Origin of the sequence: Undibacterium sp. Tian12W, assembly GCF_049339405.1 — a bacterium.
Lineage (GTDB): Bacteria > Pseudomonadota > Gammaproteobacteria > Burkholderiales > Burkholderiaceae_D > Undibacterium.
Genome location: NZ_JBMPPK010000021.1, coordinates 1 through 114,167 on the forward strand (window position 1 = coordinate 1; position 114,167 = coordinate 114,167).

At 51.4% G+C, this 114,167-nt stretch carries 113 protein-coding genes, 3 pseudogenes and 1 riboswitch (1 of these 117 running past the window's edge); of the genes and pseudogenes, 63 read left to right on the forward strand and 53 right to left on the reverse strand.

Translation table 11 applies throughout. The features are described 5' to 3' along the window. Nucleotides 1-146 precede the first annotated feature (146 nt). From ACO0LI_RS23670 to ACO0LI_RS23705, 8 genes and pseudogenes are all read right to left on the reverse strand, one after another. Nucleotides 147-425 carry a type II toxin-antitoxin system YafQ family toxin gene (locus ACO0LI_RS23670; RefSeq protein WP_423035703.1) on the reverse strand — a complete coding sequence of 93 codons (279 nt, stop codon included), beginning with the start codon at nt 423-425 and terminating at the stop codon, nt 147-149. Continuing rightward, entirely contained in the window at nt 425-1,075 is a 651-nt protein-coding gene (locus tag ACO0LI_RS23675; protein WP_423035705.1) for a hypothetical protein, read from the reverse strand. The genes ACO0LI_RS23670 and ACO0LI_RS23675 overlap by 1 nt, the downstream gene beginning before the upstream one ends. A gap of 84 nt (nt 1,076-1,159) precedes the next feature. After that, complete coding sequence (locus ACO0LI_RS23680; protein ID WP_423035703.1) at nt 1,160-1,438, reverse strand: type II toxin-antitoxin system YafQ family toxin; 279 nt, start codon at nt 1,436-1,438, stop codon at nt 1,160-1,162. After that, entirely contained in the window at nt 1,438-2,775 is a 1,338-nt protein-coding gene (locus ACO0LI_RS23685) for a hypothetical protein (protein ID WP_423035707.1), read from the reverse strand. Before ACO0LI_RS23685 ends, ACO0LI_RS23680 begins: the two co-directional genes overlap by 1 nt. Nucleotides 2,776-2,992: 217 nt before the next feature. Continuing rightward, on the reverse strand, nt 2,993-3,211 hold the full coding sequence (locus ACO0LI_RS23690; protein WP_423035709.1) for a hypothetical protein: 219 nt from the start codon (nt 3,209-3,211) through the stop codon (nt 2,993-2,995). Next, a pseudogene (locus tag ACO0LI_RS23695) lies at nt 3,139-3,387 on the reverse strand (type II toxin-antitoxin system RelE/ParE family toxin); the annotation flags it as partial. The gene ACO0LI_RS23690 and the pseudogene ACO0LI_RS23695, both read right to left, overlap by 73 nt. A gap of 225 nt (nt 3,388-3,612) precedes the next feature. Then, nucleotides 3,613-4,368, reverse strand: a complete 756-nt coding sequence (locus tag ACO0LI_RS23700; RefSeq protein WP_423035711.1) for a hypothetical protein — start codon at nt 4,366-4,368, stop codon at nt 3,613-3,615. Nucleotides 4,369-4,696: 328 nt separating this feature from the next. Further along, entirely contained in the window at nt 4,697-5,137 is a 441-nt protein-coding gene (locus ACO0LI_RS23705) for a hypothetical protein (RefSeq protein ID WP_423035713.1), read from the reverse strand. Nucleotides 5,138-5,447: 310 nt separating this feature from the next. Here ACO0LI_RS23705 and ACO0LI_RS23710 point away from each other — a divergent pair, with 310 nt between their 5' ends. From ACO0LI_RS23710 to ACO0LI_RS23720, 3 genes are all read left to right on the forward strand, one after another. After that, on the forward strand, nt 5,448-6,113 hold the full coding sequence (locus ACO0LI_RS23710; RefSeq protein ID WP_423035715.1) for a hypothetical protein: 666 nt from the start codon (nt 5,448-5,450) through the stop codon (nt 6,111-6,113). An 82-nt stretch (nt 6,114-6,195) separates the two neighbouring features. Next, nucleotides 6,196-6,477, forward strand: a complete 282-nt coding sequence (locus tag ACO0LI_RS23715) for a colicin immunity domain-containing protein (protein WP_423035717.1) — start codon at nt 6,196-6,198, stop codon at nt 6,475-6,477. A gap of 48 nt (nt 6,478-6,525) precedes the next feature. Beyond that, a complete protein-coding gene (locus tag ACO0LI_RS23720) occupies nt 6,526-6,780 on the forward strand; it encodes a hypothetical protein (RefSeq protein WP_423035719.1) in 255 nt (84 codons plus the stop codon). Between the two features lie 59 nt (nt 6,781-6,839). Here the strand turns inward: ACO0LI_RS23720 and ACO0LI_RS23725 are convergent, their stop codons facing one another. Beyond that, nucleotides 6,840-9,014 (reverse strand): metallophosphoesterase, encoded by a 2,175-nt coding sequence (locus ACO0LI_RS23725; RefSeq protein ID WP_423035721.1) that lies wholly within the window; start codon nt 9,012-9,014, stop codon nt 6,840-6,842. 216 nt (nt 9,015-9,230) lie between these two features. Next, nucleotides 9,231-10,688 (reverse strand): MFS transporter, encoded by a 1,458-nt coding sequence (locus ACO0LI_RS23730; RefSeq protein WP_423035723.1) that lies wholly within the window; start codon nt 10,686-10,688, stop codon nt 9,231-9,233. Between the two features lie 138 nt (nt 10,689-10,826). Here ACO0LI_RS23730 and ACO0LI_RS23735 point away from each other — a divergent pair, with 138 nt between their 5' ends. From ACO0LI_RS23735 to ACO0LI_RS23745, 3 genes are all read left to right on the forward strand, one after another. After that, nucleotides 10,827-11,717, forward strand: a complete 891-nt coding sequence (locus tag ACO0LI_RS23735; RefSeq protein ID WP_423035725.1) for a LysR family transcriptional regulator — start codon at nt 10,827-10,829, stop codon at nt 11,715-11,717. Between the two features lie 291 nt (nt 11,718-12,008). Then, nucleotides 12,009-12,599 (forward strand): hypothetical protein, encoded by a 591-nt coding sequence (locus tag ACO0LI_RS23740; RefSeq protein ID WP_423035727.1) that lies wholly within the window; start codon nt 12,009-12,011, stop codon nt 12,597-12,599. Between the two features lies 1 nt (nt 12,600). Then, on the forward strand, nt 12,601-13,413 hold the full coding sequence (locus tag ACO0LI_RS23745; protein ID WP_423035729.1) for a transglycosylase SLT domain-containing protein: 813 nt from the start codon (nt 12,601-12,603) through the stop codon (nt 13,411-13,413). A 71-nt stretch (nt 13,414-13,484) separates the two neighbouring features. Here the strand turns inward: ACO0LI_RS23745 and ACO0LI_RS23750 are convergent, their stop codons facing one another. Then, nucleotides 13,485-14,468 carry a hypothetical protein gene (locus tag ACO0LI_RS23750; protein ID WP_423035731.1) on the reverse strand — a complete coding sequence of 328 codons (984 nt, stop codon included), beginning with the start codon at nt 14,466-14,468 and terminating at the stop codon, nt 13,485-13,487. Nucleotides 14,469-14,692: 224 nt separating this feature from the next. Between ACO0LI_RS23750 and ACO0LI_RS23755 the strand changes: the two genes are divergently transcribed. The 7 genes from ACO0LI_RS23755 (at nt 14,693) to ACO0LI_RS23785 (ending at nt 18,166) form a co-directional block, all read left to right on the forward strand. After that, entirely contained in the window at nt 14,693-14,962 is a 270-nt protein-coding gene (locus ACO0LI_RS23755) for a hypothetical protein (RefSeq protein ID WP_423035733.1), read from the forward strand. A 256-nt stretch (nt 14,963-15,218) separates the two neighbouring features. Beyond that, on the forward strand, nt 15,219-15,707 hold the full coding sequence (locus ACO0LI_RS23760) for a hypothetical protein (protein WP_423035735.1): 489 nt from the start codon (nt 15,219-15,221) through the stop codon (nt 15,705-15,707). 90 nt (nt 15,708-15,797) lie between these two features. Beyond that, nucleotides 15,798-16,208, forward strand: a complete 411-nt coding sequence (locus tag ACO0LI_RS23765; protein WP_423035737.1) for a DUF4259 domain-containing protein — start codon at nt 15,798-15,800, stop codon at nt 16,206-16,208. 4 nt (nt 16,209-16,212) lie between these two features. Further along, complete coding sequence (locus tag ACO0LI_RS23770; protein WP_423035739.1) at nt 16,213-16,728, forward strand: hypothetical protein; 516 nt, start codon at nt 16,213-16,215, stop codon at nt 16,726-16,728. Between the two features lie 150 nt (nt 16,729-16,878). After that, nucleotides 16,879-17,043 carry a hypothetical protein gene (locus ACO0LI_RS23775; protein ID WP_423035741.1) on the forward strand — a complete coding sequence of 55 codons (165 nt, stop codon included), beginning with the start codon at nt 16,879-16,881 and terminating at the stop codon, nt 17,041-17,043. Between the two features lie 168 nt (nt 17,044-17,211). Beyond that, nucleotides 17,212-17,874 carry a hypothetical protein gene (locus ACO0LI_RS23780; RefSeq protein ID WP_423035743.1) on the forward strand — a complete coding sequence of 221 codons (663 nt, stop codon included), beginning with the start codon at nt 17,212-17,214 and terminating at the stop codon, nt 17,872-17,874. Next, nucleotides 17,864-18,166, forward strand: a complete 303-nt coding sequence (locus ACO0LI_RS23785; protein WP_423035745.1) for a hypothetical protein — start codon at nt 17,864-17,866, stop codon at nt 18,164-18,166. Before ACO0LI_RS23780 ends, ACO0LI_RS23785 begins: the two co-directional genes overlap by 11 nt. 92 nt (nt 18,167-18,258) lie before the next feature. Here ACO0LI_RS23785 and ACO0LI_RS23790 read toward each other — a convergent pair whose 3' ends face one another. From ACO0LI_RS23790 to ACO0LI_RS23805, 4 genes are all read right to left on the reverse strand, one after another. Then, nucleotides 18,259-18,624: a DUF4124 domain-containing protein gene (locus tag ACO0LI_RS23790; RefSeq protein WP_423035747.1), complete on the reverse strand. Its 366-nt coding sequence runs from the start codon at nt 18,622-18,624 to the stop codon at nt 18,259-18,261. 86 nt (nt 18,625-18,710) lie between these two features. Continuing rightward, a complete protein-coding gene (locus tag ACO0LI_RS23795) occupies nt 18,711-19,790 on the reverse strand; it encodes a hypothetical protein (RefSeq protein ID WP_423035749.1) in 1,080 nt (359 codons plus the stop codon). A gap of 54 nt (nt 19,791-19,844) precedes the next feature. Continuing rightward, nucleotides 19,845-20,108 carry a SemiSWEET transporter gene (locus ACO0LI_RS23800; RefSeq protein ID WP_423035751.1) on the reverse strand — a complete coding sequence of 88 codons (264 nt, stop codon included), beginning with the start codon at nt 20,106-20,108 and terminating at the stop codon, nt 19,845-19,847. 8 nt (nt 20,109-20,116) lie between these two features. After that, nucleotides 20,117-20,626 carry a flavin reductase family protein gene (locus tag ACO0LI_RS23805; RefSeq protein WP_162042452.1) on the reverse strand — a complete coding sequence of 170 codons (510 nt, stop codon included), beginning with the start codon at nt 20,624-20,626 and terminating at the stop codon, nt 20,117-20,119. Nucleotides 20,627-20,822: 196 nt separating this feature from the next. Here ACO0LI_RS23805 and ACO0LI_RS23810 point away from each other — a divergent pair, with 196 nt between their 5' ends. From ACO0LI_RS23810 to ACO0LI_RS23830, 5 genes are all read left to right on the forward strand, one after another. Next, nucleotides 20,823-21,212, forward strand: a complete 390-nt coding sequence (locus ACO0LI_RS23810) for a hypothetical protein (RefSeq protein ID WP_423035753.1) — start codon at nt 20,823-20,825, stop codon at nt 21,210-21,212. Nucleotides 21,213-21,292: 80 nt separating this feature from the next. Next, nucleotides 21,293-22,633 carry a tRNA (N6-isopentenyl adenosine(37)-C2)-methylthiotransferase MiaB gene (gene miaB / locus ACO0LI_RS23815; protein WP_422953988.1) on the forward strand — a complete coding sequence of 447 codons (1,341 nt, stop codon included), beginning with the start codon at nt 21,293-21,295 and terminating at the stop codon, nt 22,631-22,633. Beyond that, nucleotides 22,630-23,742, forward strand: a complete 1,113-nt coding sequence (locus ACO0LI_RS23820) for a PhoH family protein (RefSeq protein WP_423035908.1) — start codon at nt 22,630-22,632, stop codon at nt 23,740-23,742. Before miaB ends, ACO0LI_RS23820 begins: the two co-directional genes overlap by 4 nt. After that, nucleotides 23,726-24,232 (forward strand): rRNA maturation RNase YbeY, encoded by a 507-nt coding sequence (gene ybeY, locus ACO0LI_RS23825; protein WP_423035755.1) that lies wholly within the window; start codon nt 23,726-23,728, stop codon nt 24,230-24,232. Before ACO0LI_RS23820 ends, ybeY begins: the two co-directional genes overlap by 17 nt. 305 nt (nt 24,233-24,537) lie before the next feature. Beyond that, on the forward strand, nt 24,538-25,434 hold the full coding sequence (locus ACO0LI_RS23830; RefSeq protein WP_423035757.1) for an ion channel: 897 nt from the start codon (nt 24,538-24,540) through the stop codon (nt 25,432-25,434). 1 nt (nt 25,435) lies between these two features. Here ACO0LI_RS23830 and ACO0LI_RS23835 read toward each other — a convergent pair whose 3' ends face one another. From ACO0LI_RS23835 to ACO0LI_RS23855, 5 genes are all read right to left on the reverse strand, one after another. Continuing rightward, a complete protein-coding gene (locus ACO0LI_RS23835) occupies nt 25,436-25,792 on the reverse strand; it encodes a DUF1304 domain-containing protein (protein ID WP_422953991.1) in 357 nt (118 codons plus the stop codon). Nucleotides 25,793-25,939: 147 nt separating this feature from the next. Then, entirely contained in the window at nt 25,940-27,016 is a 1,077-nt protein-coding gene (locus ACO0LI_RS23840; protein WP_423035759.1) for an FAD-dependent oxidoreductase, read from the reverse strand. Continuing rightward, entirely contained in the window at nt 27,013-28,737 is a 1,725-nt protein-coding gene (locus ACO0LI_RS23845; protein WP_423035761.1) for a ferritin-like domain-containing protein, read from the reverse strand. Before ACO0LI_RS23845 ends, ACO0LI_RS23840 begins: the two co-directional genes overlap by 4 nt. A 58-nt stretch (nt 28,738-28,795) precedes the next feature. Further along, the gene (locus tag ACO0LI_RS23850; protein WP_423035763.1) at nt 28,796-30,127 is read right to left on the reverse strand and encodes a radical SAM protein; all 1,332 of its coding nucleotides are present in this window, start codon (nt 30,125-30,127) and stop codon (nt 28,796-28,798) included. Next, nucleotides 30,124-31,782, reverse strand: a complete 1,659-nt coding sequence (locus ACO0LI_RS23855) for a hypothetical protein (protein WP_423035765.1) — start codon at nt 31,780-31,782, stop codon at nt 30,124-30,126. Before ACO0LI_RS23855 ends, ACO0LI_RS23850 begins: the two co-directional genes overlap by 4 nt. Before the next feature lie 474 nt (nt 31,783-32,256). On the opposite strand from ACO0LI_RS23855, the gene ACO0LI_RS23860 reads away from it, so the two are divergent. The 6 genes from ACO0LI_RS23860 (at nt 32,257) to ACO0LI_RS23885 (ending at nt 37,601) form a co-directional block, all read left to right on the forward strand. Further along, the gene (locus ACO0LI_RS23860; RefSeq protein ID WP_422953997.1) at nt 32,257-33,135 is read left to right on the forward strand and encodes an HlyC/CorC family transporter; all 879 of its coding nucleotides are present in this window, start codon (nt 32,257-32,259) and stop codon (nt 33,133-33,135) included. A gap of 16 nt (nt 33,136-33,151) precedes the next feature. Beyond that, entirely contained in the window at nt 33,152-34,708 is a 1,557-nt protein-coding gene (gene lnt, locus ACO0LI_RS23865) for an apolipoprotein N-acyltransferase (RefSeq protein ID WP_423035767.1), read from the forward strand. A gap of 150 nt (nt 34,709-34,858) precedes the next feature. Continuing rightward, nucleotides 34,859-35,599: an alpha/beta hydrolase gene (locus ACO0LI_RS23870; RefSeq protein ID WP_423035769.1), complete on the forward strand. Its 741-nt coding sequence runs from the start codon at nt 34,859-34,861 to the stop codon at nt 35,597-35,599. A 75-nt stretch (nt 35,600-35,674) separates the two neighbouring features. Next, nucleotides 35,675-35,995, forward strand: coding sequence for a hypothetical protein (locus ACO0LI_RS23875; RefSeq protein WP_423035771.1), 321 nt, complete (start codon nt 35,675-35,677; stop codon nt 35,993-35,995). A 4-nt stretch (nt 35,996-35,999) separates the two neighbouring features. Next, nucleotides 36,000-36,710, forward strand: a complete 711-nt coding sequence (locus ACO0LI_RS23880) for a hypothetical protein (protein ID WP_423035773.1) — start codon at nt 36,000-36,002, stop codon at nt 36,708-36,710. Between the two features lie 387 nt (nt 36,711-37,097). Then, nucleotides 37,098-37,601 (forward strand): hypothetical protein, encoded by a 504-nt coding sequence (locus ACO0LI_RS23885; RefSeq protein WP_423035775.1) that lies wholly within the window; start codon nt 37,098-37,100, stop codon nt 37,599-37,601. A 129-nt stretch (nt 37,602-37,730) separates the two neighbouring features. On the opposite strand, the gene ACO0LI_RS23890 is transcribed toward ACO0LI_RS23885, so the two are convergent. The 5 genes from ACO0LI_RS23890 to ACO0LI_RS23910 all read right to left on the reverse strand — a co-directional run bounded on the left by ACO0LI_RS23890 (nt 37,731) and on the right by ACO0LI_RS23910 (nt 41,297). Next, on the reverse strand, nt 37,731-38,108 hold the full coding sequence (locus ACO0LI_RS23890) for a hypothetical protein (protein ID WP_423035777.1): 378 nt from the start codon (nt 38,106-38,108) through the stop codon (nt 37,731-37,733). Nucleotides 38,109-38,223: 115 nt separating this feature from the next. Continuing rightward, nucleotides 38,224-39,534, reverse strand: a complete 1,311-nt coding sequence (locus ACO0LI_RS23895; protein WP_423035779.1) for an amidohydrolase family protein — start codon at nt 39,532-39,534, stop codon at nt 38,224-38,226. 105 nt (nt 39,535-39,639) lie between these two features. Beyond that, nucleotides 39,640-39,969: a DHCW motif cupin fold protein gene (locus ACO0LI_RS23900; protein WP_423035781.1), complete on the reverse strand. Its 330-nt coding sequence runs from the start codon at nt 39,967-39,969 to the stop codon at nt 39,640-39,642. A 33-nt stretch (nt 39,970-40,002) separates the two neighbouring features. Continuing rightward, nucleotides 40,003-40,644 (reverse strand): Vat family streptogramin A O-acetyltransferase, encoded by a 642-nt coding sequence (locus tag ACO0LI_RS23905; protein ID WP_423035783.1) that lies wholly within the window; start codon nt 40,642-40,644, stop codon nt 40,003-40,005. A gap of 59 nt (nt 40,645-40,703) precedes the next feature. Beyond that, nucleotides 40,704-41,297, reverse strand: coding sequence for a hypothetical protein (locus tag ACO0LI_RS23910; protein WP_423035785.1), 594 nt, complete (start codon nt 41,295-41,297; stop codon nt 40,704-40,706). A 369-nt stretch (nt 41,298-41,666) separates the two neighbouring features. Here ACO0LI_RS23910 and ACO0LI_RS23915 point away from each other — a divergent pair, with 369 nt between their 5' ends. Continuing rightward, nucleotides 41,667-43,415: a DUF4214 domain-containing protein gene (locus ACO0LI_RS23915; RefSeq protein ID WP_422954304.1), complete on the forward strand. Its 1,749-nt coding sequence runs from the start codon at nt 41,667-41,669 to the stop codon at nt 43,413-43,415. Between the two features lie 83 nt (nt 43,416-43,498). On the opposite strand, the gene ACO0LI_RS23920 is transcribed toward ACO0LI_RS23915, so the two are convergent. Then, nucleotides 43,499-44,080: an RDD family protein gene (locus tag ACO0LI_RS23920; RefSeq protein WP_422954305.1), complete on the reverse strand. Its 582-nt coding sequence runs from the start codon at nt 44,078-44,080 to the stop codon at nt 43,499-43,501. Nucleotides 44,081-44,758: 678 nt separating this feature from the next. Here ACO0LI_RS23920 and ACO0LI_RS23925 point away from each other — a divergent pair. Then, the gene (locus tag ACO0LI_RS23925; protein ID WP_423035787.1) at nt 44,759-46,720 is read left to right on the forward strand and encodes a methyl-accepting chemotaxis protein; all 1,962 of its coding nucleotides are present in this window, start codon (nt 44,759-44,761) and stop codon (nt 46,718-46,720) included. Between the two features lie 50 nt (nt 46,721-46,770). Here ACO0LI_RS23925 and ACO0LI_RS23930 read toward each other — a convergent pair whose 3' ends face one another. From ACO0LI_RS23930 to ACO0LI_RS23945, 4 genes are all read right to left on the reverse strand, one after another. After that, the gene (locus ACO0LI_RS23930; RefSeq protein ID WP_423035789.1) at nt 46,771-47,577 is read right to left on the reverse strand and encodes an alpha/beta fold hydrolase; all 807 of its coding nucleotides are present in this window, start codon (nt 47,575-47,577) and stop codon (nt 46,771-46,773) included. Nucleotides 47,578-48,062: 485 nt separating this feature from the next. Next, nucleotides 48,063-48,548: a hypothetical protein gene (locus ACO0LI_RS23935; protein ID WP_423035791.1), complete on the reverse strand. Its 486-nt coding sequence runs from the start codon at nt 48,546-48,548 to the stop codon at nt 48,063-48,065. 58 nt (nt 48,549-48,606) lie between these two features. Further along, on the reverse strand, nt 48,607-48,990 hold the full coding sequence (locus ACO0LI_RS23940; RefSeq protein WP_423035793.1) for a lysozyme inhibitor LprI family protein: 384 nt from the start codon (nt 48,988-48,990) through the stop codon (nt 48,607-48,609). 34 nt (nt 48,991-49,024) lie between these two features. Beyond that, nucleotides 49,025-49,585, reverse strand: coding sequence for an O-acetyl-ADP-ribose deacetylase (locus ACO0LI_RS23945; protein ID WP_423035795.1), 561 nt, complete (start codon nt 49,583-49,585; stop codon nt 49,025-49,027). Between the two features lie 297 nt (nt 49,586-49,882). Here ACO0LI_RS23945 and ACO0LI_RS23950 point away from each other — a divergent pair, with 297 nt between their 5' ends. Together ACO0LI_RS23950 and ACO0LI_RS23955 are read left to right on the forward strand one after the other, a co-directional pair. After that, nucleotides 49,883-51,490: a methyl-accepting chemotaxis protein gene (locus ACO0LI_RS23950; RefSeq protein WP_423035797.1), complete on the forward strand. Its 1,608-nt coding sequence runs from the start codon at nt 49,883-49,885 to the stop codon at nt 51,488-51,490. Next, the gene (locus ACO0LI_RS23955) at nt 51,487-52,287 is read left to right on the forward strand and encodes a substrate-binding periplasmic protein (RefSeq protein ID WP_423035799.1); all 801 of its coding nucleotides are present in this window, start codon (nt 51,487-51,489) and stop codon (nt 52,285-52,287) included. The genes ACO0LI_RS23950 and ACO0LI_RS23955 overlap by 4 nt, the downstream gene beginning before the upstream one ends. 59 nt (nt 52,288-52,346) lie before the next feature. Here the strand turns inward: ACO0LI_RS23955 and ACO0LI_RS23960 are convergent. Then, nucleotides 52,347-52,916, reverse strand: a pseudogene (locus tag ACO0LI_RS23960) (HAD family hydrolase). Nucleotides 52,917-53,096: 180 nt separating this feature from the next. On the opposite strand from ACO0LI_RS23960, the gene ACO0LI_RS23965 reads away from it, so the two are divergent. From ACO0LI_RS23965 to ACO0LI_RS23985, 5 genes are all read left to right on the forward strand, one after another. After that, nucleotides 53,097-53,414, forward strand: a complete 318-nt coding sequence (locus tag ACO0LI_RS23965; RefSeq protein ID WP_422954315.1) for a GNAT family N-acetyltransferase — start codon at nt 53,097-53,099, stop codon at nt 53,412-53,414. Nucleotides 53,415-53,519: 105 nt separating this feature from the next. Then, entirely contained in the window at nt 53,520-54,506 is a 987-nt protein-coding gene (locus tag ACO0LI_RS23970; protein WP_423035801.1) for a chromate resistance protein ChrB domain-containing protein, read from the forward strand. Between the two features lie 99 nt (nt 54,507-54,605). After that, nucleotides 54,606-55,736 carry a chromate transporter gene (locus tag ACO0LI_RS23975; RefSeq protein ID WP_423035910.1) on the forward strand — a complete coding sequence of 377 codons (1,131 nt, stop codon included), beginning with the start codon at nt 54,606-54,608 and terminating at the stop codon, nt 55,734-55,736. 11 nt (nt 55,737-55,747) lie between these two features. After that, nucleotides 55,748-56,113: a rhodanese-like domain-containing protein gene (locus ACO0LI_RS23980; RefSeq protein WP_423035803.1), complete on the forward strand. Its 366-nt coding sequence runs from the start codon at nt 55,748-55,750 to the stop codon at nt 56,111-56,113. A 28-nt stretch (nt 56,114-56,141) separates the two neighbouring features. After that, nucleotides 56,142-56,597, forward strand: coding sequence for a chromate resistance protein ChrB domain-containing protein (locus tag ACO0LI_RS23985; protein WP_423035805.1), 456 nt, complete (start codon nt 56,142-56,144; stop codon nt 56,595-56,597). A 34-nt stretch (nt 56,598-56,631) separates the two neighbouring features. On the opposite strand, the gene ACO0LI_RS23990 is transcribed toward ACO0LI_RS23985, so the two are convergent. Beyond that, on the reverse strand, nt 56,632-56,940 hold the full coding sequence (locus ACO0LI_RS23990; RefSeq protein ID WP_422954319.1) for a hypothetical protein: 309 nt from the start codon (nt 56,938-56,940) through the stop codon (nt 56,632-56,634). A gap of 367 nt (nt 56,941-57,307) precedes the next feature. On the opposite strand from ACO0LI_RS23990, the gene ACO0LI_RS23995 reads away from it, so the two are divergent. Then, complete coding sequence (locus tag ACO0LI_RS23995; protein ID WP_423035807.1) at nt 57,308-58,807, forward strand: DUF4214 domain-containing protein; 1,500 nt, start codon at nt 57,308-57,310, stop codon at nt 58,805-58,807. A gap of 48 nt (nt 58,808-58,855) precedes the next feature. Further along, entirely contained in the window at nt 58,856-59,293 is a 438-nt protein-coding gene (locus ACO0LI_RS24000; RefSeq protein WP_423035809.1) for a hypothetical protein, read from the forward strand. A 45-nt stretch (nt 59,294-59,338) separates the two neighbouring features. Here the strand turns inward: ACO0LI_RS24000 and ACO0LI_RS24005 are convergent, their stop codons facing one another. After that, nucleotides 59,339-59,545: a DUF6434 domain-containing protein gene (locus tag ACO0LI_RS24005; protein WP_423035811.1), complete on the reverse strand. Its 207-nt coding sequence runs from the start codon at nt 59,543-59,545 to the stop codon at nt 59,339-59,341. A gap of 24 nt (nt 59,546-59,569) precedes the next feature. Beyond that, nucleotides 59,570-60,349 (reverse strand): metallophosphoesterase, encoded by a 780-nt coding sequence (locus ACO0LI_RS24010; RefSeq protein ID WP_423035813.1) that lies wholly within the window; start codon nt 60,347-60,349, stop codon nt 59,570-59,572. 82 nt (nt 60,350-60,431) lie between these two features. On the opposite strand from ACO0LI_RS24010, the gene ACO0LI_RS24015 reads away from it, so the two are divergent. The 3 genes from ACO0LI_RS24015 to ACO0LI_RS24025 all read left to right on the forward strand — a co-directional run bounded on the left by ACO0LI_RS24015 (nt 60,432) and on the right by ACO0LI_RS24025 (nt 65,262). After that, the gene (locus tag ACO0LI_RS24015) at nt 60,432-61,379 is read left to right on the forward strand and encodes a glycosyltransferase (RefSeq protein ID WP_423035815.1); all 948 of its coding nucleotides are present in this window, start codon (nt 60,432-60,434) and stop codon (nt 61,377-61,379) included. A 9-nt stretch (nt 61,380-61,388) separates the two neighbouring features. Continuing rightward, on the forward strand, nt 61,389-62,312 hold the full coding sequence (locus ACO0LI_RS24020) for a hypothetical protein (RefSeq protein WP_423035817.1): 924 nt from the start codon (nt 61,389-61,391) through the stop codon (nt 62,310-62,312). 211 nt (nt 62,313-62,523) lie between these two features. Next, complete coding sequence (locus ACO0LI_RS24025; RefSeq protein WP_423035819.1) at nt 62,524-65,262, forward strand: diguanylate cyclase domain-containing protein; 2,739 nt, start codon at nt 62,524-62,526, stop codon at nt 65,260-65,262. A 47-nt stretch (nt 65,263-65,309) separates the two neighbouring features. Here ACO0LI_RS24025 and ACO0LI_RS24030 read toward each other — a convergent pair whose 3' ends face one another. The 7 genes and pseudogenes from ACO0LI_RS24030 to ACO0LI_RS24060 form a co-directional block, all read right to left on the reverse strand. Then, nucleotides 65,310-68,099 (reverse strand): DUF6493 family protein, encoded by a 2,790-nt coding sequence (locus ACO0LI_RS24030; RefSeq protein WP_423035821.1) that lies wholly within the window; start codon nt 68,097-68,099, stop codon nt 65,310-65,312. A gap of 7 nt (nt 68,100-68,106) precedes the next feature. Beyond that, nucleotides 68,107-69,459 (reverse strand): SWIM zinc finger family protein, encoded by a 1,353-nt coding sequence (locus tag ACO0LI_RS24035; protein WP_423035823.1) that lies wholly within the window; start codon nt 69,457-69,459, stop codon nt 68,107-68,109. Between the two features lie 57 nt (nt 69,460-69,516). Next, nucleotides 69,517-70,446 (reverse strand): annotated as a pseudogene (mmsB, locus tag ACO0LI_RS24040) (3-hydroxyisobutyrate dehydrogenase); the annotation flags it as partial. 141 nt (nt 70,447-70,587) lie between these two features. Then, nucleotides 70,588-71,775, reverse strand: coding sequence for an enoyl-CoA hydratase/isomerase family protein (locus ACO0LI_RS24045; RefSeq protein ID WP_423035825.1), 1,188 nt, complete (start codon nt 71,773-71,775; stop codon nt 70,588-70,590). Further along, complete coding sequence (locus tag ACO0LI_RS24050; protein ID WP_423035827.1) at nt 71,772-72,563, reverse strand: enoyl-CoA hydratase; 792 nt, start codon at nt 72,561-72,563, stop codon at nt 71,772-71,774. The genes ACO0LI_RS24045 and ACO0LI_RS24050 overlap by 4 nt, the downstream gene beginning before the upstream one ends. Continuing rightward, nucleotides 72,560-73,720, reverse strand: coding sequence for an acyl-CoA dehydrogenase family protein (locus tag ACO0LI_RS24055; protein WP_423035829.1), 1,161 nt, complete (start codon nt 73,718-73,720; stop codon nt 72,560-72,562). The genes ACO0LI_RS24050 and ACO0LI_RS24055 overlap by 4 nt, the downstream gene beginning before the upstream one ends. Before the next feature lie 248 nt (nt 73,721-73,968). Then, nucleotides 73,969-75,480 (reverse strand): CoA-acylating methylmalonate-semialdehyde dehydrogenase, encoded by a 1,512-nt coding sequence (locus ACO0LI_RS24060; RefSeq protein WP_423035831.1) that lies wholly within the window; start codon nt 75,478-75,480, stop codon nt 73,969-73,971. A gap of 282 nt (nt 75,481-75,762) precedes the next feature. Further along, nucleotides 75,763-76,000: riboswitch (cobalamin riboswitch) on the reverse strand. 100 nt (nt 76,001-76,100) lie between these two features. Between ACO0LI_RS24060 and ACO0LI_RS24065 the strand changes: the two genes are divergently transcribed. From ACO0LI_RS24065 to ACO0LI_RS24080, 4 genes are all read left to right on the forward strand, one after another. Beyond that, nucleotides 76,101-76,895, forward strand: a complete 795-nt coding sequence (locus tag ACO0LI_RS24065) for a hypothetical protein (RefSeq protein ID WP_423035833.1) — start codon at nt 76,101-76,103, stop codon at nt 76,893-76,895. Nucleotides 76,896-76,941: 46 nt separating this feature from the next. Continuing rightward, a complete protein-coding gene (locus ACO0LI_RS24070) occupies nt 76,942-77,424 on the forward strand; it encodes a hypothetical protein (RefSeq protein ID WP_423035835.1) in 483 nt (160 codons plus the stop codon). 62 nt (nt 77,425-77,486) lie between these two features. Beyond that, nucleotides 77,487-77,795: a putative quinol monooxygenase gene (locus tag ACO0LI_RS24075; RefSeq protein ID WP_423035837.1), complete on the forward strand. Its 309-nt coding sequence runs from the start codon at nt 77,487-77,489 to the stop codon at nt 77,793-77,795. Nucleotides 77,796-77,933: 138 nt separating this feature from the next. Next, nucleotides 77,934-78,710 (forward strand): hypothetical protein, encoded by a 777-nt coding sequence (locus ACO0LI_RS24080; RefSeq protein ID WP_423035839.1) that lies wholly within the window; start codon nt 77,934-77,936, stop codon nt 78,708-78,710. A gap of 144 nt (nt 78,711-78,854) precedes the next feature. Here the strand turns inward: ACO0LI_RS24080 and ACO0LI_RS24085 are convergent, their stop codons facing one another. Beyond that, entirely contained in the window at nt 78,855-80,561 is a 1,707-nt protein-coding gene (locus ACO0LI_RS24085; protein ID WP_423035841.1) for a serine hydrolase domain-containing protein, read from the reverse strand. Nucleotides 80,562-80,988: 427 nt separating this feature from the next. On the opposite strand from ACO0LI_RS24085, the gene ACO0LI_RS24090 reads away from it, so the two are divergent. From ACO0LI_RS24090 to ACO0LI_RS24105, 4 genes are all read left to right on the forward strand, one after another. Next, nucleotides 80,989-81,258 carry a helix-turn-helix domain-containing protein gene (locus tag ACO0LI_RS24090; RefSeq protein WP_423035843.1) on the forward strand — a complete coding sequence of 90 codons (270 nt, stop codon included), beginning with the start codon at nt 80,989-80,991 and terminating at the stop codon, nt 81,256-81,258. Between the two features lie 2 nt (nt 81,259-81,260). Continuing rightward, nucleotides 81,261-82,595, forward strand: a complete 1,335-nt coding sequence (locus ACO0LI_RS24095) for a type II toxin-antitoxin system HipA family toxin (protein WP_423035845.1) — start codon at nt 81,261-81,263, stop codon at nt 82,593-82,595. Nucleotides 82,596-82,614: 19 nt separating this feature from the next. Further along, nucleotides 82,615-82,974 carry a DUF6086 family protein gene (locus ACO0LI_RS24100; RefSeq protein WP_422953830.1) on the forward strand — a complete coding sequence of 120 codons (360 nt, stop codon included), beginning with the start codon at nt 82,615-82,617 and terminating at the stop codon, nt 82,972-82,974. A 127-nt stretch (nt 82,975-83,101) separates the two neighbouring features. Then, complete coding sequence (locus ACO0LI_RS24105) at nt 83,102-83,608, forward strand: hypothetical protein (RefSeq protein WP_423035847.1); 507 nt, start codon at nt 83,102-83,104, stop codon at nt 83,606-83,608. A gap of 341 nt (nt 83,609-83,949) precedes the next feature. Here the strand turns inward: ACO0LI_RS24105 and metE are convergent, their stop codons facing one another. Then, nucleotides 83,950-86,250 carry a 5-methyltetrahydropteroyltriglutamate--homocysteine S-methyltransferase gene (metE, locus tag ACO0LI_RS24110; protein ID WP_423035849.1) on the reverse strand — a complete coding sequence of 767 codons (2,301 nt, stop codon included), beginning with the start codon at nt 86,248-86,250 and terminating at the stop codon, nt 83,950-83,952. 303 nt (nt 86,251-86,553) lie between these two features. Between metE and ACO0LI_RS24115 the strand changes: the two genes are divergently transcribed. Then, nucleotides 86,554-87,477, forward strand: a complete 924-nt coding sequence (locus ACO0LI_RS24115; RefSeq protein ID WP_174244994.1) for a LysR family transcriptional regulator — start codon at nt 86,554-86,556, stop codon at nt 87,475-87,477. 272 nt (nt 87,478-87,749) lie between these two features. After that, nucleotides 87,750-88,361, forward strand: a complete 612-nt coding sequence (locus ACO0LI_RS24120; RefSeq protein ID WP_422977834.1) for a hypothetical protein — start codon at nt 87,750-87,752, stop codon at nt 88,359-88,361. Between the two features lie 160 nt (nt 88,362-88,521). On the opposite strand, the gene ACO0LI_RS24125 is transcribed toward ACO0LI_RS24120, so the two are convergent. From ACO0LI_RS24125 to ACO0LI_RS24165, 9 genes are all read right to left on the reverse strand, one after another. Further along, entirely contained in the window at nt 88,522-89,745 is a 1,224-nt protein-coding gene (locus tag ACO0LI_RS24125) for a DUF2325 domain-containing protein (protein WP_423035851.1), read from the reverse strand. Nucleotides 89,746-89,881: 136 nt separating this feature from the next. After that, nucleotides 89,882-90,154 (reverse strand): hypothetical protein, encoded by a 273-nt coding sequence (locus tag ACO0LI_RS24130; RefSeq protein WP_423035853.1) that lies wholly within the window; start codon nt 90,152-90,154, stop codon nt 89,882-89,884. 43 nt (nt 90,155-90,197) lie between these two features. Next, nucleotides 90,198-91,040 (reverse strand): ChaN family lipoprotein, encoded by an 843-nt coding sequence (locus ACO0LI_RS24135; protein WP_423035855.1) that lies wholly within the window; start codon nt 91,038-91,040, stop codon nt 90,198-90,200. Beyond that, complete coding sequence (locus ACO0LI_RS24140) at nt 91,033-91,425, reverse strand: VOC family protein (protein WP_423035857.1); 393 nt, start codon at nt 91,423-91,425, stop codon at nt 91,033-91,035. The genes ACO0LI_RS24135 and ACO0LI_RS24140 overlap by 8 nt, the downstream gene beginning before the upstream one ends. Nucleotides 91,426-91,453: 28 nt before the next feature. Further along, nucleotides 91,454-92,269: an ATP-binding cassette domain-containing protein gene (locus ACO0LI_RS24145; protein WP_423035859.1), complete on the reverse strand. Its 816-nt coding sequence runs from the start codon at nt 92,267-92,269 to the stop codon at nt 91,454-91,456. Between the two features lie 23 nt (nt 92,270-92,292). Then, the gene (locus tag ACO0LI_RS24150) at nt 92,293-93,390 is read right to left on the reverse strand and encodes a FecCD family ABC transporter permease (RefSeq protein ID WP_423035861.1); all 1,098 of its coding nucleotides are present in this window, start codon (nt 93,388-93,390) and stop codon (nt 92,293-92,295) included. Continuing rightward, nucleotides 93,387-94,322: a heme/hemin ABC transporter substrate-binding protein gene (locus ACO0LI_RS24155; protein WP_423035863.1), complete on the reverse strand. Its 936-nt coding sequence runs from the start codon at nt 94,320-94,322 to the stop codon at nt 93,387-93,389. The genes ACO0LI_RS24150 and ACO0LI_RS24155 overlap by 4 nt, the downstream gene beginning before the upstream one ends. Continuing rightward, on the reverse strand, nt 94,310-95,422 hold the full coding sequence (locus ACO0LI_RS24160; protein ID WP_423035865.1) for a hemin-degrading factor: 1,113 nt from the start codon (nt 95,420-95,422) through the stop codon (nt 94,310-94,312). The genes ACO0LI_RS24155 and ACO0LI_RS24160 overlap by 13 nt, the downstream gene beginning before the upstream one ends. A 12-nt stretch (nt 95,423-95,434) precedes the next feature. Beyond that, on the reverse strand, nt 95,435-97,633 hold the full coding sequence (locus tag ACO0LI_RS24165) for a TonB-dependent hemoglobin/transferrin/lactoferrin family receptor (RefSeq protein WP_423035867.1): 2,199 nt from the start codon (nt 97,631-97,633) through the stop codon (nt 95,435-95,437). Between the two features lie 371 nt (nt 97,634-98,004). Between ACO0LI_RS24165 and ACO0LI_RS24170 the strand changes: the two genes are divergently transcribed. Further along, a complete protein-coding gene (locus tag ACO0LI_RS24170; protein WP_423035869.1) occupies nt 98,005-98,460 on the forward strand; it encodes a hypothetical protein in 456 nt (151 codons plus the stop codon). A gap of 304 nt (nt 98,461-98,764) precedes the next feature. Here ACO0LI_RS24170 and ACO0LI_RS24175 read toward each other — a convergent pair whose 3' ends face one another. Continuing rightward, the gene (locus ACO0LI_RS24175) at nt 98,765-102,313 is read right to left on the reverse strand and encodes a CHASE domain-containing protein (RefSeq protein WP_423035871.1); all 3,549 of its coding nucleotides are present in this window, start codon (nt 102,311-102,313) and stop codon (nt 98,765-98,767) included. Between the two features lie 1,105 nt (nt 102,314-103,418). Here ACO0LI_RS24175 and ACO0LI_RS24180 point away from each other — a divergent pair. From ACO0LI_RS24180 to ACO0LI_RS24245, 14 genes are all read left to right on the forward strand, one after another. Further along, nucleotides 103,419-103,739 (forward strand): hypothetical protein, encoded by a 321-nt coding sequence (locus ACO0LI_RS24180; RefSeq protein ID WP_422953812.1) that lies wholly within the window; start codon nt 103,419-103,421, stop codon nt 103,737-103,739. Next, nucleotides 103,729-104,976 (forward strand): PBSX family phage terminase large subunit, encoded by a 1,248-nt coding sequence (locus ACO0LI_RS24185; protein WP_423035873.1) that lies wholly within the window; start codon nt 103,729-103,731, stop codon nt 104,974-104,976. The genes ACO0LI_RS24180 and ACO0LI_RS24185 overlap by 11 nt, the downstream gene beginning before the upstream one ends. Nucleotides 104,977-104,984: 8 nt before the next feature. Further along, entirely contained in the window at nt 104,985-107,363 is a 2,379-nt protein-coding gene (locus ACO0LI_RS24190) for a portal protein (RefSeq protein ID WP_423035875.1), read from the forward strand. Continuing rightward, nucleotides 107,350-107,631, forward strand: a complete 282-nt coding sequence (locus ACO0LI_RS24195; RefSeq protein ID WP_110256864.1) for a hypothetical protein — start codon at nt 107,350-107,352, stop codon at nt 107,629-107,631. The genes ACO0LI_RS24190 and ACO0LI_RS24195 overlap by 14 nt, the downstream gene beginning before the upstream one ends. Then, nucleotides 107,628-107,789, forward strand: a complete 162-nt coding sequence (locus tag ACO0LI_RS24200; RefSeq protein ID WP_422953808.1) for a hypothetical protein — start codon at nt 107,628-107,630, stop codon at nt 107,787-107,789. The genes ACO0LI_RS24195 and ACO0LI_RS24200 overlap by 4 nt, the downstream gene beginning before the upstream one ends. 114 nt (nt 107,790-107,903) lie before the next feature. Next, entirely contained in the window at nt 107,904-108,884 is a 981-nt protein-coding gene (locus ACO0LI_RS24205) for a hypothetical protein (protein ID WP_422953807.1), read from the forward strand. Nucleotides 108,885-108,908: 24 nt separating this feature from the next. Further along, the gene (locus ACO0LI_RS24210) at nt 108,909-109,832 is read left to right on the forward strand and encodes a DUF5309 domain-containing protein (RefSeq protein ID WP_110256865.1); all 924 of its coding nucleotides are present in this window, start codon (nt 108,909-108,911) and stop codon (nt 109,830-109,832) included. 115 nt (nt 109,833-109,947) lie between these two features. After that, complete coding sequence (locus ACO0LI_RS24215) at nt 109,948-110,253, forward strand: hypothetical protein (protein WP_162042374.1); 306 nt, start codon at nt 109,948-109,950, stop codon at nt 110,251-110,253. Then, nucleotides 110,253-110,537: a hypothetical protein gene (locus ACO0LI_RS24220; RefSeq protein WP_162059863.1), complete on the forward strand. Its 285-nt coding sequence runs from the start codon at nt 110,253-110,255 to the stop codon at nt 110,535-110,537. Before ACO0LI_RS24215 ends, ACO0LI_RS24220 begins: the two co-directional genes overlap by 1 nt. Then, nucleotides 110,534-111,142 (forward strand): phage adaptor protein, encoded by a 609-nt coding sequence (locus ACO0LI_RS24225; RefSeq protein ID WP_422953805.1) that lies wholly within the window; start codon nt 110,534-110,536, stop codon nt 111,140-111,142. The genes ACO0LI_RS24220 and ACO0LI_RS24225 overlap by 4 nt, the downstream gene beginning before the upstream one ends. Then, nucleotides 111,142-111,921 (forward strand): hypothetical protein, encoded by a 780-nt coding sequence (locus tag ACO0LI_RS24230; RefSeq protein ID WP_422953804.1) that lies wholly within the window; start codon nt 111,142-111,144, stop codon nt 111,919-111,921. The genes ACO0LI_RS24225 and ACO0LI_RS24230 overlap by 1 nt, the downstream gene beginning before the upstream one ends. Before the next feature lie 9 nt (nt 111,922-111,930). Continuing rightward, the gene (locus ACO0LI_RS24235) at nt 111,931-112,350 is read left to right on the forward strand and encodes a hypothetical protein (protein WP_422953803.1); all 420 of its coding nucleotides are present in this window, start codon (nt 111,931-111,933) and stop codon (nt 112,348-112,350) included. Between the two features lie 2 nt (nt 112,351-112,352). Further along, nucleotides 112,353-113,204: a hypothetical protein gene (locus ACO0LI_RS24240; RefSeq protein ID WP_423035876.1), complete on the forward strand. Its 852-nt coding sequence runs from the start codon at nt 112,353-112,355 to the stop codon at nt 113,202-113,204. 148 nt (nt 113,205-113,352) lie between these two features. Continuing rightward, a protein-coding gene (locus ACO0LI_RS24245; RefSeq protein WP_422953801.1) for a hypothetical protein crosses the window boundary here: on the forward strand, nt 113,353-114,167 show its 5' portion. Its footprint extends 541 nt past the window's final position; the window shows 815 of its 1,356 coding nt (coding positions 1-815); its start codon is at nt 113,353-113,355; the stop codon falls past the right edge of the window.

Below are 114,167 nucleotides of genomic sequence, written 5' to 3' on the forward strand. Positions count from 1 at the left end.
AGAACTGAAGAAGTTGGGGATACAACTCCCCAATTCTTGATGAAAATCATGTTCAGCAGCACGTTTTATGCTTTGACTGGAACATGATTTTGTAATTGATGGAAATTAGAACTTAATCAGATGTTCCCTAAGCTTGCTTAAACTTATTATCTCCCATACACGTTATCATGTGTTCCAACTGCAATAGGAATAATTTCCTGTTTGGTTATGATTAATTCAAGCGTGATTCTGTAAGATAAATTTATTGAAACTGCATGATATTTTTTAAGTTTCCCCTTGAGTTGGTGAAGCCTAAGTGATGGTTGTCTTGGATTGATTTCCAATGATAAAAGAACAGAACGATACTTATCTAAAAGTTCTGGATGTTGATTTAAAAATTGTTGTTCGGTTTTTTCATATTGATCAGTAAAAATGAGTTTGAACATTATTTCACCGATAATTTTCGTTGAATATGTTGATCCGCGGATTCTTGAATAAATCGGCCTGCGGCTATATCCGCATTTGACAGGGCTATGGCTTTGAGTATTTCATCCTCATTTTTTGAGTCGTCTCGTTTGCCTATTTTGTTTTTGGATTGTGGATTTCTTTTCTCAACTCTTAGTGCATATTTTTTTAAAATCCAACCATGTCTGATTTCTTGGGCTATCCAGTCAAAATAGTGAATTTCTATCCATTTCCCTCGTTCAGAGAGTAAAGTGATTTGTTGATTTGGGAAGACAGTAGCGACAATTGATGAGCCATTTTGAGGATATGTTCTTACATGAGTACTTCTTGAAAGAACTATGAAAATATCACTTCCAATTTCTTGTGGCTGAGTCGTAACAAGTGCTTGCTCTATTAACTTTTGGAGAGCGAGCATTCGTGCATTTTGGCGCTCTTCAGAATTCCTTATTTCGCTTGTCAATCGAGCTTCGGTTTCATCAGAGTCAAATTTTTGCCAGATTGGCACAAGTATGGCCAAGATAATCGAAATTATTGCGAGTATGTCGGCGAATGAGAGTTCACGGTTATTATGAAGATCCGTGCTTGAATTTGATGATAAATCTAAATTATTACCTGTCCGCATCAGCAGCACGTTTTATGCTTTGACTGGAACATGATTTTGTAATTGATGGAAATTAGAACTTAATCAGATGTTCCCTAAGCTTGCTTAAACTTATTATCTCCCATACACGTTATCATGTGTTCCAACTGCAATAGGAATAATTTCCTGTTTGGTTATGATTAATTCAAGCGTGATTCTGTAAGATAAATTTATTGAAACTGCATGATATTTTTTAAGTTTCCCCTTGAGTTGGTGAAGCCTAAGTGATGGTTGTCTTGGATTGATTTCCAATGATAAAAGAACAGAACGATACTTATCTAAAAGTTCTGGATGTTGATTTAAAAATTGTTGTTCGGTTTTTTCATATTGATCAGTAAAAATGAGTTTGAACATTATTTCACCGATAATTTTCGTTGAATATGTTGATCCGCGGATTCTTGAATAAATCGGCCTGCGGCTATATCCGCATTTGACAGGGCTATGGCTTTGAGTATTTCATCCTCATTTTTTGAGTCGTCTCGTTTGCCTATTTTGTTTTTGGATTGTGGATTTCTTTTCTCAACTCTTAGTGCATATTTTTTTAAAATCCAACCATGTCTGATTTCTTGGGCTATCCAGTCAAAATAGTGAATTTCTATCCATTTCCCTCGTTCAGAGAGTAAAGTGATTTGTTGATTTGGGAAGACAGTAGCGACAATTGATGAGCCATTTTGAGGATATGTTCTTACATGAGTACTTCTTGAAAGAACTATGAAAATATCACTTCCAATTTCTTGTGGCTGAGTCGTAACAAGTGCTTGCTCTATTAACTTTTGGAGAGCGAGCATTCGTGCATTTTGGCGCTCTTCAGAATTCCTTATTTCGCTTGTCAATCGAGCTTCGGTTTCATCAGAGTCAAATTTTTGCCAGATTGGCACAAGTATGGCCAAGATAATCGAAATTATTGCGAGTATGTCGGCGAATGAGAGTTCACGGTTATTATGAAGATCCGTGCTTGAATTTGATGATAAATCTAAATTATTACCTGTCCGCAGAGACTCAAAATCCAATCCAAGAGAACGGAGCTGTCGCTCAAGTCCGCTCTCTCCCCAAATTGATGCAATAGATTCGATTGTCGCTCTATCTGGGATTGGAATCCCTAAATTGCCTCCAATATTTTTTTGTTGAAAAAGTACTCCCAATGAATCATTGGAAATGCTTTGCTCAATAATTCGTTGTGTATTTAGGTATGGTTTGGAAATCTCTGAGAGCCTTAAGGCTTGATTGGAAAGCGTATAAGAGGTAAGTTGATCGGAAATTTGGTTGATTAAATCTCTTGTGCTAGAGATAGTTTCCCTTGAAGAGACAAAATCTTGTGCAATTTTTGTATAAATTGATGATTCACGGATTAAATGATTCCTCTCTTTTTCTAATTCTTCGAAAAGGCGTGTAGACGTTAAATTATTTGTTTCATATAGATGCTGAGAATGCTGAAATGAGCTCGTGCTATTTGCAACGATAGAGCTGGTTAATTGGTGTTGTCTATAATATTCTTCAGCTAGCTCTCTTGCCATTTTAGGTAATTCAATAATATCCCTTAGTTTATTGTATTTATCTATAGCCCTTTCTGTTAGGCTAGAATAATTGACTAGATCACGATATTTTTTTTCAGCATCAAGCGCTTCCTGAAATTTGCTAGTTGATTCAACTAGATCTTTCATCTTATTGTATTGATCATTTAAAAAAGACATATTGTTACTTTCTTCCCGGTTATTTTTCGCTCAAAATAAGATACAAAGATTAACTCAATATAATCAATCAAGAATGATGCAGAGCCTTTAGAACCAATTCTGGCGCAGCAGCAAATACTCTGAGTAGCGAATCTGCCGCACCAGTCGGTTCTCGCTTGTGTTGTTCCCAGTTTTGCAGAGTCTTGATGCTGACATTCATGACAATCGCAAAATCGCTTTAAGACAAACCCGTTTTCTCACGTACTTGTCTGGCATCGATTTTTGTATGTTGAATTGTTGGCGCGGTGGCTGCTTTGCTTCCTGGTTTTGTCTGGTTTTTGTTCGGCTTGTCAGATTTATGCAGTGTCGTAATATGCGCAGGCTTTACCAGGCCTTTGGCGATTTTGCCTGCTTCTGCCAGACTGGCAACGAGGTCTGCGAATAATTCTTTGTCCATTTTTGACTCCTTGTATTTGCGGCGTACAATGGCTTTGCCAAATCTTTGAGTATGGCTTTTTCGGCGGCGGATAAATTGTCTTTGACTGATTTGGGGTAGATCACCAGCATGTAGATTTGATCATCTACTGATTTAAAATAGTAAATTACCCTTGCCCCGCCGCTTTTGCCTTTACTGCAATAACTGACATGTATCTATCATATCCCTTATTGCAAAGTTAATTCAAGGAAAGCAATCAGCATTCTTTTGAAGAGGAAAGCAGCATGAGTTTGGAGTTAGCTATAAGGAGCTTGTAGTTATATCACCGCATGCCATGCGTAGGATTACGTTGCACTCATCGTACCTACCGTGCTTGGATTCATCGCCCATCGTGCGTTGCAACGCACCCTACAAAATCTGTCTCAGGCAGCTTCATTTTCTTTTTTTAAAGCAATAGCCAAGTCCAAGATTTCTGACTGATAAACGTACTCCCGCATCCCTCGGCTCAGATAGACAACCACAAAAGCCAGCAGGCTCAGCATGAATGCAGCACAGAATATGAATTCATAGAGAGGGGCGGAGACTAAAGAAATTTCTGGAAGTTTCACCGGAGGGGTTTTAGACGAAAATTCTTTGATCAAGGTACATCCAATTGCGGCCAGTGAGATGAATGCTATCTTTTCTGGTGAACCGATCACGAGGCTGATTTTGTTTTTGATGCGAGTGATCTTTAACTGGATGATTCTTTGCGCATGCTCCAGATCTTTTTTGGAGTATGCATACAATTCGCTCACATGCTTTTGATCGGCTTCGATGCCAAGTATGAAGTTTTCCAACGACTTCTTTTTCAGATTTTTGATAGTCACAATGGCAGAATAAATCGTGATCATCAAGGCGCAGGTTGGAAGGATTATTGCGGCGGCACCCAGAACAAGGGCGAATATCACAGCATGTTCATTTAAGGGGCTGATGAAGTGCCACAATGCGAAGATGATGATCAGGCCGAACAATATGAACCCTGCTTTCATCAGCTTGTCTAAGGTCTTTTCACTCCAGCGTTCTAGTGGGGATTCCAATTCTGGCCCTTGTAGGCCACTCATGTCATGTAGTTTTCTGATGATGTCCAGGGTTTGCGGTTTTTGTGTTTTGAATGCTTGATGTTTGAATGAGCGCGGCATAAGCGGTGGTATAAATAGATAGTTAAATAATAAATAACTATAATTGTATTATTTGCCACTTACCAGTGAAATTTATTTCTAAGGTGCACGCTTATTTGTGCGGGTGCTTTGCTGCATACAATCTTATGATCAGGGCAGGGCGTCAGTGAGCCGCTACGCAAGTGCGCACGGATATCACCCGAACAGTGTCGGTTATGCTGGGATTTCAGACGCGTGTGAAATCGTCGTGAATTTTTTGGTAGCCGTGGCAAGTCCGATATTGCCAGCTGAGATAGTACTGAGCTTCGCAAAGCCCAGTACCATTTGAATATGCGGTACAGATAAAGTCTTATTGCCCTGGTTTGACCGGCACAACCAGTTCACGCGAGATACCGCCGCTTTGGGCGCTGCCGGACTGTGTGCCTTCACCGCGCATGCGTTGTAGGCAGTATTCACGGTCTGTTGGTGGGAGGGCGTTGCAGCGGAGTTCGCGGTTGCGCTGGAGCTGGTCTTCGCTTGCTGTGGTCAGGGTGCCTAACTGGGCTTGCTGTTTCGCGGCGCCGGCTTCGCGCAGGCAGGTTTCTCTTGCTTGATTGGACTGGCCGTTGTTGCAAATACTCTTCTCATTTTCGTAGCGTGCGCGGGCGTTGGCACTGGTATCCTGGCGATCGGCTGCCGTGCTCACATTGACCAGCAGCAGGGATGAAATGACGGCGGCAATCAGGCCTGCTGCTTTTTTTGCGGCGCGCTGGTTACGGGTATGGTTGATTGCTGTTTGATCGTGTTTCATGGCATGACCTCATTAAGATAGTAAATAAGATAGGAGAGATGCTGAATATGCGGCTGCATGACAGGTGCAAGTGCACTGTCAAAAGCCTGCAATTTATCTTGTCACTGACATCAGTGTAGGCGAAAGTATTCTTTAATTCTGCGTGCTACCGCACATTGCAAAGAAATCTTTGTTTGCCAGGAGGGCGTGCGTGGGCTGGGTAGAACGACAAATCAAGTATCATGTCCGTACCCATATTCACCCGTGTATCAAACCTCACTAGGCCGCGTCCATATCAGATGCATCCCTCGTATTTGAAAGATCAACATCCATGAAGCTTGCCATCTCTATCCAATTCACTGCCCTGTTACTGGCTGCGGTGCTACACAGCAACAGTGAGGCGCAGCAAAGCCTGCCCTTTGGCAAGAAAATGCCTGCCACGGCACCGGCGCTGCGTGATTTTGTGCCGCCTGGCTGGATGGTGGAAAGCCAGGTCAGCGGTGACCTTAATGGTGATGGCCTGGCCGATATTGCCGCCGTGCTGGTAGAGGGCAAGGGCACTGCTGACGACAGGCAGCGTGGCTTGATCGTGCTGCAGGCGAATGCAGGCAAGGGCTACAGTGTATTGGGCAGCAATAGCAAGCTGCTGCAATGCCAGGGGTGTGGTGGCGTTAAGGATGGTGTCAATGTCGCCGTCAAAAACGGTGTGCTGGTCGTCAGCCAGTATAGTGGTTCGCGTGAATACGCAGTCTATACCTGGCGCTTTCGCCTGGATGCTGCCAGCCAGCGTTTGCAAATGATAGGGATAGATGAAGAGGAGGCAGATGGCATGGTGGGCAAGGGTTCTACCGTCAGCACCAACTTGCTGACTGGCCAGCAAATCAGTGAAAGCTATCAGTATGACGAGAAACGCGATCGTAAGGTCATACTCAGCTCCAAGAAAGGCAAGGTCGCAAAAAGCATGACCTTGCTGGAGGATGCGGTTGGGAGTCAATAAGCGAGCAACTGCGATTTGTTGCACTTATCGTGTGCACGCTGGCGCAATAATTTTGAGATTTTTTTAAAGAAGGGGCACTCGCATGAGCGAGAAGCTTTTGAGGTTTGTTGAGAAATTCCTTGCGACGGAGTCGAATGCAGAAGTTTTTGCTGATGAATTCATGAAACGATGGAAAAAGGAGCGAGATAGCGGGTTAACCCTTTTCGATAACCCACAATTGAGCGAAGTATTATCCAGCACTTTTTGTCTGGCTGATATGTACAATCCAGATGCAGATCGTGAAAGCTATGAGTTGGACGAACACAAGTTAAGGGCAGAAATCAGGAAATTGATTGACGGAATTTTGCTTAAATACAATGCGTGAACTACAGACGCTATATCAATATATTCAGGCCTTGATAAAAGAAACCTTATGCAAACACCCCCGTATATACCAGATGAAAAAATAGTCGAAGAATTACGAAGACTAAAGTCTCTGGGACACCCGCCGTCTGCCTTGCTAAAGTATTTAAAAGGTGAACTTACCGAACTTTCTGGAGCGTATTTTATTAAATATTTCAGGGCCGCATTTGGTATGTCTTTAAAGGCAGCGAAACCTGTAGCAGGTTGGTTGACTATGGGGCTTTCAGATGAAAGAGTTGATCAATTCATTTCTGAGGAATGGTAAGTTTATCACTCACAAAGAATCATCCCGCTTGCCCAGGGCAAACGGGATGAACAAGCGCTTTAGTTAAAACTGGCAGAGCTGGTATTAGTATTCGTCAACGTCTGGGTTTTGAAGTTGACGGTGAAGCGGTCACTTGGTTTGCCTGAGCCCAGTCCTTTGAGGATGCTGAATACTTGCTTGAACTGGTTTTGGAAAACCACATTGACCGCATTCTGGTCTGATGGTTTGCCGTCGAGCATGCTGATGGCAGCGGGGCTGGCCGGGAAGGCGTTCATCAGGACTTTGTATTGCTTGACCCGGTCTGTGCCCATGTCACGCAAGGCGAGTTCGCCTGCATAGACGGTGCGGTGGAAGTCGCCATAGAATTCATAGGCGCTGATCTTGGCGAAATCATCCAGCTTATAACCGGCCGCCGTGGCGAGTTGTGTGGCCTTGGTGGTGGCTACTGTCCAGTCGGCGGTTAATTGGCTGGCTGAGACAGGCGTGCCGCTGTTGGTGCCGCTACTGCCTTTGGACATGCAGGCGGCGGTCAGAGGCAAGACGCCGGGGATGTCTTTCAATTGCGCGAACGTGACCTGGGTTTGCAATTGCGACAGGATCAGCATCTGTTTGGCGTCGAGGCTGGTGGCGGCTTCTTTCATTTCGCAAGGCCAGTATTCATCCATGAAGCGCAGGCGTGACAGTTCACCAAAATAGAAGCGGGTGAATTCGCCATAGGATTTTGTGGCGAGTATATCCTTGCTCCAGCGTTTGCTCACATCAGCGGCAAGGCTGCTGTTTTGCAGGTAGTCGTACTCTGTCTGGTAATACTTGAAGAGTTCGTTGTAGCGTGCCACGTTGTTGAGGGGCACGGTTTCTATATCGACTGTATCCTGGTCCTTGTATTTGACGATCTTGTAGGCGGCACCAAATACGGCCAGCGAGGGTGACTGCACGTTGACGAAGTAATTGCCGGATGCGTCCTTGTAATCATTGGTACCATTGAAATGCATGTGGCCGCCCATGTGCAATTGCATGCCTGTGGCTGCGAGTGCCGTAGTGGTGGCCTGTTCAGGCACGCGTGCCACCTGGAAGGCGCCTGACTTGAAGACGGCCTTCATGGTATCAGTCTGATTGGCGTAAAAATCCATGGTGGGATAATGCGAGAAGGCAATCAGACGTTTGCCTTGAGACTTGGCGCGGGCGGTGACAGTCTTGATCCAGGCCAGCAAGTGTTTTTTATGCGTCAGTACTTTGTTCCAGCCCGCATTGCCAGCACCGTCAAAGCCTTTGAATGCCTTGGCATTGACAGGGTCAAATGCGCCGTTGGGGATGTGGACATTGGCGTCAATCGAGAGCAGCCAGACACCCTTGACTGGTTCCACCAGATAGCTGGAGTCGATGATGCTGGTGCATTTGGTAAATGCCTTGCCCAGGGTTTTTTCACCTTCTGCCTTGTAGCTGCCGCCTTCGCCTTCAGCACAAATTTCAAACTGGCGGTTTTTTACGTCGGCGCTGGTCAGTGCTGCGTCATAGGTATAGGTGGAATTGGCATAGCTGGAAAACGGCGTCTCCCAATACACGTCGGCCTTGTTGGGCATGTAGCCAAATTCACCCAGTTGGGCGATCAGTTTTTCGTAGCCGAGTTCCATGAGCTGGTTGGTACAGGCGACAGTGGCATCCTGTGATTTACAGCCGGAATAATTGACGGCATAAACTTTTTGTTCTTTGCCTTCTGCTGTCAGGAAATCATTTTTACCAGCTTCGTCATCGTCATAAGGCTCATTAGGATCGTGATTGCCGGGCGCGATAAAGAAGCGCATGCCTTTGGCCTGATATTCTTTCAAGATCGCTGCTATGCCATCGATATTGACGGGTTGTGCATCGTCAGAATAATCGCCAGACAAGGCTACCAGCCTGATGCCGCGTGCATAAGCGTCATCCAGTGCACCACGGAAGGCGAAGTAGTTTTCATTGAACAGGCGGGTGGAAGTCAGTTGCGCATACATGGTACGTATGGTGGCAAATTTGCCGTCACCAGTCGGTATGCCAGAGAACTTGGCATTTTTGAGATCACCATAGACGTTTTCAAAATGCACGTCAGACATGACGGCCACGGCGGGTGTTTCAGCGACGGGTTCTGGTGCGGGTGTTGCAGCATCTTTGCTGTTGCCGCAGGCGATCAGTGCCAGCGGCAAACATAATGAGAGCAATTGCTTTGCGGCCTTGCGCTCATTTAAAAAACGAACATTCATGGTCATTCCTGTCACAGGTTCTAAGACACGCCTGGCATATGCGCACCAGGCGAAGATGGATAGCGGGACTGTTGCAGGGACGTAAAATGAGAGGCACTAGCCGCCTGCATGGGCTGGCATTGTAAAGTTGCTTGATGACAAGATGGTGACGATGTTCTCAGGTGTTGCGGCAAATGCTGTGTTGCCTGAAATGAGTTGTGGAGTTGAATGCCTTATTCAAACTGTGGGATTCGACTTTGTGAGCAATCTCTCTGTCCCGGCAATGCCTAGTGCCATCACCAGTATCACCCCCGCCACGATAAACGTGGTCTGCATGCCAGTTGCAATCGCTGCTGGCGTAGCCGCTCTGATGTCGCTACTGGCTGATGCATAGGCAAATACTGCCCCCATCAAAGTTGCACCGGTGATGAGACCGAGGTTGCGGGAGAGATTGAGCATGCCGGAGATCAGGCCGCGCTGATGCGGGGCGATGTCTTGCATGACGGCGGTGTTATTGGCGGCCTGGAAAAGCTGGTAACCAGGTGTGAGTATGGCGATGGCGATGACGTAGCCAGAGATGCCTATGATGGACGGCAACAGGGCGAGACCGAATGCACCAATGATCATGGCGACGAGCCCGGTGGTGACGGTCGCTGGTGCACCCATGCGATCTACAATGCGGCCTGCGATGACACCACTACAGGCAGAGATGACAGGGCCTATGGACATGAGCAGGCCGACCATGGCGTCGCTGAGTGCCAGCGAGCGCGACAGGTAGAAGGGGCCGACCACCAGCGTGGCCATCATGACGGTCGCGACCAGGGTGTTCATGGCCAGGCTGGTGCTGAGGGTGATGTCGCGGAATAGGGAGGGGCGTATCAGTGGTGATGCGACTTTTGTTTCTACCAGCATGAATAGGGCTGCACCAAGGGTGGCTGCAAACAGCAATGCCAGATTCAGTGCGCCAAAATGTCCACGACCCAGCGTCATGGCTAGCGCATAGGCTGCCAGAGTCAAGGCCAGCAACAGTGTGCCGATGTGATCAAAACGCGCGCTGGCTTTATTATTGGCTTTGTGGCTGGCTTGCTGGTCTTGTGGCAGGTAGCGTTGTGCCAGTATGAAGCTGATGATACCCAGCGGGACATTGATCAGGAAGATTGCGCGCCAGTCGATACCTGCAATCAGTATACCGCCCAGTGATGGGCCAAGCGCCGTGCCCACGGCAGACATGGTACCCAGCAAACCCATGGCGCTACCGGTTTTCTCCTTGCTGACGGTTTCACCGACAAAGGCCATGGTCAGTGCCATCATGATGGCGGCTCCCAGGCCTTGCATAGCGCGGGCAGCGATCAGCATATTCAGCGTGGGGGCTGCACTGCACAGGGCCGACGCTAGTGTGAACAGGGCAATACCTGCCAGCAACAGGCGTTTGCGCCCCATCATATCCCCCAGGCGGCCTACGCTGACGATGAGAGTGCTGATGGCGAGCAGGTAGGCGACGACTACCCATTGCACTTGCTGGAATGAGGCATTGAATACATGCGTCAAGGTTGGCAACCCCACATTGGCGATGCTGGTGCCCAGTGAGGACAGCAACATGGACAGCGACAGGCTGGCGAGTATCCAGCGCACCTGTTGCGATGCCTTGGTGCTTGTGGGCGATGCAATAGCTTCTGGGATGGGTGTGGCTTTCATTTTTTGGCTGATTTGAGTAACGATGCCTGATCATAGGCTTTTGCGATATAAGGCGGAAGACGCACGGTTTGCACTTTATTCATGCGTATGACGCTATGCCATAAACTGTGTCAGGCAAAAGCGCGTTAGAATAAATGCATGTCTATTCCCGACCTTAACCTGCTGATTACCCTCGATGCCGTACTTGCCGAAGGCAGCGTGGCGCGTGCTGCTGCCAGGCTGCGGCTGAGTCCATCTGCCATGAGCCGGGCGCTGGCACGCTTGCGCGAGACCACGGGTGACCCTTTGCTGGTCAGGGCAGGGCGCGGCCTGGTGCCCACACCAAGGGCGCTGGAATTACGTGAGCAGGTGAGCCGACTAGTGCAAGATGCACAGGCGGCATTGCGCCCGGTTACGCAGCTTGATCTTGCGAAACTGACGCAGACTTTTACCTTGCGCACCAGCGATGGCTTTGTCGAAAACTTTGGCCCTGCCCTGATCGCACGCATCAGTGCAGAAGCGCCAGGTGTACGCCTGACTTTCATGCCGAAATTGAACAAGGACAGCACGCTCTTGCGTGATGGCAGCGTCGATCTGGAAACCGGCGTGGTCGGTGATTCCATCAGCCCTGAAGTACGTACCCGCGCCTTGTTCCGTGACCGGTTCATAGGCGTGATGCGCATTGGGCATCCCTTGAGTCAGCTTGCTATGACGCCAACGGTGTATGCATCCGGCCAGCATGTGCTGGTGGCACGCCGCACGCAGAGTAAGGGGCCGATGGCGGATGCGCTTAAACCTTATGGGCTGGAGCGGGATGTGCTGACTACCGTGGGTGGCTTTTCTGCAGCGCTGGCACTGGCGCGGGCGTCGGACCTGATCGCTACTGTGCCTGAACGGCATACGGGTAATTTGCGGGCGGGCATGTATAGTTTTGAGCTGCCGTTTCCTGCGCTGGAGATTACTGTTTCGATGTTGTGGCATCCGCGTATGGATGCTGATCCTGGGCACCGGTGGTTGCGGCAGTGTTTGTGGGAGGTTTGTGCTGGGTAGGGCGTGGATGAGCGGATGCTTTTGTCAGCCATGCGCTTAAACGTAGTTCTCGGCTTAACGACACTGGATGCCAGATCGAGTCTGGCATGACGGTTGGGGGGCTAGTGCTTGGTGGTGGAGATTGCTGTGCATTGAATAGCACACCAAAGGCAATATTTATCTGGCACGGATAATCTATTTTGACCACCGTTTCTAATTTTATATAAAAACGAAAGTAAAAATATATTTTGTTGTAGAATAGGTATTGCTGATGCTTTTTCCCTTGTCGCACACTTCAAGAAGTGGATGCCTATGAATAATTTCTTTCCTGGCAGTTTTCGTTTGTTGAGCAGTCTCGTCCTTGGGGCGGCCTTGCTGCCTGCTATTGCCAATGCGCAAGTAACGGCCAAATCAACTACCTATATCACTGAAGCCAGCCTGCATTGTGATGAGCTGGATGTCACTGTCGAAACCTATTGCGAACCGAATGAACGTCTGGATGGGGCATGCTTCCTGCAAAAGGTGAAGCTGCGCCAGGCTGGCACAGACAAGTTTTCTGAAAAACTTTATCTGTATGAAGATTACCTGAAAGACCGTTCACTGATTACGCAACTGGCTTGCGTCAAGGGTAAAGGGGATAAAGGTAAAGAAGAAAAGGGGCGGAACAAGATCGTATTGAGTTCCACCAACCTCGGTAACTGCAAGTCTTGCGAGTGGGATGATTATTTTTCTGAGGGTGTTTTCCTGGGTTCCAGCCGTGAAAAATTTGGCGCAACGAATTTCAAACCCAAGGCCTTGTCTGGCAATGTTCTGCAAAAGCACGGTTTTGTGCTGGATGACAATGGACGTTTCACTGAAATTGAAAAAGTATCAGTAAAGCGCATACAGCGCGAGGGGAAATAAAATGACAGGCGCAAAACATCATAAAACCAAGAACTTCAGCCATAACGGCGATCCACTGACGGCAGACTCCCAGGGCGACAGCCGCACCTGGGGTGATGCCAATGATCATGTCAAGTTTGAAGTGCAAAAAGAAATTGTGCAGCAGGCGGGCAAGGCTAATCTGTCGCAAAAAGACACTGCCAATTTACTGGCGCTGGCCGAGGTGGAATCTGGCTTCAACCCTGACGCCGCAACGACTTCGCGCAAGTCTTCTGCCTCTGGCGTGTTTGCGATTACCGACAGCACGGCAAAGGATGCAACAGAAAGGTTGAGCGGCACCAAGCGCATAGGCGGCTATGAAGTGGCCGATAAATACGACAGGTTCAACACGGCATCGAATGTGTCGTTCGGTATTGCGGTCTATCTGGATAAAAAGAAGGTCGCCGGGTCTGATGATGTCGGCGATATCTATAAGGCCTGGAATACCAACCCGGCAGAATACAATAAATTGCTGACGCGCCTCGACAAACATGCAACACAGTATGACAAAGACCTGACCAACAAGGTCTGGGATGGCCCAGGCCCGGCAGCACCCGTCAAACCCGCAACGCCCGCCAAGCCTGGTGAAACAGCGGAGCCAGCTAAATCCACCAAACCAGAAGCAGAAACACCAAAAAAATCTGGCGATGTATTGTCATCCATCCCGATGTTGAACAAGGCAGGACAGGATGCAGACAAAAACTGGAATATGCTGATGGGTACGGATTCACCCTCCAGCCGTATGATGATGCGGGTGCCGGAGCCTGTGAAGAAAGAAACTGTCAAGCCGCAATAGCTTGAAAATAGATACAGTAGTTGGCGGAAGCTGTGAGAGCTTCCGTCATAAATATCATTGTCTGCATAGCTCTACGTTTTCCGTAACTGGTCCCACGTAGTTCCAAACGCCCACTTGATGCTCCGTATGCCGCGTTGCATGGCATTGCCCGACATCAGCACTTGTTCGCCTTCTACATTTGTGCCACGCAAAGTTGGGTCGAGGATTTCAAATGCCCGGCCAGCCTGGGCGGGGCGATACGGAAAAGCTATTTTCAACTGTAACGGCGACGTGCCGTAAGTATAAAGAATGACTATCACCGCATCGAAACTGCCCTCTTCAATATCAGCGTAACCATCATAAGAAAACACTTGCCATGTTGCACTGTCCAGGTTTTTCTCCAGGCAATCAACACCATATTGCAAAGCCTGTTCAGGGCTTTCACCTGGCAGGCCAGACATCAGCGCGCACCAGGACATGGGCGCAGTTGAGCGCAGCATCAAGGGCAGCACAGTACCGCCGTCAGCCGCCATCATCATTTGCCATGAGGCAGTACGCCCCAGGGCCTGCATGCCTGTCCACCAAATGACAGGTGCGTGACGTTCAAGTTGCTGTATCAGGCTTGTGACATAGTCTGCAGCTTTTGATTGCTGGCTGTCTGCAAATATCTCTGCCTCTATCCAATCCAAAGGCATAAATGCAACGCCTTGGTCAGGCGCAAGGGCAATCAGCCGGGCAAACGGTTCGTTGGGTAATTGCATGCCAGCCGGTAATTCCTGGAGTGCTGATGCCTTGTCATGCCAATCGATATGCGCGCCAGTACGGCGACGCAGGATTTCAATCACATGATAGGCAATCAGGGCGCAAAAGTTGCGACCTTGCAGCGACCCTTGCATATCTTCCCGGGAAGGCTTTACACGTTCCCGCATGGCTGCAAATAATTGATCCAGTCGGTGTAAGCCTTTGTCCGAATAATCAAGCTGGGCTTGCTGCAAAGCTTTGGCAAATTTCCAGCCACCTTCTATTTCGCCACCGCTGGCATAGGCATCCAAAAAACTTTTGGCTATTTCATTCATGTCGCAATCTTTCGGTGTGTTACTGAGGTGCTCAAGGTAAAAGTATCTGTTGCCTTTCGTCTTGGGAACGCCATTTTTTAGATAGATTGTAACGTATCAGTCAAACAGTAAAGACCTTGCTACCCATATTGACAGAATAAGATGAACTGATCAAAACTTAAAAGAATTGCTCTGGCTGATGCCCCAAATTTATAATGTGGACTGTGACAATACCTGCTAAAAAATTGAATAAGAAAACACCACAGACGGCAACCACCTGGCGCGTACTTGAGCAGGGTGGATTGGTCCCGACCTTAGCCTTGTTTTCCCTGGTGGGGAAAAATGCCGGTGTGCGTGCAATGGACTTGTCGATGCTGGTATTTGCGTGCCATTGCTTGTTCGTGCGGCGTATTGCTTATGGTGTGGAAGGGCAGGATCCTATCGGATATCTGACAGGTGTCCTCGCGATTTTCATGATACTCAAGCCAGCACTAATGCTGGATATTTTCTCGTAAAAAGTTTATTGTTCGCGGATACCTTCCGAGCATTGGAAATGCATCGCGGCATCAGCTTTGGCGGGCCGCTGGTATTGTCCAGCCTCAAGTCACTGCTCGAAACCGGGCGCGGCATCGATTACTGAGCTGGTTTTTGCAGGTCTGCGCAATATTGGCAGTGCTCACCTTATCGTGCCTGATATTGTCTGGTTGACCATCATCCCTGCTCATCGTATGCTGCTGCTTGATTATCTTTGCGCAGGAGCGTACATCTTTCATGCCGGTTACTCCATTTCATTTTGGTCTCGGTGCTGCCCTCAAGGCGGCAGCGCCGCGCCACGTCAGTGTTTTGTCTTTCGCTGCCGTGAATGTGTTCATTGATGTGGAGTCTGTATATAACCTCATGCATGCGCAATTCCCTGTGCATGTCTTCTTCCATACCTATCTTGGTGCACCTTTGATGGCGGGTTTTACGGTCTTGCTTTTTTTGCTGGCACGCTGGTGCGCACGACGATTTTATCTGCCAAATTTTTATCGCTGGCAGCAATTGACGTTGTTGCAGGTCAGCATTGGCGCCTTGCTTGGTGCTTTGTCCCATGTGGTATTCGACAGCATCATGCATGCAGACATACGGCCCTTGCATCCTTATAGTGATGAAAATGTCTTGTATGAAATCATCCCTTTGATGTACCTGCATTTGATCTGTGTGTTTGTGGGTGTGCTGGGTTTGATAGGAGTGTATGTGCGCAAGGCGGATGAAGTTTGATGTCTTGAGCCACCTTGGCGCAACCGGATTTTCTTGAACAGAAGGGTAGTTTTGCCTTCCGGTGAGTATTTCAAATTTAGGAGAACTGATATGGGTGCCTGGGCTGCCGATTCTTTTGGAAACGATACTGCATGTGACTGGGCTTATGCCATTGAAGACTGTAATGATCTGTCACTGGTAGAAGAGACGCTGGACAAGATATTGCAGGAAGGCGATGGCTATATTGATGCTTCTGATGCAGAAGAGGCAATTGCCGCTATCGAAGTGATTGCCAGATTACAGGGCAACTGGGGCATGCGTAATGCGTATAGTGAAAGCGTCGATAAATGGGTCAGAAAATCTAAGCTGGTGCCAGGTAAGGAACTGGTCGAGAAAGCCCATCAGGTGATTGCCAGAATCCTGGGGGATGAATCTGAACTCAAGGAACTTTGGGAAGATTCCAAGCTGTCGAATGAATGGACGACGTCGGTACAGGAGCTGGCGGGGCGTGTGAAGTTTTGATGTTATGGATGAAGATAAAAATAAGAATTTTTTGTTGCTGATTTTTTCTCTCGTCGAGTCAAAGTATGTCTCTGTTGCAGAGATCAACAATCTCGCAAACGCGGCACACGTGGCAAGTTCGTCAAGCGCTTTAAGTGAGCTTGAAGTAATGCCAGAATTTTGGCTCACTGAACTGGCTGCGTGCCAGACTGCAGATGAGGCGCAGGATATTTTACGGGAACAAATAAGCGAACAGCATGTCATTTTTGACGAACGCTATGTGTCACTTTTACTGGGTTTTTTGTATCTGGGAGTTCAGGAAGGGAAAATATCTTTAGCAGAGTTTGAAACTGAGCTGGTCGATGTCATTGATGGCTATAGTAATTACATGATGTTGACTATAGAAGACTTTCAACATGATTTCGCGCCATTGAATTGCCTACCAGATCAAAGCACAGCGCTCGGTAGCTACCTGATTGATGCAGCAGAAAAGTCTAAAATTGAATTTCGTGCTGAGATAGCACCAATCCTGAGTGCTTGACGTTATTGGTAGCAAGAAAAAGGTCGCGAGAAAATGAGCAACCATCCAGTTTTATTTGCAGTTTTAATGTTCGTATCGCTTTGCGCCACCATTAAAATCTGGAGTACGGTCTTGCGCAGGCCGGGGCCGGCCTGGTACAAGTGTTTGTTCATGCTTATTGCTGCAATTCCATTTGTTGGGCCTGTTTTTTTTGTATTCATTGATGCACCGCCGGTTTTGCCGCTGTCTGAGCAGGCCAAACCTTTCCCTAAAGGTATAGAAGTCTATACTGGTTTTGGTGCCTTAATTGATGCCCTCAAGAGGTTTTTTAGTTAATAAAAGAGTGACTGAATCACTTAGCTGTTGCCATATATCTCATTGCCTGTACAGATGCTTGCGTACGCCAGCGCACAGAAAGCTGTACGGTATCACCCTATCCTGTTAACAAGCATCCTCATAGGCTAAGGCCGATGCAGGGTTTTGCAACCAGGATGGGAGATGATCATGACACATATTATCGCGGGTCGGCTGGAGCAGCAGGAACAGGTGCAAAAGGCTATTTATCAGTTGATGGCACTGGGTTTTGCGCCTGGGCAGATCAGTTCTTTTTATCTTAATCCTCCGGGGCAGCATGACATGTATCCTATCGGGGGTGACCGTGACGCGTCGCCGGGGGCAACCAAGGCGGGTAGCGGTGCGATCAGTGGTGCTGCTGCTGGTGGTGCGGTTGGTGCTGCTGTGGGTTTGCTGGGTGCGCCAGTCACTGGCCCTGTCAGTACTGCTTTGGGTGCTATGGTGGGCGCACATGTGGGCTCGTTGATAGGCAGCCTGTCGCAAATGAAGGACAAGGGCGAAACCTCCGATGATGATGCAGAAAATGCGGCAAGTGTGCGCCGTTCTGGTTTGATTGTGGCTGTCAGTGTCAACAAACCTGAGACCGAACAGATCGTGATCACGATGCTTAAAGATCTGGGCGCAGACCAGATAGAACTGGGCGAAGGGACTATCAGTAAAGGTGACTGGAAAGACTTTGACCCACGCATGCCGCCCAATCTGATCCCGGCCAGCTTGCCTTCAGAAAACGGGGCTGCTGCGTCTGGCGTATCTTCTGCACCTACTGTGGCTCAACAAGCAGCAGAGCAGGGAGTAAATGGCCGTGAACACTAGACATGTGAATCTCGATAACAAAAACCTCAAGCGTACCAATGCGGCGGAAGCGGTAGAGCGTAGCGATGCTGCTAAAGACGATGACGCTTTGCTACCCCATGAACGCGATCAGACGACGGATGACAAGACTGCGCCGCGCAAAGTCATGAAGCAGGCTTTGAACGACTTGCAAGCGGGTAAGGTTGATACCGACATGCATGGTGCGCGTGGCGTAGAGGCAGTGGTCAAACCAATTGCGAAAACAGTTGCAGAACCAACTGCAAAACCCTCTGCGAAAGATGGTCACAAGTAATAGCACGACAGATGCAAAAAGGCCCAGTTTTTCGAACTGGGCCTTTGCTTGAGATTAGTTGAGTTTGACTAATTGACCAGGCAAGCCAGGTTTTATCTGTTGTCGAGTTTCGATGGGCGGTCAGAATATGTGGTTAGTCTTTGATACTTCACGCCAGGTGGCAGTGGTGTGGTGATGAAATTATGGATCAGTCTTTCATTGTCAGCACGTCTCTCACGCTCAGCATGGCGCTGATTAAAAGCTTCATTCTTTGCCGCCCAGTTGGTTTCTTGCACTTTTTCTGAGCCCACATATTTTTGGTTGGCCTTGACCGACTTTTCCTTGACGCTGGTTTTAGGGCAGACATTGTCGGTAAAAGTCACACGACCATCACTATCGACGCATCTTTGTACTTGGGCTGATGCGCTATTTGCCAATGCCAACAATAGAGCGGCAGATAAAAGGTGTGAGAGTTTCATGCAGGATGCCTCAGGTTCCGGGTCGTAATCAAGGCCCAAGCTTCTCACATCCTGGCCTGGGATTCAAGCAATCGCCAATATATCAATCAATCTGCTGTTTTTGCCTGCTGCTGCTGTAGTTGTTGTTGATGATGGCTTTGCTCTGCCCGGTTTTTCATTAGGCCGAGGATGGATTGGTGAAAATCGTTGAGCACCATCTTGCCCCACAGGTCACCGTAGGTCTTGAGTTGTGACTTGTTGATGAAACGGGTGCTCAGGCGCAGTTCTGTACCACCATCTTTTGCCTTCAGGTCGTAGCCTCCATCAATGACATCAAAGTATTCCCCACCCATTTCCACATGCCTGTCGAGAGCATACTTGGGGATGCCACCCGGCAGGATATGAAAGCTGTAATGCATGGTGCTGGGTCTTTGCCAGGTGGTGATGATTTCTTCAAAGCGCACATCTTTTTCCCAGCGCGAAGTTCTTACTGCGCCTACACCAGCGCCCGTGAAGTCGGCAGCGATGGGTTTGGGCAAACCTATCAGGTGCACGAAAGAAAAACCGAGTTCATCGGGCTTGATGTTTTGCACCGAGGCCAGTTGGTCAAACACTTCTTCAGGGCTGGCCTGTATCTGTATGACAGAGCTGACCAGTTGCTCGCTTTGCACTGGCGGCAAGCTGGCTTCTACCGGGCCAAGCAGGAGTGGCAGCAGGGCAAACGAATACAGGCTGGTTTTGGATGCGCGAAAGCGGTTGTGGATGGCACCTGCAATCAGGCCGCCTATCAGGGCCGCCACCACAAAGACCGGGAAGACCAGCACCAGGCAAACCATGCCCTCCAGCAGGAAAACGAACATGGCGAGCAAAAAGGCCATCATCGACATGAAGGACACCATGACTTGCATGCCCACGTGGATATGGGATTTACCCGCCGCCAGCACGACCGCAATTGCGCCGACGCTGAAGGGAGCGAGGATCAAAAAGGCGGTAGAAACAATTTGCAACCACGCATGCAAAGACTTGTGTTCAAAGCCTACGCGCAGCAGCAAGCCATAGATGACACCTGCCGCAACGGCGGCAAACAGGCGCATTCTGGGCCGGGCAGCAGCCGGGATTTTATAGATATCCTTATCATTACTTTTATTGTGACCTGTATTGTCGCCCGTATTGTTGTCATCAGACATGCTGTCTTCCTGGATGTGTATATGCGACTGGGTGCGAAGCCAGGTACTGAAAATCTACTTATAGACCAGCTTCATCACGAGAATAAACATGGCCAGCATGAGCGTGATCATATTGGCGATGATGATGGGCAGGGCGCTGAGCATGAGGCCATACACTAGCCACAATGTGATGCCAAGGACGAGGATGATGTACATGCCTAGAGACACACCTTCCGCCCGTTTGCGCCGCCAGGTCAGCCAGGCCTGGGGTACAAAGGCGGTCGTCGTCAGACAGGCGGCAAAGTAGCCGACCAGGTCGGCAGGCAAAATACTGATCATGGATGTATCTATTCTTTGGTAGGACGCAAGAATTGGCCTGAATGAAACACCAGCGGTGCCTGTTTGGTGAATTCGCAATGCTCGACTTCGCCAACGAAAATAACATGGTCACCCTCAGGGTAGCGGCTGCGGTTATGGCATTCAAACCAGGCCGAGGCACCAGTCAGGATAGGGTGACCCGTGCGTGACAGGGTGTAATCAACACCTGCAAAGCGGTCAGTCTTGCGGCTGGCAAATTGCTCGGCCAGCCAGGCTTGTTCTGCCGACAGGATATTCACCACGTAGTGAGAATTGCCGCTGAACACGGGCAGGCTGTTGGCGGCCGTGCCCAGGCTCCAGAGTATCAGGGGCGGGTCCAGCGAGACAGAATTGAAGGAGGATGCAGTCAAACCCAGGAACTGGCCATCTGCCAGACGGGTGGTGATGACAGTGACGCCAGTGGCAAATTGCGACAGGGCGTCCCGGAAATGGCGGGTATCAAATTCTCGCTTTTCAGAGCGGGGTGAGCGGGTGTGCATGGGTTTCCATCGTTCTTTTTTTGCCATTATCACAGATTTTGGGCCATTTTGGCTTGTTGCGGCTGCAAGTGCTGCTATGCTGCAATAGGAAGTGTGGCGCTGACTGTGTTAAACTTGCAGGCTTGCCGGTTTCCCGAGGTTTTGACCTAAGTAGTTGATTCCTTTGAATTTAATCCCCACCAAGAGGTGCCGAGGTATGCCTATGATGCTGGCTTTACGCCGTGTAATGATGATGTTCATGCTGGTCTTGCTGGCCATGACGAGTTTGCAAGGTTTTGCACAAATACCGGATGAACGTAATTTTCCGGAGAATACCAAGCGCGGCGTATTGAATATGTCGCAATATCCCGATGTACTGATTGATGGTAAAGCCAAAAACACCGCACCGGGTTTGCGTATTTATGATGACCAGAACCTGTTTATCTCGCCTACGCAAATTACCGGCAATTACGTGATCATCAATTATCTGGAAGATAATTATGGTGACGTTGTCAAAATCTGGGTATTGACCGAGATTGAACGTAAAAGGGTATTACCCGCCGCCAAGGAATGGGTGCCACAAATTTTTAAAAATACGAACATGTGATGTAGCGCTGGCTCAGGGGAGTAGTGCAAGGCAGCATGGACAATGTCAGTCCCTTGAGCAGGTAGAGCTTGTAGAAAATTATGCAAAAAAAAGTATTTATTAAAACCTTCGGTTGCCAGATGAACGAGTATGACTCGGACAAGATGGCAGATATCCTCAATGCCAATGACGGCATGGTGAAGACCGATAATCCCGAAGATGCTGACGTGATCTTGCTGAACACCTGCAGCGTGCGCGAAAAAGCATCTGAAAAAGTATTTTCTGACCTCGGTCGTCTGCGTGAACTCAAACGCAAAAAACCAGAGCTGCTGATTGGCGTTGGCGGTTGCGTTGCCTCGCAAGAAGGCGATGCCATTGTCAAGCGTGCGCCCTATGTCGATGTGGTATTTGGCCCGCAAACCCTGCACCGTTTGCCGCAGATGATAGATGCGCGCCGTAGTTCTGGCCGCTCGCAAGTCGATATCAGTTTCCCTGAAATTGAAAAGTTTGACCACATGCCACCAGCGCGTGTTGAAGGCGCGAGTGCCTATGTGTCCATCATGGAAGGTTGCAGCAAGTATTGCAGTTACTGCGTCGTGCCTTATACCCGTGGTGAAGAAGTCTCGCGTCCATTTGATGACGTGCTGGCAGAAGTCGCTGGCCTGGCTGAGCAAGGCGTCAAGGAAATTTCCCTGCTGGGGCAAAACGTCAATGCCTACCGTGGCGTTATGGAAGATGGCGAGATCGCCGACTTTGCCCTGCTCATCGAATACATCGCCGAGTTCCCGCAGATAGAACGCATACGCTTTGTCACCAGCCACCCCAAAGAATTCACACAGCGCCTGATAGACTGTTATGCCAAGGTACCCAAGCTGGTTAATCATCTGTACCTGCCTGCACAGCATGGCTCTGACCGTATCTTGTCTGCGATGAAGCGTGGTTACACCGCCATCGAATACAAATCCGTCCTGCGTCGTTTGCGACTGGTGCGCCCGGATATTTCTGTGTCGTCTGATTTTATCGTCGGCTTCCCTGGTGAGACGGATGAAGATTTTGATGCTCTGATGAAGCTCATCAATGACATTGGTTTTGATAACAGCTTCAGCTTTATCTTTAGCCCGCGCCCAGGCACGCCAGCGGCAAACCTGGCTGACGATACCCCGGCAGAACTTAAATTGCGCCGCCTGCAGCATTTGCAGTCTGTGATTGATGCCAATACCAAGAAATACAGCAATGCCATGATAGGTACGGTGCAGCGTATTCTGGTAGAAGGCCCGTCGGTAAAAGACCCGAATGAATTGCAGGGCCGCACCGAGAATAACCGCGTTGTCAATTTCGCGGGTTCCAAAGACCTGGTCGGTACGCTGGTGAATACCCGCATTACCGAATCCTATAATTATTCCTTACGCGGCGAACTCGTCGAAGAGGCAGTGACAGCATAATGGCAAAAACACCCGTGCCGGTAGCACATTTCATCCCTCAACCACTGGACAATACCCGCCTGGCGCATCTGTGCGGGCCGCTGGATGAGAACTTGCGGCAGATATCATCGGCATTGGATGTGACGATCTTTCGCCGTGGTGAAAAATTTATCGTCAGCGGCCACAATGCCGAGAAAGCGATAGAGATACTTGAGCATTTCTATGGCCTGGCGAAAAAAATCATCACCATCGATGAAGTGCAACTGGCCCTGGTAGAGCAACGTGCCAGCAAAAGCCTCAAAAAAGGCAAGGCCGGCAAAGATCAGGATGATGTGATTCCTGCCGACGCCGTCGCGGTGGATGCGCCCTTGCCGGAAGATGCCGACATAGAAAGCCCGACGCTCAAAACCCGCCGCAGCGATTTGCGCGGGCGCACACCGCATCAGAATCATTACATCAAGACCATACTCGAGCACGATATCAGCTTTGGCATAGGCCCGGCTGGTACGGGTAAAACCTATCTGGCCGTAGCTTGTGCAGTTGATGCGCTGGAACGTGATGCCGTCAAGCGTATCGTGCTGACCCGCCCGGCGGTAGAAGCAGGTGAGCGCCTGGGTTTCTTGCCGGGTGACCTGGCGCAAAAGGTCGATCCTTATCTGCGACCCTTGTACGACGCGCTGTATGACTTGCTGGGCTTTGACCGCACGCAAAAAATGTTTGAAAAACAGGTCATCGAGATTGCCCCGCTTGCGTATATGCGTGGCCGTACCCTGAACCATGCTTTCGTCATCCTTGATGAAGCGCAAAACACCACGCCAGAGCAGATGAAGATGTTCCTGACACGCATAGGTTTTGGCAGCAAAGCGGTAATTACCGGTGACCCTACTCAGGTTGATTTGCAGCGTAATGTGAAAAGCGGCCTCGTCGATGCCTGTCAGGTACTCGATGGTGTACGCGGCATAGGCTTTACCCATTTTGGCAGCGTCGATGTGGTACGTCACCCGCTGGTCGCCCGCATCGTCGATGCCTATGAAAGCGCGAATGCCAATGCCACCGCCAACAGCGCCGCCATCGGCTTGCTGAAACCTGCAACCCCTTTAAGCTCTGCCCATCATGGTCGCAAAAAGTAAAACTGCATCTAAAGCTGAAACTAAAGCTGAAACTAAAACGGTCGCTAAACCCAAGCTGACACTGTCAGTGCAATATGCCGACAAGCGCCTGCAAGATATCCTGACCCGCCCGCTGATACGCAAGACCGTGCAGGCTGCCTTGTTCTTCCCGGCAGAAATCACTTTGCGCTTTGTCGATGCTGAAGAAGGCAAGGTACTCAACCATGATTATCGCGGCAAGGACTACGCCACCAATGTGTTGACCTTTGCCTATACCGAAGATGAAGATGCCGAGGTAACGCAGGCAGACATTATCCTGTGTACCGATGTGCTGGAGAAGGAAGCAGCCGAGCAAAAGAAAACCGTGCTTGAACATGCCCAGCATTTGATTGTCCACGGCGTCTTGCATGCCCAGGGCTATGATCATGAAGAGGATGATGAAGCTGAGGAGATGGAAGCGCTGGAGATAGAGATATTGGCGGGGATGGGGCTGGGGAATCCTTATCAGTAGTTGATTGGGTAGGTTGGGCTACGTTTCACCAGCCCAACACTGGGCGGTTCAATAACGTATATATCCGTCCTAGGTCCTGTATTAAGAAACTTTGGCCCGAGAAAGAAACTAATTATACTTGTTCAACCGACCCCATCCCCCACCCGACCATTCCACTGCGCCGCTTACATGCGGCTTAGATATTTGTGGCGCAAAGCTGCGCTTTGCGAATTCCCACAAATCTCCCCTTGAAAAGGAACGAGTGACCAGTTTTTGCGCCGACAAGTGAACGATCAAATATCCACAATATTCGAAAGCCCTCCAACATGACCCAACAAAAACCGCATGGCCGCAGTATCAGCATGGGTGGCCGTTCTGTCGTTGCCTATGGTTTGCGTACGCAGTTCTGGCAAGATATTTATTACTATGCAATGACCTCAAGCTGGCCGGTGTTTTTTGCTGGTGTGGGTGTGGTGTTCCTGGTGTTGAACCTGTGCTTTGCCTCGCTGTTCATGCTGGGCGATAACCCGATAGGCAATCTGCATCCTAATGGTTTCTTGGGAGCGTTTTTCTTTAGTGTGGAAACGCTGGCGACTGTGGGTTATGGCGACATGCACCCGCAGACAATATATGGCCACAGCATTGCCACGCTGGAGATTTTTATCGGCATGGCCAGTGTGGCCCTGATTACCGGTGTCATGTTTGCACGCTTTTCACGTCCGCGTTCCAGCATTATTTTTGCGAATCACCCTGTCAGTCACATCATGGATGGCAAGCGGGTCTTGCTGATACGCCTGGCTAATGCGCGCATGAACATCATCAGTGAGGCGACCGCCAAACTACGCCTGATGCGGGATGAAAGCACGGCCAATATGGGCAGTTTTCGCAAGATCACTGACATGAAGCTGGAGCGTGAGCAGCATCCCATCTTCATTCTGGGCTGGACAGTCATCCATGTCATTGATGAAAGCAGCCCACTGTTTGGCATGGATGAAGCGGCTCTGCACGCATGCAGGGCTTCGCTGATACTGAGTATAGAAGGGGTCGATGACACTACCAACCAGCCGCAAAGGGCGCGCCACTATTACCCTTGCAGCCAGATACACTGGAACCACCGCTATGTCGATGTATTTGAAAACAGCCGCGATTCAGACAATGTCCAGCACATCCACTACACCCGCTTTCATGATTCGGAAGAGATCGTCGATGTGCCGCAAGCGTGATTTAGAAGTGCAGCAGCACTAAAGCCAGCAAGGCTGGTGCCGCCTGTATGTAGAGGATGCGGCGGCTGACGGAATAGGCACCATAGGCACCGGCCACGATGACACAGGTCAGGAAGAAAATCTTCACATGAAAACCTTCATGGCCACCCATCAGCAAACCCCAGACCAGACCTGCGGCCAAAAAGCCATTGTATAAACCCTGGTTGGCGGCCAGCACCTTGGTGATCTCTGCCTTCTCGGGTGTGTTCTTGAAAGTGCGCAAACCCATGGGCTTATCCCACAGGAACATTTCCAGTACGAGGAAGTAGATATGCAGGGCGGCGACGATGCCGGTCAGTATGTTGGCGATGAGATACACGGTGACTCCTTGTTGTCTATGTTATCGATGTTATCGATGTTGTCGATGTTGTCGATGTTGTCGAGGTTGTAGAGATTGTTTTCCATGCCCTGATACTAGTTGATCCCCGGCGATTTAAACAGTGTTGAAACTGACAGTCTTGGCGGTTTATGTGCGTGCCCGCATAATAAATTGCGCATAGTCTTGCCAGGCGCTCTCCATGCCATACAGGCAGCTCCTGATCTGGTTCAGCAATGCCGTCGCATGCAACTGCCGTTGTTGTGTTTGCCTTTGCTGGAAATTTGCCCTGGCCTGTGGCGTGCCCAGATCAGCTGCACACAGTGCTTCTGACAGGCCGCAGGACAAACCCTGGGACGACAGGATGTCACGCGCCAGCGCTGCATCACCGATCAGCACGCTACGCTCAGATGCCGCCCATTGCAGCGACACTGGGTGAGCCATGCCGCTATGAAACTCTGTCAACTGAGGCAAGCTTTGCAGCACCCAGTCAGCCTGAGTGCTCTGCAAGAGTTGCTGCAATTCTTCTGCACTGCCTTTGACTGCCTTGCCGCGCCCTACAAAAACCACATTTTGTACCTCGGGCGTAGCCAGGCTATACACATAACCCTCGGGCAGCGCTGCCAGCTTGAAGTGAGAATGGAAATGAGATTGAAAACTTCCGGACGGCCTTGTGTTGCCAGCCAGTGTGAACAGGCGGGCTACCCAGGGCTGCTGTGATTTGTCTATGCTGCTGGCAGTCCTGGCGGCGCGGCCACTGGCATCAACCAACAGGTCGGCGTGCCAGTTGTTAGGATTGTCGCCATTGATACTATCAGCGCCATTGGCACCGGCATCGTGCAATTGCAGGCTTTGCTCGCCCAGATGCAGGTGGATACGCGGCTCCTGTAGTAACTTTTGCCACAGGGCCTGCTCCAGTGCCGGGCGGTGGATGTGTACGGTCCTGGGTGTGGGCAGGGACATGCAGGTTTTGCTATCCCACTGTATCTGCCTGACAGCATGCGTTTGCCCGGCGCCGATCAGGTGGGGGTGAATGCCATATTCGAGCAGCAATGCCAGCAGGCTGACGGGGACAGCCTCAATACGGTAGCCACCTTCAACATCAACATTGGGTGGTGGTTCTGCTGCCAGTAGCAATACAGGGCGATGACCTTGCCTGGCCGCGTGCAAGGCAGCCAGTATGCCCACCGGGCCATTGCCCAGCACGGCAACACGGTAATGCTTCATAAGCCGGGTGGCGGTGCAACAGGGGCGAAGCGTGGGTCACTGATGGTATCAAAAGACAGCAAAAAACCCGCATTGATGACCGCCCTGGCAACATTGCCAAAACCATTCGCAGCCACCATGTCTCCACGCGCAGTGTTGATATCCATCGCGCCCTGCGGCATGCCGGCCTGATAACCGGCGTACAGTTTTTCCAGCAGTTTGCGATAGGCATTTTGCAGTGCCTGGTAGCTGCTGTTGCTGGCCGGTGCCTGTACCAGGGACTGGTGCAGATACTGGCCGGGCTGGAAGTCTCTTAACCAAACCTGCATGTTCTCAAAGGTTTCAAAGTGGTCCTGCCCCTCGGCCATGATGTAACGTATGCTCTGGCAGTCGGCATCGCTGCCAAAGCCAGGCTGGCGCAGGGTGGCATAGATGCGTGCATATAATTCGTCAGCACCTCTGTTGGCTTGCTCCAGCGCCAGAAAATCCAGAAGGGCTTGTGGGTCAAGTATCCTTGCACGTGGCGGGCGCTGATTGCCAGCGGCATCAGGTATCGTTTTGGCGACTTGTAAGGCAGGTGTATAGGCCGGGCCGTTCAGCGCTTGCAGCACATTATTGACGGCACGCAGGTGGCGCATTTCTCCATAGGCGATACGCATCAGTTCAGCAAAGCTGGCTGTGACCCGGTTGCGCAAGCTGCCTGCTGGCAGGCTGGCCGGGCTTCGCAACGAATAGGCTGCCGACAGGTATTCCTGTATCGCTGCCAGTTCCAGCCCGGCGGCATAGCGCAGGTATAACTGTAATTCTTCCCGTGATGCCAGTGGGAGTGCAGTGAACTTGCCTGGCTTGTAGGGGCGTATGGTTTCGCGGCCTTCCAGCACAAAGTTCAGGCTTTGCCACTGATGGTTGATTGCATAATGGCCCAGTTCTTCCGGGGTAGTTGTATTGGCGGGTGAGGGTGGTGTGCTGCCTATGCTGCGGTCCAGCCTCTCCCATGGTACTGCTGCCAGCCAGGGCACACCGGGCTCACTGGCATCTGGTGTCGGTGGCTGGGCAATGTCGGGATGATTGCTGGCCCAGTAAAAGCAACCACAATCGCGAAAATCATGGGTCCAGGGGCTGCACAGGGATTGAGTGAGCTCACCAGGTTCAAACATGGCTGCCAGGCTGCCTGTGCCACTCAGGTAGGCGGAGCGCCTGCCCTCCAGTCTGATGCTGCGTGTGCCCAGCCGTATCGTCAGGCTGATGGCAGTATTTTCTGGCAGCAGGCGTATTGCAGTCCAGGCGTCCGGGGGGGCAGTGCTGGCGCTTGTATTAGTGCTAGTGCTAGCTGCGCCTGGCGGGCTCAGTTGAGCGATGTTCAGATCATGATTGCCAAAGGGCCCGAAATTGCCGTTGATCCTGCTAATGATGCAGGGTTGATTCTGGCTGATACCCAGCGCCAGGTCGCGGTATTTTTGTGCGTCTGCATCGGGTAGGGCAGCTGCCGTGAGTCCAGCGCTATCGACAGCCACGATGCGTATTTCTGTATCGGCAATATCGACTTCAAGGAAGGGAAAAAAACGTCTTTCCAGATTGCGCAAATCAGCTTCCAGGCCTGGGTAGCAATTGCCGACGCCAGACTCCAGGCGGGTAGAGACGGGATTGCCAGCAACAGGTTTGATGGCGCTGTCGGCAGTCTGCGCACGGCGCAAGGCCGCAGCATTGCGTGGGACCAGTTTGATGATGTCGGGAAGGCTCATTTTATATTCCTTGTGTTCTTTAAGTTCCTTATGTTCCTTAAGTTCCTTAAGTTCCAGCTTATGCTGGTTTGCTGGCATGTGAGGACGGCAAGCAATGGGTAAAATAATCCGGCCTGGCCTGACTGAGTTCACAATACGACTGCAGGCAAAAAGTCAGCCACTGACGGATGTAATCGCAAGAGGCCTGGCTGCGGCTGGCTTTTTCCTGATGGCAGCCGCCAGAACACAGGTAGCGTGCCCAGCAAGTGTGGCAATCGGTCTGGGCATGGACGTGGCGCTCCTGCAAAAATTGCAGGCGTTTGGGCGCGTCCAGCGTGTGCCTGTCACCCAGCCTGTAATCATGATTGCCAATCGCACGGTGGCAGGCATACCAGTCGCCATTGCTGGCAACAGAAAAATAGCCACCACCTGCACCGCAGGGGTAAGGGCTGCTGGCACCGACATGCAATTGCTTCAAGGCCGTGGCGAAATTACTCAGGCGTATTTGCTGCCCCTGCAAGGCGCGTTGCAATTCACTGCTGGCCAGGCTGACCATCGCTTGCTCATATACTGGCCAGTCTTGCTCCTGCAATGCCAGTGCTGAACTGCTGCGCAAAGGTGAAAAGCCTATGTCCTGAAAGCCCAGTGCAGCAATGGCATCAAACTGCTGGGCCAGGTCAAGCGAGAGGCTGTTGGCAGTAGCGCGGGCCGCGAGTTTGCACATGCCGGGTTGGTCTAGCAAAGGCTGGCAGTGTTCGATGACTGCAGCAAAAGAATCGCGCTTGCCATTGAGCATGGGACGTTGGCGGTTCTGAACGACGCTGCCGCCATCAATGCTGACGGTGACTGCAAAGCGGTGTTGTCGCAATAGCTCGTGGTCTTCAGGGCGCAACAAGGTGCCATTGGTGGTGACGGAATAGCGCAAGTCCAGTTGTCGCTGTTGTGCCAGCTCAGTACTATAATGCACGCATTGATGTATCAGGGCGCGATTGACAAAGGGCTCGCCGCCTATGAAGCCCAGGGTCAGCAGCGCTTGTGGATTGGCGCCTGCCAGCAGGCGGTCTATGCTGTTGCGTGCCTGTTCCCAGTCCATGCCCTTGCTTTGCTTGCCCTCAAAATTACCCTGGCTGGCATAGCAATAACTGCAACCGAGGTTGCAACTGGAACTGACGTTCAGCGACAGGCTTTGCACGGTAGGCAGGCTTAGTGCGTCGAGGCTGACTTCATTGTCCAGAGTGCGTGCCAGCATCTGGCTGAGGGCGTGATCGAGGCTGATATCAGCATCAGTTTCCTGTTCTGGCAGGTCATAAATCTGGCTGTGCTGTACCACCAGCAAATGCTGACCCAGGCTGGACCTGAAGCGATAACTGCCTGGGGCCTGCGCCGCAGACGGGAGCGGTAACAGACTCATGGCTGGCCACCAGGCGCAGCGGTACCCATGCCAGCGAGGATTTCATCCAACCTCTCATCCGCCCGCCTGGCGACAATCGCAGAACGACCCAGCGGTGAGGTGACGGGGGTCCGGACGATTGCATCCACCCAGCTCATCAACAGATCATATTGCCAGGTACTCAGCGTCAGCGGCAGGGCATTCGAGTTGCGCATCAGTGGCGGCATTTGCATGCTGGTGGCGTTGGCTGTTTCTGGTGATCTCAGGTGAAAACTCTGGCGTATCAGTTCTTTCAGCCGGTTGGGGTGCAACTGCACAAAATCATGCAGGGCCTGCAAGTCAGACAGGTAGCGGTGGCGCGAGCGAGCATGGCTGGTCAGTGGCAGAGGATCATCGGCATTGCCATTGGATAGCGCGAAATCGGGATTACGCAAAGGATCACTGGCACCAAATGCCCTGAGCGGCAGGCGCATGCTGTCACCGGGGATGGGCTGGGGACGCCGTGCACCGGCGGGCAAGCGCATGGCCCGCAGCTCACGGTAATAATCAATGTTGAGCAGGCTCAGGGTTTCATAAGCGCGCTCGAACAGGTCTTCTACCCAGCGCTCGCGCTCGGCTGTGCTCATGGCGGCATTACGCTGGGCGATGTCGGCACTGCGGTCATTGATCTCGTCCGCCATGGACAGGAAAGGCCGACGGTCCGGCGCAAAATCAGGTGGGGCGACAAAGACATTGGCTGTGGTGCTGATGGTTCGCCCAGCCGCACCGGGGAAGCGCAAAGTGGCTTTGACCCTGGCTTCGCAGGTATCATCGACGACACCTAGCGACAGCTCGTCATTGGCATCATTGTCGTTGCCATCATCGGCGCCATCATAGGTATCCCAAGGGCTGACGATAGATGCCTGCGTGCCCGTGGTACCGCGCCAGCCTGCATCAGGGTTGAGGAAGTTGAAAGGCTCCAGTACCGGTGGTGACGGGGCACCCGTGGGTGGTTGGTGATCCTGGCTGGTATCTGGCGGGCCATATACGCGGCCCCGCGCCGGGGTAAAGCGAAAACGCAATACTTCTACATTGACTGCTGCCAGCCAGGGTTGGCCAATGCTGAGTTGGGGTTTGCTGAGCAAGAACTGTATGCTGCCCAGCGGGATATTGCGCCCCGTCGGTATCATGGGATTGGTTGCTGCGGGCGGGCTGACGGCCAGCAAAGGGGTGTTGGCATGATTGTCTGCCCTTACTACTACAGGTGGATAGGTGCCAAAGCGTAACAGCAGGTTGGAGGCGCGCCGGGCCGCCTTGTGGTTTTGCGCATTCACTTCCAGCGACAAGTTGGCAAGCGGTATCTTGAAGCGCTTCAACAGGGCTGGGGTCAGCGGTGCATCTGTCCAGCTGCTTTCTGCCGAGCCGGGCTCGCCCATTCTTGCCCAGATTTCAAAGAAGGGCGCAACGGGCCTGATCAGTTCCCCATCACGCAGGCTGATTTCTGTTGGCATATACGGCTCGACCGAACTGTCGGGCAAGATGCGCAATGACCAGTCGGGGGCAATCACAGTTTCTGCATTGGCGCGCGGTGCTGGATTTTGTATCCACTGGAAAGCTTCTTGCGGCGTACTGCTGCCACCCAGGCGGGCAATTGCCATGGGTGGATTGATAAAGATGGCCTGGATGATTGCTGACATGGATACTCTCCATTGGTAATTGGCTGTTGCTGCATGTACCACTTCTGCCGCTTCTATTACTGCTGATATTTCAATGTCAGTGCAATTACCAGCGCCAGCGTTTGCAGGATGGGCTGGTTTTGTGCAGGCGTGGATGGCGCTAGCGCTTGTACTTGAGATAGTGCTTTGTCAACCACCAGCATAAGTTGTCGAAAAACCAAAGGCAATTGATTTTTTAATCTTTTATTATCATTGGATTAATTGATGTTTTTGTACCACGTCAGCTAGTTTGCCAGTCGCCCGGTATGCCTGAAACTTGATCCACAGCCAGGCCGCCAAATATGACGGCGGGATGACAAATGGTGTTTTCCGCGGGTTTTGGTCTGCGCTTGCGCATGTTTTGCTATAGTTTTTGTAACTGCCCATGTCAAAATTTGGGAAACAGCCGCCATTTGTTGTATTCTGTAGGATTGAAACAACGGCGTTACGCCTATTATGCAAGAGCACTCTAGTAAGGTCAGACCATCTGACCTTAAACCACACAGGTCATTGTTTGAACGATTGACCGCCCTGATTTCTCCTGAACCTGAAAACCGCGCAGAGCTGCTTGAAGTATTGCACGATGCGCAAGAACGCAACCTCATTGATGCCGATGCACTGGCAATGATAGAAGGCGTGTTCCAGGTATCCGACTTGTGCGCACGCGATATCATGGTGCCGCGCGCGCAAATGGACGTCATCGACATTTCCAACCCCATAGAAGAATGGATGCCAGAAGTGCTGGAGACAGCGCATTCCCGCTTTCCTGCGGTCGATGGTGACCGTGACAAGGTGGTTGGTATCCTGCTCGCCAAGGATTTGCTGCGCTACTACGCCTCTGACGCTTTTGATGTGCGTGACATGCTGCGTCCCGTCATCTATATCCCTGAATCCAAGCGCCTGAATATCTTGCTGCGAGATTTTCGTGCCAACCGTAATCATATTGCCATGGTGGTGGATGAATACGGCGGTGTCTCCGGCCTGATTACGATTGAAGACGTGCTCGAACAAATCGTTGGCGACATCGAAGACGAATACGACTTTGAAGAAGAAGAAGGCAATATCCTGGCGCTGGAAAGCAAGGGTAATGGCAAGCGCTGGCGCATCAAGGGCCTGACCGACCTCGAACAGTTCAATAACACCCTGGGTACAACGCTGGGTTCTGACCATGTCGAAACCATAGGTGCTTATGTGGCTGATTACATGGGCGAGTTGCCGCACATGGGCGATGAATTTTCCATAGGCAACCTCTACTTTGAAGTCTTGCGTGCTGATGCGCGTGAAGTGCAGATGCTGCTGGTAGAGCAGCGACCTACCGTGCGGTCCGATGATTAAGGCTGTGCGGTCTTTATTGTCTTCCCTTTCAGTACGCTCATCCTTCCTGCTGGCACTGGTAGCAGGGGGGCTGAATGTATTGTCGTTTGCCCCCTTCCATTTCTGGCCGGTACAGATACTCAGCCTGGCACTCTTGTTCAGCCAGGTTTTGCGTGAAGGCGATACCGCCATCAGCCGCAAACGCGCAGGCTGGCTGGCCTGGGCCTATGGCCTCGGCTGGCTGACTGCCAGCACCAGCTGGCTGATATATGCGATGACGGTGTTTGGCGGCTTGCCCGGTGTCTTGTCTTTGCTGGCGTTGATGTTCCTGACTGGCGCGTTGTCCGTTTACCTGGCGGCGGCTGCCTGGGGCACACGCTGGTTGCAACAACGCTGGAAGATTTCGGCGACCGTCGCCGGCTTGCTGGTCTTGCCTGCTTTATTCACCGTGGCTGAATGGCTGCGCATCTGCTTCCTGACAGGCTTTCCCTGGACTATCTCAGGCTATGCCCACACCCATAGTCCGCTCGCCGGTTTTGCCCCTGTCATCGGCGTGCTCGGCCTGTGCTGGATCAATGCCCTGCTGGCCGGGGCGCTCGCCCTGTTACTGGTAAGTGCTGGTAGCCGCCAGCAAAAAATAACCTTACCTGCCCTGATCGTGCTGGTATTTGCTACTGGCTTTGGCCTGCAACAAATCAGCTGGACCAGGCCACAAGGCCAGCCCATACAGGTGCGCCTGTTGCAGGGCAATGTCGCGCAAGACATGAAGTTCAGCCAGGAACACCTGAACGACTCACTGGCGCTGTACCACGACATGATTACGCAAACCCCGGCGGATCTCATCGTCACGCCTGAGACAGCGCTGCCCATGCTGACTTCGCAACTGCCGCCAGACTATCTGCCCATTCTCAATACCTTTGCCCAGGACAGTGCCAGCACCGTCATCCTCGGTGTCGGTGTGCATGATGGTGGCGACAAGTATTCAAACAGCGTACTCGGCATGTCGCGCCAGTATGCCCAGCCTTACCGTTACGACAAACACCATCTCGTACCTTTTGGCGAATTCATCCCGCCGGGTTTCCGCTGGTTTGTGAACATGATGTCCATCCCCATGGGCGAGTTCTCCACCTCTGGCCCGATACAACCTGCGATGAAAGTCTCAGGTCAATGGGTCATGCCAAATATCTGCTATGAAGATTTGTTCGGTGAAGAAATTGCCGCGCAACTGTCAGCCCAACATGCTGCAGGCCAGCCGGTTGCCAGCATCTTGCTGAACGCATCCAACCTGGCCTGGTATGGGAATTCTTTTGCGATCCCCCAGCATTTGCAGATATCACAAATGCGCGTACTCGAAACAGGTCGCCCCATGCTACGCGCAACCAACACCGGGGCCACCGCAGTCATCGTACCTGGTGGCGTGGTCGAGCAGTTATTGCCCGAGAATACCCGCGCCGTGCTGGCCGCAAACGTGCAGGGCTATACTGGCATGACGCCATACATCTTCATCGGCAACCTCGGTGCTCTGGGCTTGTCTGCTCTGGGAATCTTGCTGGCGTTTGTGCTGGGGCGCAGGGCAAAAATAGATAGCTTGTAGCATTCACGCAGGAGCGGCTTCAGCCGCGAACAGCTTTGTGTGTAGAGTTTTCGCGGCTGAAGCCGCTCCTACTGAGAATGACAGCCAGTGGCAGGTACAATGAGCGCATTGCACTTCTCCCGTTCTACGTAAATCATTGCAGGAAACAATATGACAGAAGACCTCTCCATCCTGACCCGCAAAGGTACTCCACCTGATCACAACCTGATCTATGGCAGTCACGCCGACCAGGTAGCCGATATACGTTATGGCAGTGACGGCGCACGGCGTCCACTGGTAATGTTGATACACGGTGGTTTCTGGAAACCAGAATATGACAGGCAGCATACCGAGGCGATGTCCAGCGCACTGGCCGCTGAAGGCTGGACGGTAGTCACACCAGAATATCGCCGCATCCCCGGCAATCCTGACGCCAGCCTCGAAGATATCGCCAGCGCGATAGAAATGCTGCCGCACCAGGTGGCGCGACACAACGGCAAGATCATATTGGCCGGGCATTCTGCCGGCGGACATCTCGTGTTGTGGGCCGCCGTCAAATGTGCCACGCCCGCACTCGCCGGTGTACTTGCCCTGGCACCCGCCGCCGACCTGCGCATGGCCTATGATTTGAAACTGGGTGATGGTGCCGTGTTGAAGTTTCTAGGCAAAAATCCGGCTGAACGCCCGGACGCCGACCCCATGCAATTACCCGCACCTGCGGTACCAGTGACGGTGCTGCAAGGTAGTCTCGATAAAGTTGTGCCACCGGTTGTGCCTGAAGCTTATTGCAAGGCTTTCCCCAAAACGCAATTGGTACTGCTGCCTGACGCCGGGCATTTCGCTGTGATTGATCCGCAAAGTAATGCATGGCCTGCGATGTTATCGGCCTTGCGTGATTTGTCGGGAGTGTGAAAAAAATCATAGCCAAATTCCGCGACTGTCAGGTTCTGAGATGTCGCAATGCATGACTGGATTCAAGAAAAATAGATGAAGAATTTTTCTATAAAAGTCCACGCTATCGATAAGATTTCATCTGCTGCAGACGAAAATATTGACGTTCAAATTGATTTGCTTGATGGCCGAAAATTTACGGCGACTCTTTTTACACTTCGTAATTTGACGTATCTTTTAGATAAGTACCGCACTACTGGAGAGTGTGCAAATGGCACTTATATATGGGCAGCAGACATGATAGTCGTTGAGTCACTTGATGAAGCGACTATTCAGAAAACCATTGCAAGCTTAATCGAAACCGGTGACATAGAGTTTGCATGCACAGAATTGAAAAACTCAGATAGAGATGATTAGATAAATGAAACGACGAGATATTGGTATCTATATTGGAATGGTTTTAGCGGGCTCTTTGGGGATCATGAGTAATTCAAATGCTCAATCCTGGGTGATTGACGACGCTGAAACCGAGATCATGCCTATCTATACAATGACGCATACTGATGGGCAAGAATTTACCTTTGTTCGGGCGGGTTTTTGGTTTCATGAGACAAAAAAATCTGTCAAGTTGTCGTCAGTGGGTGTAATCACTGTAAATGGTATTGAATTGAAAGGAGAGCAGGGTTCAACGGGGACTTACTCTTACGTTGGAAATATTCCCGTAACAGAGGGGATATTGACGTTCAAGCTAGTTCGAAATCCAAATAAGACTATGGAGCATAGTTTTAAATTACCGACATTAGATATTTTAGACTATCCAAAAAGTTATACTCCTTATGAAACAATTAAGGTTCTATTAAAATATGCTGTACCAGCAGTTGATACAACTACTTTCAACATGTATATAAGGACACCCCAAAGAACTTTAGATCTTAATAGCAAGATCAGAAGTGATTATTTGGAATTCTCACCCATCATTAAAGTCCCTTTGCCAACTGGTACATTTGAAGCGAAAATATATAAGCAGGAGCGTACACCGCTTAAAGACATTTCAGATGCAAGCAAAATCGGATGGGGGGTGGCGTCTAATGGACGAAATTTCAAGATAGAAATTTTGGACGCAAAACCATAAAGTGTAGTAGTCGCGCCCTGATCTGACAGTTACCCGATAGTTACCCTATTTAAAGACGGCGATTGTCAGCTCGCGTAGGTGCGATTAGCGCAAGCGTAATCGTACGCATGTTTATTTATCTCGGATACTTTGAAAAGCGTGATACTTATTTTGTTGAATTCAGCAGGGCAATGCGCCGGATTTTGTTGAAATATATCAAATGACAATGAGGGCATCCGACGTATAACATACCTACGATTACGCGGACTGCTCGTATCTATGGGCTGCTGTGTTATCGGCCTTGCGTGGTTTGTCTGTGGCGTGAAAACGCTTAGACAAATTCCGCGACTGTCAGGGTAATGGGATTGTGGCGGCAATATTGGGTAACAAAAAAGAGCGAGGGAAATATTGGTAAACGCAATAAAAAAGATATGTCTGGACGTGGCAGGATTCGGGTTTATATTTTATTCGCCATTCTCCACAGCATCCATTAAACATGGTGAAGACTATTTTGAAACAACTTTTTCTGATCCAGTCGTAATTGAAAAACAAGCGACCGACGGTCGTATTATTGGCGTAAGCACTGGGACGTCTGGTCGCTTCTTTCTTGAGATATTCAGAGGTTACCCAGAACAAACTACACTAGAGCAGCACATCTTTAAGCTAAGGCTGGGTGTAGAAGTGCGTGATCGTACATTGTGCATCAGAGATCTTTTTGATTTGTTAAACTGGGATGCAGAGTGTCCTCATGAGCAGATGATCGATATTGATGATGGTTTCTATCATCTGACCTTGCTCAGTAACGAACCAGAATCAGGCGTGCTGGGAGATAATCAAGTTGTTCAACTCTATCTTCAGGAGTTGTCAGAGATGCCAAGACTTAAATACTCGGGTGTTCCAACTTTGTGTTAACCAATGATTCAATAATGAAGCATGGCAGGAAAGAAACCTAGCTCAGGTAGGTACGATTAGCGCAAGCGTAATCGTACGCATGTGTATCTGCCTAAAATGCGTTGCAAAGCCTGACGTTCATTTCGCCGCTTACTTATTCCCCTGCACCATCTGCGCATCAATATCCGCCAGGCATTCAATACCACGCTGGGTGATTACCATTTTGCCGGTTTCGGCATCGACTGCTACGTGGGCTTTCTTGCCGAGGAAGGTGGCTACCGGGCCGGGGAGGGGGGTGTCCGGGTCATTGGCAATCGCACGCAGGCCGTCTATGCATTGTTTGATGAACAGGGTTTGCCTGCCTGCATCGGTCAGTTCCAGCGTGCCGTCTTTGCGGTAAGTCATGAACTTGATGCCACACAGGCGCTTGGCGTTGCGGCTGATGCAGGCATTTGGTTTGGTGTTGCGCGGCAGCTTGCTTAATTGCTCCAGTGCGTCGTATTCATCTATGCTGAGTTTTTGATTCATTGCTGCTTTCTAAAAAAGAGATGCAAATTAAAATGAAGAATCACAGTTTGTGTTTTTCTTCTGATCTTTTCTGCATCTCTGTGCCTCGGTGTTGAGAGGTCTTGACTTAAAAAAATTACTTGTAAACCTTGCCGCTCTTCATGACGAAGTTCACTTTCGTCAGGCTCGTGACATCTGCCAGCGGGTCTGCATCAACGGCGATGATATCGGCAAACTTGCCGACCTTGATGCTGCCGACTTTTTCTTTCAGGCCCAGCAAATCTGCGGCACTGATGGTGGCTGCCTGTATCGCCTGCATGGGTGTCATGCCATACTTGACCATGTAATAAAATTGCTTGCCATTGTCACCATGCGGATAGACGCCAGCGTCTGAACCAAAGGCCATACGGGCACCGCCTTGCAGGGCTGCGCGGAAGTTATCACGCTGTTTTTGGCCTATCTCTTTTTCCTTGGCGAGGGATTCTGGCAAAAAACCTGCTTTTTCGCCCTCACCAAGAATATAGTCGTCATTATAAATGTCCATGACCAGCCATGTGCCATGTTCTTTGGCGAGTTTGATGCCTTCTTCATCAATCAGGCTGCTGTGCTCGACAGAATCGACCCCTGCGCGGATGGCGTCAGCAATGCCGCTGGCACCGTGGGCATGGGCGGCGACCTTGCGGCCCAGCTTGTGGGCTTCCTGCACGATGGCCTGCATTTCTTCGAGTGTGTATTGTTGGGCTCCAGGGGAGTCACCTTTGGATAATACGCCGCCAGTGGCGCAGATTTTGATGACATCGGCACCATACTTGGCCATTTCACGCACCTTGGTGCGCGCTGCCCAGGGGCCGTCAGCCACGCCCTTGCCGGTGTCATTGTAGTCGGGCGGCAGCAGGTTGTTGTCGCAATGGCCACCCTTGATGCCTATCGCATAGCCAGCCGCCATGATGCGCGGGCCGGGGAAGTCGCCATCATTGATGGCATCGCGCAGGGCAACGTCAGAAAAACCTTCAGAGCCAACGTCGCGCACGGTGGTGAAGCCGGCGCGCAGGGTATCGCGTGCGGCCCGTACGCCATACAGGGCGGAGCGTATTGTCGATGTCCCCAAAGAGCTGTAGCCATGCAGGTGCGGGTTGCTGGTCAGGTGGGTATGGGCATCGATGAGACCAGGCAAGACGGTCGATTTGGACAGGTCAATGAGTTTTGCAGAAGCAGGAACAGGTGTGCCCGCGATAGGGCTGATGGCAATAATGCGCTCGCCTTCGATAACGATGAGCTGGTCACGCAAGACCTTGCCGCTCTCAACATCAAGCAGGCGGCCGGCCTTGATGGCGACGATCTCTTTGGCATGCTCTGCTGCTGTCGCTGCCTGTACTACCGGGCTGTTGGCCAGCATGAGGCTGCACAGCATGCTGCTGAACAAGGTGGAGGCGAGTTTTTTTTTCATTATTGTTCCCTATGATGTTTTTATAGATGGAATTTATCCTGCTGGCGACTATAACATGCGGGGCAGCCGGGACATGCCGGATAGCGCATCGCAAGGCCCCTGAGCTTAATCGACGATAAACAGCTTTGCTCCGCTTGCCGTCGATGAGCGATGTGCCTCTGCGCCGTCAGCCACCTGGTAACTCATGCCTGCCTTCAGGGTCAGCACGCGGCCATCATCCAGTTCGGTTTGCATTTCACCTTCGAGGCAGAGCAGGATATGCCCCTTGCTGCACCAGTGGTCAGCCAGGTAGCCGGCTGTGTATTCGACCATGCGCACACGGATATCGCCAAACTTGCAGGTACGCCAATAGGCCTTGCCAGTGATGCCGGGATGCTCGGTTTTTTCTATGGCAGACCAGTCTGTCGTGCCAAAAGGGATGTCAGTAATTTTCATGTATGGATAAGAAGTAAATTGAAATGAATACGGCTATTCAGTGAGGGCGCTGGCTTTGAGTGCGCCTATATCGCCCGCAATAATCACGCTGATGTAGCGGCTGATTTTTTCTACCGGCCAGTTCCACCAGGCGATCTGCTCCAGGGTATCGATGACATCGTCGCTAAAGCGCTGGCGTATGGGTTTGGCGGGATTGCCACCGACGATGGTATAGGCTGGCACATCGGCAACCACCACGGAACGCGAAGAGATGATGGCGCCATTGCCTATCTTCACACCCGGCATGATGAGGGCTTCATACCCTATCCAGACATCGTTGCCGATGATGGTGTCACCCTTGTAGGGCAGGGACTCAAGATCCATCGGTGTTTTCTCCCAGCCATTGCCAAAAATCTGGAAAGGGTAGGTGGAGATACCTGCCATATTGTGGTTGGCCCCGTTCATGATGAACTTGACACCCCGCGCCAGCGCACAGAATTTGCCGATGATGAGCTTGTCACCGATGAAAGGGAAATGATAGAGCACATTGCGCTCGAAGTTTTCAGCATCTTCCGGGTCATCATAGTATGTGTAGTCACCGATGATGATATTAGGATTGCTGACAGTATTCTGGATATAGCAAACCTGGGGGAAGCCCTGCATGGGGTGAGGGTTTTTGGGATCGGGTCCGTGCATAAAATTCAGTATAGATTCTGTGTCGGCTTGGTGCTGGTTCAGTGTGGCTCAATGCTATTTTAGTGCTGTATATCATCCAGCAAGCGGTGCAGTGCCGCAGTCATGGCCTTGATCGAACCCTGCATGTCCCATTCATCATTATCAACATTGACGAAGTTGGATATCGCCCGCAACTCCAGGAAGGGCTGGTCTTCCTGCAAACAGGTATAGAAGAAGGCCGCACCTTCCATGTTTTCAAGATCGACGAATTCGGTTTCGACATAGTGGGCCATGGCAGCATTCAATGACATGCTGCGTGCCCTGGCGAACTCTGTGCCTGCGGGGATGAAGGGGCAGCTCAGTGTATGGCGGCGCTCAAATTCCATGTCTATGGGCAGATGGGCGAGATGGGTAAAACCATCGGGTGTGAAAAAGCCGAGGTCACCTTCGACTTCGCTTTCTATCAGCGCCACGTCACCGATCTTGAAGCTGGAATGAGGGTAAGCCCCGGCAATGCCCGCCATGATGAGCATGTCGGGTTCATATTCATAGATCGCCCGCAGGGTTGCATGGGCAGTCGCAGTGAGCCCTACACCAGAGACAATGGTGATGATGCCTTCGCGCTGGAACAGGGCGGCTTCTGTCTGGGTGGGGAAGAGGACGGCTATTTTCATGATGTCTTGCTTTCTGCTTTTGCTACCGGGCCTGGGCTGACTAGTTTGACTAGTGAATGACTTGCAGGATGCTTTGTATTTTATCAATTACGCGCACGGAAAATGGGAACTGGCGGGTTTTTTACTGCCTGTTGTATGAATTGCGTCGAAAATTTTTGGCATATACTGCATAAATAGGGGTTTTTCCGTCTGGCAAGAACTCTGAGTTTATCCGATTCGCATGATGGGATTGTGAACAACGCTGGATAGTTGGATAAAACACTGAAACTTTGAGAAAGATTGCCGTAAAGTAGTGAACTGCTATAGTCCACCAGGGCATGCTTGCTGTTTCCTCCATGATTATTTGCTGCAATAAATGCAGGTGCAACGATGGCCAAAACCAATAAAGAATTCGTCACAGGCTTGTTCCAGATACTTTGGGACAAACAACCCGATCAACAGACCGTGGATTTGTATGCGTCCCGCCTTGATTCTGGTTTGCTCACCCGCGCCGGGGTGGAATACAGTTTTTTGATTGCGCCTGAGTATAGCCCGGTTGCCGAGCAGATCGTGCGGCTTTACCTCGCTGCCTTCAACCGCATACCGGATACCGATGGTTTTACCTTCTGGATGGGCGTGCACAGGAATGGCGGCAGCAATAGCCAGATTGCCCAGGTGTTTGCACAATCAGAAGAGTTTGTCAGCAAATACGGTGCAAACTTGTCAAATAGCCAGTTCCTCGACCTGATTTACCAGAACGTGCTTGGCCGCAGCGCCGATGCGGCAGGCCGCGACTACTGGGTAGGGCAGATGAACAACGGCATGGCACGTGGTGAAATCGTCAATCAGTTTGCCCAGTCGCAAGAATTCAAGATAGCCGCCTCGACCAAGGTGTATGCCAGCGTGGTGTATACCACCCTGATAGGGCGTATGCCAACGGCGGCTGAGGCTGCTGCTGCCCCTACCAATGTCGAGCAACTGGTCTTGAAAGTGGCGCAGGCGTCTGAAGTGACACCTACCATAGGCAGTATCAGTTATTCAGCCCCGGCATTTGTCGAACAGCAGCTCAATGATGGCAGCATCACCAGCAGCATTATCCTCACCCTGACTGGCGACACCTTCAAAGGTAATGTCGGCACATCCCTGGGCAAGATCACCAATGTACCCACAGGCCTGACTGGCACCCTGGTCAAGACGACCGATACCACCGCTACCTTGACCCTGAGCGGCAAGGCCACGGCCAATGCCAGTATCAACAATGTCGCGAACCTGACGGTGACGCTGGACAATACCTCATTCACTGGCGGCAAGGTTGTCAATATCATCAATGCAGTCAAGTCTGATCTGCAGATCAATTACATCGATATCCCGCTTAATGAAACCAACCACCTGCTCAGTGGCAAAGGCGCGCTGACCACGCCGCTGGTGGTAGATCTGGGCCAGGATTTGCTGACGCTGGACGGCAAACCGCTGGCCTTGCTGAGTGGTGATATCAAGAAGGTCGATTATGTCGATCTTAGCCTGATTGCAGCGCCTGCCAGCAGCACTGGCACCACCACCGGCTCATCCGCAGGCAAGGTGACGGTGACCACCACTATCAAGGGCGATGAAGCGAATAATTTGCTGATAGGTTCGAATTACGCGAATTTCTTCACTGGCGGTGGCGGTATCGACACCATGCAGGGTGGCATAGGGGTTGATACCTATGCTTTTGGCATTACCCCGGTTGCTAATGGTGTGGATACCATCACCAATTTCACCATAGGTAAGGGGGGTGATGTATTGAATTTCTCTGCCTTCCTGAACAAGACCGGCACCACCAGGATTGCCGCTGTCAATGCTGCAGCCACTACCCCAAAAGCCTGGGCCAATGGCGATGTGCTGACGGTGCAGGGCAATGCGCTCGACACCACAAAGATCGCTGCCTTGTTTGGTACCGGCAAGGCGTTTACCGGCCCCACTGTTGCCAGCAAGATGGTCGTTATCACCGCTGACATCATAGGCGACGCCAGCATCTGGTATGTGATCAACCAGCTCGATGTCAACAACATCACGCCGGATGAAATCGTGCTGGTAGGGATATTGAAAAATGTGAATAACCTGAGCCTGGTTGGCTTTGATGTGACGAACTTTTTGTAATGTGCAGAGGGATGTACAGGGAGATGTGATGGCGGGATGCGACAGCGGAATGCTACAAAAAGGGCGGCCAGTCAGGTAGCAGCTTATTCCTTGACTACTCTGGTGCCAGCCAATATGTCACCGAGGCGCAGTCGCTTGCTGCCCAGCGCGAACAACCAATCGACCACTGTCAGTGCCAGGATATTGCGCACAAAGGATTGCGTGAGGTTACAGGGCTGCTCAGTGTCACGCTGTAGCACACGTATGCCCATAATGCGCTTGCCCAGGCTTTGCCCATCAAAGCCATCCTTGAACAAGAGGTAAAGCGACCACAATATCAGGATGGCCCGGTTAGTCTGCTTGAACAGGTTGGGCAGGGCGACGGTGATCAGCAAACCCAGCATGGCCAGTAGCAGGGCGATGCCTATCACATCAATAAGCTGGGCGGCCAGGCGATGTGACATATAGGCCAGCTTGTCATCAGCAGGTTTTTGCTGCTCGGCACTTTTCAGGTATTGCTGGCGGTGTTCCCTGAAAGCATTGATATCCACACCACGTACCGACAGTATCGATTCCACCGCAGCATACTCATGTTCAGCCAGATCAGGCTTGATACCCAGGGCGAGCAAATCCCCCGTCTCTCTTGACGCATAATTGTCATGCAATGGTGTCAGTAGCGCATTCATTCTTGCAATTCAAAGCCCAGGATAGGGGATGCCATGCTTAAGCATAGCGTATTCAACAGACAAGTTTTGCCAAAAATTGTTGCAACATATTACGGCGCGAGATGAAACTTCATTAGCCCGTAAATAAGTACAGATATCGGCGCACATATAAGCGTACATATAAGCCCAAAATAAGCCGGAAGTAAGCCATCAACCCACGCATGTGCAAACGCCGCGTGCCCGCGAGAAGCTGAAGATACCAGTCACCGGGCCAGAAATCAAAACCTTGCAAATAGCTTGTCATGTGCAAAGTAATGGCAATATGATTACTTGTTGCCATGCGGCAGCGATGCGACTCGCCAGAATACGCCTGCACCCATAGGTAAAACAACATGCATGCAAATATTTAACAATTGCGTTCAGCCCATTGATATTAATCATATTAATTGTGGGCAACGTCGTCAATTTGCAACTAAATGCTGAGACTGATGCGCAGCCGTACAGAGGCAAGTGACCATCATGCTCTTCTCAATTCCATGGTCGTTGCAATTAGTTAACATGATTCCCGAAAAAATGATTTCCAGTCTGGCTATAACAGAAGGCCGGGTTTGCCAGATGACTGCATGACAAAATCAGTGCTATGCTGCAAAAGCTGTTGCCACAGAATATCCCGTCTTTTGTCATCACTGGAGAACCGGTATGTTTTTTTCGTCGCTACGCAGGAAGCTCATCAGTATCTGTGTGTCCATCGTTGTGATTGCCATGCTTGCCATGGTGGTGGCAAATTTCTTTACCACGCGCTCGCGCACCATGGACGCCCTCAACAGCCAGTTACTGCAACTGTCTGAAAGCCATGCAACAGCCATTACCGAATGGGTCAAGTCCAAGCAGGCCGCAGTCGCCTCGCTGAAGCTGGCGGCAGAATTGCCCGAACCCCTGGGCGCACTCAAGGCGGGTGAGCAGGCCGGTGTGTTTGACATGGCCTATATCGGTTTTGCCGACAAGCATGCGGTATTCTCCCAAGACCGCAAACGCGCGGCCGACTATGACCCTACCGCACGCCCCTGGTATATCAAGGCCAGCGAAGCTGGTGGCCCCATCATTACCGCCCCCTATATCGGCGCCAGTACCGGCAAACTGGTGGTGACCTTTGCCGACCCCATAGGCGCTAAGGGCAGTATTACCGCCGTGGCCGCGGCCGATGTCATGCTCGACGTGGTGACCAGCAATGTAGGCTCGATCAAACCTACGCCAGCCAGCTTTGCGTTTTTGCTCGACGGCAGCGGCAAGATCATTGCCCACCCTAATGAGAAGTTGACGCTGAAACCACTCAGCGATCTTGATGCCAGCCTGACCACCCAGGTATTGAATGCGACTGAAGCCTCCAAGACCAGCAGCACCGTGCACCTGAACGGGCGTGAAGGCATGCTGTTCGTCACCAAAATCGCTGGTACTGACTGGCTGCTGGCAACCGTGCTGGACAGGGCAGAGGCCACTCAGGCACTGACCGCCATGCTGACCGCATCTGCCGTCACCGCCATCATCGTCGTCGCACTGGCAGCTCTGATATTGACAGCGCTGGTAGCCCAGGCCCTGAAAAAACTGGAGCTCGTGCGCGATGCCATGGCAGACATTGCGACTGGCGAAGGCGACCTGACCCGTCGTCTGGCTGCCGATGGCAAGGACGAATTGGCGCAGATCAGCGAGGCCTTCAACCGTTTTGTCGATAAGATCGCGGCGGTGCTGATAGACATACGTGCAACCAGCGGCTCGGTCAGGCTGGCCTCTGGCGAGATTGCCGCGGGCAATGCTGACCTGTCTGCCCGCACTGAAAGCCAGGCCAGCTCGCTTGAAGAAACCGCCTCATCGATGGAAGAGCTGACCTCTACCGTCAAGCAAAATGCCGACAATGCACGCCAGGCCAACCAGCTCGCTGCTTCAGCCGCCACCGTGGCAGGCAAGGGCGGTGAGGTGGTGTCGCAAGTCGTCACCACGATGGATTCGATCAAGGACAGTTCACGCAAGATCGTGGATATCATCAGCGTCATTGATGGCATTGCCTTCCAGACCAATATCCTGGCGTTGAATGCAGCAGTAGAAGCGGCGCGTGCCGGTGAGCAAGGCCGTGGCTTTGCTGTGGTAGCATCTGAAGTGCGCAACCTTGCGCAGCGTTCAGCCACTGCCGCCAAAGAAATCAAAACCCTGATTGATGATTCTGTCGTCAAGGTTGACTCTGGTTCTCGTCTGGTCGATGAAGCAGGGCAGACCATGGGCGAGATCGTCACCTCGGTCAAGCAGGTCGCCGACATCATGAGCGAGATCACCGCCGCCAGCCAGGAACAAAGCTCAGGCATAGAAGAAGTCAACCGCGCCGTGACCCAGATGGATGAAATGACGCAGCAAAACGCTGCCCTAGTTGAAGAGGCTGCGGCTGCGGCTGAGAGCCTGCAGGAACAGGCAGAACACCTGTCGAAAATCATCAGCATGTTCAAGCTCGACGATGCCCAGGCAGCCACCAGCAAACCACAGGCCAGTTCACCAAGGGGTGCAACTGGACCAAAACCCGCCAACAGATCTGTCACTGCTGTCACCAGGCCAGCATCAAGGGTGGCTGCACCCAAGGCAGCGAGTAAGCCAGATGAGCAGTGGGATGAATTTTAGGCGACGGTGTTGAGTTGCGGTTGCTCATGAATGAGTACGCGCTGCTGAACTTACTTTAAGCCGACAAGGAACTGGCAGACTCTTTTTATCACCCAGTCTTCCTGTTCCCTGTGCGGCACATGTTGCGCGCCAGCGATGATCTCCAGTTGTGCAGGGCCAGTTGTCAGCCCTGCGATCTGCTCAGGGTGCAGGTTTGAACCATATTCGTCATGCTCACCATGCAGTACCAGGGCAGGGCATCTTACTTGTGGCAGCACATCGCGCAGTGACCAGTTAGCGAAGGCGGATGACAGCCAGGTATTGATCCAGGCATTGAGCACCCATGCTGCCTTGTCACCGTGGTAGCGGCGCAGGCGGTCTAATGCGCCTGGCTGCTGGAACTGCTGTTGCGCTTCGATAAGGCCAGCCCGTGTTTTGTCTTCGACCAGGGCCTGTGCAGACTCGGTGATCAGGGCATTGCAGATGTCAGCGTAAAGTGCTGCAAAGTGCACCGCCATGCCACCGCCTACGCTATGCCCCATGACCACAAAACGTTTAAAGCCAAAGTAGCTTTGCAGCAGTGGCAAAGAAGTTGCCGCTTCCTGCGCAATAAAATCCAGGCTCAGCACATCGTCACGCGCATCCGATTGTCCAAAGCCCAGCCTGTCGTAAGCGATAACTTGTCTGCCACTGTGCTCAGCCAGCAGGGCAGGGAAATTGCGCCATAAAGCTACGCAACCGAGGGAATCGTGCAGTAGCAAAATCGGCGACTTGTTGTCATGGCCTTGATGATTTGTCGGCTGCCAGCTACAGGCATACAGCTGGCCTGCTTCGGTTTTTATTCTGTGCTCAGTTGATCTTATTTTTTCATCTCTCATTATTGGTGATCTTTCATGTCTCAGACGTTGCCACACAATCGACCGGGCTAGTGATCGAATTGCTCAGCCTGCTGTCTGAATGATAGCAGCAAGGGCAGGCAGGCAAATTGGGATTGTATAATTGTAGCCATGCAGGCAAACTGATCTTGCCAAACCGCGAACACATGGTACGCGTCATTTAGCCAATTCAAATATGCTCAAACGCCATCTTTGCCCGCAATGCCGTACTGATTTGCAGTTGACCCCGCCCATGTTTACCAGACATCGCTGGTATAAACTGGTCCGGCGGGTGAGTTATGACTGCCCATCCTGCCAAGCTGTGCTTGAGCGTCGCTTCAGTGAGATTGATATGGGCTTTGCTTCGGCATTGTCCCTGGGCATGGCTAGTGCTATGTGGGGTCCGGGCAAACCTTTATTGCTGGTGGTCGTATTGGCTTTTGGCCTTAGGTTGATTGCAGGGCGTCTTTGCTCTGTATACGTACTCGCTAAAAAGCAGGGATAGCAGATTCTATTGTGCTGCTATCAGCCGATGGCGAACCGGCAGGCGCGCATAGCTGCCTGCGTATCTCCAGGGCCATTGCACCTGCACCCCTGCCCGTGCCGCGATTGTGTTTGTGAACATTGGCTTGCGCAGTCACATCAAGCCAGACTTCTATGGAGTTGATTAGCTGGTGTTGCTGGCTAGTTTCAATTTCAAACTCGATGAATTTTTCTTGCTGGCTCAATATTGTGCCCATCACTGTGTCTCGCATCCACGGCAAATCAGCGACAAGATCAATGATGATGCTATTGCCCCAGTCTATACCGTGGGCAAGACCGGCATCATGCAAGGCCTTGGGAAGTGCATGTGCGCGCCAATAGGTGGCTGTGGTTCTCAAGCCATATTCGCTTAACCTGTTTTGCTCCTGAACATTGCGCTGTCTCTTTTTGCTTAAGCGAACAATGTCGGTGGGCGTGTCAATCTTGTTCATCAATGAATCATCACCGAATCATCACAGAGTTGCAGGGCGACACCGACGCGCAGAGGTTTTAATTCTTTTCATATTCTTCCAGATCCTTGATGCGCCGCTCAGTGTGGGTTTGCATACAGCCTATGTGCATGACATTGCGTATGGTACCGGCGATATGATATTGATAGACGGCATTGCAATCCGCCTCACGGAATTTGATCCACGCGCGTTGGGCTTCTATGAGCGTGGTCTTGGATGCCTTGTCCAGATCGCCGTCAGCAATCTGTTTGTCGAGGAACTTCATCACGCGCTGATAGACGACGTTGAGTTTCGCTTCCACTTTCTTTTGTTCTATGGATGCACACTCATTGATTTCAAGCGTGTTGGATGCCTTGCTGCAATCCAGTGCCAGGGCCAACTGGCTGGCACAGGCCAGGGTAATCAAGCAGATGAGGTAGCACATGGGTTCAGCCTTGTTGGTTGTGGTCAGTATATTTTCATGATGCCGTGTTTGCTGTTTCAGCCGATTCATCCGATTCATCCGATTCAGCCGATTCAGCCAATATGGCCTCATAAATCTTGAGGTCACTATCCGAGAAGCAACAGAAAATCACTTCCTGTAACACGGGGTAGTCGGTCAGCGCTGAGCGCACATAGTTTACCGCAATGCGAGCAGCCTGTTCTATGGGGTAGCCATAAATACCGGTGCTGATGCTGGGAAAGGCGATGCTGCTCAACTGTTTTTCTGCTGCAATGCGCATGGCGTTGTAGTAGCAAGAGGCCAGCAGGCCAGCTTCATTGTTGGTCCCGTTGCGCCACACCGGGCCCACGGTGTGGATGATGAAACTGGCGGGCAGACGATAGCCCTTGGTGAGTTTTGCTTCTCCGGTTTTACAGCCACCGAGCAGACGGCATTCATGCACCAGCTCCGGTCCTGCAGCTCTGTGTATTGCCCCATCAACGCCACCACCGCCCAGCAGGGAAGAATTGGCGGCATTGACGATGGCATCGACTTGCAGTTTGGTGATGTCGGCACGGATGGCGTGGATGTGTGGCATGGATGTAATGACTGAATCAAAAATAAGTGTCAAGATATCATGAAAACAGCCTGCTGTTATCAAGCTGTTTTCTCTATGTAAGAGGGCTGAGCTATATCATTTTCATGGTATTTTGCAATCGTTGACTTGCAAAATAGCAATTGTCTAATATGCTTGAAAGAGGTAAAACAATGAAAGCTTGCTTCACCAGACATGAAATTTGAAGGTGAAAAGCAAGTGAGGGGTTGGGCCGGGCAATATCCGGCACCAACCCCAGCTCTGCAATGCCTTATTATAAAAATATCCAGGAGACAGGCAATGAAAATTCAGAATCTGAACATAGGGACGCGTCTCGCCATCGGCTTTGGTCTGGTTATGTTGCTGGCGACGATATCCTCAGGGATAGGCTTGTGGCGTTTGCATGAGGTTGCTGACAGCACCCGTTCCATGATGCAGGAACCGCTGAAAAAAGAGCGCATGACCGAAGAATGGTACCGGATCACCGTGGCCGGGCTCAAGCGTACTCTGGCGATAGTGAAGAGCAATGACGATGCACTGGCAGAATATTTTGCCGGCGATGCCAAGGCATCGACAGTCAGGAATAATGAAATTCAAAAATACATGGAAGAGCATATCGCCTTCCCTGAAGAGAAAAAACTGCTCGACAATATCATCGCCGTGCGCAAGCAATATATTGCCCTGCGCGACGAGATCACCAAGCTGAAAAAAGACGGCAAGGCAGATGAAGCGGCAAAGTTGTTTGAAAAATTCATGCCCGTGTCGGATGCCTATCAAAAGAGTGAACTGGATTTTCTTGAGTTCCAGAAAAAAGATGTTGATGACCTGAGCCAGGAAGTCGATGCAATCGCCAAGAGCAGCTCCATGCTGATCAGCGCATTGATCATCCTGTTCATTATTCTTGGGAGTGTCTGTGCGTGGTTTCTGACCGTAGGCATCACCCGGCCCATTCAGCATGCACTGAATCTGGCACGCAGCGTGGCTGACGGTGACCTGACCACCAATATCGATGTCAAATCGGAAGACGAAACCGGGCGGCTCATGCAGGCTTTGAAAGACATGAACAACGGCCTGGTAAATATCGTCAGCGAAGTACGTAACAGCACAGACACCATCGTCGGTGCATCGACTGATATCGCCAATGGCAATATGGACTTGTCTGCCCGCACCGAGACGCAAGCAGGGTCGCTGGAAGAAACCGCGTCTTCCATGGAAGAACTGACCAGCACCATGAAGCAGAATTCACAAAACGCCCGTGACGCGAACCAGTTGGCGCATGCAGCGTCTGACGCTGCCGTCAAGGGTGGCACTGTAGTGTCGCAAGTCGTGACAACTATGGGTGCCATCAGTGATTCATCGAATAAAATCGTCGATATCATTGCCGTTATTGATGGTATTGCGTTTCAGACCAATATCCTGGCTTTGAATGCGGCTGTTGAAGCGGCCCGTGCAGGCGAGCAGGGCAGGGGCTTTGCGGTGGTTGCGTCAGAAGTGCGCAACCTGGCGCAAAGATCGGCCAGTGCGGCGAAAGAAATCAAGGCCCTTATTTCTGATTCAGTCGATAAAGTGGGGGAAGGTGCGCGCCTCGTCGATCAGGCTGGTGCGACCATGTCCGAGATCGTCGATAGCGTCGCAAAAGTGACGAGCATCATGAATGAAATCAATAACGCCAGCAAAGAGCAGTCCGCCGGCATAGACCAGATCAACAATGCCATCATACAAATGGATAGCGTGACCCAGCAAAACGCAGCCCTGGTCGAAGAAGCCGCTGCCGCCGCAAAAAGCCTGCAGGACCAGGCTGGCAATTTGTCGAATGTGGTCAGTATTTTCAAAGTGCAGCAGCAGTTCACGCACGCCAGCCCCGGCAGGGCTGTGAAATCAGACAAGAGGCTGGCATATAGGCAATGAGCAAGCCCCTGCAATTTAATCCTTTGCGGGCCGTGCAAGGCGCAGTGATATTTTTGTTACTGACGCTCATGCTGCCCGCTGGTGCTGTCAAAGAGATACATACGGCTGCCCAGGAGGCATCCGAGCCCAAGTATGTTGCCATCGTCAATCAGCAAGGCAAGCCTGCGATAGGCGGGATGTGCGTAGATATCATGCGCGCGATCGAGAAAGCTGACCCTGAGCTGCAATTTATCGGCGACCAGGTCTGGCAGCCGCGTGCGCGTATAGACGCGGGTCTGAAGGCGGGTAATATTGATGTCATTTGTGGCGTGCAACGCATAGCGCGTAATACCTCACAATACCAGTTCGCCGCGACGCCATTGTTCTCTGTCAATTACCTGCTGGCCGTGCGGGCGGATGATATCGTTGCAGTTGAAGACTGGGATGATATACGCAAGCTCGGCAATGAAGGCATCATCCTGGCCCTGCGCGGTTTTGGCATCGTCGATATCCTCACGCAAATGGGTGGTCTGAAGATAGATGATACCGCCACTTCTTCCATCTCCAACCTGAAAAAACTGCTGGCAGGACGCGGGCGGTTTTATTGTCACCGTTCACCCGGCATAGGCCTGGCAATCAGGCAGGCGGGGCTGGAAGAAAAGATCAGGCTTTTGAGCAAACCCCAACTGACAGAAAAATTCTACATGGGCATGGCAAAAACCATGTCGCCTGAGCTGGTCAGGAAGATAGGTGCCAGCCTGGTTTTGCTGGAGAAAAATGGAGAGTTGAAACGCATATTTGAGCGCTATCAGGAGTAATGTTCACTGGTTCCTTAAGCACGAACTTAAGCCAATGAGTATGCCAATGAGTATGTTAATTATTCGCAAGTTACCGTTCTCAATTTGAATGTCCCGGCGATATCCAGCAGGGCACTATCTTTCTGGTCTCCAAGATAAGGTGCAATCAGAATATGGTTTCTCGGCTGCCTGGCGATTTTTTCTGGCGAATCATCCACTATCCTAATCTGGTCCAGCGTATATCCCTGACCCTGAATTTTTCTCAAATCCTTGATGTAAACATAGCTATTGCTTTTGATGTCCACCCGCTGCACACAGCGCTCGACCGATCAGGCAAACTTGACTGGGTAGCGAGTACCAAAGATTTGCGCGACCACAGCATCTACATATTCTCTTGATGACGATGACCATACTGCCAGGTCGTAATGTGGCGCCAGTTCTTCCAGCATTTCTGCCAAGAAGGGCCGCTGATAAACAAAGTAGGGTGGAAATGCAAAAGCCATAGGCTGATCCAAATCAGTCATGCTTGCATGGACTAATGTTTCATCAAGATCGAAGACAATAAGCTGGCGTTGTTTATTCGAATTCATATTTATCTTATGTCGCCTATTGCAGATGCAGTTCCTATCGTTGGCCTTGGCCTTGACCATTGCTACAGCATGATAGATGCAGCGCTAGCTCCCGGCAAGCAGATAAGCTATGGCTGACGGGGACACATAAAAACCTGATGTTTTCCGCTTGCCAGGCTGTTTTGTTTCTCGTTGACGAAATGAAGCCTGCCGGTATGACGTTGATGCCCTGATCGCTGCAGAATTGCAGGGGCATTGCCTGTGACTTTGCTCGCCTTGTCTTCAGATGATCAGATGTTTGGTGTTGCCGGCATCCTTGCCAGCACTCTCACGCACCAGCATCTGACGCCATGGTTATCTGCCGTTTTTGTTCCTGCGCAATTCCGTGGCAAGGGTATTGCTTCGGCACTGTCGCTGCGCGCTGCGGAAGAGGCGCGATCTATAGGCTTTGATCATTTTTATTTGTTCACACCGCGTAATGAATCGCTCTATGCACGCCTTGGCTGGCAGACCATTGAGAATGCCAGGCTGGACAATACGCCGGTCACGATCATGAGCAGGGCCACAAATCCTGCCTGATTATCCAGTAGGCAGATAGGCCGGATTTTATTTGTATTTTATAAATATAGGTAATTATCTCTACAAAATTTGTAATAATTAATATTATTATGTAGTATGTGTTTCATGAAAACGCAAACTATCAATGCTGATCCATCTGCCCGCTGGCTATTGCTGGTGCTGAGCCTGCCCACGAATAGTGCAACCGGGCGCATGCGTATCTGGCGCAATCTCAAGGCCCTGGGTTGCGGCTCCCTGCGCGATGGGGCTTATCTTTTGCCTTTTGGTGAGGTGCAGCAACAGGCACTGCAGGATTTGTCGGAAGAAACCTTGCGCGAAGGCGGTAGTGCCTGGCTATTGCATGTCTGGGCACAGACTGAAGACGAGAATCTGGCCTTCCAGGCCTTGTTTGACCGCAGTGGCGAATATGCTACCTGGCTGCAGACTCTGGCGGATGCACGTCCCGGCCTGGGTAATTTGAAGCCGCAAGAAATTACCAAGCTTTTGCGCAAGATGCGGCGTGAGTATGAGGCTTTCAAAAGCATAGATTACTTCCCTGGTGATGGCAGTAACACGCTCGAAGCTGTCTGGATGGATTTCATGCACGCGGCAGAGGGCCTGCTATCGGTCGGTGAACCCCAGGCAGTGCAGGCGGTAATCAAGGCGCTGGCCATTGATGATTATCAGGGGCGCAGCTGGGCTACCCGCCAGCATCTGTGGGTGGACAGGGTGGCTTGCGCCTGGCTGATACGCCGCTTCATCGACAGACAAGCGCGCTTTGTCTGGCTGGAGTCGGTCAATGATTGCCCACCAGGTGCGCTGGGTTTTGACTTTGACGGCGCAGCGTTTAGCCATGTCGGTGACCGTGTCAGTTTTGAGGTCTTGCTGGCCAGTTTTGATCTGGAAACTGACCGTGGCTTGCAAAGATTGGGGGCCATGGTGCATGTACTCGATATTGGCAATGGCTATGTGCCTGAGGCCAGTGGTTTTGAAGCCATGCTGGCCGGTGCACGGCAAAACGCCCGTGACGATGATGACTTGCTGGACAAAATAAGCGTGGTACTGGATGCGCTTTACCAGCATTTTTCTGTAGTGCAGCCAAGTACAACATAAGAGGTCACTGCGATGAGCCAGAGCCTGCCTGATTCAAATCAAACTGTACCAGATGTACCAGATGTACCAGATTCCGCTCCCGCCTATACGCTATGGCAAATGGTGCTCTACATGCTGCGCCTGGGCGCACTGGGCTTTGGTGGCCCGGTGGCGCTGGTCGGCTATATGCAACGCGACCTGGTTGAGCAGCGCGGCTGGATTTCGCCAGCCGATTATAAAGAAGGGCTGGCGCTGGCACAACTGGCGCCCGGCCCGCTGGCGGCGCAGCTAGGCATCTATATGGGCTATGTGCATTACCGCATCTGGGGCGCGACGCTGGTAGGCATTGCCTTTGTCTTGCCTTCTTTCGTGATGGTGGTGTTATTGGGTTGGGCTTATACCAGCTATGGCGGCCTGACCTGGATGCAGGCAGTGTTTTATGGTGTTGGCGCTGCAGTGGTTGGTATCATCGTCACGAGCACCAAGAAGCTCACGCAAAAAAGCATAGGCAAGGACAAGCTGCTATGGGCTATTTATCTTTTGCTGGCAGCACTGACCTTTATCACCGAGACAGAAATCGCCTGGCTGTTTATCGCTGCCGGTGTGCTGGTCTGGCTGTTGCGTGCACCACCTGCATGGCTGGGTGGTAGCAAACTGCCCGGCCTGACGCTGCTGCAATTACCCGTCATAGGCAGCATGCTGGCTACGCAAGACGCCTCGCTGTTAACACAGATCGCCATCTTCTTTGCCAAGGCCGGGGCCTTTGTATTTGGTTCTGGCCTGGCGATTGTCCCTTTCCTGTATGGCGGTGTAGTGACTGAACATCACTGGCTGACGGACAAGCAGTTTGTCGATGCCGTTGCAGTTGCCATGATCACGCCCGGGCCAGTGGTCATCACGGTGGGTTTTATCGGCTACCTGGTAGCGGGTTTGCCGGGGGCAACAGTGGCTGCGCTGGCTACCTTTTTGCCCTGTTATCTGTTCACTGTCATCCCGGCACCTTACTTTAAAAAATATGGCAAGTTGCCCGGCGTGATTGCTTTTGTCGATGGCATCACGGCGGCAGCGATAGGCGCGATTGCCGGTTCTGTGCTGGTCATTGCCAGGCGCTCAATACTGGATGTACCGACGGCAGTGATTGCCCTGGTCAGTATCTTCCTGTTGTGGAAGTTCAAGAAGTTACAGGAACCCGTCATCGTTGCGGCTGCAGCGGTTCTGGGTTTGCTCATTTACCCCTTGCTTCACCCTTAGAGGAGTTGGAAATGAATCAAACTGAACAAACAGAACAAACAGAACAAACAAAGCAAACCGTCAGCGTCGCCGAGTTCATGCGCGAGCTTAGCAGCGCTAATCCGCCAGCGGTTATTGACGTGCGCAGGCGCCCGGCCTTTGAAGCTGACAGCTTGCAGGTTGTCGGGGCAGTCTGGCTGGACCCTGAGCAGGTGACTAACTGGGCACCGGCGCTGACGCAACAACAGAATGTCGTTGTGTACTGCATCAAAGGACATGAAGTCGGTATTAATTGCGCCAGCGCTCTTAATGAAGCGGGTATCGCAGCACGATACCTCGAAGGTGGGCTGGAAGCCTACAAACAGGCTGGCGGCATGCTGGCCAGACGGGCAGGCTAAGTCTTGTCATCATCGTGGGAGAACAATCATGCAATGGATTACCCGTGAACGACCCAAGATAGACCGCACTGCCTGCCCCTGGCTGATCGTGAATTTCATCGACAGTGAAGCAGAATTCTTATATGTGCCTGATACCGACGTCTTGCGCATCGCCAGAGAAACCGCTGCCATACCGTACGATATTCCGGGCGTGGAATTGAGTCATGTCGGTGACTTGTGCAGTTTTGATGCTTTCCTGAAAAAATATGCATTGGCCGCTCCTGCCTTGCACACCCTGGCGACCATCGTCCGTGGCGCAGACACCGGCAAGCTGGATTTGACGGCGCAATCGGCAGGCTTGTATGCCTTGTCACTGGGCTTGTCAAAAACCTTTGCAGGTGACCACATTATGCTAAGACATGGCATGGTCATGTATGACGCGCTGTATGCGTGGTGCCTGCACTGTCAGGCAGAAGCACATCAATGGCCACCGTTAATGAACTGAAGCATAAGGCGGCTGCGGCTGCCTTTGCTGGCAATCATTTCACCTGGCTGGACGCCGGGCTTTTTTCAAATTGTCCATTACCCAGATACTTCAGGTATTTGCTGTTGCCATCGGCATCGGCCATCTGGTAATACTCACCCACATGCAGAGTCGGCAGGCCATCATTGAGGGCCTGCATTTTCTCGGCTGTGACATAGTGAACGGTGCCGGATTGCGAGTCGATTCTATAGACCTTGCCGTCGGATGCCGCCACCAGCTCGTAGCGCTGGCTGGACCAGCCTCTGTCGCAGGCGGCCAGGTTGAACATCACCAGTAAGATCGACAGTACGCGCAGTTGTTTCATGCCTACTCCAGGAAATTGTCATTCAGGGCTTCAAGACCAAATGAAGATTGAAAATATATTTTCTAAATTGTTATTCTGAAAATATAAATGATCATTATTTAAATTGCAATTAATTTTGCTATGAATATCCATTTGACAGTCATAAGAAAAATATATGCCCTGGGTGAAATGAGTACTTGTCGGTGAACAAGATTGAAGAAATAGCATTGTCATATTCAAATTGAGACAAAATGTTACAATTGCCGTGAAATTCTTTGCATGTCATACATGCATTCAAGCAAGACATCCGTTTCATCTGCCTGGCAGCCATGTGCATGCTGCAGCTTGAGGTAGTGAACCAGTTCCCTTATTCAGATAAATTTCATTTATGGCAAACATCAATATCAAACTGTCTCAAAACATGGTTAACGCTAATTACCAGCAATTGATCAAATCGCCTCCTACCAATGGCAGCCTGGGGACTTTGTTTGATGTTTTCCCTAAACTGGGTGCGCTTTGGGCCAGAGATCATGCGTATTATTCTGCACTCGATTTTGGCGGTAATCAGGCGAGATTTTCCTTCCCTGACGGTGCCAGCATGACTTATACGGGACTGGTGCTCGACGACCCCTATGCTGCAGCAGGCAAGGCCTCGGCGACAAAGTTGAGCTTGTATTACAGCGGGGTAATGTCGATTGTTGAAGGTGGTCAGTTCAATTTCAACTACGCCAATACCACGATCAATGGTGCCAATTCTGTTTCCATTACACCGACCAGTGCTCTGCTGACTGACTTGTCGTTTTCTACCTTATTACCTGCTTATAGTCCCAGCTATGATCCGGTGACAGGGAATGTCTATATCACTGTCAAGGGTGCCATCCGTGGCGACGTTAATAGCAATAATGTAGGTACCATCAGCAAGGTGACGGCAACTGCCGACAAATACATTGCATCGACTATTGTGGAAGGCAATTTCAATCTTTCATCCAACAGCAATAGCGTGGCACAGGGTTTGAGCAAGTCCAGCGTCAGCGGTGTGATGAATTCTTCAGTCACTGAATACTATGATGGCAGCTACAACCGCATCACTGGCGTTTCCGTGTCTTTGTCAGCCAACCAGCAGATAGATGAAAAACTGCTCGCTGATGAGTCTTCATTTGCCGGTGCAGATGTCATCAGTGTCGATTTGCCTGGCGTCATGTATTCGGATTACCTGATCGCCTCAGGCGCAGGTGCCGACCTGATCACCGTCAATGGTGGCGGTGGCCGTTTGCACGTCAATGCTGGCAGCGGCAATGATGCCATCAATGTTGGCACAGGCAACCATAATATCGATGGCGGCACCGGTATGGACACCGTCATCATGGCTGGCAATGCCAGCAATTTTGCAATTACCCCGGTTGGCTCGGCTTTTCAGCTGCGCGTCAAATCGAATGGTGACATCGACAGTCTGTTCAATGTCGAACGCCTGCAGTTTTCTGACAAGAGCATCGCGCTCGACATCAATGGCACGGCAGGCCAGGCTTATCGCCTGTACCAGGCTGCATTTGGCCGCAAGCCCGACCTCGAAGGCCTGGGTTACTGGATCAAGGACATGGACAAGGGTTCGAGCCTGACGACGGTGGCAGCAGGTTTTTTCCAGTCGGCTGAATTCCAGAAGCTGTATGGTGCCAACCCATCGACTACGACGCTGATCACGAATTTTTACCAAAACGTCTTGCACCGTGCGCCAGACCAGGCGGGTTTTGATTACTGGAACAATCAGTTAAGCAAAGGCCAGATCACGGCCGCCGGTGCACTGGCGAGTTTCTGTGAAAGTACCGAGAACCAGGCCCAGGTCATAGGCACGATACAAAACGGCATAGAGTTCAAACTGTGGCTGGGTTGAGTTAGTGTGCTGAGTCTGCCTCACGTCTCCCGGTCAAGGAGGCAGACCTTGGAAGGAGCAAGAGAAATGAGTGCTTGCCCCACATTTGATGAATATAAAAAGTGCTACTCCATGAACAGAGCTAAAGACGAGGCAGATATCCCCATTGAGTTTAGTCGCCAGCAAGAATTGAATCCTGCATTGGTCAGGATACACAAATTACTGTTGATACCTTATGTCATTATCTGGCTCGTGCTGGCTTTAATCCCAGTTGTGTCTGGTGTGGACGTCAGTTTGAAGCCGGCCATTTTTTCGACGGCTTGTTTTATTGTTCCTATCCTTTTACATTTTTTTGCCATGCGAGGTGCGCGTGAAGGAAAAAAATGGGGGTGCACCTTGTCCAAATTGATCGGCATAATTTGCTTGCCGGGTTTTCCGGTGCTGACAACTTTGGGAATTTACATACTTAGGCACACGGGCGAACGCTGGATGTCTGCAAACAGCTGATTATTCAGAGCTTACAATCCAGAGCTTACAATCCAGAGCTTACAATCAAGCTTGCCGCCTCTTCCACTCATCCGCCACATCCCCCATGGTCTTGTGCTCACCATTGATGATCCAGGCCATGAAGTTGCGGTCTAGTTTGCATTCAGCACCGCATTCTGCACTTAAAAAACGCCTGACGTTTTGCGTGTTCTTGTAGTCTTTATCGACGACAGTGGTGCGTGAGATGTCGAGGCTGTGCCAGTCTGTTTTCATGGTTTATTCCTTTTGTGTTCCCGCTCAAAGTGTAATCACTAAATCTGGATCAAAATGCGCATTCTCCATCCTGCCATTGTGCAGGGGGTAGCCACAAGGGTTACAGATGACGCGACATTTTCCCAGGTGATAATCAAAGCTGTCATGCATATGGCCATGTATCCAAAGATCAGCTTTTTGCGCCAGTGTATCGAGTTCAGAAGCAAAGGCGGCGGATAGCAAATCGTCCGCATAGCGCGGCGCTACCGACTGTATCGACGGTGCCATGTGGCTGACGACGACAGTGCGGCCCTCAAAGCTGGTATTGAGTCTTTTATTGAGCCAGGATTTTTGTCGCGCATGGATGAGTGCGGTGTCCGCTGCTTCCAGTTTGCGATAACCTTGTTCAGCCAGGGTGATGCGCTGATAATCGGGCATCAGGTCGGCAGCCTCTGTCATGGCGTAGGGGCGTTGCTCTTCGCCAAAAAGGCAAAAATCTGTCCATAGCGTTGCACCCAGAAAGCGTATGTCACCTATCTGGTATTCACGGGCATTGAGGAAGTGCACATTGTCTGTAACCTCACAAGCACGGGCAACGTCGGCCTGCATGTCTTCAAGGTTTTTGCCATAGGCTTCATGATTGCCATGCACATACAGCACGGGGATGCCGGCAAACTGTTGCGCTGCCCAGCTCACTGCCTTGCTGCCGCTATGGATATCGCCAGCCAGCACCACCACATCAGGCTGGCTGATGGCGGGGTCTATGAGAGGTGCGGTATCACCCCAGGCTTCAAGGTGCAGGTCAGACAGGATTTGTATGCGCATGAGTACCTAGCGTATAGTATTGATTTTGCATTATAACAAGTGAGCTGTTATTGCATTTGCCAGGCGCAATTATTATTACATCATGTCTGAACTCGTCATCCTCACCACTTACTTCAACCCCTGCCGTTATGTCTCGCGCAGGCAGAATTATGATGTCTTCATGCAGGGCATGCGGGCGGCTGGGGTGACTTGTATTACCGTTGAATGTGCATTTGGCGATGCGCCCTTTGAATTGCCTGCCGCAATGGATGTCTTGCAACTGCGTTCAGCTACCTTGCTGTGGCAAAAGGAAAGGCTGCTGAACCTGGCGGCATCCTGGTTGCCTGCCACTTGCCGCTATGTGGCCTGGCTGGATTGCGATATCGTGTTTGAGAATAAAAATTGGGCAAGCGAACTGGTGGCGGTGCTGCAGCAATACCCGGTGGCACAAGTGTGGGATAGTTGCCTGCGCCTGGAGCAAGATGGCGGTACAGGTGCCGCGCCCGACCGCGTCCGCTCTTTTGCTGCCGTCATGCAGGTGCAACCTGCTACCTTGCATGCGGGGCGTTATGATACCCACGGCCATACCGGTTATGGCTGGGCCATGCGACGCAGTCTTTTTGACAGCGTGGGTCTGTATGAGGCGGCGATTTCTGGCAGTGCAGATCATTTCATGGCGCATGCGATTTATGGCGACTATAACTTTTGCATACAGAATGCCTTGAAGCATGACCGTGCGCAGATACAGCATCTGCAAGCCTGGGGCCAGCGCTTTTATGAACAGGTGCAGGGCAGGCTGGGTGTGGTGGCTGGTGAAATCCGCCACCTGTGGCACGGCGAGGCACAGCACCGTCGCTATTTCCTGCGCATGCATGAGATCACCGACCTGGGGTTTAATCCCTGGACGGATTTGCAGCAGCAGCCAGGACGCCCGCTGGAGTGGCATGCCGATATGCGCAAGCCGCGCCTGCGCCAGTATTTCATTGATTATTTCCAGTCCCGCCGTGAAGATGGCGAACAATCCCAGCTACAAAACAGTCCCTTGCCGTGAAAGAAAATTATGTCTAATTACGACCTCAGCTATGATTATGCAGCCTTGCTGGATCCTGCCCTGTCAGATATTGATGTCGCCATCGCGGGTCTGAAGCTATCCACCCAGGCCACCAAGGAGCAGATCGCGGCGCAAAGCGCCTTGCTGGAGCAGCAACGGGCCGCGCGCAAGCAGGCGCTGGAAGGGCAGGTGGAGCGCGTGTTGCCGGATTTTTCATCGGCAGCACTGTTGGCGCTGGAACAGCATTTCCCTGGCTTTGTCGATGATCTGGTGCGCGAGACCTTCCGGGAAAACCGCAAGATATTGGGCCTGTTCAGCCGTTCTGGCAGCGACAATGCCATGATCATTTTAAAGACCCGCCTGGCTTTTTTCCTCAACCACCAACAGGGCAGCTACTTTGATGCGCTTGATGAGCAAGTGACGGCCGTCAAGGGACTGATACAAAACCTGGAACAGTTGTACTACAGCGACCTGGACCTGTTGCAGGCGCTGGAAGAATTGCGGGGCCTCAGTGGTGATATCCCACCAGCCATGCAGCGCCAGATACACCAACTGGCCATGCAGACCCGTGAACTGGCCGCGCGTCGCGTCAGAGGGGGGGTACCAGGGCCAGCGGCTGAACATGATTACCCTGCCAGCGATATGACCAGTAACTATAGTTATGACGATAACCGTGCCTGGATTTACCTGGGTACGGTCAGCTATACCGACAATGCTTACTATGGCCACGACGATACCAGCACTGGTACCCACAGTAATAGCAACAATGATACTGCCACTGACAGACCACAGGCACCTGACTGTGACGATCAGCCGGGTGCCAATGATGTGCCGATTTGCGTGCCAGACCGCCAGCAGGGCCAATCTGCCCTGATTATGGACATGGGCAGCGCAGTTATCTTGACGGACGACAGTCTGGGCCGGTTTTCCTGATGTAGCATTTTTCTGGTGGACGGCCACTTCCAGGCAGTGATTGTCGCGTTTTTACATCGCTGTCCCCTGGCTGAGTTGAGCTTGCCACTGGGGCAAGACTGGCATGGCACATAGATTTGCAATCTGCCAGCCAGTGTAAGCCTGAAAATATGTTGCCCTTGTACAGGCGGATGCTAAGATCATCGTGATTGCTCTTTGATTGCCGAATGATATGTCATCAGCCCCGCTATTTCGTATATTCCGTATCCGCGATATCACCTTGAAAACCCGCCTGACCGTGGCGGTGGCGATTTTCTTTGTCCTCTCCCTGAGTTTGCTGTATGCGCTGGCTTCGTCCGTATTTGAAAGCGCGCTGGAAAAACTCATCGTCGCCAGGCAATCCAGCCTGATCGCCAATCTGGGCAATGAAATTGACCAAAAGGTAGAACTCCGGAAAAATGCCCTGATCCGTCTGGCCAGTGACCTGGGATCAGGTGACATCAGTGAGCAGAACGTCCAGAGCTTTATCGAGCGTTATCACAGCCTTGATGGCTTGTTTGATAATCTGGCCGTGTTTGATGTGCGTGGTGACATCGTGGCCAACATGGACAACCCCGACACCAAAGGCCAGCTCAATATCAGCAGCCGCGACTATTTTCAAAGGGCGATTAAACAAAAAAAGATCACCATATCGAACCCTTTGAAAAGTGGCCTGTCCGGGCGGCCTCTGGTCGTGGTTTGTGTGCCTGTCTTTGACCCCAGCGGCCATATGCTGCTGGTACTGGTGGGTACCATAGAGCTGACGCAGGACAGCTTTCTGGCTGACCTGGCAACCGCCAAAATCGGTGAGCAAGGCTATTTTTATGTGCTGACGACCGAGGGCGTTTTTGTCACGCATCCTGATCACAGGCAGATATTAAAAAACAGCCGCGAATCACCAGACAAAAACCAAATACCCGAAACTGCATTCAATGCACTGGAAGGTAGCCTGACTACCAACGACAATACCAAAGATGAAGCCATACTGAGTTACCGACGCCTGAAGTCGGTAGGCTGGATGGTTACTGGTGTATTTCCTACCAACGAGGCCTTCAGCATCGTCGCAAAGGTGAGACGTGAAGCAGTCTTGCTTAGCCTGGCCCTGCTGCTGAGTTTGCTGCTATTGGTCTGGTGGTTCATGTACTGGCAACTCGCGCCTTTGCAAAAACTGCGCGACAAGGTCAATAATGCCGAGGCCAATTTACTGATGACGCAGGCCAGTCATGAATACCCCAGAGACGAAATAGGTGACCTGGCCAAGGCCTTTGATGATGCCATGATCAAACGCAGGGATGCCGAGGCAGCCCTGAGCGCCAGTGAAAAGAAACTGCGCCTGATTGCAGACAATATGTCAGCCTTTATCGCCTATGTCGATTATCGCGAGCAATATACTTTCGTCAACAAGCGCATAGAGCACTTGTTTGGTCTCACTGCGCAACAGGCGATAGGAAAGACCATCAAGCAGATTTCTACTCCGGAATTTTATCGCCAGACTAAACCATATGTGACCCAGGTCTTGAATGGGGAATGGACTTGCTTTGAGCGCCGCATCGAGCGCTATGGTTATTGGGAGTGGGATAGAGTGACCTATGTGCCAGACTTTAACAAGGCCGGCCAGGTCGATGGCTTTTTTGTACTGGTAGAAGACGTCACCGAATTCAAGCGCGTGCAGGATGATCTGACGCGCAGTGAAAAACGTGTACGCACCATCACCGACAATGTGCCGGCGATGATCGCTTATGTCGATGCCAGCGAACGCTACCAGTTCTGCAACCGCAATTACGGCCAGATCCCCGGTCTCGAACCTGCACATCTGCTGGGTAAGACCGTGCGCGAAGTGTTTGGTGAGCAATCATATCTTGAATTGAAAGACAATATGCAGCGTGCCCTGCATGGCGAAAAAATCTCGTTTGAACGCTATGCGCCTGAGCGTGATATCAAGCGCTTTTTGCAATATGAATACGTGCCCGACACCAATGCCGAGGGTGCCACCCTGGGTTATTATTCCATGGTCATCGACATCACCGCACGCAAAGAGGCAGAGCTCAAACTCGCTGCCAGCGAAGGCCTGCTGCGCACCATTGCCGACAATATCCCGGCCTTTGTCAGCCTCATCGATAGTGAAAACCGCTATCAGTTCGTGAACCGCCCGTATGAAACCTGGTTCAATCTGCCCTTGTCCGAAATACGCTGCCAGCCGGTATTATCGCTGCTGTCTGGCGCCATGCAGCAAGAACATCATGTGCATTACAAACTCGCCATGGCTGGTGAAAAAACCGAATTTGAAACCGAGATCAGCGTCGCAGGCAAGACCGGCCATTACCATGCCACGTATGTACCGCAATATGATGCCATTGGCAAAGTAGTCGGCGTCAACAGCCTCATCAACGATATCAGCGACGCCAAGGCTGTAGAGCAGCAATTGCTGGCTCTGGCCAGGTTCGACACCCTGACCGGCCTGCCCAACCGCAACCAGATCAATGAAAGAATGGAGCAGGCCAGCGCCCGTTCACAACGTACTGGCCGTCTGATGGCGATGATGTTCCTGGATGTCGACAAATTCAAGAGCATCAACGACAGCCTGGGCCACCATGCCGGCGACCTGGTCTTGCAGGAATTCGCCAGCCGCCTCAAGCACTGCATACGCCAGACTGATCTTGCTGGCCGCCTCGCAGGCGATGAATTCGTCATCGTACTTGAGGGCCTGAACATGCACAGCGAAGCCGACATGGTCGCCAGCAAAATCGTGCAGGCCATGACCACGCCTTTTGACATAGAAGGCAAACCTCTGATGGTGACCACCAGCATAGGTGTGGCGATTTCGTCAGAACATAATTCCAATGCTGGCGAGATGCTGAAGAAGGCGGATGAAGCTTTATATCTGGCCAAGAAGGCGGGGCGGAATAATTTCAAGGTCTTGCAACTAGAGTAGGGCTTGCCTTATTCCGGGAGACAAGTCCTACTCTCAACTGGCGAGTATTATCCAGCTAGCAGTGCCTTCAGTGCTGCCTTGCCTTTTCCACCGATCTGCATATCACGCAGGGCTGCCAGAGTATGTTCAGGCAGATTTTGTTTCACTTCAAGGCGTAATTCGTGCAAAAGCTCCAGCAGGGCTGCCATGTCTTTAGGAGGTGATTGCGGGCTTTGTGTCACCATGGTGCAGTATAGTTGAAACACCAGTTGTGGTGCCAGTGCATGGGCACGTGCTGCTGTCGCCAGGCTTTTGGCATAGCGGCTGGCCTTGACTTGTGGCGTTGCCAGCAGGCCGTGAATGGCGTTGGCGAGAGCTGTTGCGTCGAGACGCCCTTCCAGCCAACTGGCGACCAGGGCATCTATCGCGACTGCAGTCTGGCCAGGCTCTTTACCCGCCAGTGTAAAGGCCAACAGCATGATGGCGCTGCTGCTCATGGGTACTGTGGGGTCAAGCAAGAGGTTCAGATAAGCCTTGTTATACCACGCTGCTTCCCACCAGTCGAGATTGTTGGCAATGGCATGGGCACCTTCGGCAAAGACGGCTTCGAGGCTGGAAGGTATCATGCTGGCCGACCAGCGAATCTGGCCCTCATTATTGCCACCAAAACCTTCTGTGCGGTGGAAATAGCCTTGATCCTCTATAACCTGGGGGTGACGCAAGATACTCAGATAAGCCTGGTCTATGGCCCTGGGCGTTGGTGTGGTACGCAAGTGACTGTGATAGAAGGTGTAAACTTCATTCTTGCTGACCTCTATCTCAAAACGATAGCGTGCGGCATGCGCGCCATCTGGCCCAAAGTCACCATATAACTGGATGAGGTTGGCATCGTCTTCATTCGGGTAACGGGCGCGGGCGGCGGCGATATACAGGGAGCTGTCCTTGCCTTTGGCAGGTATGCTGACTTGTGAGCCCAGGGCGTAGCGCAAGGCATTGTGATAAGGCGTGTCCGACAAGCTGGCAGCTTGCTCGTGCAGGCTGGTTTCATTACTCGGAGCCAGACGCAAGAGGCTGAGTACCTGCTCTTGCAATGGTTGTTGCAAGCCTAGCACATGTTGCTCGCGTGTTCGTTCTATCAAGATGGCAGGGGCTATATAACCACGTTGATGGCTAGGTGCTGCTAGTGGTGAAACTGACTTGCCCTGCGCCAGGATATCCATCAAATCATCAGTGCGCTGGCAGAGGACACTATGCACATCAAAACGGCCTTTGGCAAAACTGCTGGTGGGCGGTAGTCTTTCGGCTTCAAATATAAATACCAGCAGGCGCGCCAGTTCGCGCGCCAGTGGCTTGTCCATATTGCGCCAGTTATCTGAACTGGGTTTCAGTTTTTGTGCGCGCTTGAGTACAGGGCCAAAACGCTTTTTATCATCAGCAGAAAACGGTGCCAGCTTCAACAGGGCATGGAGGACGGTTTCAAAACAGTCAGTGTCATCATTGTTTTCAAAGATATAGGCGCAGGCTTCGATGAGTGCGTCAATATCACTGATGATTGGCAGGGCGCGGCTCTCTGCTATGGGCGATGGCAGAGGTTGCAAAATGGGTAATGCCTGCGATATCTGGATAATGGCTGATGGCTTGGAAGTATCAGCAGCAGGAGTTCCCAGTAAAGCCATCAAAGCATTACGGTTACTGGCTGCAACCTGGGGTAACAATTGCCTGGCTTGCTCTTGCGTAGCCGCATCCATGCCCCATTTACTCAGGCGGCTGATGATTTTCTTTTGCATGTCTGCTGCTTCATGCAGTAAGCCAAACACGGCAATAGATGCCGCTTCCTGCGCCAGGCTGGCATCTTTGAGGATAATCTGGTCGAGCAATTTCAGGGCGACATCCACTTGCGCCTTGACGGCAGATGACAACAGGGGTTGCAGCGCTGTCAGCAAGGCAGTATTGCTGATGGCGTCTGCAGCCTGCAAAGTGCCCAGCACCTTGAGCGCCATGCTGACAGTAGGCGGGATGCGGCTGTGGCACAGACCCAGATAGCGTTCGTTGAAAACGCGCATTTCTTCTACTGTTGGTGCCAGTGCATCATGAAAGCGCGAGAACCAGCCAGAGCGGAATTGTATCCAGTCTTTTTCCAGCGCACCCAGGGTTTTATCCAGCAACAGCTCGCGGCTATACACGCCTTTCTGGCACAAATTCAAGAATAACTGTTGCCAGGTGTGGGCAGAATTATGAGTATATTTATCGCGCCCGGCCAGACTGATATCTGTCGTTCCCTCGATATCGAACAACTGCAGCAATGGGCCTTGCAATAATTCTGGATCGTGTTTTATCCAGTAAGCTACATCGGGTACGCGGTCTGAATGTATTTCCTGGCTCAGCAAACCCAGGAGGTAATTGTCATGTGTGGGGCGTTCTGCCAGGCCACTGATTAGCAGGCTTTGTATGATACGAAAACTTCCCTGGTTACGCGACACCATATTTGATACCAAATTTTCAGTCGATGGTGGTGTATAGGCTTTCCATAATTCGACCAGTTCTTCTGGCTTGATAAAAAATATCCAGGAATTTTCAGCGACATCATTTGTAGTGCAACACAAAAAGATCGCAGAACGCAGGCATTGCCATTGCTGGGCAGTGACATTGCTGCGCCAGGCAGACTTGCTCATATCCATGGTATAGCGTGACTTCTCCATGACTTTGTTCATGCGCATCACACTAGTTCTATGTTGCGACCACTGAGTTTTTTCCTGCGCTTGCAGATAAGCCATCATGTCCTGATAGTTACCTGCGACGACAAATTCTTCCAGTGGAGTCTTTGCTGCGAATGCTGCTTCAATTTTTTGTTCTGCCATGAGTATCCTAATTTTCTGTCATTGCTTCAACTGCCAGTACATGCTTGCAGGGCCCGCGCAAACCTTGGTGCTTGGCATACCAGGGACAGGTACAACGTAATTCACCATCAATTTCGCGTACACGGTGCTGGATTTCTGCGCTCTGCACACTGGCTTCAAGCGGCTGTTTTTTTATGATGCTGACCGCATTGTCTTTTATCAGTTCACGGGCAGCAGCCAGGCGTGGATGCAAGTCTTCTGCCATGCTTAAATCCAGTGGTAGTACTCGGTGGAAGTAACTGCCTTCTGTTACATCAAAACCCAGCAGACCAGAGACGCCGAGTATACGCAGGCTGTCTTCTATGCTGGCTTGCGGTAAATCCAGTTGCTCTGCCAGTGCAGGGACTTGCAATGAAGATTGCCATTGCAAGAGAGCGCACAGGCGGGGCAGAGCATCGGCGTTCTGCATATTCATCAGTGCGCGCAGGGCCTGGCCTTCGCCAGAAAAACCGCGCCAGACTTCGGCGCTCAGGGCCAGCGTCAGGCGGGCACCAGAAAATTGCAAGACCCAGGCACTGGCTTGCTGCGCTTCGTCAGCAAAAATTGCCATGGACTTTACGCGCGGCAGCAAGGCTTCCAGCACACGCAGACGGGTGCTGTCGACCAGGCGTATGCTATTCGGTTCCGGTCTGGTCGTTGTACGCAGGCCAAAGGGGCCATGCGATATCCAAAGCGGCGTCTTACTGGTCGATGCCTTGGGGAGTGAACGCAAGAAGCGCAGGGCTTCAGCTCCGCTGACTTCAACGATCTTGCGCATGCCAGCCTGGTAAGATTGTACTTCCAGCATGCCACGTATCCAGCGCAGTGGCAGTTCAACTTTTTTCTCGACAACGCTATTGCCACCGACATGCAGGGTAAATGCGTCCTGTCCGACTGAAAGTGCCAGACCTGATGCATCGCGTACTCTTGCCAGCGCTGCCCGCATGGGAGCATTGAAATCGACGTTGGTCGTGCCCTTGCCGACGATATCACCCTCATAACTGTCCGGCAGCATGTCGACACGCACATAGGCGCTGCAACAGGAAGAGAAACCTTCAAAACGCAAGATACCGCCGCCAGATGTAACGACTGGGTCAGCCAGCATGAGGTTTTTTGCCAGGGTATTGGCAGGTGTGAAAAAGCGTGAACCGACGATGATATGGACAGCAGTCAGCAATTCGGCCGACAGGCGCGGCTGCTTCAGCAGACCTTCAAAGAAGTGCGGGTGGGTGATCACTGACTTGTCGTCAGTGCCAGATGTGGCCAGTTGCAGCCTGGGCCTGATATCTTCTCTCAGGGCCGAGGCTTGCAGGTAGTGGTAGGCGTGTGCTTGAGTAGTCATGGGCGCTAGCATATCGCTTTGTGTAGCGATTGTCATCGCGCCCGCGCCTCAGTATTTTTATTCCTTTTTCTGAAGCAGCTCGAGTATGCTGGAAAAATCCTTGCCACCAGCACCGATCTTGCTATGAATGCCGTACAGATTGCGCACTGCTTCACCCAGCGGGATACTGGAATTGCTACCCAGCGCTGCCTCGGTTGCCAGGCCCAGGTCCTTGAGCATCAGGTCTACTCCAAAGCCACCAGTGTAGCCGCGTGATGCGGGGGCGGTGTCCATGACGCCGGGGTAGGGATTGTACAGTTCCAGCGCCCAGTTGCGGCCTGAGCTTTTGCTCATGATGTCGGACAGGACTTTGGGATCAAGCCCATTCGCTACGCCCAGCGCCAGTGCTTCTGCCGTGCCTGCCATGAGTATGCCCAGCAGCATGTTGTTGCAGATTTTGGCGGTTTGCCCGGCACCGTGTTCACCAGCGTGGAAGATGTTCTTGCCCATGGCGTTCAGCACCGGACGGGCACGTTCGAGATCGTCTGTACTACCGCCGACGATGAAAGTCAGCGTGCCAGCGGCTGCGCCTGCTGTGCCGCCTGAGACTGGGGTATCGACCATTGCCAGCCCGCGTGCGGCTGCTGCTTGTGCGACTTTCTTGGCAGATTGCGGGGCGATGGTGCTGCAGTCTATGACCAGTGCGCCATTGGCGATGTGGGCGAGTATGCCGTCATCGCCAAGGTAGAGGCTTTCTACATGGCGGCTGGCGGGCAGCATGCTGATGACGATGTCCGCGCCTTCTATGGCCTGTTTTGCGTTGCCTGCGGCTAGTGCACCGGCGTCTGCCAGTGTTTTGAGGGCAGTGGGGGAGAGGTCGAAGACGGTGAGTGGGTAGCCTGCCTTGAGCAGGTTAAGGGCCATGGGGGCGCCCATGTTGCCGAGGCCGATGAAGGCGATTTTGGATTGGTTTGACATGGTTTTTCTCCTTTTATTACGTGTTCTTTGTTCAGATTGGCGGTCGTTCCTCGTAGGTTGGGCTACGTTTTACCAGCCCAACACCCGGCGTTTCAACAACGTATTCGTTTATTTAAGGCCCAGTGTTGGGCTGGTAAACCGTAGCCCAACCTACGGACCTCGGCTTGATACTCACGCAGCTCTCTTTTGGATATTTTCAATCACACCCAAATCCCTTAAAGGATGCTGCTCTGCCGCCCAAAGACGCGCAAAATATCGCTCACCATCTTTCGGCTGCAATGCATCCAAACTACCCGGCAACCATTGCGGTTTCTGATCCTTATCGACAATCAAGGCCCGTATCCCTTCCGCAAAATCATGGCCTTGCGCACAGGCGAGTGCTGCAACCAACTCCATGCGGAAGATTTCTGCCAGCGACAAATGCTTGCCTCTTTCCTGCAGGGCATGTGCCAGCCAGGCAGAGGTCGGGCTGCCTTTTTGCAGGCTGCTGACGGCTTTTTGCAGCCACACATCGTCGTTCAACAAGTTCACATCAAGCTGGCAGATATTGCCGATGATGGTGCTCAGGTCAGCGGCACTGCACAGTTGATTGATGAGATCAAAATGCTGGCGCAATGGCCCGGCGCTGCTGACCAGGTTGGCATTGCGTTGCTGCTCATGCAGGATATGGCTCAGGCGCAGATGGTTGTTTTCTGCTTGTGTGCTCCATTCGCAGGCTTGTAGGCGGGCCAGCAGCTCTGCCTTGCTCTCGTGCGGCAATTGCAGGTCGGCCAGCTTCACAAATACGGCGTCGCTGGCATTGATGTTGGCACCTGTCAATGCCAGGAATAAACCCAGCTTGCCCGGCATACGGTTCAAAAACCAGGTGCCGCCTACGTCGGGGAACAGGCCAATCGCAATCTCAGGCATGGCGAGGCGGGATTTTTCTGTGACCACGCGGTGGCTGGCACCGGCCATCAAGCCTATACCACCACCCATGACGATGCCATGGCCCCAGCATAATATGGGTTTGCGGTAAGTATGGATTTGATAGTCGAGGCGGTATTCCTGCTCGAAAAAATCCAGGGCATAGGCATTACCCAGCAGGTCGTCTTTTTTATCGGAGGCATGATGCTCACGCATTCTGGCGTACAGGTTTTGCAAGTCGCCGCCTGCGCAAAATGCTTTCTCGCCAGCGGCTTGCAAGACCACCATGGCGATGCTGTCATCTTCATTCCAGGCTTGCAATTGCTTGCCCAGTAATTGCACCATTTCCTTGGACAGGGCGTTCAGGGTTTTTTCTGAATTGAGGGTGGCCACGCCTAGCTGCATGCCATTGGCGGCAGGCAGGGTGTGGAACAGGACTGGGGCGTCGCTCATGCATTCCTCCACACGGGTGGGCGCTTTTCCAAAAAGGCAGTGACGCCTTCTTTTTGATCGGCGGTGTCAAACAGGGCCAGGAAGGCTTCGCGTTCTTGTGGCAGCACGGTATTCATCGGTTGCTGGCGTGCGCCTTGTATCAGCTGTTTGCATGCCTTGACGCTGCTGGGGCTTTGCTTGCCTACCTGTTTGGCCAGCGCCAGTGCGTGTTCCAGTGCGCCGCCGGTGGCGACGACTTCTTCTACCAGGCCTATGCGCAGAGCAGTGGCAGCATCGACACGTTCACCGCACAAGATCAGGCGCTTGGCCCAGCCTTCGCCGACCAGCCAGGCCAGATTTTGCGTGCCGCCAGCGCAGGGCAGCAAGCCCACTGCGGCTTCTGGCAAGGCCATCTGCGCCTGGGTTTCGGCAATGCGCAAATCACAGGCCAGCGCGCATTCCAGGCCACCGCCCATGGCGTAGCCATTGATGGCAGCGATGGAAACACCACGGAAGCGGCTCAGGGTTTCAAATGCTTCACCAAAGCGGCGTGCCATGTCGAGCGCCACGGCCTTGTCACCATCGGCAAACAGTTTCAAATCTGCGCCTGCTGAAAAGAATTTCTGGCCTGAGCCTGTAATGACGAGGCTGTAGATATCTGCATCGGCATTGAGGTCATTGACGAGTTGCGTCAATGCCTGCAAACCCGCAGCCGTCCAGGTATTGGCGGGCGGGTTGGACAGGGTCACCAGGGCAGTGTGGCCTATGATTTCGCATTGTAGATTGGTGTAATTACTGTACTTGCTCATAAAAATTCCTCGCTTGCGGGTTGGTTTAGCATGTGGCGGGCGACGATGACGCGCATGATTTCATTCGTGCCTTCGAGTATCTGGTGCACCCTGACATCGCGCAGGAAACGCTCCAGCGGGTATTCGCGTATATAGCCATAACCGCCGTGGATTTGCAGGGCTTCATTGCAGACGGTAAAGCCAGTGTCGGTTGCCAGGCGCTTGGCCATGGCGCAATACACTGAGGCATTGTCTGCCTTGCTGTCTAGCTTGCTGGCGGCGAGACGCACCATCTGGCGGGCAGCCACCAGCTCGGTTTGCATGTCGGCCAGCTTGAATTGCAGTACCTGGAAGTCAGACAGTTTTTTCTGGAACTGCATGCGCTCATTCATATACGCTTGCGCGCTATTGAGTGCTGACTGCGCCGCACCGATGGAGCAGGTGGCGATGTTGATGCGGCCACCGTCCAGACCACGCATGGCAATGCGAAAGCCTTCGCCTTCTTCACCCAGCAAGTGGCTGCGTGGTATGCGTACCTGGTCAAAATTGACGGTACGGGTGGGCTGGCTGTTCCAGCCCATCTTGTCTTCTTTCTTGCCATAGCTAATGCCGGGCAAATCTGCCGGTACGGCAAAGGCAGAGATACCGCCTGCACCATCACCCCCCGTGCGCGCCATGACGACCAGCATATTGGTGGCACCTGCGCCCGAGATAAAGGCTTTGCTACCGTTGAGGGTATAGCTGTCACCATCGAGGCGGGCGCTGGTGCGTAGTGATGCCGCGTCAGAACCCGAGCCAGCTTCGGTCAGGCAATATGAAGCCAGTTTTTTACCAGCGGCCAGTTTGGGCACCCATTCTTGCTGCACTTCTGGCGTGCCCCAATTAGCTATCATCCAGCTCGCCATATTGTGTATCGTGATATAAGCCGTGGTCGAAGGGCAGGCGCGGGCCAGCTCTTCAAACACGATGGCTGCATCCAGCCGCGTCAGTCCCAGCCCGCCCAGTTCTTCTGGCACATACAGCCCGCAAAATCCCAGCTCCCCGGCATGGGCGATGACGTCCAGCGGGAAGTGGGAAGTGGCATCCCAATGCGCGGCTTGCGCCGTCATTTCATGGGCGGCGAAGCTGCGGGCAGATTGCTGGTAGGCGCGCTGGTCTTCGTTCAATTCGAAATCCATATTATCCTAGCCCCGGTAGTTGACCGCTATTGGCAGTCAATAGATGAAGTAGTGTATTAACCATTGTTCGCTTTCAATAAGGTGTGACATGCTGAGAGCGCTACAAGTGCAATTGCACACTTTTCCAGCTCCCTGCCGTTGTTGTTCCTCCTAGCAGACGCTAGTCTGCGTCGTCGTCACGCCTAGCCAGGAAACTGGAAAAATGCACACTTGCACTTGTCCAACTACCGTGGCTAGGATGCCTCCCCTTATTTCAGCGAGATGGTCGTATTCACCTTGCCAGCGCTGACGCTGTCATCAAACCAGCGTGCCGTGATGGTCTTGGTCTGGGTGTAGAACTGTATGACCTGCTTGCCATAAGGTCCCAGGTCACCGAGTTTGGATGCACGTGAACCGGTAAATGAAAACAGCGGCACAGGCACAGGAATAGGCACGTTGATGCCGATCTGGCCTACGTCGATATCTTCTTCAAAGGTACGTGCAGCAGCGCCAGACTGGGTGAACAGTGCCGTGCCATTGCCGTTAGGGTTGGCGTTGATGATGGCGATAGCGTCGGCCAGCGTATCTGCCTGCATGATGCACAATACCGGGCCAAAGATTTCTTCTTCATACACACGCATGCCGGGTTTGACGCCGGTGAACACAGTAGGGCCAACGAAGTTGCCATGTTCATAGCCTGGCACTTGCGGTGCGCGGCCATCCAGCACCAGTGTCGCACCTTCAGCAATACCTTGCGCGATCAGGCTTTCTACCCGTTCTTTGGCGGTGCAGGAAATGACCGGGCCTATGTCGGTATTGGCTTCAGCACCCGCATTGATCTTGAGGCTGCGGGCGCGGTCCAGCAAGTCTGGCACCCATTGATTGGCTTCACCAACCAGTATCACCACGGACAAGGCCATGCAACGCTGGCCAGCAGCACCAAAGGCAGCACCGGCAAGGTTGTTCAGGGTTTGTTCTTTATTTGCATCTGGCAGGACGATGGCGTGGTTCTTGGCACCCATCATGCATTGCGCACGTTTGCCCGCCAGTGTCGCGCGGTTATACACATGCGTACCTACGCGGGTAGAGCCTACGAAGGACACCGCCTTGATATCAGGGTGGTCGCAAATCGCATTGACGATGTCTTCGCCACCATGCACCACATTCAGCACGCCAGGCGGTATGCCAGCCTGCATGGCCAGTTCAGCCAGACGCATGGTGACCATGGGGTCTTGCTCGGACGGTTTCAGGATGAAGGTATTACCGCATGCAATCGCCATAGGGAACATCCACAGCGGTATCATCGCCGGGAAGTTGAAAGGGGTGATGCCAGCGCACACGCCCAGCGGCTGGTTCAGGGTATAGGTATCGACACCGCTGGCGACGTTATTGGCAATCTCGCCCATTTGCAGGTTGCCGATATTTGCCGCATGCTCAACCACTTCCAAACCACGGAAGATATCGCCTTCAGCATCGGCCAGGGTCTTGCCCTGTTCGGCTGTCAGCAACGCTGCCAGCTCGGCCATGTTTTCACGTATCAGTTGCTGGTATTTCAAAAAGATGCGGGCGCGTGTGCCTATCGCTGTCTTGCGCCAGGTCTTGAACGCGGCCTTGGCAGCATCGACTGCGGCCTGCATTTCATCTGGCGTGGTAAATGGCACATGGGCCAGCACCTGTTGCGTGGCCGGGTTGATCACATTGCGCCATTGCGTGGATTTGGAGTCTATCAGTTCGCCGTTGATGAGCAGTTTGACGTTGGGAACCTGGGTAAGAGTTGCCATGATGATTTCCTGTACTTTCTTGATTGCGCACGGACAGACGGCGGGCCATGCCCGCAACAACAGCCGCACTGATGCCTGAAAACAAGACAGCCGCCACCTGCAGAAACCTGCCGCAGCAACCATCCTGACCATGGGCATACGCCGTGTGGACGCACACCCGCCACGCACCTTCCGTACGTGACCAGACCTTGGAAAAACAGTGAAAGAACAGTATTGAAGACTAGCATCCGCCCGCCATCAGGCGTGCCATGCCATATCCCAAACACCGCCTTCCGCAATGTTTTTCTCAGCGATCAACAGGCCGGTATCCGGGCTTGCAAGTCTTGTTACATCGCCTTCCCAGTCATGCATGACCAGTGGCGTGGATGATGTAACCGCACTTGCTTACCGTTGCGGAGGCAGCAGGGGCTTGGGTCTTGATACCTACCGTCACTTGCTAGTGACAGCGACCAGGACGACCACTTTCCCGTTTAACACAGCCCAAGAGATTGGGGTGTGCACCTGTTATTTTTAGAATAGCACAAGAATTGACGTTAACGTAAACGTTAATTGGTGAAAAAAATTCAAGATGAAGTTAAAATTGGTTTTGTTATTTTGATATTGATCACATGGAGAGCTGAATGCGGTTACTTTTTGCTTGTGTCTTGTTGTCATGGGCCCTGGTGTCTGAAGCTTGGGAGGCTTCAGGTAAAACGGGGCCTGGAAATGCTTCAGAAAATGAGCTCATCTTTGTTGGGCAAATAAATGGAAAGTCCGTTGATGATTTTCTTGAGAAGAATAAAGATACTCAGGCGAAAAGCATGATCATTTTTTCGACTGGTGGAGAAATTTTTTCTGCTTTGAAACTGGGGCACTGGGTTCGTGAGCATGGCCTGGATTTAAGAGTCCGGACCCTGTGCATGTCTGCATGTGCAAACTATGTCTTTCCCGCTGCAAACAGAAAAATCATAGAGCGCGGAGCACTGGTAATCTGGCATGGAGGCATAGAGCAAAAAGATGTTCGCGAAGGAATCGCTTATTACGATGCTCTGCTTGCCAAGACCAAGACTGGTGACAATGCCTTGACTTCAAGTGAAAAGGAATTCTTAACCAATAATCAAATCAAATATGAAAGCGCAAAAAAAATCAGGCTTATGCAAGCTGAATTATTTTCTCAATTAGGAATAGATGAATATATAACCCGGCTAGGCCAGGAACCGATTTGGTATAAAGTCGATGGCTGGACTGCGACGATAGAGTTGATGAATAAAATGGGTATAAAGAATGTAGAAGCGAACCTCGACTATGCATCAGCAAATTATTTGAAGAGAAATCTGATTGCAAACATACAGTCTGGTGGCGAGCCTATTGTATTTGGTCTGGATAGTGCAGGAAAAATTGTCACCTTGAACCAGATTCCTCCTGAACCTCAATAAGGCTTTTACTTCCAGCCAGCTTGGTGCGCTTAAACGAGAATTTTTAATGAGACTGAAGAATACAGCAACTCTCCTGACTTTGGCGGCCAGTGATGATCATGAAAAAATCATTGCTGAGCTTGCTCTGATACTGAAGTTGCTCTCGTTGGCACACAAGAAAATAGCACAAACAAATCTGCTCTTGCACTACTTTGAAAGAGCAAAAGAAGAGGGTGGGGAAATCGTCATCGTTAGTAAAAAAATAGTTGAAATTGATGGGCAAGACAACTCATTTGATATCTGCGCCAGAAAAATTGTTGCGGAGTCTCTGCCAAATCCTCAGCGAATCGTGCGCCAGTTGAGATTATGTGCTGTGCAGGTCGTTGATCTCGAAAACCCTGATGTTGCAATAGGCATTGATGATGGAGAGTTGACTGTCAGCTACTGGCGATGGCTGGATGAAGTTAACTATACTGAAGCGCAATTTGCAGCTCATGTATTGGCACTGAAAAATGAATTTAGAAAATATGTGATCCTTGCTGAGGTTTAGCACAACAGTTTTAGCGAGTACCTTATATAAACAATTAATGCAAACACAGGACTGAAAGCTCTATGAACACTTTTGCCGTTATCATTAAACACAAAACCCAGCCAAGAAAACGCGACGAAGTGCGCGCTGTCTGGGAAAAACATATGGCCCCGGCTGTTGCAGCTAATCCTGGCCACCTGGCCTATTTCTATTGCTTTGACAATGCTGATCCGGACGTGATCTGTGCGTTTCAGCAATACAGCAGCGCAGAAGCCTCACAGGCATTTTTGCAGACAGCCAGTTATGCTGCTTATCTGGTCGATGTCGAACCTTTGTTATCTGGCCCGCCGCAGGTGACGGCGTTGACGCCGATGTGGGTGAAGAATTCCTGATTTTGACGATCGTATTAACATAGCTAGAACTCATAATTTTAATCTGTACTTTAAGATGAAATATCGCCTTCCTGCAGGAGATATATATTGAGACACCAAACAGACTTACCTCAAAAAATTAATTTGAATTCCAATTGCATGAAGACATATAAACAGACCGTGGTTGCGCTGATAATGGCCGCATTATCAATTAGTGCAATGGCTGATGAATCCAAACCTGAAAAAAGCAGGACGCCTGCAAAATTCTATTTTATAGATAATGTTGGTCTTTATTTTGGTGTTATTGATGAAACGGTCAATGACTTTATTTCTGCTGCGGCGGATAAAAAAATAGAGCGCCTATACATTAATTCCCAGGGAGGTGATGCACACTTCGGCATCATCTTTGGACATTGGGTATACGACAATCAGATTGAGGTCGAAGTGCCTAGTTTGTGCATGTCTTCATGCGCAAACTATGTATTTACCGCAGCAAAAACAAAAATAATCAGGCCTTCCGCATTGGTTATCTGGCATGGTAGTGCGGAGCAATGGACTATCAGGGAAATGAATAAAAAGTATGAGGACTATTTGGCGCTTTCTTTAGCTGGGAAAGCGTCCGCGGAGCAAATAGCGTATTTGGGTAGTGATAAATTACGATATGAGGGTTCCAATCTATTATTGTCTGAACAGCGGCAGTTTTTTAAGAAAATAAATGTGAATGAGTATATAACCAGGCTAGGGCATGAACCTGTCTTTTACAAACGGGTATGGGTTGCAACAGTCGGTGTAATGAATAAAATGAATATCCAGAATATTTCTGCACCAGCAGGATATGGGAATATTGATTACTTGCAAAAACATCACCCTGATCGAATGGAACTCTTGGTGTCGTTTGGCCTGGACACTCAGGGAGAAATAAAAAAACTGGATTAGCTGAAACTGAATGTCTTTTATGAGTTTAAAGCGATGTCAGACAGTTACTGAAGACACCGCTTTAACTTTAATAACAATTCCGATACTCTTTATCATCCGTCGCGACAATCGTCCTCAACAATCTTGCGCAGTTTCAGTGCAAACCTATTTCTCGCTGACGCGCTGCATTTTTATTTCTTGCCCACCCTGGCGCAAAACAACATTTTCTGCGAGCGGCCCTTGTGCATCAAATTCCAGGTTTGCATCAACCACGGTGAGCTTGAATTTATTGACATCGGTAGCCACAATCTCGGCACTGGGTTGGCCTTTGGCCTGGACTTCCAGCCCGCCCTTGGCGGTGCGCCTGATGTCGACACTGAACGCTGGGCTGGTGTATGAACCGACGAGTCGTGCGAGCTGTGTTTCATTTAGTGTGGGGGCAGCTGTTTCTGCTGGTAGGTCACCCTGGCGTGCCCAGAGTTCACTTGCCGAGCTGCCTTGCGGGTAAAAGTTGAGAGCGGTGACTTTTCTTTGCCCGTCACGTACCAATTCCATCCAGTTGAGTGGATCTATGTCAAAGCCGAGTCGCTCTTGTGTCGCTGTGATGAGTGCCAAGTCTTTCCCGCCCTGGCGTCGGGAGTAGAGTTTGCCATCCTGGAATTTGATGGTGCGCGTCACGCCATCTTTGGTGTAGATGCCTTGCGCATTTTTCATGTTCTCTTCGGTCCATTTTTCACGCGTGAGGACAACAAAGGGGTCGCCGATGACCTGCGCGGCCAATTGCATCAGATAAGGGCCGGGTGGACCCTCGAGGTTATTCAGTTGCACGACCGTGGTGCCGCTTTCTGGTATGTACGTCAGACCAGAAACGAAGCCATTAATGCCGCCATTATGCCAAAAGGCAGAATGACCGCGCACCTGATTACTAACTATGCCGAAACCATAGCGGCCTTTTATCGCTGTACCTTGTGGCGTTGTCATTTGCTGATACGATGCTGCCGACAACAGGCGTCCGCCATGCAGGGCTTCGTTCCAGCGCCACAAGTCATTGACCGTGGAAATCAGTGCACCTGCACCTTGTGGTACGGTCATGCTGATAGGACTGGCAGGAGCATAGCCGCCCTGGGCATTTTTCTGGTAGCCACGCACCAGGCCAGGCCAGACTTGTTCCGGGTTTTCCCAGCCAGTATCCTTGAGATTGAGTGGTTTGAAGATTAATTCATCCAGGGCGAGATTCCAGCTTTTACCAGTGATTTTTTCGATCACGGAACTCAACAGGATATAACCAGAATTGGAGTATTTCCATGAAGTGCCTGGGGCAAAGTCTGCTGGTAAGGCGCTGATCGATTTGACCAGGTCTTTGCTGTTGGTGTCTATCCTTTGCGTCGTCTCTCCAAATTTTGGGGTGCTGGTGAGTTCGCCTACGCCAGCGGTGTGATTGAGTAACTGCAGCAAGGTGATTTTGCTGCCATCAGGAAAATCACTCAGGTACTTGGATAAGGGGTCGTCCAGCCTGGCTTTGCCTTGATCTACCAATTTTAATAGTGCAACGGCGGTGAACTGCTTGGTGATGGAGCCTATCCGGAATTTTTGCTCAGGCTTCAATGCCAGGCCTAATTCGATGTCAGCCATGCCGCGTGCCGAAGTACAAATGAGCTCACCTTTGCGCGCGGCAAGTATCACGGTGCCTGGTCCAGTATCAGACACCCCTTGCAGGATGGCATCACATTGCCCTGCAAGCGACTTTACGGCAGGCAGGGCCGCCGCCCTTGCATAGACACTGGAGCTGGCAAAAGAAAAGGCAATCAGGCCAAGCAATGCGATGGATTTTGTAGTTGCACGGGATGGTACTGGCTGACGGTATGCGCGCATGATGGATGTCCGTGGCGGGGTTGATGGATAAACTACAGCATACTGAATTGCCAAGGTAATTCGCGCGGCTAAGCGACAGAACGCGGCATTGCAGTCATGGAATGCAATATATGCATGCTCAATTGATCATGGTGCGAGGAGGCGCATAGATAGGGACTGAGTCTGCTGTCATGGTCACTCTCTGCAATGAGTTGCTTGCACGGCCTGTTCAGTGTTGCAATGGTGATGAGGGAGGTATCGATAGAGTTGATTCGTCGGCAAAGATATAGCTGGGTGTTATTTATAGTTTATTAGTGATAAATATAAAATATCATCTTAAAGTGATATATTGATTTTATTACTTTTGAGTGATAAATTGAATAATGTCCAAAGGTGCTCATTGCTTCTTATTCGGACATGTAAAAGCAATTGCAGAGATAGGGGAATCATGGATTACAGAATCAGTCTGGCAGCACAGCTTAGTAGTCATCTCAAGTCTTTGCGCAGTCAACAGGGCTTGTCACAGGCTGCTCTCGGAAAAATGCTGGGCGTGGGGCAAGTCAGGATCGCCAATATAGAAAATAATCCGGGGGCAGTAAGCGTGGATCAAATGCTGAGCATCTTGCATTTGCTTGGCTGCGGTTTGTCTATCTACCAGCGTCAGGATGATGAAACTGCTGCAGGCAAACCCGATAACGACACCACGCCGGATTGGTAATCATGAGCAAGTCTCGTATTCATCAATCACTCAATGTCTGGATGAACGGCTTGCTGGTTGGCGTGTGGAGTTGGGATCGCACTGACACACATCAATTTGAGTATGCAGAAGGCTGGATTAAATCGGCGGCGGCTCGTCCCCTGTCACTCTCTTTACCTATTACCGCAGGCAAGAGCATCTTGCGTGGCAAGACTGTAAAAAACTTCTTTGACAATCTCTTACCTGACAATAAAAAGATCAGGCAGCGCATAAGTCATCGCTATCAACTTGTGTCCACAAATGTGCCTGACTTGCTGGGAGCACTGGGTCGTGATTGCATAGGTGCCATACAAATTTTACCGTTGAATATAAAACCTGAGGGCTTCGATAAGGTTACCGCGACCAGGCTGACAGATAGTGAAGTCGAAAAATTATTGTTGAATGTGACCAGCGATGAAGACGACACCGATTTCATCGACGACTTCCGTATTTCGCTGGCGGGGGCGCAAGAGAAAACTGCTTTGCTCTGGTATCAGAACCAATGGCATGTACCACACGGTATGACACCGACGACACATATCCTTAAATTACCTTTGGGCTTGATTGGTGGCATGCGTGTCGATATGTCTGGGTCCATAGAAAACGAATGGCTGTGCATGCGTATCATGGCAGCGCTGGGATTTGAAGTAGCCAAGGCCGAGATTGCGCAATTTGGCACGCAAAAAGTTTTGGTGGTTGAGCGTTTTGACAGAAAGTGGATGGGGCACTGGATAGCCAGGTTGCCACAAGAAGATTTCTGCCAAGCCAGCGGCGTTGCGCCAGACAATAAATATGAAGCTGACGGCGGGCCTGGCATGGCGCAGTGTCTGCACATATTGGAGGGCAGTGTCAGCGCAGCCAAAGATAAACTGAATTTTGCATTGGTGAACCTGGCATTCTGGTTGCTGGCAGCAACTGATGGTCATGCTAAGAATTTCTCAATTTCTTTGCTTGCTGGTGGCGATTACCGCATGACACCCATGTACGATATTTTGTCAGCATGGCCAGTGATAGGGCGTGGTGCAAATCAATTGCAGGAAAAGAAAATCAAGATGGCCATGGCTTTGAGATCAAAGAATGCGCACTTCAAAATGAGTGAGATGCATGTACGGCATTGGCAGGGACTGGCCGCGCAGACTGGTGTTGTGGATGGTTTTGCGCAGATGCAACGACTGGTTCAACATGTACCAGATGCCTTGGCGCAGGTTGAGCACGAATTGCCAGTACATTTTCCTGAGCAGATATGGAGCAGTATCAGGGATGGGATGCTCAGGCAGCAGCAACGTTTTTTGTCTGAAATGGAAGACAAGTCTTCATGAGTAACCTGAGGTAAATGAAATGGGATACTGGATAGGTATTGGCGACAAATCAATTTGGCAGCCAAGTTTGACGATAGGAAAACTGTTTATTGCCCAAATCAGGGTAATGGAAAATGTACTGAAACTGGAGAGCGGATTTGTAGAACAAGCCTCGGACATGTTCGATATACACGAAGATCAATTGAATGTATTTATCGCGAAATTATGTGAATTTCAAACTGAGAGTCGCCATGTTGTTCTTAAAAGTCAGCTTTTGCCGACGCTAGCGATCATGATTGAGTTATTCAAGAGAGTAAATTCCGGCAACTTTGAAAAGCTTTTAGTTTCAGAGGAATTACTGGCAATTTCTGCCGAGGTGAGCAAGTCCATGCCAAGTTGAGCGTGCCATTTCACGATGGAGATTCGTGAGCAGCTTGATCTTGCTATCGGTTTTTATGAGGTTGTTTTTTATGAGGTTGTTTTTTATGAGGCTGTTTTTTATGAGGCTGTTTATCAGGTTATATAAGATGAAAAAAATATACAATCAAATCCACCGCCTAATGGTTGTCTGCCTGTTTTCTGGAACTAGTCTTTTTGCCACTGCCACTGCCACTGCCACTGCCACTGCCACTGAAGCCGATGTCGAAAATCGCTTTCAAAGCCTGTCTCTCATTAATCTGATCGCGACACCTGAACGTTACGATGGAAAACTTGTCTTGGTGACTGGCTATGTGACTGTTGGCAGGGAAAATATGTCCATATGTTTGACAAAGGTCAGGAATTCCAGCAAGGATTGCCTTTGGCTGAATGTCGATTCCGGGCCTTATAAAACGGAGGATGACAGGAAGCGAATCGATAAAAAATATAAGGTACTCTATAAATTTAACGGCAAGGTGGCAACCATAGAGGCATTTTTTGACCAGAGCGATACGGGCCATTTTGGTATGTGGTCAGGTGCTTTGAAAGATTTTGTCCGCATCTATGATCATAAAAATAGCTATTACACGTTTGAAGATAAGGCTGCGAAGGAGTAGGTGGCGGAGTTGTTGGTAGCTACACTGCGACGGCGCTGACCAGTGAAATAGGTATAAAAATACTAGCTGCTTCTTGAATTTCTTCGTAACTGGCTTTTCTGAAGTTGAATGGATATTATTCACTCGTCGGATGGCGATTGCACCGCTTGCAGGAGTGGCTTTAGCCGCGCAGATTAGGGCAATTGCGGGCTTGTGAGATTTTGAAGCTACGGTAAAACTTTTTTCGCGGCTGAAGCCTCTCCTACATGATGGTGGGCTCTGCGCTTTAATGCAGGTGGGCGCATCTCATCAAAAGCTGAGATGCGCCCGGGCTTTACTTCTGACTGCCTGGTCTGTCTTTATCAGCAACAGTCCTGATGCTCTTCATCATCCGCCGCCACGGTCGCTCTCAACAACTTGGCTGCCTGCACCATGTTTTCCAGCGCAGCTATGGTCTCTGGCCAGTCGCGGGTTTTGAGGCCGCAGTCGGGGTTGACCCAGAGTCGGGCATCGGGGAGTACGCTGCGGGCTTTTTGCAGTAGCCTTTGCATTTCTGTGACCTTGGGTACGCGTGGTGAGTGGATGTCATACACGCCTGGGCCGATGTCATTCGGATAGGCGAATTCGCCAAAGCCGTCGAGCAATTCCATGTCGGAGCGTGAGGTTTCTATAGTGATGACGTCAGCATCCATGGCGGCTATCCATGGCAGGATGTCGTTGAATTCTGAATAGCACATGTGGGTATGGATTTGCGTATCATCCCTGACGACGGCAGAACTCAGTTTGAATGCACGCACTGCCCAGTCGAGGTAGGCGGACCAGTCTTGCTGTTTCAGCGGCAGGCCTTCGCGGAACGCGGGTTCGTCTATCTGTATCATGCCTATGCCAGCTTTTTCGAGGTCAGCAACTTCATCGCGCAAGGCCAGGGCGATTTGCAGGGCGGTGGTGGAGCGTGGCTGGTCGTCGCGCACGAAGGACCATTGCAGCATGGTGACGGGGCCGGTCAGCATGCCTTTCATGGTTTTAGAGGTCAGGCTTTGGGCGTATTCGCTCCAGCTGACTGTCATGGCTTCCGGGCGATAGACATCGCCATAGATGAAGGGGGGTTTGACGCAGCGTGAGCCATAGCTTTGTACCCAGCCGTTCAGGGTGAAGCCATAGCCCCAGAGTTGTTCGCCGAAATATTCAACCATGTCATTGCGCTCTGGTTCGCCATGCACCAGTACGTCGATGTCGAGCTTTTCTTGTTGCTCAACGACCAGGCGGATTTCTGCGCGCATGGCTTCGAGGTATTCGAGATGCGACAAGTCACCACGTTTATACGCTGCGCGGGCCTGGCGTATGGTCTTGGTTTGCGGGAAGGACCCTATGCTGGTGGTTGGGAACAGCGGCAGCGCAAAACGCTTTTGCTGTTCGCTGATGCGACCTGCAAAAGCATTATGGCGGGTGACATCCTGTTCTGTAACCGAGGCCAGGCGTTTTTGTACGATGGGGTTGTGGATGCGTACTGAGGTGCGGCGGCTGGTGACAGCCTGCTCTGCAGCCTTGAATTGCTGGGCGACGCTGGCAGCATTGCCATTCAGGGCTTGCTTGAGGGCGACGATTTCATCAAGTTTTTGGGTGGCAAAAGCCAGCCAGCTCAGGGTTTCTGCATCGAGCGCTGTCTCTGCTGCGAGATCCACCGGTACGTGCAGCAGAGAGCAACTTGCGGCCAGCCACAAGTTGTCGCCCAATTGGGCGTGGGCGGTTTGCAGGCTGGCCAGCAAGCCTGTCAGGTCTGCCCGCCAGATATTGCGGCCATCGATGACCCCGGCGGACAATACGCGGTCTTGCGGCCAGTTGGCCAGCAGGACAGACAGTTGCTGAGGAGCGCGTACCAGGTCCAGGTGAATGCCAGCGACAGGCAGGGCATGCAACAGGGCGGCGCGTTCCTGCACTGATTCAAAGTAAGTCGATAGCAGCAACTTGGGTGTGTTTTGTGCGAGGGCATTGTAGGCCAGCACAAAGGCATCCAGCCAGGCATTGTCGAGGTCCAGTGCCAGGATAGGTTCATCTATCTGCACCCATTCAACGCCTTGCTCTTGCAGGCGTGTCAGCAGGCGCTGGTAGGCGGGGATGATTTTGGGTAGCAAATCGAGTTTGATATCCAGGCCGCTTTTGATCTTGCCGAGGTAGAGCAGGGTCAGAGGGCCAACCAGGGTGGCTTTGGCTTTGTGGCCCAGGGACTGGGCCTGTGCCAGTTCTTCAAACAGCCAGTCTGTACCACCATCAAAGCTGGTGTCGGCTGTCCACTCTGGTACGAGATAATGGTAGTTGGTGTCAAACCATTTGGTCATTTCCATCGCAAAGTGCTGGGGGTTGCCACGGGCGGCGACGTAGTAGTCTGCCAGGCTCAGTTTTTTTGCATCAAAGCCAAAGCGCGTAGGCAGGGCGCCCAGCAGGGCCAGGGTGTTCAAAACCTGGTCATACCAGGCAAAGTCACCAACGCTGACAAAATCGAGGCCAGCCTGCTTTTGCAAAGCCCAGTGGCGGGCGCGCAAATCGGCGCCGGTTTCATGCAGGGTGGCTTCGGTGATATCGCCGCGCCAGAAGGATTCTTGTGCGAATTTCAATTCTCTTTGGGCGCCGATGCGGGGGAAGCCCAGGGTGTGTGCTGTTGTCATTTCATTTCTCCTATCGTGGGAGGACTTATGCAAAACCGCCCCAGCTGCGTTGCAGCTCCTAGCCGTACTAAAGTACTGTCTTCGTCGCTGCGGTGTAGTCGGGGTTTCAGACAATATATTGTCTGCCGACGAAACGGACATCCCTTGCAAGGGATGTTTCCTAAAGGCGTTAGCCTTGCTGGGACAATTTTGCAAAAGTCCTATGGGTGCTAGCATGATGGGTTAGAATTGACTATGATTCAAACGACATATTTTAAGAATCATCTTGAATTTTATTCATAATGGGGCCTGCAAGGCTCAGCGATCATGCAATCCATATTAGAGCTACGCCACCTGAAAACCCTGCATGCCCTGCGCGAGTCTGGTAATTTATTGCGTGCGGCGGTTCTGTTGAATGTCACGCAATCAGCGCTGTCGCACCAGATCAAGTTGCTGGAAGAACATCACGGCACACCCTTGTTTGAGCGCAAGACCACACCTATACGCTTCACGCCTGCGGGTGAGCGCCTGCTGCAGTTGGCAGACAGTGTCCTGCCGCAGGTGGCCAATTGCGAGCGCGACCTCGCACGCATGGCCCAGGGTGTGGCGGGGCAATTGCGTATCGCGGTTGAATGCCATACCTGCTTTGACTGGCTCATGCCCGCGATGGATTTATTCCGCCAGCGCTGGCCTGAGGTGGAGCTGGATATCGTGTCCGGCTTCCAGGCGGACCCGGTCGGGTTGCTGTACAGCCACAAGGCGGATGTGGCGATTGTGTCAGAAATGGATGCGGATGAGAGCGTGGCTTATCACCCCTTGTTCCGCTTCGAGATCATTGCCTTGATCGCCAAAGACCATGCACTGGCGACGCGGGATTATCTGGTGGCGCAGGATTTTGCGACGGATACCCTGATTACCTACCCCGTGCCGGATGAAATGCTGGACGTGGTACGCCAGGTCTTGAAGCCCGCCGGGATAGATACCACACGCCGCACGACAGAGCTAACAGTCGCCATGCTGCAACTGGTCGCCAGCAAGCGCGGCATTGCCACCCTGCCGGTGTGGGCCGCGCAAAATTATGTGAACCGCGATTATGTACTGCCCAAGCGCATTACTGCGGATGGTTTGACAGGCAGACTGTATGCAGCCTGCCTGCCGGATTTGTCTGCCAAGGCGTATCTCAGTGATTTTGTGACGACGATACGGGAGAGTAGTTATTTGAATTTGCAGAGTATAGAGTTGATTTGAGTGCATTGTTGATAGGCAGGTCTGGCTATTCGTAGGAGTGGCTTTAGCCGTGAGCACTTTGCTGCGCATACCGGGACAGATTTGTTTTGTGTGAGGTCACGGTCATTTTTACATTGCCGCTGGGGACACTCGTACACCATGGAGTTTTTGCTTCAGGCGCAGGGTATGGCGCTGGAATTAATAAGCTGGCATACTCCGCCCGGCTATATCGATAGCCAAAAAAACATGACTTTTCAATCAGTGCATTCATGCCTCTTTACTCTCTCATCTTAATGAACACGATCATTCGCAAATTTGTTTTATTTTTTTTCATTCTCGCACTTGGTGGGTGTGGGCACCTTCCTTATGTTTCCAAGAGCAGTCTGAAGCCATCTATACCAGGCCGTCCATCTATTGAGTTGGATAAAGACGTCAGTTTACAAACACGTCTGGGCTGGAATACTGGTTTGGCTGTTGGTGTAACAAAAGGGGTGTACGTGCCGGTCTTTGAGGCGGAAGGTGGCGTTTATTATCGTGGTCCTGACGATTGCGTGGTGCTGATCAATACGAAGGACAATAAGATTGTGGATACGCGTGATGGTGGATTTTGGTTGCCACGCGATCCTGCATCAAAGTCTTTATCAAAAATTTATTCTCATGAATTTTCGGGCAGCCGCTATCGTTCGCCTGCCAGTGGATCATCAGGTGACATTTCAACAGTTGCGACACAAATTGCCTTGAGCAATCCTAACGGTGCCTCGCCAGTTGCAGCAGGAGCCACTGGTGGTATTGTCGGTGGTGTTTTGGGCGCAATGATAGAAAACGCAAAAAAAGAAAAAGCGATGGTTCTTATGACGGATATCTTTCCGACTGAGCTTTTGAGAGGCGCCATTAAAAAGAACTGACCTGTGATCAATAAGGCGTTGAAAAATGCCAGAGGCTAGATGTTTTTTGTAGGAGCGGCTTTAGCCCCGAACACTTTGCTGCATGGGCAATGAGTATTGCTCGCATTGCCGCACTTGCTGTTCGCGGCTGAAGCCGCTCCTACAGGGTATTGCGTTGGTTTTATTGGCTGGTCATTTCTGTACTTGCTGCTTCATCTTCCGAGAATTTTTCCAGTCCGCGTGCCAGTGATGAGACGCTGGGGTTTTCTACGAAGACGCAGCGTTTGCCGGTACGTTTGCAGAAATCCTTGACGCGCCAGTAGGCGGTGTGGCTGATGCAGCCGGTCTGGCAGATGACGAGGTCGGCGGCGGCCAGGCTGGCGTCGAGCAGGCTCTGGTTGTCTTCGAGGCCGCCGTCATGGTGGGCGAAGCGGCCGCCTATGCGTTCTATGAGGTCGCGGTAGGTGGGCACATTGCCGCTGCGGCCACCTACGCACAGCACAGTTTTTTGCTTCAGGTGCAGGGTGATGGGGTAGACTTTTTCTTCTGGTTGTTGCCTGCTTTTTTCTGCTGCCTGCTCTTGTATGTCGGCGGCGGCTTTGCTGGCTTCTGCGAGTTTTTGTTTTAGCTCGCGTACCTGGTTTTCTGTTTCGGTTTGGCGCTCCGCCATCTGCTCGATTTTCTTGAGCAGGCGCTGGCGGGTTTCCAGTTCGGGGATTTCTGCTTTCAGCGCAGCGATGTCACAACTGAGGAAATGGATGCTGCTGTCCTTGCCTATGCTTTCTGCGCGTAGTTGTATCAATTGAGTATTTTGTTTTTCTATCTCGCGGGTTTTTTCTGCCAGTGCGCGATTATGTCTTTCCTGCACGCGGCCCAGTTCGCGGGTTAGCAGTTTGTTTTGTTCAACCAGGGCATTGAAGCGGGCGATGTCGATACGCACGCTGGCACCGGCCTGGTGTTGCAGCATGTGCATGTCGCGGCATAAGCCGTCTTGCAAATCGGCGTCGCAACGCGGGTGTGTCAGTGCGGCCCAGAACGCTCCGGCAACATCACCTTTGTCGATGGCGGCCAGCCACAGGCGGGTGACGGCTTCTACTGTTTTTGCCGCGCGGAATTCCTGTATGGTGCGGGCATAGCGCTGTTCCAGCTCTTGCTGTATGGCTTCTGAGAGGCGGTTGCGGCGGCCACATTCTGCAATCGCGCCGACATGGATTTCATAGTCTTCGGCAATGGCCTGGCCATTCATGGCTTTGTTGACGATGCGTCGCAAGGTTGTCAGTGGTATGCAGACACCGACGACGGGGCAATGGCATTCATGCGTCAAATCCCAGATGCGGCGACGGCGTGAACCTGCCGGTGTGGCTTCTGGTGTTAATGCAATACTATGTTTGTCATGTTCACACATACGGTACTCCTCTTGATGCTATTAGTGAGGACTTATGCAAAACAGCCCAAATGATATTGCAGACATTTCGTCGCGAACTGTGCGCGCTGATTAACGCTCATTGTCACTATGCTGCAAGGATTTTGCATAAATCGGGTTAGTGCATTTTTTTACCCGGTGCTATTTCAAAGCCGGTGACGTGAGGCGCTTCCGGGGTTTTGGGCAGGCGCGCATCATAGCTTTCTATGTTCAACTGCGCTTCTGCCAGCATATAGGCGAGGACACGGAAAGCCTCGACATCAAAGCGCAGGGACACATGATTCAAAGAGAGGTGGACTACCCCGCATTCAGGGCAGATCATGACTTCGCCGACTTTGCTTGAGGCCACACCGAGGTGCTGGCAAGCGTTGGCTGATGGCTGATGTTTCATGTGTTCCTCTGCGCTAGGCTTAAGTTGGGTTCTAGGTTGTGTTCTAATTTGTACTTTTAGGTGCTTGAATACTCAGGCATGGATCGGGGCGGGTATGTGTCTTGACGACATGGCTGACGTCGTAAATGCTCACGCTTCCTGATTTGCTGTCATCTGTTTCTACATAGCCATGGATTTGCAGGCTGCTTTGCTGGCTGGCAGGCAGCCATACCGGCACACCGAGGTCGCGCCTGACGTGGCCATTGCCAGCCAGCAGAACGACACCACGGTCGGCGTTTTCAGTGACGATCTTGGCCATCACGACATCACGCGCGACTTGTGCCCTGACCATGCTGGGGACGATATTGTCTGGCATCTTGCCGCAATGGCCGCTTTCCATGGCAGCGCGCTGACCATCGACTACCAGGGCAGGCAAGGGCTGGTCGAGCTTGTAACTGGTGATGGCATTCTTGTCGAGTACGGCGGCATAGCCTTCGCGCATGACGCGGGCAGCATCGCTACGGGACAGGTTGGCGGCCAGCAGCGGCAGTTTGTAATCGATGGCGAGCTGGATGACGGGGCGATAATGCGGCCATTCCCAGCGCTTGTTGCCGACCTTGCTGATGATGCAGTCTGCATCAGTGCAAGTTGCCTGTGCCTGGGTCAGTTCTGCCTGGTTTTCCCGGTCGAATTGTTCCATGGCGATGGCGGGACGCCAGCCTGCGACGACCATTTTTTGCAGGTCAGCATAGCGTTGGGCATGCCCATCTGGATTGTCATGGACTTCACCCAATAACAATATCTTGCTGCCGCTGACTGGCTTTTCAGCCAGGGTCGCGCATGCTGATAAGAGACTGGCTGTGGCCAGGGCAGCGGCTGCACTGGTGAATCGAGTTAATTTACGCATTGCTACATGTATCCGTCGTGTCAATTTCCTGGCCTATGAACCACAGGACGCCGCTAGGGTCTGTGAGTGTGAAGTCGCGCATGCCATAAGCCTGCTCAACGACCGGGGTCAGTCGTACTTTATATTTTTCTACAATGCCGGATGAGACGATGAACTGGTGCCAGATGCCGACATCATCGACCAGGATATGCATCATGAAATTATTGGTGTGATCAGCGACATAGAATTCTTGCAGCATGAAGCTGTGTTGCTCATATTTGAGATGGGCAATGCCATCTTCACTAAAGACGACCTCAAATCCCAGGTCTTGATAAAAGGCCAGGGAAGTTTCAAAATTTTTGGCAGGCACAAAGGCCTTGATTTCTTGCATCTTTGGTTTTTGCATGATCTCTCTCATTCGACAATATTGTTTGCTATGCGCTTTTCCTGGCGCGGGATGAAGCGCGCAAGGGGGTGACCAGCAAATCACCTTCTTCATTGTGCATGCAGGTCAGGGCGATATCGTATAAATCTTCCAACGCCGGTACTGCTTCGCGGTTGCTGGTGATATCAGCGACGAGCTTGCCGTTCTTGACTAACAGCAGACGTTCGAATGCCTGCATTGCATGGTTGATATCATGCAGGATGGCGACGATGGCATGCTGGCGTTCTGTCGCATATTCTTCGAGGCTGGCGAGCAGGTCAAATTGCAGGCCGGGGTCGAGTGCAGCCAGAGGTTCGTCGACGAGTATCAGGCCATCGCGCTGGTCCCACAGCTGGGCAAAGATGCGCGCCAGTTGTATGCGTGCCTGTTCGCCGCCAGAGAGGCTGTCAAAGCGACGGTCCAGCAAATGGGCTGCGTGCGCCATGGCCGCTGCTTGTCTGACGATGTTGGACAGTTCAGGATCATGGGCACGGCTGACGCGACCCAGGCTGATGACCAGATCAGTTTCCAGTCCAAAGGCGACGTCACTGTTTTGCGGCAGGACGGCGCGCAGGCGGCTGAGTTCCATCAAGGACCAGCTTGCCAGCGCGCGTGATTGGAAAGCGATGTCGCCGCTGCTGGTTTTCAATTCACGGGACAGCAGTTTTAGCAGCGTGGATTTGCCTGCACCACTGGGGCCAAGGATGGCGACTTTTTCTGCCTTGCCTATGCTGATGTTAAAGGGCCCGAAGTCTTTCTTGCCCAGCCTGGCGCAAACGGCGTCAAGCTGGAGCAAACCCTGTTGTGTGGTGGTTTTCATTAACATGATGCGTTTCTCATACAGGCGATTCAGGCTAAACGACCACGTGCATTACGCAGCAGGATCAGGAAGAAAGGGCTGCCCAGCAGGGCCGTGAAAATACCCACTGGTACTTCAGCCGGGATGGCGATGCAGCGTGCCACGGTGTCAGCCAGTAGCAAGAGCAAACCACCCATAAGCATGGAACGTGGTATCACCTGTCTTTGATCTGGCCCACCCATGGTGCGCACCAGATGCGGGGCGACCAGGCTGATGAAGCCTATCATGCCGCACCAGGCTACTGCAAACCCGGTCAGTACAGCGACCAGGACAATGACCTGGGTGCGCAGGCGGCGTACATCGATGCCGACATGGGCAGCCGCAGCTTCGCCCAGGGCCAGGGCATTCATGGCGCTGATCATGCGCCTGACCCACCACCAGGCTGGCAACAGCAGCGTCAATAGCAAGCCAGCAGCCAGCCAGCTGGCACCTGCCAGAGAACCCAGGGTCCAGAAACTCAGGTTACGTAATTGCTCGTCCGTTGCCAGGTAAGTACACAGGCCCAGCACGGCAGCGCTCAGGGCATTCAAAGCAATACCTGTCAAGAGCAGGCCAACGATAGAGCCAGGTGAAATCCAGCGCGCCACACGATCAAGTGCAAAGCAAACCAGCAGCGCCCCGCTGAACGCGGTGACAGGCAAGATCCACATACGCCAGGACATGGGGATAGGCAAGTGCATGCCTGACAAGACAACGATACTCAAACCCGCAGCCGCAGCTGCACCGGCAGTAATGCCCAGCAAATTGGGATCTGCCAGTGGATTGCGGAACAAGCCTTGCGTCAATGCGCCTGACATGCCGAGTGCTGCACCCACCAGTACGGCAAACAGGGCTCGTGGCAGGCGGATATTCCACAAGACGTAGCTGCTGCCAGTTAGCGTCTGGTCGTCGCTGAAGTCTAGCAGGGTCAGCCAGTCTTGCAATTTGACAGGCACGGCACCGAATTGCACACTCAGTAGTAAAGCGGCAAGCAGGGAGATACCCAGCACCAGCAGCAGGCCAGGCCTGCCGCCTTGCAGAAGCTTTGCCTGCAAACCTTGGTGTAAACCTTTTCGCAATTCACCAGACACGGCTACTGACGCTTTCATGCCTGCATGGCCTTGATGATGGCGCTATCCAGCTGGCTGATCGCCGATGGCAGACGTGGCCCAAAGCCCAGCATGAGCATGGCTTCTTGTGACAGCACGCGGCGCTTGCGGCCTGCCGGTGTTTGTTCCACACCAGGCAATTTCAGCACAGACTCTATGCCGCCTGAGGCTTTGAGGCCCTGGTCAGTCACGAGGATGATGTCGGGCTGGGCAGCGATCATGGCTTCTGGTGTCAAAGGCTTGTAGCCACTGAAGCCGTTGCCACCATTGGCCGTAGTCAGGGCATTGCTGGCACCTGCATATTCAAGCACGGCATGGGCGGCGGTTTCACGACCTGCCACCATGATCTGGTTAGGTGCATGGGCGAGGATGAAAACAACTTTTGGTGCCTTGCCTTTGCGTTGCTCTATCGGTGTGCGGACCTTGGTCCATTCCTGCTGCAGGCTTTGCATCAGGGTAGCTGCCTGGGCTTGTGTACCAGTCAGTTCACCAATCTGCTTGATGCGGTCGAGCACGCCTTCAAACTTGTGATGTGCAGGCAAGACAGCCAGCGGTATGCCTGAGGATGTCAACTGGCGTATCACGGCAGGTGGGCCTGCATCTTCGCTGGCGATGATTTGCGTTGGTGCCAGGGCCAGTACACCTTCTGCCGACAGGGCACGCGCATAACCGACGTTAGGCAGTTTTTGCACGCTCTCAGGGAAGTTGGAGGTGGTATCGACGGCGACGAGGTCATTGCTGGCATTGAGGGCGAAGATGATCTCGGTGATTGCTCCGCCTACGCTGATGATGCGCTGTTTGCCTTTGCCAGTTGCGGCTTGGGCAAAGGATGGCAACAGGCTGGAGGAAGCCAAACCCGCTAATCCTGCCAGTTGCATCAAAGCCTGCCTGCGCAGGCGATTGTGCTGGGTTTGTGGGTTTATGCTGCGCATGTCTGGCTTTCTGACAAGAGGTTGTCGATCAGTGCGCGCCATTCGCAGAGTTCTGGCTTGCCGGGTTTGCGTTCACCAAAGAACATGGCGATGGTTTCGCCGTCGGCATCAAACAATTCCAGTGAAGTGACGAGGCCATCCGTGGTTGGTTTTTTGACGACCCATGCACTGGCGATATGGTCTTCACGCAGATGCAGGTTGAAGCGTGGGTCAAGCACATTCACCCATGGGCCCATTTTGGCAATCTTGCTGACCGGGCCGGAGTGGATTTGTATCATGCCGGCATTGCCGGTAAATACCATGATAGGCACGGCTTCGGCAGCGGCTGCCTGCAACAGGTCCTGGCAGCTACTGACATCAATTTGCTGGACAAACTGGGCATCAGCCACGCGCAATGCCTGGGTACGTGTCACGGCAAATTTTTTCATGAGGCCGAAGAACTCATGAGTATCACGCAAGGATGCCCATGCCTGACGGAAGCCAGTGACATCGATGTCCTTGTCAGCCAGTTCCAGCAGTTTTTCTGCGGCGTCTTTTGTTTGTATGCCGGTTTGCTGTTCAACAGCGGCAAAGCTGGCAACCAGGGCTTCATACGCTTCTACATTGCTTTGTGGCTTGATGAAGATCTTGTGGATGGCAGTGCCGGTAGCATCATAGAATTGCAGGCTTTTTTGCTCGCTGCGCTCTTCAGCACTTCCTGTTTGCTCTGTCACGGCAAAGCCAAATGCCCATTGCTGATAAAAAATCCGCAAATCGATTTCACCTGCCAGCACCAGGCCGACATGGTGGTTGTGGCTGATTTTACTGTAGGTGCCAGTTTTTTCATGGACGCAGGAGGGATTGCGCGTCAGGGCCATGACTTCGCCCAGGCTTTCTACCGCGGCGATAATTTCTGGCCATTCTGCACGCAGGCAGGTGGCGCGCAGCAGGCTGTTGCTTTCTATGGCTGCTGTGCCTGCGTGGGCGGCGATCAGTTCGCCTTCACTGATCTCCAGGGTTTCGGCGATGTCACGATGTCTGGCTTTTTTCTCGCGGCGCATGCTGGCGAATTCTTCACGTACTTTAGCATTTTGCTGCGGGTTCAAATGTTGGGCTGGCATGACGATTCCTTCTTAAAAGTCGTAACGAACTGATACCTGGGCATTCCGGCCAGGGGCGGTGTAAGCATCTTTGACGTTGGTGTTGTCAGCCAGGCCGCGTACATCAGACCAGGCCCAGTATTTGGTATCAAAGACATTGTTGAGGTTGGCATTGACTGTCAGGTTTTGCATGGGTTTCCAGTACACACCAAGGTCAACGACGTGGTAAGAACCTGGTGCAAACTGTGTTGTCGCTGCTGGTGCGATTCTGTCGAGCTGCTTGCCTTGATGATGCTGGAATTGTGCACGCGCCCCCCAGGCTGCTGTGTCATAGCGTACGCCTGCCAGGAATTTCATCGGGTTGATCGTATCGAGCGGTGTTTTTACGCCAGCAACTTCGCTGTCGCCTTTGGTGTAGGAGACACCGGCGGTGGCTTGCCAGTTACTGTCGATTTGCAATTCTGCACGGGCTTCTGCACCACGGATCTGCGCCTTGGCCAGATTGATGTACTGGAATACCAGTGGGTCAACTGCAGTGCCTGTGCCACGTACGACTTGCTGGCTGATGAAGTCTTTGTAGCTATTGTCAAATGCAGCGAAGGAATAACGCAAACCCTGTATCTTGCCACGGAAGCCAATCTCAAAACTGTCAGCACGTTCTGCTTTCAGTTGTGAATTGCCTACGCTGGTGTAGCCGGATGCCAGGTTGGTGAAACCATTGTTGACCTGGTCAGGAGTAGGTGCACGGAAGCCCTTGGCGAATTGTGCATAAGGTGCAAAGGCAGCGTCGAGTTGCCATACCAGACCCAGGCGTGGTGTGACTGCACTGTCAGACAAGGTGGCGACTGCGCCACCTGTGTAACCTGCACTGGATGGAGCGAGTTTGTAATGGTCATAACGCAGGCTGGGAATGATGCTCAGCTTGCCTGCTTCGATTTCATCCTGGATGAAGGCACCGGTGACTGTGTAAGTCGTATCAGGGAAAGGCTTGGCCGGGAAAGTTTCACCAAATGGTGCTACCGTGCCATCGCGCAGGCCTGTGACTTCAGTGCGGTTCCAGTCAAAGCCATAGCTGAGTTTTTGTTCAACAGCACCGGAGAAATTGCTTTCCATGATGTTGGACAAGCCGACGATCTTGGTGTTGTAGTGATTGTCGCGGGTGCGGTCAGCGGCGGTGTTCCGGTCTTCGGCAGAGTATTGGCTGACCTTGGCATCTTGCCAGTACAGGCGTGTCTCGGCATTGTGCAACCAGCTGGAATTCAGGTTTTTATAGCGGTGTGCCAGGTTGAGTTTATTGCGTTCTACCTTGTCGCGTGTATCCAGGTCCAGGGTGCTGGTGGATGCCAGTGGCGGCACGGCACGGGCAGAATAAACATCGGTATCCTGCGTACGTTTTTGTGCTTCTACGCTGGCTTCGATTTGCTGGTTGCCATCGATTTTGAAGATTGCTTTACCCAGCAGGTATTGGGCATTGAAATCAACTGGATTTGGTTTGGTGCGGTTGACGTTTTTTGCGCCATTGTCTGCACGGTTTTCTGTTTCATGGCCACGGCGGTCGCTGACCAGCAGCAAACCTTGCCAGCTACCATTGTCGCCAGCGATGGCGGCAGTATTGCGCCATGAGCGGTCCACAGTAGAATAGCCAGAGCGCACGAAGCCGCCAAAAGACTGGCCCTTTTTAAGCAGATCAGACGGGTCAAGCGTACGGAAGCTGACTGCACCCGCCAGACCATCGCTACCAAACTGTGTGGAGGTAGGACCACGTAAAATCTCTACTGCCTTGATGCCATCAAGTTCAAGAAAATCACCACGACCTGTCGCAAATGCGCCAAATGAAAAACTACCCGGTACACGCATGCCATCCACCAGCATCAGGACCTGGTTACCTTCCAGACCGCGGATATTGATACCTTCATTGCCAGCGCGGCCAGTAGAGCTGCCAGCCGCCGTAAAACGGGTAGGGGCGGCGCGCACGCTGATATCGAGTTCATTGCGGAACAGGTCCTTGATGTCGCGCCCACCTTCTTGTTCTATCCTGGCAGCAGGGATGACGGTGACGGTATTGGGCACGCTATCGACTGTCCTGGCGGTACGCGTAGAGGTGACAGTAATATCTTTGAGGGTAGTTGCTTCTGTTGGTGGGACTGGGCCTGGAGTTTGTGCAAAAATAGTTGCCGGAGCCATGCCCCATGTCATACCCAGCGCCAGGGCGATTTGCGTCTTGCTTAGCATCGTGTTTCCTAATAATTAGAAAAATTGAACACTGGCTAGCGGCGACTGGCTTGTGCGTATCATGGTCAACTCCATAGCCCGCACGGACATTGCACCGTGCTTGAGGCTGGGAGCATCGTAAAAAGGGGAGTTTTTACGACTAATATATTTTAATCGAGTTTATTATAAATGAGAATCATTCTCAGTCGCAAGTGCATTTGAAGTTTTCTTTGTTGGTTTTTTTCTAGATTCTGCTGCGCTCTTTTGCCTCTGCCTGATATGACCCTCTTATTACGTTGGCAAAGCGATATAGAATCTAAGCATACTCAAGCTACTGAGTCTCCATGCAATGAATCCCTATTAACTGCAATTTATAAGCTCAGGACCCAATAATGTTTTGGTTCAAGTTCCGCAAGACGCCGATAGTGAGTGCATTTGTTTTATTTGATGGTTTTTATGCATCTGGTGCTCAAGAATGGGAGGAGTGGCATGCTGGTGTGCGCATGCATGGTGTTCGTTTTCATTACATGCGCTACTACGCCAATGGCGATTGGATTAGCTGTTACCGCGATCACCCGTTTGATTTCTGGGCTTTCACAGAAACTGTTACCGACGATCTCTGGGCACTTGCTAAGCGTGGTCGTGCACCGCATGTTGGAGACTATGATCCAAGTTGCTCCGCTGGCACATTCAAGGTAGAAAAAGACATTTTGATTGAATCATTTTCTCCAGATATGTTTGGCGGTCGCACTCAAAATTGGAACAGGAGGATTGCGGAACGAAAATTAGTTAGCGTCAACGATGGGAAAAAAACTTTCATACTTGAGTTCTCACCGCAACCTGATTAGGCAGGTGAGTATCAGCGATATCATGTCGAATCACTGTGTCATTTTTGACTGTCACCAGGTGCTGACACTTTTATATTGATAATGTTGCTTGATAGTCGGTACGTGAGTAAATAATAAGCTCGGTGTGCTTATTTGTTCTGACCAGAACAGTGACGTCAGCAGGAGCAACTTTTGTACGAGTTGGAACACCTTGCTGCTGGCGATGCAGTAGCCACAGTTGCCGATACCTTGGGTTATGCAACGCCTTGTAAATTTATTGCGATGCTCAAGCCTTATTTGGGGCAGCCGTCGGGGCGATATTTTTTCAGGCTAGATTTACTTTTTGTCGACTTGCAGCTTCGATATCAACGGGCAGGGTAAAGAAAAATTCACTACCTTGGCCGATGACGCTGGTAAAACCAATTTGCCCGCCATGGTGTTCGACGATGGCTTTGGAAATACTCAGGCCCAGACCAGTGCCGCTTTTTTTGTTGAAGTCGGACGATATTGCTTGAGCAAATTTTTGGAAAATGCGCTCACGGAATTCGTCGGCTATGCCTATGCCCTGGTCGATGATGGCGACGCGCATATGACCTGATTGGTATGTCAGCAGCACATCGACAGTGGCACCTTGAGGGGAAAACTTGGCGGCATTCGAGAGAAGGTTGATGAGGACCTGGGTGATACGGTCTGTGTCTATCCTGACGATGTCGTCTTTGATTTCTGTCTGCAGCCTGAGATTGACCTGGTGCTGTTCTGCATAAGAAACCGTGGCAGCAATGGCTTGCTCCAGCACAGGAATCAAATGTACCTGGGCGAAATTGAATTCCATCTTGCCCGATTCAATTTTTTCTACATCGAGAATGTCATTGATCATCCTGACCAGACGTTGGCAATTCTTGGTGGCGATGTCAAGGATTTTTTCTGCACTCTCTGGCATTTTACCGAGTGCGCCGCCCATCAGCAAACCCAGTGCGCCGCGTATGGAGGTCAGTGGGGTGCGCAATTCGTGCGAGACGGTAGAGATGAATTCATTTTTCATGATCTCGACTTTTTTGCGCTCGGTGATGTCGTAGGCAATATTGAGGAAACCGGATATCTCTCCCTCGCTGTCTTTGAGAGCGGTGACTGAGAGCATGACGGGCAGGTGGCTACCGTCTTTACGCTTGTATGTCCATTCGCTTTCATCGGCCATGCCATGTAAGGCGCGCAGGGCAAATACAGCAAACCCGGCGGTTACGGGAGTATCAAATTCCTGACTGAGCCTGGCGGCGCGGCTGTTTAGTTCGGCAGCTTCATGCAGGCACAGCGGGGTTTGCAGGCCTATCATTTCTGCTGCTGTGTAGCCGAGCATGAGTTCTGCGCCCTTGCTCCAGACTTGTATGAGGCCAGCAGTGTCAGTGGCAATGATAGAGAAATTGGCGCTGTCGAGTATGGCGTTTTGCAGGGCTGTGGTGGCGGCCAACTGGGAGTTCAGGGCAAGAATGGCTTCTTCTGACTGTTTGCGCTGGCTGATGTCGGTACCGACCGTGCAGACACCATAAATTTCACCCGACTCATTGCGCAAGGGAGTGAGCATGAGGATGTGGGTAGTGTTGATGCCACCAGCAGTGACAGCGACTTCTGTGCGGTATGTGGTTCCCTGCCTGACGACTTCTTCTGACAGGCGCATGTATTGCTCTGCCTTGTCGCGCGAGAACAGATAATAGACGCTGGTGCCGATCAGGCTGGTGATGTTGGCAGGCTTGAAGAGCCTGTCATATTCTTTGTTGGCATAAAGGTAGTTGCCATTTTTGTCGCGCAGGCAGACTGCTGAAGCGGTACTGTCCATGACTGCCTGGAGCAGCATGAGGTTTTCATATTGGGCTACTTCATCTTTTTTGCGTTGGGTGATGTCGGTACCTACGCCACAGGCACCAAAGACTTCGCCATCGGCATTGATGAGCGGGGAGCGCACGACCAGGTAGGTGTGCATGCCGTCTTTTTGCTGCACCATTGCTTCAGTACGCAAAGCTGTCTTGGTGGCGATGACGGTTTGTTCGGCGCTGCGGTATTTTCTGGCGAGATCAGGCGGAAAAACGTCTTCTATGGTCTGGCCTATCAATTGCTCGCGCATCATCTGGAAAACAGTTTCATATTCCTTGTTGATGTAGAGGTAGCGGCCATCAAGGTCGCGCACATGGATATAGGATTCGGTCCCTTCCATGACGGTTTGCAAGAGCAGGCCACTGCGTATTAACTCTTCTTTGCTGGCCTCCAGCTCCAGCGTGCGTTGTGTGACCTTATGTTCGATATGATAGGCATTGCCGCTGACGACCAGTAGATACACGCTGACAAGGCTGGTAAAGAACAGGCCGCCTATCAGGGTGGCCCAGGCTGACCAGGAGTGGTGCAGTTGCCAGTAGGCGGGAGAAGGTTGGGCGCTGAATTCAAATTCATGGTCGCCGAACAGGATGATGCTGCGAAATGATGTGCTTGTCTGATTCTTTTCCAGAGTGTCATAGACATCGCCCTTGCCGGTGGCGCTGTTGAGGTCGCGCAGGCGGAACTGAATCTGCTCGCGTATATCCTCGCTGAATACATGCCGTATCAGGTCATCTACCTGCAAGACGCTGAGCACAACGCCGCGAAATGCCGCACGTCTTTGTTCCATCGTGGAGATGGGCAGATGGCGGGTATACACAGGTGCAAAAATCAGGCTGCCAGTGACATTTTTTGCCCTGTCTGTATTGATGATGCTGACTGGGGGGCTGGTACTCATTTGGCCGGTGTCGCGTGCTCTTTCTATGGCGACCCGTCGGCCTGGTTCAGAAAACAGGTCAAAACCAAGGGCCGGTTTGTTGGCCAGGTAAGGTTCGACAAATTCAACAGGCAGATAAAATTCACGCGCACTGGCAGGTGCGAGCGGCCCTTGATCGCTGCGTTGTTTGATAATGAAGGAGGTATCGCTTTCTTTTCTCAGCCTGGTCTCAAAACTTGCTCTGTCGCTGTGCATGACCAGAGGGGCCCAATCGACTGCGATGATAGTGCTTTCTCTTTGCAGTGTTGAGCCAACAAAGCTTTGGAAATCTGTTCTGGAGACATGATCGGTGCTGGCAAAGAAGCGTTCCAGATTGCGCAGTAATTCACTCTGCAAATCGAAGCGTTGCTGTATGGCTTGTACCATGCGGCCGGCCTCGGTGTCGAATTCCTGTTTTTGCCGGTCGGATTCTGATTCGCGTACATACAGAAAGACAGAGACAACGACCGATAGTGTCAGCAACAAAGGCACGCCTACATTAAGACCGCGCGACTTCCAGATAGTGCGCGGATGGCCCGCCAGTATCATCACCAATGGGGCGACAATGAGAACGCCAAGAATGTCGCCGACCCACCATGTAAGCCAGTTGCCAAACATGTCTGCGACTGGCAGCAGACCCAGGGTGAACAGGGAAAAGATGCCGACACTGGCATTGACGAGACAACCAACTGGTCCAGCCAGCAACAGGAAGAGGGCAACGTGGCGTTCGTCATCAAGCGCAGCGGGATAGCCAACAAAGCGTTTCAGCAGATAAACGCTACTCATGGCCTGCAGCATGGCGCCAGCGGCAACCAGCAGGGCCAGGCCGCTATTTGTAAGCGTTAATTGCCCCTGGCTTTCCCAGCCTATCCACAGATTGAAGATGCATGAACCCAGCGCTACGCCAGGCAGCAGACGGTATCCCCCCGTTAACACGGCAATCACTGCCACGCCCGCCGGTGGGAAGACGGCAATGGCATAGCCGGGAGGAATCGCGAGCAGCAGGGCGATACGTCCAAACAGGATATAGACGAAGGCCAGTAGCAGATTCCTCACGAGCAGAGAGGAGACATTGTTCAAGGACGATGTGGGCAAAATACCTGGCTCCCCATGGTGAACACCTCACAGCGAAAAATTTGCTTTGAATAATTATATGACCGAAAGCAAGTCATTGTGATTTTATTCATCTGAACGAATTTGCGCTTTGTCTGCGTGCTTGCTTGTGTGCCCAATCAGGTTTGGTTCCTTGCGTCACCAGTTGTTTTTATAGAGAGAATAGGCATGAAAAATAAACTTAAGAAAAATTTGTACTGATTAAATAATCAGTGTATAGTGTTGTTCAGGGAGAGTTGCGCACTATTGCCTTACTGTAGTATCCCTCAGATAAAAACAACGGACCCTGCTTTGTGAAAAGTGGGGTTTTTTGTTTTTAAAGTCTTGTTTTTATTGATTATTTTATTTTTGTTAATGCGTGTGCCGGGCTGAATTCAGATGTTGTTTTCTTGCTGCGTTTGCGTAATTTAATTTAATAAGAAAAATTTGCACTGATTAAATAATCAGTATATAGTGTTGTTCAGGGCGAGCTGCGTCCTGTTGCCATATTGTTGTATCCCTCAGATAAAAACCACGAACCCTGCTTTGAAAAAAGCGGGGTTTTTGGTTTTGAGTTGACGGATTTTTCTTAAACTTTTGCGCTGTGTTTTCAGAGAGTTTTTCTGTGAATGCTTGAGCTTAAGAAAAATTTGCACTGATTATACAATCAGTATATAGTTCTATTCAGGACGATTTGCGTCCTGAAGAATTTGATTTGTTAGAGTTGATCTGGCCCCGCTACTGTAAAGCAGCGGGGCTTTTTGTTTTCTGCGTTTTGTTCACGAATTTTTGTTCGCAAATTTTGCTGATGAATCTTGTTGACGATTGCAGAAAATTGACAGAATCGCGCCGTACGACATGCTTGTGCTGGCGCACATGCTTTTACCTGTTTGTGATTGCAAGCGTATCACCCTATCACATAGTGCTGACCATACTGAACGCGAAGCAGCAGACAGGTAAATCTTTTTGGGCGTTGATGGGAATCATGGGAATGTGCGCCTGCAATTGCAGTCTATGCAGACTGTGCAGTTGCGCTGCCCATGATTCCCGGACGGGCCAATGCCGATAACCCTGGAGCAGGACAAGCCGCAAGGCATCCTGAAAATAAATGAGTGAAAGCAAAATTGTGAGGGCTGCTGTTGCATCTGAGGTGACGGCCAAGCCTGCTGCCAAGACACGCGGGCGACCAAAGAAAGCAGTCAGTCAATCTACATTGACTGTCAGGGATGCGATTGCCAAAGCGGGTGAAGAACTGGGCGGCGCTTTGCGCCTGGCGCAATGGGCAAGGGAAGACCCGACCAATGAAAAAGCCTTTTGGACAGTGTTGTATCTGAAGATTTTACCCCTGCAAGTGAATGGTGCAGGTGAAAACGGCGAACATCTGATTAGCGATATCGCCATCAAACTGGTCAAGCCGAATGCAGATTGAATGTGAGTTTCCTGAAAAACTGGAATTTCTATTCCAGCCAGCGCGTTACAAGGTGGCGCGTGGTGGGCGCGGCAGTGGCAAGTCCTGGGGCTTTGCCCGCGCCTTGTTGTTGCTGGGTGTTCAGAATGTGGAGCGGATTTTATGCGCACGTGAGTTGCAGAAGTCGATCAAGCAATCTGTGCACCAACTCTTGCGTGACCAGATTGCAGCGCTAGGCTTGAGTCATTTCTACCAAGTGTATGAATCAGAAATTCGCGGCATGAATGGCACGCGTTTTTATTTCAGTGGTTTGTCTGACCAGACGGCTGACAGTATCAAGTCTTTTGAAGGTTGCACCAAGGTGTGGATAGAAGAAGGCCAGAGTGTGTCAGACAGGTCATGGAGTATTTTGATACCGACAATACGCACAGCAGGCTCAGAAATCTGGGTGACTTATAACCCGGAGCTGGAAACTGATCCTACCCATCAGCGTTTTGTCGCAAGACCACCGCATGATTGTGTCTCTATCTTGATGAACTGGCGTGATAACCCCTGGTTCCCTGAGGTGCTGGAAAGAGAAAGACAAACCTGCATGCAGCGCGAGCCTGAAGCTTATAAAAATATCTGGGATGGTGAATGCAAACCGGCAGTCAGTGGCGCGATTTATTACCACGAAGTGGCTGGCGCACAGGGCAGGATTTGTCATGTGCCGTATGACCCCCTGCTGAAAGTGCATGTGGTGGTTGATCTGGGTTGGAATGATGCGATGGCGATCAGCCTGGTGCAAAGACAAAGTTCGGAATTGCGGGTAATTGAATATCTGGAAGACAGCCATCAGACGCTGGATTATTACTCGGCCTTGTTGAAACAAAAGAATATGAACTGGGGGAAATTATTTTTACCTCACGATGGTCGCAACAAGGACTTCAAAACCGGCAAGAGCGCGGAAGAAATCATGACAGCCCTGGGCTGGGATGTGGCGATCACGCCGAGCATGAGTGTGGAAGATGGCATACGCCTGACGCGCATGACATTTGGACGCCTGTGGTTTGATGCGGACAAAACTGCGCGCCTGATTGAATGCGTAAAGCGTTATCGCCGTGTGATTAATCAAAGCACAAATGAAGCTGGCGCGCCCTTACATGATGAGTTCAGCCATGGTGCAGACAACCTGCGCTATATCTGCATCAATGCAGAGGCGATGTCGAACGAAGAATGGGGCGGTAAACTGACTTACCCTAAATTTACTTATGCATAGAGGATGGAATGGCTAAAGCTTTATCTCAAGACGAATTGAAAGCACTGGTGCAGACAGAAATGCGCCAGAGCCTGGGTTATTCATCTTCGCGTTTGTCACAAGCGAGGCAAAAGGCGGAATATTATTATCTGGGTCTGGCGGTGGGTGATTTGTCGCCACCAGAAGTGGATGGCCGTTCGTCGGTAGTATCTACCGATGTCCGTGACACCATAGAGTCTATGTTGCCGCAATTGATGCTGACGTTTTGCGGTGGCGATTCGATTGTCGAGTTTGAACCGCAAAACCCGGACGATGAAGCCAGGGCCAAGGCTGCGACGGAATACATCAATTACCTGTTCTTTAAAAAGAACAATGGTCACAAGATAGCTTATGTGTGGATGAAGGATGCCCTGTTGCAAAAAAATGGCATCGTCAAGGTGTGGTGGGATACCCGCTTTGAAGAAGCCAAGGAAGAATACAATGGTTTGAACCAGATAGAGTTGGCGCAAATTCTGGATGACCCGGAAATTGAAGTGATTGCCCAGCAGGCTTATCCGGATGAGGATGACGCCAAACAGCGACAGCAGGCAGTCGAACAGATCAACCTGCAAATCAGTCAGCAAATGCAGCAGGCGATGCAGACACCTCAAGGCCCTCAAGCACCACAGGCGAATCCTCCGCTGCCCGGCCAGCCAAATATGCCGCCAGCAAATCCGCAAGCTAATCCAGCGGTGCAACAGCTGCAAGCGCAGTTGCAGCAAATCCAGTCACAGCCACCTGAACTGTTGTATGACATTACTTGCAAGCGCGTGAAGACTGGCGGCAAGATACAAATAGACAATGTGCCACCTGAAGAATTTCTGATTGCACGCAATGCCAAGGATATACAGACAGCCAAGTTTGTCGGGCACCGAGTGCAACGGACAGTCTCTGAGCTGAAATCCATGGGTTACAAGAACGTGGACAATATCAGTGGCGAAGATCAGGGGCAAGCCTTGAATCTTGAACGTATACAGCGACTGAGCTGGAATGATGAAAATGCCTATCTGTCGGATGAGGTCACGAATGCCGACGACAGCCAACGCAAGATATGGATTACAGAAGCTTATGTACGTTGTGATTTTGACGGTGATGGCATCAGTGAATTGCGCAAGGTGACGGTAGCTGGTAATGAGTTGCTCGACAATGAAGAGGTAGATTTCATCCCCTTTGTTGATATCACGCCTGTACCATTGCCGCATACCTTCTTTGGACTGTCGATTGCCGATCTGGCGATGGAAAGCCAGAAGACCAAGACCAGCATCTTGCGCAGCCAGCTCGATAATCTGTATTTGAATGTCAATGGTCGCTATTACGCAGTTGAGGGCCAGGTGAATCTGGATGATTTGCTGACTTCACGCCCTGGCGGCGTGGTACGTATCAAGCAGCCCGGTGCGGTGGGCAGGCTGGATCAGGCACAGGGTAATACGGGTGAAGCTATGGGTTTGCTCGACTATATACAGCAAGACCTGGAAAACAAGACGGGCTGGACTCGCTATAGCCAGGGCAATGACTCTGATGGCTTGAACCAGACTGCGCAGGGCATGAATATCATCACCAACAAGGCAGATATGCGTCTGGATTTAATCTCGCGCAATTTTGCTGAAGGCTTTACAGAGTTGTTCAAGCTGGTGTTGAAATTGATATGCCAGCATCAGGACAAGAAAGCGCAAGTCAGGCTGTCAAATGGCTGGGTGGATATTGATCCGCGCGAATGGCGCAATCAGTTTGATGTGAGTATCAATGTCGGCATCGGTCTGGGTAACAAAGACCAGAAGGTGAATCATCTGATGGCCTTGCTGGCGCAGCAGGAAAAGGTTTTTCCTTTGGGGATAGCGAATCCGCAAGGGATTTATCAATCCAGTTCTGAGCTGGCGCGTTTGCTGGGATTTAAGAATGGCGACAAGTTTTTTAGCGACCCTGCTAAAAATCCACCAGCACCACCAGCACCACCACCGCCTGATCCTGTGCAAATGCAGATGCAGGCCGAGCAGCAAAAGACACAAATGCAAATGCAGGCGAGTAAAGAAAAGCACATGATGGACATGCAAATGCGCGAACGCGAATTGCAACAGGAAGCCATGCTGCGTGAGCGTGAACTGCAACTGGAAGCACAAAAGCAACTAGCGCAATCAGAGAATGATATGCAGGAGCGGCAGCATAAAGCACAACTGGATGCGCAACTGGCGCAGCAACGCATGGAGTTTGATCGCTGGAAAGCGCAGCTGGAGGCGGAAACCAGGATGATGGTTGCCCGTATTGCGGCAGAAGCGAAGATGCAGCCAAAAGCCCAACCGGATGCTTGCATGGACGGTTTAACTGCAGGGATGACAGATGGATTGACAGGAGCGAATGATGAGCACATTTGAGCAACGCGTACATGCAGCCAGCCGCGCCAGGGAAGTGCTGGAGAATGAAGCCTATCAGCAGGCATTTGCCGATATAGAAAACGAGGTCACGGAAAAATGGAAAAACTCACCAGCACGCGACGCCGAGGGACGGGAAAAACTCTGGATGTATCTGGCCATGTTGAAGAAACTCAAAAGCCAGCTCGATACAACGCTGGAAACCGGCAAGCTGGCGCAACTGGAAGTGGAACACAAGCAAGGCCTGATGCATCGTTTGAAGAATTGGTGAAGGCGGTACAGAATTTCAAGGGCTGGAAGGATTCGGTTGCCATGGCCTTTCATCCGCATCCCACGGTGGCGATGATACAGACAGCCAAGGGTTGGGTCAGGGTGGCATGTGGCGAGGCGGCATACCAACTGAATAGCGGTGAATTAATAAAAATCTAGTGTCAGGTCCGGCACACTGGATGGCCGCAGTAGCGGTTTTTCTGCCGGATAAATCTTAACGCCGCGAGGCGCCGGGAATGGGTGTAAGTCCCATTCATTGATTGGAGATGGAATATGGATAATCAGGTAACTGAACCCACAAGTAGTGCTTTAAATGTAGATGGTGCAGCGCAAGCCATGGGCGCTTTTCTTGAACCGCAGGCACATGAAAAAAGTGCCCAGGCTCTGGAGAGGGAAGTGCTGGATGATTTGAGTGGCCGGAGAGACAGGAATGATACTTTGTCTGCCGAACCCTCCGTTGAGGCCGCAGAGCCGGACTTGTATGCCGGAGATGATGAGGCTGTCACCATTGTCATAGATGGCAAGACTGTTAATTTATCGAAGGCAGAGCTGGCAGACGCCTATAAAAATGGCTTGCGTCAATCTGACTACACCAGAAAGACCATGGAAGTGGCTGAACAGCGTAAGGCTGCCGAAGCTGAAATCCATAGAGCCAGCCAGGAGCGCCAGGAGTATGCCAGCAATCTGCAAAAGATGGCAGCTCAGATCGAAGGCGCCCTGAACCAGCAACAGCAGATAGACTGGGAACATTTGCTGGACAATAATCCCGCTGAATATCTGAAACAGCAGCATCTCTATCAAAGGAGACAGGCCGCTTATCAGAAAAATATGCAGCAACAACAACGCCTGGCACATATCACCCAGGCTGAACAGGCAAACCATCTGGAGTCTGTGCTCCATACGCAGCAGGAAGAACTTCTTGCCAAGCTACCGGACTGGAAAGACAGCAGAAAGGCCGAAGCCGAAAGTAAGGCTATTCGCCAGTATTTACTGGAGCAGGGGTTTGAACATCAGTTAGTCGATAGTATCGCTGATCATAAGGCTGTACTGTTGGGGCGTAAGGCTATGCTTTACGATGCCATGATGGCCAAAGCCAACGCAGCAGCCAAGCGTGTGACGAGCATACCGCAAAAAGTAATCAGGCCGGGTGTGGGCGAATCACCCGGCGGTGATGGTCGTCAGGCTGCCATGCAGCGTCTTGCCAAATCCGGCAGAGTTGAAGACGCAGCATCCCTTTTTGCAAAATTTATTTAAGGTCGCGAGACCCCGGAGAAATCTATGACAGCACCAAGCAATACTTATGTAACGACCAGCGCAATTGGTAACAAGGAAGATCTCAGCGATATCATCTATCGCATTTCCCCCACCACTACGCCATTGATGAACATGGCGGCTAAGGCCAAAGCCAGCAATACTTTGCATGAATGGCAAACGCAGGATCTGGCCAGCGCAGTCACCACCAATGCACAGGCTGAGGGTGACAATGCCACGGCCAAGAGCGTGACGCCGACTGTGCGTTTGAGTAATCGTACTCAGATCGCATCGAAGACCGTCATCGTCTCGGGTACTCAACAAGCGATGAACCCTGCGGGTCGTAAGGATGAACTGGCTTACCAGTTGTCCATGGCTTCGCTGGAATTGAAACGTGATATGGAGTCGGCCCTTTGTCAATTGGATGTTGCTGCAACTTCCCCGCGCCAGGCACGCGGTCTGGTCGGTTGGGTAGTTGATAACGTCGATAATAATGCCGGTACTTTGGCATCTTATACAGGCAATACTGGCCGCACAGTTGGTACACCACGTGCATTTACTGAAGCGCAGTTGAAGAATGTTTTGCAGAAATGTTATAGCGCCGGTGGCGAGCCTGACACTATCATGGTCGGCCCGGCACAGAAACAGACTTTCTCTACATTTTCTGGCAATGCTACACGCTTTGATAAGTCGGAAGATGCCAAGCTGTATGCGGCGATTGATGTGTATGTATCAGACTTTGGTTCTTTGAAGGTGGTACCGAATCGCTTCCAGGCAGCGCGTGATGTGTTTGTCTTGCAGGCTGACAAACTGGCACTGGCTTACCTGCGTCCGTTCAGCACTATCGAACTGGCGACAACGGGCGATGCAGTGCAGCGCGAACTGGTGGTGGAATACACGCTGGAGTGCCGCGCACCTAAAGCGCATGGTGCGATTTACGACGTCTTGTAATTCTTGAAGTCGCATTATGTAGTCAGCATGATTTTGTGACTTCATAAAAAAGCTGGCGGGTGCAAGCCCCGCCTTTTTCAATTGAATTAAAACGCTGTGAAGCGCAGGAGGTTTTATGAATGGTGGATATATCACCGTTTCGAGTCAGACCACCGGAGTGGCAATCGCCACTTCGGGTACGTCTGCATCTGCAACTATTCCAACTATGTCCAGCGGTGAATTACCGCGCTTTATCCGTATTGCTGCGACCGCGCCAGCTTGTGTACGGCTTGGCAAATCATCCGCAACTGCCTTGAGCACAGATTTGCAGGTGCAGCCTGGTGATGCTGTCATCCTGAGTGTGAATGGCAATGACAGGATAGCGGCGATACAGGTGGCTGCTGCGGGCGTGGTGCAGGTTTCTCCGCTGGAGAACATGTAATGGCAGTCACGACCAATATCCATGTCGAAGGTGGCGATGTCACGTTTGAGCGTGTACAGGATTGCACAGCCATTGCTGAGCATACTCAAGCTCTGCACAAGGAAGGAAAGCATGGTTCGGCTGATATGCGGCATGCAGCGTCTTTCCCCATGGTGATCGTAGAAAAATATCTGAACGATAAAGGCATCAGTTTCCAGGAGTTCATGGCGGAAGCCGTGCATGTAAAGAGCATGCTGGCAGATCCGGCATTGTCTGCCTTTCGTGTCTGGGGAGGCCGGGTATGAGTGCCATCACTGACTATGCAAGTTTGCAAACAGCAGTGAGCAGTTGGTTACATCGTACTGATCTGACGCCGTTTATTGCCGATTTTATTGCTTTGGCTGAAGCCAAAATGTCTTCGGATATCGTGGCGCGGCCCATGGATATACGCAGCAATTTGTTGACGGTAGCAGGTAATGCATATGTGAACTTGCCGCTTGATATGCTTGAAATGAGAAGGTTGCTCTTGCGTAGCGACCCAGTAACAGTATTGCGTTATGCTGCCCCAGATCAACTCAGTGCTGATCACGCAAGTGCAGCGACTGGCAAACCAGTGGCATTTTCTGTGATTGGTCAGCAACTGCAGCTGGCACCTGTACCAGATGCAGCTTATCAGCTGGAACTGACGTATCAGCAGCGCATACCTGCGCTAACAACTATCAATACGACGAACTGGCTATTGACGGCTTTTCCTAATGTATATCTGTACGCTGCTTTATGTGCAGCTCAGCCATTTATTATGAACGATGCGCGCATTCCTACTTTTGAAAAACTGTATTTGCAAAGTGTGGATGCCATCAATTCCATAGACTGGTATTCAGGTTCAACCATGCAAGTGAGGGCTAAATAATGGCATTGGAAACTGCAAACTATATCAATGATCTGACGATCACGAATCCTACGGCATTTGACCCTAAATCCCAGGGCGATGATCATATCCGCATGCTTAAAACGGTATTGAAGGAATGCTTTGCTGGTTTTACTGGTGCGGTGATTGTTACTGCAGCAGAAACAGGTACTGCGGCGGCACATATCCTGAACCCTGCTACTGCCTTGCTGGCTTACACCGCAGGGCTGTTGCTGTTGTATCGGCCAGTCAATGTGGGAACGGGCACTTTGACGGTGAATGTGTCTGGTCTGGGTGCGAAACCGGTCAAGACTTTGCTGGGTGCGGATCCTACTGCCGGCGACATCGTCGCCAGTCAACCACTGCTGTTGATGTATGACGGCACAAATTTCGTCATCATTGCCGGGTCTGAGATGTTGTTGAGGACTGGGAATCAGACTTTGACAGGGAATTTGACGTTGAGTGGTAATCAAACTGTCAGTGGTTCTTTGGACGTGGGTGGCGCATTGACTGGTGCAAGTATGAATGGCAAGGCGAATAAAGCGGGAGAAAACTATGCAGGTGCACATGATTTCTCAACAGCTGTGCTGAGCGTTGCTACTCCGGTCTCAGCAATGCATGCGGTTAGCAAGCTGTATGCAGATGGATTGGTTTTTTCTGCAGTTTTACCTGGACAGAGTGTTGCGACAACAGGCCAGACCATCTTGAGTGATGGCACTACCGCTTTTTGGGGGGATGCAGGTTCCGTCGGTAGTGATTTGTATTTATATAATAATTTTTAAGGAGACCGCATGGCAGCGAATCAAAAACCTATATTTCCATTGACACCCAAATTTCCGGCGACGATGCCGCCAGTAATTACTGTGGCCAATACTGCCAAAGATGGCACAGGTACGGTGACACAAATTTCTGCCTCTGCGGGTGTTAATGGCGCATTCGTTGAGAGCGTCGAGGCACTTCCAATTGGTACAAATACAGCGTCAGTTTTACGCATATTTCTGAATAATGGTTCTACGAACACTGCAGCTTTAAATAACATACTTTGGGAAGAAGCGAATTTGCCAGCTACCACTTTAACTGAAATCTCAGCTCAGACGAAGGTTGTGATTCCTGTTAATCGTGCTATTCCAGCAGGATATATCTTGTATGCCACGATTGGGACTGCGGTAGCTGCGGGCTGGCGTGTACGTGTGCATACAGGGGATTACTAATTATGACCGGGTTTACAGGTTTTGTTGGGGCTGCGCCACGAGGGGCAGGTTTTCAGGTATTTAAGGCGTCTGGAAATTTTCAAGTGCCCATGGCCAACTATTATTTAGTTGATGTGTTTGGTGCCGGTGGTAGCGGTGCAAGTATCGCAACTTATGCTTCTGGCGGCGGTGGAGGGGCAAGACATAGGTCTATGATTCCAGCGCAATTGATGAAGCCTGGGACTGTGGTTCCAGTGATCGTAGGAGCTGGGGGAGGAGCAGTAACAGGCGGTGTAGGTGTTGGAAATACGGGGGGGAAATCTGCTTTCGGCTCATTAGTATTGGGATTTTTAATCGAAGCATATGGTGGGGGAGGAGGTGGGAATAACTGTGGTGGTGGTGGTGGTGGCATTTGCGGCATTGGAACTAGCGATGGGGTAGGCGGCTTCCCAAATAATCGCTCCTCAAACGGCTTGATTACTAATTTGAATTGGAACGCAATTAGCGATTTAGGTGGTGCAAATGCTGATCCGGCGGGATATGGTGGAAATGCAGTGTGGGGCGGTGGCTCTGGTTCGTCAACAAATATAGGATTTGCCCCTGGAGCGAGTCTTTTTGCTGGCGGCGGTGGAGGGGGGGGCTGGTCGCAATATCGAGGCGGTAAATCTGGAGCATATTCTGGGGTAGTGATTGCAAATAGCATCAATGGAATATTGCATGCATTGATGGGAGGGGCTGGCTCAGGAGGAGCTTCTGCGCAATCAACTAGCCTCAATGGATATGACGGTGGTTTCCCATCAGGTGGCGGAGGTGGAACTGATTCTGGTACTTCCGGAAAAGGTGGTGATGGTTTGGTAGTTATTTACTGGTGGTGATGATGAAAAGTTCAGAGATTGAGAATGGTATCGTAGTGAATATCGTTCTAGGTGTGGTAGCCGGCTACATTTCTTGTGACGATACTGTATCGATAGGCGACCATTGGGACGGTCAGGTATTTACTAAATCGAAAGGATAAGGGTTGCCATGGCACAAAATAATACCATTGAAATTGGTAGTGATCCCACCAAACCTGCCAATCAGCTCGGCAAAAACAAGTCAGCTGACTGGTACACGCCATTTGGACGAGTTGGTGACCAGGCTGGCATGGACTACTGGGACAAGGAAATTGCTAGCAAAGGGGAGGCCGAAGCGCACCGTGCATTTTATAATGCTGCGTCCAAAGACATGCAGATGGGTAAGGGCATAGGTGCGGATAGTATACAAAACAATGCTGGAGGAAGTACTGCAAGCAATTGGTATGCCCCCTTTGGTAAGGTAGGTGATCAGGCAGGTATCGATTACTGGAATAATGAAATAAAAAATAAAGGATACGATGTCTCTCATAATGCTTTTCTGATTGCTGCAGCTCAAAATGCGGTAAATGGCAAGGGAATAGGAAGTGGGGATTTGGCCTCCCCTTCCGTAACGACGACAGGCAATTCGCAAGTAGTCCAGCCAGCACAGCAAACATTGTCAAATGGCAGGCCTCAGTCAAATGAACAATACATCAATTCAAATGGATCATGGATTAAAAACCCCGACTTTGACCCATTGGCTGAAGTGCGCGGAAATGGCGGCTTCATGGCTGCTTACGCCAAGGATAATTCGATAGCCAACAAGATGGGTTATGCGCAAAACGGCGTTGGCAACGCTGGCTATGATCCAGAATTTCTGCGTGCGACAAGACGCCAGATGGATTTGGCTGGCGGGATGGATAATTTCTTTGGAAACACAATGAATTCCACGCAAGAGCAATTGAATTTTCAAAATGCGCTACGCGGCATTACTGACGATCCATT

Coding starts and splice junctions, on each gene's coding strand:
- ACO0LI_RS23975 (WP_423035910.1), top strand. CDS start 54,606: ATGGTGCTCTACATGCTGCGCCTGGGCGCACTGGGCTTTGGTGGCCCG.
- ACO0LI_RS24070 (WP_423035835.1), top strand. CDS start 76,942: ATGAGACTGAAGAATACAGCAACTCTCCTGACTTTGGCGGCCAGTGAT.
- ACO0LI_RS23830 (WP_423035757.1), top strand. CDS start 24,538: ATGACCCAACAAAAACCGCATGGCCGCAGTATCAGCATGGGTGGCCGT.
- ACO0LI_RS24060 (WP_423035831.1), bottom strand. CDS start 75,480: ATGGCAACTCTTACCCAGGTTCCCAACGTCAAACTGCTCATCAACGGC.
- ACO0LI_RS23690 (WP_423035709.1), bottom strand. CDS start 3,211: ATGGACAAAGAATTATTCGCAGACCTCGTTGCCAGTCTGGCAGAAGCA.
- ACO0LI_RS23945 (WP_423035795.1), bottom strand. CDS start 49,585: ATGCCACACATCCACGCCATCCGTGCCGACATCACCAAACTGCAAGTC.
- ACO0LI_RS23875 (WP_423035771.1), top strand. CDS start 35,675: ATGAAGAATTTTTCTATAAAAGTCCACGCTATCGATAAGATTTCATCT.
- ACO0LI_RS23685 (WP_423035707.1), bottom strand. CDS start 2,775: ATGTCTTTTTTAAATGATCAATACAATAAGATGAAAGATCTAGTTGAA.
- ACO0LI_RS23810 (WP_423035753.1), top strand. CDS start 20,823: ATGCCTATGATGCTGGCTTTACGCCGTGTAATGATGATGTTCATGCTG.
- ACO0LI_RS24150 (WP_423035861.1), bottom strand. CDS start 93,390: ATGAAAGCGTCAGTAGCCGTGTCTGGTGAATTGCGAAAAGGTTTACAC.
- ACO0LI_RS24165 (WP_423035867.1), bottom strand. CDS start 97,633: ATGCTAAGCAAGACGCAAATCGCCCTGGCGCTGGGTATGACATGGGGC.
- ACO0LI_RS23940 (WP_423035793.1), bottom strand. CDS start 48,990: ATGTGCTACCTCATCTGCTTGATTACCCTGGCCTGTGCCAGCCAGTTG.
- ACO0LI_RS24120 (WP_422977834.1), top strand. CDS start 87,750: ATGAACACGATCATTCGCAAATTTGTTTTATTTTTTTTCATTCTCGCA.
- ACO0LI_RS23790 (WP_423035747.1), bottom strand. CDS start 18,624: ATGAAACTCTCACACCTTTTATCTGCCGCTCTATTGTTGGCATTGGCA.
- ACO0LI_RS23720 (WP_423035719.1), top strand. CDS start 6,526: ATGCAAACACCCCCGTATATACCAGATGAAAAAATAGTCGAAGAATTA.
- ACO0LI_RS23775 (WP_423035741.1), top strand. CDS start 16,879: ATGCTTATTGCTGCAATTCCATTTGTTGGGCCTGTTTTTTTTGTATTC.
- ACO0LI_RS24015 (WP_423035815.1), top strand. CDS start 60,432: ATGTCTGAACTCGTCATCCTCACCACTTACTTCAACCCCTGCCGTTAT.
- ACO0LI_RS23770 (WP_423035739.1), top strand. CDS start 16,213: ATGGATGAAGATAAAAATAAGAATTTTTTGTTGCTGATTTTTTCTCTC.
- ACO0LI_RS23745 (WP_423035729.1), top strand. CDS start 12,601: ATGACAGGCGCAAAACATCATAAAACCAAGAACTTCAGCCATAACGGC.
- ACO0LI_RS24230 (WP_422953804.1), top strand. CDS start 111,142: ATGGCATTGGAAACTGCAAACTATATCAATGATCTGACGATCACGAAT.
- ACO0LI_RS24005 (WP_423035811.1), bottom strand. CDS start 59,545: ATGAAAACAGACTGGCACAGCCTCGACATCTCACGCACCACTGTCGTC.
- ACO0LI_RS23710 (WP_423035715.1), top strand. CDS start 5,448: ATGAAGCTTGCCATCTCTATCCAATTCACTGCCCTGTTACTGGCTGCG.
- ACO0LI_RS24035 (WP_423035823.1), bottom strand. CDS start 69,459: ATGACTACTCAAGCACACGCCTACCACTACCTGCAAGCCTCGGCCCTG.
- ACO0LI_RS24205 (WP_422953807.1), top strand. CDS start 107,904: ATGGATAATCAGGTAACTGAACCCACAAGTAGTGCTTTAAATGTAGAT.
- ACO0LI_RS24190 (WP_423035875.1), top strand. CDS start 104,985: ATGGCTAAAGCTTTATCTCAAGACGAATTGAAAGCACTGGTGCAGACA.
- ACO0LI_RS23925 (WP_423035787.1), top strand. CDS start 44,759: ATGTTTTTTTCGTCGCTACGCAGGAAGCTCATCAGTATCTGTGTGTCC.
- ACO0LI_RS24210 (WP_110256865.1), top strand. CDS start 108,909: ATGACAGCACCAAGCAATACTTATGTAACGACCAGCGCAATTGGTAAC.
- ACO0LI_RS23890 (WP_423035777.1), bottom strand. CDS start 38,108: ATGAATCAAAAACTCAGCATAGATGAATACGACGCACTGGAGCAATTA.
- ACO0LI_RS24080 (WP_423035839.1), top strand. CDS start 77,934: ATGAAGACATATAAACAGACCGTGGTTGCGCTGATAATGGCCGCATTA.
- ACO0LI_RS23910 (WP_423035785.1), bottom strand. CDS start 41,297: ATGAAAATAGCCGTCCTCTTCCCCACCCAGACAGAAGCCGCCCTGTTC.
- ACO0LI_RS24135 (WP_423035855.1), bottom strand. CDS start 91,040: ATGCGTAAATTAACTCGATTCACCAGTGCAGCCGCTGCCCTGGCCACA.
- ACO0LI_RS23980 (WP_423035803.1), top strand. CDS start 55,748: ATGAATCAAACTGAACAAACAGAACAAACAGAACAAACAAAGCAAACC.
- ACO0LI_RS23970 (WP_423035801.1), top strand. CDS start 53,520: ATGAAAACGCAAACTATCAATGCTGATCCATCTGCCCGCTGGCTATTG.
- ACO0LI_RS24090 (WP_423035843.1), top strand. CDS start 80,989: ATGGATTACAGAATCAGTCTGGCAGCACAGCTTAGTAGTCATCTCAAG.
- ACO0LI_RS23985 (WP_423035805.1), top strand. CDS start 56,142: ATGCAATGGATTACCCGTGAACGACCCAAGATAGACCGCACTGCCTGC.
- ACO0LI_RS24180 (WP_422953812.1), top strand. CDS start 103,419: ATGAGTGAAAGCAAAATTGTGAGGGCTGCTGTTGCATCTGAGGTGACG.
- ACO0LI_RS24065 (WP_423035833.1), top strand. CDS start 76,101: ATGCGGTTACTTTTTGCTTGTGTCTTGTTGTCATGGGCCCTGGTGTCT.
- ACO0LI_RS23700 (WP_423035711.1), bottom strand. CDS start 4,368: ATGCCGCGCTCATTCAAACATCAAGCATTCAAAACACAAAAACCGCAA.
- ACO0LI_RS23780 (WP_423035743.1), top strand. CDS start 17,212: ATGACACATATTATCGCGGGTCGGCTGGAGCAGCAGGAACAGGTGCAA.
- ACO0LI_RS23860 (WP_422953997.1), top strand. CDS start 32,257: ATGCAAGAGCACTCTAGTAAGGTCAGACCATCTGACCTTAAACCACAC.
- ACO0LI_RS23990 (WP_422954319.1), bottom strand. CDS start 56,940: ATGAAACAACTGCGCGTACTGTCGATCTTACTGGTGATGTTCAACCTG.
- ACO0LI_RS23915 (WP_422954304.1), top strand. CDS start 41,667: ATGGCCAAAACCAATAAAGAATTCGTCACAGGCTTGTTCCAGATACTT.
- ACO0LI_RS24050 (WP_423035827.1), bottom strand. CDS start 72,563: ATGAGCAAGTACAGTAATTACACCAATCTACAATGCGAAATCATAGGC.
- ACO0LI_RS23800 (WP_423035751.1), bottom strand. CDS start 20,108: ATGATCAGTATTTTGCCTGCCGACCTGGTCGGCTACTTTGCCGCCTGT.
- ACO0LI_RS24025 (WP_423035819.1), top strand. CDS start 62,524: ATGTCATCAGCCCCGCTATTTCGTATATTCCGTATCCGCGATATCACC.
- ACO0LI_RS24095 (WP_423035845.1), top strand. CDS start 81,261: ATGAGCAAGTCTCGTATTCATCAATCACTCAATGTCTGGATGAACGGC.
- ACO0LI_RS24170 (WP_423035869.1), top strand. CDS start 98,005: ATGTTTTGGTTCAAGTTCCGCAAGACGCCGATAGTGAGTGCATTTGTT.
- ACO0LI_RS24010 (WP_423035813.1), bottom strand. CDS start 60,349: ATGCGCATACAAATCCTGTCTGACCTGCACCTTGAAGCCTGGGGTGAT.
- ACO0LI_RS24125 (WP_423035851.1), bottom strand. CDS start 89,745: ATGTGTGAACATGACAAACATAGTATTGCATTAACACCAGAAGCCACA.
- ACO0LI_RS24130 (WP_423035853.1), bottom strand. CDS start 90,154: ATGAAACATCAGCCATCAGCCAACGCTTGCCAGCACCTCGGTGTGGCC.
- ACO0LI_RS23900 (WP_423035781.1), bottom strand. CDS start 39,969: ATGAAAATTACTGACATCCCTTTTGGCACGACAGACTGGTCTGCCATA.
- ACO0LI_RS23680 (WP_423035703.1), bottom strand. CDS start 1,438: ATGTTCAAACTCATTTTTACTGATCAATATGAAAAAACCGAACAACAA.
- ACO0LI_RS24145 (WP_423035859.1), bottom strand. CDS start 92,269: ATGTTAATGAAAACCACCACACAACAGGGTTTGCTCCAGCTTGACGCC.
- ACO0LI_RS23725 (WP_423035721.1), bottom strand. CDS start 9,014: ATGAATGTTCGTTTTTTAAATGAGCGCAAGGCCGCAAAGCAATTGCTC.
- ACO0LI_RS24020 (WP_423035817.1), top strand. CDS start 61,389: ATGTCTAATTACGACCTCAGCTATGATTATGCAGCCTTGCTGGATCCT.
- ACO0LI_RS24185 (WP_423035873.1), top strand. CDS start 103,729: ATGCAGATTGAATGTGAGTTTCCTGAAAAACTGGAATTTCTATTCCAG.
- ACO0LI_RS23805 (WP_162042452.1), bottom strand. CDS start 20,626: ATGCACACCCGCTCACCCCGCTCTGAAAAGCGAGAATTTGATACCCGC.
- ACO0LI_RS23880 (WP_423035773.1), top strand. CDS start 36,000: ATGAAACGACGAGATATTGGTATCTATATTGGAATGGTTTTAGCGGGC.
- ACO0LI_RS23730 (WP_423035723.1), bottom strand. CDS start 10,688: ATGAAAGCCACACCCATCCCAGAAGCTATTGCATCGCCCACAAGCACC.
- ACO0LI_RS23935 (WP_423035791.1), bottom strand. CDS start 48,548: ATGAACAAGATTGACACGCCCACCGACATTGTTCGCTTAAGCAAAAAG.
- ACO0LI_RS24215 (WP_162042374.1), top strand. CDS start 109,948: ATGAATGGTGGATATATCACCGTTTCGAGTCAGACCACCGGAGTGGCA.
- ACO0LI_RS23955 (WP_423035799.1), top strand. CDS start 51,487: ATGAGCAAGCCCCTGCAATTTAATCCTTTGCGGGCCGTGCAAGGCGCA.
- ACO0LI_RS23855 (WP_423035765.1), bottom strand. CDS start 31,782: ATGTCAGCAATCATCCAGGCCATCTTTATCAATCCACCCATGGCAATT.
- ybeY (WP_423035755.1), top strand. CDS start 23,726: ATGGTCGCAAAAAGTAAAACTGCATCTAAAGCTGAAACTAAAGCTGAA.
- ACO0LI_RS23740 (WP_423035727.1), top strand. CDS start 12,009: ATGAATAATTTCTTTCCTGGCAGTTTTCGTTTGTTGAGCAGTCTCGTC.
- ACO0LI_RS23920 (WP_422954305.1), bottom strand. CDS start 44,080: ATGAATGCGCTACTGACACCATTGCATGACAATTATGCGTCAAGAGAG.
- ACO0LI_RS24105 (WP_423035847.1), top strand. CDS start 83,102: ATGAAAAAAATATACAATCAAATCCACCGCCTAATGGTTGTCTGCCTG.
- ACO0LI_RS23950 (WP_423035797.1), top strand. CDS start 49,883: ATGAAAATTCAGAATCTGAACATAGGGACGCGTCTCGCCATCGGCTTT.
- ACO0LI_RS24160 (WP_423035865.1), bottom strand. CDS start 95,422: ATGCCAGCCCAACATTTGAACCCGCAGCAAAATGCTAAAGTACGTGAA.
- ACO0LI_RS23795 (WP_423035749.1), bottom strand. CDS start 19,790: ATGTCTGATGACAACAATACGGGCGACAATACAGGTCACAATAAAAGT.
- ACO0LI_RS24030 (WP_423035821.1), bottom strand. CDS start 68,099: ATGGCAGAACAAAAAATTGAAGCAGCATTCGCAGCAAAGACTCCACTG.
- ACO0LI_RS23705 (WP_423035713.1), bottom strand. CDS start 5,137: ATGAAACACGATCAAACAGCAATCAACCATACCCGTAACCAGCGCGCC.
- ACO0LI_RS24075 (WP_423035837.1), top strand. CDS start 77,487: ATGAACACTTTTGCCGTTATCATTAAACACAAAACCCAGCCAAGAAAA.
- ACO0LI_RS24235 (WP_422953803.1), top strand. CDS start 111,931: ATGGCAGCGAATCAAAAACCTATATTTCCATTGACACCCAAATTTCCG.
- ACO0LI_RS23845 (WP_423035761.1), bottom strand. CDS start 28,737: ATGAGCCTTCCCGACATCATCAAACTGGTCCCACGCAATGCTGCGGCC.
- ACO0LI_RS24225 (WP_422953805.1), top strand. CDS start 110,534: ATGAGTGCCATCACTGACTATGCAAGTTTGCAAACAGCAGTGAGCAGT.
- ACO0LI_RS23895 (WP_423035779.1), bottom strand. CDS start 39,534: ATGAAAAAAAAACTCGCCTCCACCTTGTTCAGCAGCATGCTGTGCAGC.
- ACO0LI_RS24195 (WP_110256864.1), top strand. CDS start 107,350: ATGAGCACATTTGAGCAACGCGTACATGCAGCCAGCCGCGCCAGGGAA.
- ACO0LI_RS23840 (WP_423035759.1), bottom strand. CDS start 27,016: ATGAAGCATTACCGTGTTGCCGTGCTGGGCAATGGCCCGGTGGGCATA.
- ACO0LI_RS24155 (WP_423035863.1), bottom strand. CDS start 94,322: ATGCGCAGCATAAACCCACAAACCCAGCACAATCGCCTGCGCAGGCAG.
- ACO0LI_RS23765 (WP_423035737.1), top strand. CDS start 15,798: ATGGGTGCCTGGGCTGCCGATTCTTTTGGAAACGATACTGCATGTGAC.
- ACO0LI_RS24220 (WP_162059863.1), top strand. CDS start 110,253: ATGGCAGTCACGACCAATATCCATGTCGAAGGTGGCGATGTCACGTTT.
- ACO0LI_RS23760 (WP_423035735.1), top strand. CDS start 15,219: ATGCCGGTTACTCCATTTCATTTTGGTCTCGGTGCTGCCCTCAAGGCG.
- ACO0LI_RS23870 (WP_423035769.1), top strand. CDS start 34,859: ATGACAGAAGACCTCTCCATCCTGACCCGCAAAGGTACTCCACCTGAT.
- ACO0LI_RS24085 (WP_423035841.1), bottom strand. CDS start 80,561: ATGCGCGCATACCGTCAGCCAGTACCATCCCGTGCAACTACAAAATCC.
- ACO0LI_RS24045 (WP_423035825.1), bottom strand. CDS start 71,775: ATGAGCGACGCCCCAGTCCTGTTCCACACCCTGCCTGCCGCCAATGGC.
- ACO0LI_RS23750 (WP_423035731.1), bottom strand. CDS start 14,468: ATGAATGAAATAGCCAAAAGTTTTTTGGATGCCTATGCCAGCGGTGGC.
- ACO0LI_RS23715 (WP_423035717.1), top strand. CDS start 6,196: ATGAGCGAGAAGCTTTTGAGGTTTGTTGAGAAATTCCTTGCGACGGAG.
- ACO0LI_RS23670 (WP_423035703.1), bottom strand. CDS start 425: ATGTTCAAACTCATTTTTACTGATCAATATGAAAAAACCGAACAACAA.
- ACO0LI_RS23995 (WP_423035807.1), top strand. CDS start 57,308: ATGGCAAACATCAATATCAAACTGTCTCAAAACATGGTTAACGCTAAT.
- ACO0LI_RS24140 (WP_423035857.1), bottom strand. CDS start 91,425: ATGCAAAAACCAAAGATGCAAGAAATCAAGGCCTTTGTGCCTGCCAAA.
- ACO0LI_RS23905 (WP_423035783.1), bottom strand. CDS start 40,644: ATGCACGGACCCGATCCCAAAAACCCTCACCCCATGCAGGGCTTCCCC.
- miaB (WP_422953988.1), top strand. CDS start 21,293: ATGCAAAAAAAAGTATTTATTAAAACCTTCGGTTGCCAGATGAACGAG.
- ACO0LI_RS24055 (WP_423035829.1), bottom strand. CDS start 73,720: ATGGATTTCGAATTGAACGAAGACCAGCGCGCCTACCAGCAATCTGCC.
- ACO0LI_RS24100 (WP_422953830.1), top strand. CDS start 82,615: ATGGGATACTGGATAGGTATTGGCGACAAATCAATTTGGCAGCCAAGT.
- ACO0LI_RS23850 (WP_423035763.1), bottom strand. CDS start 30,127: ATGAGTCTGTTACCGCTCCCGTCTGCGGCGCAGGCCCCAGGCAGTTAT.
- metE (WP_423035849.1), bottom strand. CDS start 86,250: ATGACAACAGCACACACCCTGGGCTTCCCCCGCATCGGCGCCCAAAGA.
- ACO0LI_RS23735 (WP_423035725.1), top strand. CDS start 10,827: ATGTCTATTCCCGACCTTAACCTGCTGATTACCCTCGATGCCGTACTT.
- ACO0LI_RS24240 (WP_423035876.1), top strand. CDS start 112,353: ATGACCGGGTTTACAGGTTTTGTTGGGGCTGCGCCACGAGGGGCAGGT.
- ACO0LI_RS23930 (WP_423035789.1), bottom strand. CDS start 47,577: ATGAGAGATGAAAAAATAAGATCAACTGAGCACAGAATAAAAACCGAA.